Here is a 115,343-nt window from a genome sequence, read left to right on the forward strand (position 1 = left end):
TACCGCGCATTCGAGGTCGAACGTCTGACGCCTTCGGATTACATCTGGGATCTGCGGGTGCAAAAAGCTGCGGCACAGCTGCGGGACGCCGGCGGCTACGCCGGAGAAATATCCGAGATTGCCTTTGCTCTCGGGTTTTCCTCGAGCGCGCATTTTTCGCGGGTATTCCGCCATCGTTTTGGCGTTTCGCCGTCGCAATGGCGCAAGGTCCGTGTGTCCTAAATGGAACAAGGCGGTCCGGCTGGAGCCGAACCGCCTCAACGTCAGCGCATGGATTCCGCCACTCTCAGCGTATCGGTGAACTGCTCGAAACGTCGGATTTTGTCTTCAGCGACACTCCAAACATGGACGACACGAGCCTTGAATGTCTTTCCAGTTCGCTTATTCGTGCCGCTGTAATCCCCGACGGCAACCACGTCGTCGCCGGCGTCGAGGAGACGCTCGAGCTTGAAGGTGTATCCGTCAAAGGCCTGCCCCAGCGCCTGGAAGACGTTCTTGAAAACCTCCTCCGGTCCGACATAGGTGCCGGCACAGGGAAAGCCGTCCATCTCAGTCCAATGGCAATCCGGTGCGATGTCCGCAAGCATGCCATCCATGTCGCGGCGGTCATTGGCGTCGTAATGCGCCTTTACGATATCGAATGCATTGCGCATGGGGTCCTCACACTGGTTCCTGGCCGGGCAGGTAATAGGTCATCGAAGCTTTGCGGATGAAGGCGCCGGCGGGGCTGTTCTGGATTCGGCCGTCGCCCGTGATGCCAAGGAACTTGCCTGTCGAACGCATATCATTGAAATTATAGAAGAAAGTGGATGCGACCGCGATCTTGAACTCGCGGAAGGTGAATATGTAGAGGTTGTCGTCGAACTTGTAGGTCGTGGTCACGTCGACATCACCATGGCCGCGCTGCACGCCGACGAGGCATTGCCAGGCATAGCGCTGCGACGAGAGATAGGTGTGCTCATAAACGTGGTTGGGGCTGTAGGTGAAGTGCGCCCTGAGCCCAATCAGATCGCGGCTTTCATGCGGCACCGGCCCGCTTGCTATACCACCCTCAATGACGCCTGGCCGGAAGATCTGCGCGACCTGAGGTTCGCCGACGGAATCCTTGAGTTCGCGGACGACGGAGTAGATGGAAAGCACCCGGCGCGTTTCGATGTTGAGGATCAGCGTTTCGGCCTCCTTGGGACGGCCGGCAAAGATTATCTCGACGAAATAGGTCTTCGGCGCGACTTCGATCACCTCGGAGAGGTCGGTGGCGCCGTCCCTGCCGTCGGACCATTTGACCTCGCCCTTGGCGAAGGCAAGCTCCAGCGTGCGGCCGTCGTCGAACGCGATCTTGTGAGATGAGCCGGTCAAAGCCTCCGTTGCCGGCAGCCGGTTCGTGTCGATGCCATAGGCGAATTCGTCGTAGGTTTTCCAGTCCTTGGGATTCTGGTTCATCGGTATGTCCTCCCCGTCATTCTGCAAAGGCCAGCGTCGGCAGATCGACTGTGCCGGCGCCGCCGTCAACCGTCAGGACGGCACCATTGATCATCGATGCCTCGGCCGAAGCGAGGAAGCAGACGGCATTGGCGACGTCTTCGGCGGTTGCCGGCCGGCCAAGCGGCACGTCCTTGGTGACGAGCGCATAGGCCTCCTCGATGCTGTTCAGCTTGTATTTCTCGACGATGAATTCCATCTGCTCATCGGCCATGGCCGTCGTCACCCAGCCGGGGCAGACGGTGTTGGTGCGCACGCCTTTGCGGCCATAGTCGCGCGCCAGCGATTTCGCGAGCCCGATGCAGCCGTGCTTCATGGTCACGTAGCCAGCCGCGTCCGGCCCGGCAAAGAGCCCGGCGATGGAGGCCAGGACGACGATGTTGCCCCGGCTCTTGATGAGATGCGGCAGCGATTCGCGGGCGCTGACAAAGGCGGTGTTGAGGTTGAGGCGTACGGCAAGGTCCCAGGTCTCGTCCGACATACTGACCGTCGGCCCGACGCCGTGGCCACCGGCATTGGCGATCAGAATATCGAGACCGCCAAGCGTTCCGACAACCTTCTCGACGGCGCCCTTCATCGCAGCGCCATCGGCCGCATCGGCCGAGATGATCGTCGCGCCGATCTCTTCGGCAACGGTGCGGAGCGGCTCAAGGCGGCGCCCGACGAGCGCGACGTTGCCGCCCTCCTGCCTGATAAGGCGAGCGACGGCCGCGCCGATGCCCGTGCCGCCGCCGGTGATCAGGGCGGTCTTGTTCTTGAAACGCATGTTTCCTCCTCTTGGCTTTCGGGTCCATCATGGCTGATGTTTGTGGAGGCGTCGCGCCCAGCTGTGCAGTCCGTTTTGACTGAGCGTGCACAAAGTTTTCCTATGCGGAATTGAGGGTGATGAGGCGCGGGGCCACGCGACACCAACGGCATGGCCTAGCTATGAATGGACCTCAACGTCCCGGCACGAGTTGGTGCCTGCTCCCCGCGCCAAACCTGGCCTTCGGGCTGTACGATCCGGAATTTGCGCCCTGTGGTTGCATTTATATTCATCCTGCCTCATGATCGGCGATGTCACGTCAAACGTGCATCCGAATTCTAGTTAACGTGACATCCGTTTCATGAAATCGCAGCGCGATACCGGGGATGGCTCGGCTGGCCTCCCGCCAAGCGCTATCTGCTGCCCCGCTCGCGAGCCTTCTCTAGAGACTTGGCGACATTGCCGGATTCCTCGGATGGCGGGCGCCGGTCCGAAGCACTGCCGCAAGGAAGATCGTCCGTGGTGCAGTGGGTGATCCAACGGATTGGACCGCAGCTGCGGGAATTCGGCCGCTATCGTTGGACGATGCTTCGGCGCGTCGCCCCGCCGTGGTTCAGGAGCGATTGTTTGCCAACTCTACTTCCTGAAACCGGCCATTTTTCTGATGCTGCCACTCTTCTGGATATCGACCGGGATAATTTCGCTGAGGTCGGGTTTTGAGAAGGGTATCCAACTCATGTTGGTGGGCGGCGCAGGTAACCGCGTTGAAACTAATTGCGAAAGAATTCAAACAACCGATCTGGGCTGTTCTGCGTGCAAATCGAAACCAAGCTTCCTCTCAGCGTCGCTCGTGTGCGAGGAACTGTCGAAAACGCTCGGATTTTGGATGCTTGAACAATTCCGCAGGCTCGCCCGTCTCTTCGATGATGCCCTTATGAAGAAACACGACTTTATTGGAAACATCACGTGCAAACCCCATCTCATGCGTTACGACCAGCATGGTTCGACCTTCCTCGGCAAGCGACCGCATGACTTTGAGCACTTCGCCGACAAGTTCGGGATCAAGCGCAGAGGTCGGCTCATCGAAAAGCATGACCTTCGGCCGCTGCGCAAGAGCACGAGCAATCGCCGCGCGTTGCTGCTGACCTCCAGATAGATGAGCTGGATAGAAATTTCGCTTGTCGGCGATTCCAACTCGTTCGAGCAGCGCTTCTGCTTCCGCGACGCATTCGGCACGGTTGCGTTTCTGCACGTGTATCGGCGCTTCGATTACGTTCTCCAAAATGGTCATGTGTGACCAAAGATTGAAGCTCTGGAATACCATGCCGATGTGTTCGCGTAGTCGATCGACCTGCCTGCGGTCGGCCGGTTCAGTTCTGTGGCGTCCTTTTTTCAGCGAGAACATTTCGCCGTCGATGCGTATCTCGCCACTGTCGGGCACTTCAAGCATATTGATGCATCGGAGCATCGTCGATTTTCCGGAGCCGGAAGAGCCCAGAATCGATATGACGTCGCCTTGGTGCGCTTCTAGCGAGACACCTTTCAGAACCTTCAGCGGGCCGAAGCACTTTCTGAGATCCTTGACCGAAACGGCAGCGCTTTTTTGTATGTTATCGCTGACCAAGACTGTTCCCCTGACGGACATGCGTACTCCCGTTAAGTGGTAGGATTGGGTGGCATGCGCATATGTGGCGAAAGCCAAAATTCGGCCACCATGAGCATGCGCGTGACGACGAAATTGATCGCAAGGTAAATTGCCCCTGCGACGATGAAGATTTCGAAAGCCCGAAAGCTGTCCGCGATCAATTTTCCTGCGAGACCTGTGACTTCCATGATGGTGATGACGGAAGCAAGCGCCGTTGCTTTGACCATCAAGATGATCTCATTGCCATAGGCAGGCAACGCGTGCCTTATGGCAATCGGAAGAATGATCCGTCTGAACAACAGGATGCCGGACATGCCGCAGGCGCGCGCCGCCTCAACTTGTTGCATGGAGACGGCCTGCAGGCCACCCCGAAAGATTTCGCTGCAGTAGGCGGCTGTGTTCAGCGTCAACGCTAACACGGCGCACCAATAAGGCTCCCGGAAGAACCACCAGACGCCAAGATCCTGCAGTCCATGCCGGAATTGACCGAGGCCATAGTAGATCAGGAACATTTGGACAAGGAGCGGTGAACCTCTGAACACGAAGACATAGGCGCGAGTTAAAGTTCGACCTATGGTGCCGCCCATCACCGCAAAGAGCGCGATGACAAGGGCCAGGACGCTTCCCGTCAGAATGGATGTGACTGCAAGTTCGATGGTTAGCGGCAAACCGGTCAGAAGAGTGAGGAGCGTTTCCCTCATGAAGCCAATGTCCATCACAAGGCCCTCCTTATCCCTTGGGTTGTTCGGGCTTCCATTTTCCTGAACAGGATTGAGGAGAGCCAGGTGATCACGAGATAAAGGACGATCGCCGTCAGGTAGAATTCAAACGGGCGGCGTGTGGACCCGGCGGCGATTTGCGATTGCCGGAGGAGTTCGACAAGGCCGGTCACGGAGATCAATGCCGATTCCTTCAGGACAAGTTGCCAGGTGTTTCCAAGTCCTGGGATGGCATAGCGAAGCACGAGAGGTGCGATGATGCGCCTGAACTTGGGCCAGGGCCGCATGCCAACGGCGTTGGCCGCTTCGATTTCGCCATGCGCAACCGATTTGAAGGCCCCACGAAAGACTTCGGCCTGATAGGCGGCCGAGACGACGCCAAGTGCCAGCGTTCCGGTCAGGAAAGCGGGCATTCCGATGAAACCATGATAGCCGAACAGGCCGCCGACAGATCCGAGCAGCGAGCTTCCGCCGAAATAGAAAAGATAGATGATCAGAAGGTCCGGCACGCCGCGAAGAATTGTGGTGTAGCAGTCGGCAGACCAGCGGATGGCCATGTGGGGCGACAACTGCATAAACGTAACAACCGAGCCGATGACCGTTCCAGCCAGAAAGCCACACACGGAAACGCCAATTGTCATGGCGGCGGCCGTCAGAAGGAGCGGACCCCAGCCTGTCTGTCCGGCGCCGACGAGTGCCAGATAACTATAGATAAGCTCCATATGTGACCCTCTTTATGAAAGCTTGGCTCAGTCGACAGTTCGCCGATGCGCCCAAATGCGCTGGAGCTTCGACATGTTCTTAAGTGAGCTTTGCACATGCGCGCGCGCCGCATTTGCAGCGGCCTCACGGTCGCGTGCGCAGATAGCGTCCGCAATTGCCCGATGCTCATCAAGATCCGTGTGCTCGAGATCGACCCAGAGAACTTCCAGCCACAGGGCCAAACGAAGCTGCTGGTAGACTTGGTCGGTTACCCTTACGAGAGCCTCGTTCCGAGTCGATTCCACAATGACCCGGTGGATGTATAGTCCAAGGTCTAGGTTGCGGGCGGCGTCGGACGGCGCCTCATTGGTCGTCTCCTTGAGCTCGATCATCTGGGCGATTACGCCTCGAAGCCGGTCAAGGTCTTCTTCGGTCGCCATCTCGCAGGCAAGCTGCGCCGCGCAAACATCGAGCGCTTCGCGAACGACCAGCAAATTGCAGAATTTGGTGACGTCCAGATCGGTGACGGTGTATCCGAGGTTTCGTTGTCCGACGATCAACCCTTCCTCTTCAAGCTTCATCAACGCTTCGCGCAACGGCGTCCGGCTGACGCCAAAGCGCTTGGCAAGCGTGTTTTCCGACAGTCGCTCCGAGGGGCGTAGTTGGCCGCTGAGGATAAGATCCTTCAGCTGCGAGTATGTGCTCTCACGTAAAGAGCCTCGCTGTTCCGTTTTGGTCGATGCCAATCAATTCCCTTTCCATGTTTTCGCCCGTTCAGCGGGTCCTGTCGGTGGCACCATAACTTTTTCCCTCTTGCTTGATCAAGGAGAATACGATTATGTATACAATATTGACCACAACAAGCAATGGCCTTTCGTTTGCATTTTGGAGGCGGCTTGAAATGTGGGTGCAGGACAAATGGAGGCCCGATGCCGGAGATTCTAAGTCTGGAAGAACTGCGGGAACGCTTTTCGAACGCCTCGGGCGGCGAGATGTTCGACCCGGAGTTTCGAAAGGTTGCCGAGTTGGTCTTCGGGGATGGCGACAGCCGTCAGGCTCCCTATTGCGGCATGCCAACGCTCTTGAAGGCTCCTTATCGTCCTGATGCGTCGCCCGATTTTACCGGCATCGACATCGCGCTTTTCGGGATACCGATGGATCTTGGCGTGACGAACCGATCAGGTGCGCGGTTCGGGCCGCGTGCCGTTCGAAATGTCGATCGGGTCGGTCCTTATGAACATGTGTTGCGCGCCGTTCCGACCGCCCATGCACGGGTCGCCGATGTCGGCGATGTTCCGTTCAGGAGCCGGTTTGATCTCGCCGCATCCCATGAGGATATCGAGCGATTTGTCCTCGCGGTGGTCAAGGCGGGCGTTGTGCCTTTGGCGGTCGGCGGCGACCATTCGATCGGTCTTCCCATTCTCCGGGCCGTTGGCAAGGATCGATCGGTGGGGATGATCCATATCGATGCGCATTGCGATACCGGCGGCTCCTTTGAGGGGTGCAAATTCCATCATGGCGGCCCCTTCCGGCAGGCGGTTCTCGACGGCGTGCTGGATCCGCGGCGGACGGTTCAGATCGGCATTCGAGGAAATTCGGAATATCTATGGGAGTTTTCGTATGCGTCCGGCATGACTGTCATACATGCGGAAGAGGTCGGCGATATCGGCATTGGGGCGGTCATCGCAAAGGCGAGGGAAATCGTCGGCTCGGGTCCGACCTATATCAGCTTCGACGTCGATTCTCTCGATCCGGCATTTGCACCCGGTACGGGGACGCCTGAAGTCGGTGGGCTGACTTCCGCCCAAGCGCTGGGCATTCTGCGAGGTCTTGCGGGATTGAACATCGTCGGCGGCGACGTCGTTGAAGTCGCTCCGCAGTACGATCCGACAACGAACACGGCGCAAATCGCGGCGCAGGTTTTATTCGAGCTCCTCTGCCTGGCGGCAGAGGCAATCAAGATTCGCGCGCCCTAGCGACTGAGGCTGGGTGTTGTGAAGGCTGCACCGCCCTGTCCGCAAAAGGACAGGGGGTAACAAAAAGGGGAATGCAACATGCAATTATCAAAACTCTTGCTGACGTCCGTCTTACTGGGTGTTGCCTTTGCCGGCGCTGCCACCGCCGAGACAAAGCCAACCGAAATTACCATTGCGACCGAAGGCGCGTACGAACCGTGGAACTTCACAGGACCTGATGGCAAGCTTGCCGGGTTCGAGATCGATCTCGCCAACGACCTCTGCGCTCGCATGAAGATCAAATGCACGATCGTCGCCCAGGATTGGGACGGCCTCATTCCATCGCTCAATGCGAAAAAGTTCGATGCCATCATGGCCTCGATGATCGTTACCGAAAAGCGTCTTGCCGTCATCTCGTTCAGCGAGCCCTATGCCCCGACTGCGGCGGCCTTCATGGTCGACAAGACCGGTCCGCTTGCAAATCTGCCAGGTACCGGGACGACGGTCGATCTTGCCGGAGACAAGGCGAAGGTCGAGCAGGAATTGCAGCCGCTTCGAGACGCCCTCAAGGGCAAGACGGTCGGCGCCCAGGTATCGACGGCGAACGCGGTGTTCCTCGACACCTACTTCAAGGGCGTTGTCGATCCTAGAGAATACAAAACCGTCGAGCAGCATGATCTGGATCTTCAGGCCGGCCGCATCGACGCGGTCGTTGCGCAGAAAACATCGCTGACCGCCACGCTTCGAAAGGATGACTTCAAAGATTACACGATAGCCGGTCCGACCTTCAAAGGCGGGGTCTTCGGGCAGGGTATCGCCGCAGGACTTCGCAAGGACGATACGGTCCTGAAGTCCATGTTCGACGCTGCGATCAAGGCAGCCAAGGCCGACGGAACGATCAACAAACTTTCGCAGAAATGGATCAAGACAAATCTTGATTGATTGAGCACTGAAGTTCTCACCCCGACAAAAATGGCAGCCGGTGCACCAAAAGGTCTCATCGGCTGACCGGTGGAGCTTTGCCAGGCGCCGCTATCGAAACATACCTCATTTGGAGAGCCATTGTGACCACCCTTCTCAATTCCCTTGAAGCTCGGGACGCTGCCTTCGTTCTTCATCCCTATACCAACGCCTCGCAACATTTGAAGGACGGTCCGCTGGTGATTGCAAGGGGTGAGGGGATCCACATCGTCGACAGCGAGGGCAATAAGTATATCGAAGGTCTTGGGGGGCTGTTTTGCGCGTCGCTCGGCTTTAGCGAACAGCGTCTGGTCGACGCTGCGACCCGGCAAATGAAGGAATTGCCGTTCTATCACAGCTTTGGCGGCAAATCGCATGAGACAGCCATCGAGCTGGCCGACAGGCTCATCCAGCTTTCGCCTGTTCCGATGTCGAAGGTGTTCTTTGCCAACTCGGGTTCCGAGGCCAATGATACGGCTATGAAACTCGTCTGGTATTATCACAATGCGATCGGCAGGCCGGAAAAGAAGAAGATCATCTCCCGTATGCGTGCCTATCATGGCGTGACCATCGCCTCGGCAAGCCTGACGGGGCTTCCCAATAATCACCGTGATTTCGATCTGCCGATCGATCGCGTGCTGCATACGGACTGCCCGGAATTCTATCGCTACGGCCAGCCGGGTGAAACGGAAGAGGAATTTGCCACACGTTGCGCGGATTCGCTCGAGAGACTGATCCTTGCGGAAGGCCCGGAAACAATCGGCGCGTTCTTTGCCGAACCGCTTATGGCATCGGGCGGCTGCATCGTCCCGCCGCCAACCTACTACGAAAAAATTCAGGTAATCCTGAAGAAATACGACGTGCTGCTAATCGCAGACGAGGTGATCTGCGGCTTCGGCAGACTTGGCACGATGTTCGGTTCCGAAAGCTTCGGGCTGCAACCCGATATGATCGTGATGGCAAAGCAGCTTTCGGCAGCTTACCAGCCAATCTCCGCATTGATGATCAATGAAAAGATCCACTCTGCGGTCGTTTCGGAAAGCGAGAAGATCGGAACCTTCGGGCATGGCTTCACCTATGGCGGCCATCCTGTCGCCACGGCTGTCGCGCTCGAAACCCTCAAAATATACGAGGAGCGGGACATAGTCGGCCATGTCCAGGACGTGGCGCCGTTATTTCAGCGCCGACTGAATGATCTGAGCGCACATCCGCTCGTTGGCAACGCCCGTGGCCGAGGTCTGATTGGAACGCTTGAACTCGTTCGCAACAAGGAGACGAAGGAGGCGTTCAATCCAGCCCATGGCATTGCTATCCACGCCGGACGAAGAGCACAGGCCCACGGTGTCATCACCCGTGCGCTGGGCGACAATTATTCGCTGTGCCCGCCGCTGATCATCACCGAGGCGCAGATCAACGAATTGTTCGACCGCTCTACCCGCGCGCTGGACGACACCTATGCCTGGGCCAGGGCGCGTGGATTGTACTGAGGAAAGAATGACGATGCGCAATTTCGAAACTCCGGGAAAATCGATCGCCGTAGGGCGCAATGGGATGGCGGCGACATCCCATCCCATGGCGACCATGACTGCGATCGAGATACTGAAGAGCGGGGGCATGGCCATCGACGCTGCCGTCGGCGCCTGCGCCGTCCAGTGTGTAGTGGAGGCGGGGTCCACCGGCGTGGGTGGTGACTGCTTTGCACTGCTGACGGCAAATGGCAGCGATCAGGTCGTGGCCTATAACGGCTCGGGACGGACACCCGCTGCGGCGAAATACGAATGGTACAAGGATAACGGCATTACCGCCATCGATCGGTCATCGCCCCATGCCGTGACAATTCCGGGCGCGGTGGATGCATGGACACGCCTGGTCGCCGACCACGGCAGGATGCCGATCGCGGAGATACTTGCCCCTGCAATCGCGCTGGCACGGGACGGCTATGGGATCACGCCGAGGGTGGCAGCCGACATTTCAAACCAGCGAGACTTGCTTTTACGTGATCCGTCGACCCGTCTCATCTTTTTGGCCGACGACCAGGTTCCCGCCGTCGGATCGGTCCAACGTCAGCCTGAACTAGCGCAGACGCTGGAAGCGATTGGGATCTCAGGCCGTGACGGGTTCTATCGCGGGCCGGTCGCCGAGGACATGCTGGCCAAGCTGAAGTCGCTGGGCGGTTTGCATACGGCAGAGGACTTTGCCTCCGCCGCCGGTGAATATGTGAAGCCGATCAGTGCGACCTACCGGGGATGGACCGTCCACGAATGCCCCCCCAACGGTCAAGGCATCATTGCGCTCATGATCCTGAGGATTCTGGAGCGGTTCGAGCGCAAAGGCGATCCGCTGAGCGCCGATAATCTGCACATCGAGGTCGAGGCAACGAGGCTTGCCTATGCGGCACGCGATCGATGGCTGGCCGAGTCGGAAACGTCGGTTGTCCCGGTTGAACAGCTTTTGTCCGATCAGTTCATTGACAGTCTTGGTGCAAAAATAGATCTGCAGAAAGCGGTCGATGTGGGTGCCATTATCGACGGTGTCGAGCACTCGGATACCGTGTACATTTCGGTGGTCGATAAGGACCGAAATGTCGCGAGCTTCATCAATTCGATCTTCCATCCTTACGGAAGCGGCCTGATGGCTCCGAAGTCGGGCGTCTTGTTTCACAATCGCGGCCAGAGTTTCGTCGTGAAAGAGGGGCATCCGAACGCGATAGGTCCGCGCAAAAGACCGATGCACACAATCATTCCGGGACTGGTGACGCGCGCTGGAAAATCCGTGCTCTCATTCGGCGTCATGGGAGGGCATTACCAGGCAATGGGTCACGCCCACTTCCTTTCCAAGCTTTTTGACTACGATCTCGATATTCAAAGTGCAATCGATCTTCCGCGTTTGTTCCCGCTTCCGGGCACGGCCACGGTCGAGACGGAGGCGCTGCTTCGCGCGGCGATCGGCAACGATCTGGAAGCTCGCGGTTTTAAGGTTGTCGCTCCGAAATGGGCGATCGGCGGTGCGCAGGCGATCTGGATCGATGATCAAAATGGCACCTTGCTGGGCGCTTCCGATCATAGAAAAGACGGTTGTGCCCTCGGTTACTGACAAAAAAGGATGGAACTGAAATGTCCGGGTATCCGAACACAAGGCTTTATATAAACGGCGTCTGGCGCGATGGCTCCAATGAGCAGCTACCTGTCGTAAATCCGGCGTCGAGCGAGGTTATCGGCAACGTCTCAAATGCCAGCAGCAATGATCTCGACGAAGCACTTGCCGCAGCACCGGCCGGATTCCAGCAATGGCGTCAGGTCAGTGCGTTTGAGCGGGCGAAACTCCTTCGCAAGGCGGCTGAAATTCTGCGCGGGCGCTCGGCGGCGATCGCCAGGACGATGACGTTGGAACAGGGCAAGCCCTTGGCCGAGTCCCTGGCGGAAACCTTGAGTGCGGCCGACATCATCGACTGGTTTGCCGAGGAAGCCCGTCGCGCCTACGGTCGTTTGATTCCCCCAAGGGCGATGAATGTCAGACAGATGGTCGTAAAGGAGCCGGTTGGCCCGGTGGCGGCCTTCAGTCCTTGGAATTTCCCATTGAACCAGGCTGTGCGCAAGGTGTCGGCAGCTCTTGCTGCCGGCTGTTCGATCATCTTGAAGGGACCCGAAGAGACGCCGGCGAGCTGTGCCGAACTTGTTCGTGCATTCGCTGATGCGGGTTTGCCGGCCGGCGTTCTCAATCTTGTCTTCGGCATACCGGCCGACATCTCGAGCTACCTCATTCCGCACCCGGTGATCCGCAAAATCTCCTTCACGGGATCGACGGCGGTTGGAAAACAGCTCGCCTCGCTCGCGGGTGCCCATATGAAGCGCGTGACGATGGAGTTGGGCGGGCATGCGCCGGCCATTGTGTTCGATGATGCGGACGTCGATCTGGCCGTTCGAATATTGAGTGGCGCAAAGTTTCGAAATGCCGGACAGGTCTGCGTGGCACCCACGCGCTTTCTCGTTCAGCGGGGCGTGTATGAGAGATTTCTGGAAGGCTTTGTGAAGGCGGCCGAAGCGATAAAAGTGGGCGACGGTTTGATGGACGGCGTGAACATGGGGCCGCTCGCCAATGCTCGTCGCGTCGAGGCCATGGAAGCGTTGACAGCGGACGCCGTCGCGCGTGGAGCAGGCATTGCGACCGGCGGCAAGAGGCTAGGAAATCGAGGAAATTTCTTCCAGCCCACTATTCTCACCGATGTTCCGCAAGACGCGCGCATTGCGAATGAGGAGCCTTTCGGCCCCATCGCATTGGTCAGCGCATTTGCGGATTACGACGCGGCCATCTTGGAGACGAACCGGCTGCCATACGGACTTGCCGCCTACGCCTATACCAAATCCGCAAAGACAAGCGCCGCGCTCGCCCGCGATGTAGAAAGTGGGATGCTTTCTATCAATCAACACGGGCTGGCGCTGCCAGAGTTGCCTTTCGGCGGCGTGAGAGACTCCGGTTACGGCTCAGAAGGCGGCACCGAGGCGATGGAAAGCTACTTCAATACAAAGCTCGTGACCGAAGCGACATAGTTCGACTTTTGCCCGCAGAAGGCTTGGGAAATTTCAAGAGAGGTACCCAAAAGGGTGGGACGGTACAATGTCGGCCATACAAAAAAACTCCAAAATCGGTGTGCTCGGCGCCGAACTGGAAACTGCTTCTGTCCCCGTGTCCTGTGAGCAGGCTCAGCAAATTGCGTGCGACCATTATGGCCTTTCTGGTCGCGCAACATGGCTGTGGGGCGAGAAGGACAGTAATTTTCGCGTGATGCTCGAGGACGGCACGGCCTATCTTCTAAAAATCCTCAATCCCGCAGAGGATCCTCTCGTTACCTCGATGCACAGTTTGGCACTCTTGCATGTGGAGGAGGTGGATCCGGGAATTCCAACCCAGCGTGTCATTCTCACCCGTGACGGTGCCGCGGATTTTCGCTTCGTGGCGGACGATGGCACCGAACGCGGCGTCCGCATGGTCACGTTCGCGCCGGGCGTTGCGCAACGGACCGCGCCGCAGTCTCCTTTGCAGCGCCGGCGGGTTGGCGCAATACTCGGACGTTTGCAAAAAGCCTTGAAGAGCTTTTCACATGAGGCCGCATCACATCGCATCACCTGGGATTTGAAACATGCGGCAGGGATGCGTGAAGTCCTGCCGACTTTCGCTGACATACATCAGCAAACACGCCTCGAAAACGCGATCGACGAGTTCGAGGGGGCGATTATGCCGATCATGAATACGTTGGATGCCCAAGTCATTCACAACGACTTCAACATGGAAAACATCCTTGTCGATACGACAGCGCCGGATACAATCACCGGCATCATCGATTTTGGCGATATGGTGCACGCGCCCACGCTTTTCGACGTGGGTGTCGCTGCTGCCTATCAGATCGGGGATGAACCTGACCCGATAACGGCGATGTGCGATCTTATCGCGGGGTATCGCAGCGAATGTTCCCTGTCCGATGCCGAAATCCCCTTGATCTACAAGGCAGCGGTCATGCGGCTGGTGATGCGGCTTTGTATTCCGAGATGGCGGGCACAGCTGTTCCCCGAGCACGCTCAACGCTTGACCATACAAAGTGCAGGCGTTTGGGCGCAGTTGGCGCGCCTTGATGCAATCCCAGAAACTGTCGCTATCGAAAGACTGCGCGAAGCCAATCGGTGATCAAAAGCATGAAGGAAAACGCTTCTCACAAACCGAGCGCACCAATGGTCAACGGGTTCGACCCGGCGCGGCTCGCTAGCCTGCCGGAACGAGAGCGAAAGATGATCGAGCGCCGACAAATGCTACTCGGACCGTCATATCGGCTCTTCTATGAAAATCCGGTTCATGTCACAAAGGCCAAAGGCGTATGGCTATATGGACCGAACGGGGAAGCCTATCTCGACGCCTATAACAACGTGCCTTCCGTTGGTCATTGCCACCCGCACGTTGTGGAGGCGATAAGTTACCAGGCGTCGCAACTCAATACGCATACACGTTATCTCAACGAACAGATTCTGTCCTACTCAGAAAGACTTCTGGCGACATTTCCGGCCGACCTCGACCGTGTCATGTACACCTGCACCGGAAGCGAAGCGGTCGATCTGGCCCTCCGATTGGCACGCCATTATACAGGTGGCACCGGTATCATCATTACGGAGAACGCCTATCATGGCGTCACGGCCTCGGCGGCGGAAATCTCGCCGCTGCTTGGAGATAGCGTACCCCTTGGTCAGCATGTCCTGACAGTGCCAGCGCCAGATACCTATCGCGCCGATGGTCACGATGTGGGTGCGGCATTGGCGCAGGACGTCGACAAAGCGATTGGCCACATGCGCCGCCGGGGTATCACGCCGGCTGCGTTTATTGCCGATAGCATTTTTTCCTCGGATGGCGTTTTTGCCGATCCGCCCGGTTTCCTCAAACCCGTCGTTGATGTGCTGAAAAAAGCTGGCGTGCTTTATATTGCTGACGAGGTGCAGCCCGGCTTTGGGCGAATAGGCACAAACATGTGGGGTTTCGCGCGTCACGAAGTCGTCCCCGATATTGTAGTGACCGGCAAGCCCATGGGTAACGGAATGCCAATCGCAGCGGCCATTACGAAGTCGGACATCCAGGAATGTTTCGGCCGGGATATACGCTACTTCAACACATTTGGGGCCAACAACGTTTCTTTGGCTGCTGCCTCGGCCGTACTTGACGTTATCGAGAATGAAAATCTTATGCAAAATGCGCGCAAGACAGGGGACTACCTGTGCGCAGGAATGAAGAGCCTTAAGGAGACGTTCGCTTCGGTTGGAGATGTGCGGGGTAGCGGTTTGTTTCTCGGGTTGGAATTTGTACGCAATCCGGATAGCCGCGAGCCGGACAGCGCCCTCGCGCTGAAAGTTGTCAGCGAGCTTCGTAATAGGCATGTATTGATCAGCGCCTCAGGACTGAACGGTAATGTTCTCAAAATTCGGCCCCCGCTCCCTTTCTCTCGCGAAAATGCTGATATACTGCTCAACGCACTGCGGGATGCTCTTGTCCAAATAGAACGCAGCGCAGGAAGAATGGCTGGTGAGTCGAATTCAAAGAGGTAGGGAACAGTAATACACTTTGCCATTCCGGTTGGCCAAATCAGCGCTTTCAGGTGCTGAACTGAAGCGTAAATCTATCGCCGGCCACTCCGCGATCGCAGATCGGCCGTTCCCTTCCCTTCAAGCAGTTCCAGCAAAAGTGCGAAGCGGTTTTGCGTCCGGAACCGCGTAAAAACAAGAAGATAGAGCGTTTCGCGGTTCGAAGAAAAGCGGAATTGCTCTAATAGCCGCAAGGACCCATTTGGTTCAGCGTGCCAACAAGTCTTCCACGACGGTGGAGAGCAATGTGTCTGCCAAGGGAGTACCGGCAACGACACGGGACAGAATTACGGCGCCCACCATTTCTGAAAGGATGGCGGCAGGAGGCCGGCCGCGGTCCGCTTCTGCTCCCTCCGGCAAGAGTGCCGCAATCTGTTCGAGATAGTGTTGGATCGCGGACACGAAGACTTCGCGGAGAGCGGGATCATGGCTACGCCCAGCATCTACGGCGAGCGCCGGCAGGATGCACCCGGAACCGGGATCATCGCGATGGGCCGATGACACATAGCGCTCGATCAGAGTGCGAAACGGATCTGCGGGCTTTTGGAGAAGCTCATTCTTGAGGACCGTCAGCGTATCCGTGATCGCCCTTTCGCTGGCCTTGACCAGCAAGTCGTCTTTTGAGGCGAAGTGTCGATAGAAGCCGCCATTGGTCAATCCTGCGGACTTCGTGATGTCGGCAAGGCTAACGCCGTCGAAACCGCACTCACGCAGCAACCGCGCCGCCATATCAATGACTTGCTGACGGTTCTCCTGCACCTTCTCCCGGGTCACCTTCATCTCTGCTCACTCCATCATAGGCAGGAACGACCTGCGCGGTGTCTTCTGCCACGGATGGTCCTACCTCGTCACCCCGGCAAAAATCCACTTGACATTTTTGATTACGAGTATCATCTAACATTAATGATTATGAATGTCATCATTAAATATGGCCAGCACAGCGAGTTTGTATTCGGCCACAGCAGCGATGCCATCCAGCGATGAACAGAGCGAAAGGTTAGAGACTATGGCGCCATCGAAAGCGCAGCCGCAGCCGAAGACTGCGTTCATCACCGGCGCGTCCGGCGGGATCGGTGAGGCTGCCGCCATGGCGCTGAAGAATGCGGGCTATCGTGTGATCGGCACCAGCCGCAGTGCCAAACCGGACGAGGTACGGGACGGCGCCCGGATGATCCCGGATATCCCGCTTGCCGCCTACGATACCGGCCGCGCGAAGTATTTCGCGGCGCTCCAGCGCGCGATGACGGTCGCCGATACCGCCGAGAGCGTGGCCGAAACCATCCTCAAGGCCGCACGGCAGGTTGCTTTTGCCCGGCGTTTCGCACCCCGATCCCTCTTCGACAAAATATTGCGCTCGCAATTCGGCTTGGCGTGACGCTGCGGAAGATGAGCCGTGACATGGAACAAACAATGACGACTTCTATAAGCTACATCGGATCGCGAGAGCGCTACATTGATACGCCGAACCGCTCAATTAGCGTTGGAGACACGACGTTCACCTATCGTGACCTTGGCCCTCGAACCGAGGTGCCGGTCGTCCTTCTCAACCACTGGGGCGCCGTCCTTGATAATTTCGACCCGCGGATCGTCGACGGTCTTGCCAGCAAGCATCGCGTGATCGCCACCAACTACCGGGGCATCGGTGCGTCCGGTGGCAAGGCGCCCGTCACCGTCGATGAGATGGCGCGCGATGCCATCGCGCTGATCCATGCGCTGGGTTTCGAAAAGGTCGATTTGCTTGGCTTCTCCCTTGGGGGATTCGTGGCACAGGACATTGTCTTGAAAGAACCGAACCTAGTGCGCAAGCTCATCTTGACCGGTACGGGTCCAGCGGGCGGCAAAGGCATCGACAAGGTCGGACCGGTGTCGTGGCCTCTAATATTCAAGGGTTTCCTGACGTTGCGAGACCCGAAGTTCTACCTGTTCTTCACCTCTACCGTGAATGGTCGCCGTGCCGCGAAAGCCTTTCTGGAGCGATTGAAGGAACGCAAGACCGCTCGAGACAAAGGGCCGACACTTGGTGCCTTCCTGCGCCAGCTTAAGGCAATCAAGGCTTGGGGCCAGCAGGCTCCCCAGGATCTCGGACAGATCAAAATACCGGTCCTGATTGCGAACGGCGACACTGATATCATGGTTCCGACGTCGAACAGCGTCGACATGGCCAAGCGCATCCCGGGCTCGGAACTTGTGATCTACCAGGACGCCGGCCACGGCGGGATTTTTCAGAACCATGCTGACTTCGTACCGAAGGCACTGTCTTTCCTCGATGCCTGATGAAACCACACAATAACAAACCGGAGAAAATGCGATGAAGGCATTCGTTGTCGACAAGTACAAGAAGAACGGCGTGCTGCGGCTGGCTGACATGCCGGAGCCGCAGCTGCAGGAGGATGACGTCCTCGTGGAAATCCATGCCACGGCGGTGAACGTGCTGGATTCCAAGGTCAGGGATGGGGAGTTCAAGTTCCTGCTGCCGTATCGGCCTCCCTTTATCCTGGGCCACGACGTTGCGGGCATTGTTACCCGTGTCGGCTCAAAGGTCCGGGCCTTCAAACCAGGCGACGCCGTCTATGCCCGGCCGCGGGACCCTCGGGTCGGAACCTTTGCCCAGTTCATCGCGATCAATGAGGCGGATGTGGCCCTGAAGCCCACGACCCTCACCATGGAGGAAGCGGCGTCCATCCCGTTGGTGGGCCTGACCGCGTGGCAGGCGCTGGTGGAAGTCGGTAAATTGAAGCCCGGCCAGAAGGTTTTCATCCAGGCTGGCTCCGGCGGCGTCGGGACTTTTGCTATTCAGCTCGCCAAGCACCTCGGCGCGACGGTCGCGACGACGACGGGCGCCGGGAATGTCGATCTTGTCAAAAGCCTCGGCGCGGATGTCGTGATCGACTATAAGACGCAGGATTTCGAGAAGGTATTGTCGGGATATGATCTCGTCCTCAATAGCCAGGACACCAAGACCCTTGAAAAATCCCTGCATGTGCTAAAGCCTGGCGGCCTCCTCATTTCGATTTCAGGCCCGCCCGACCCGGCGTTTGCCCGAGAGTTCGGCCTGAACCCGTTCCTGAAGCTGGTCATGCGCCTGATAAGCCGCGGCGTGCGAAAGAAAGCCCGAAATCTAGGGGTGCGCTATTCGTTCCTGTTCATGCGCGCGGACGGGAAGCAGTTGGGTGACATCACCGCGTTGATCGAAGCCGGCGTAATCCGTCCGGTGATAGACAAGACCTTTCCGTTTGCGATGACCGGAGATGCCTTGGCCTATGTCGAGACCGGCCGGGCAAAGGGTAAGGTCGTCATTTCGGTCAAGTGACAGGCCCCACTTCAACAACCAGCATGGCAAGCCACGCGTCCGCCGTTCAACGGGACCATCACCCGCTGGGTCGCCGTTGACGCGTGGCTGAAGCCAGCCCTGCGCAAACAGCCATTTCGAACGATTACCCTTCTATTATTCAACTTCCAATATTGCACCTTCAGTCGGAAGCGTTGCAAAATCTGCTGTCCGAACTGCGCGAACGGCAGTGGCAACAGTAGGACTATATGTAGCTGGCCGGCCACAAGAGCCGACATTCCGTTGCCCCCAAATCGATCATTCCATCTAAGCAAAATCAAAGCGCGATATCGACGGAAATTCAGATAGATGGGCTTTTTCTAACAACAGGTCCTCGGTTCCAATCCTATCAAGAGCATTGCGTTCGTAAATCGGGTCGGCCCTTCGTGGGCGAGGCCCGCCAGCAGCCACTTTTCCATCTCCAGCGCTTATTTCTGAACCCAGCGATAAATCGTGGAATGATCCACGAGCACGCCCCGCTCGCCCATCATTTGCTCAAGATCGCGATAGCTAACACCATAGCGGCAGTACCAGCGCATCGCCCAAGCACTTTCGTCCGAGCCTAAGCAAACATCGGGATTGTTGGTCTTCGGTCGACGTTTTGTGGAGGTTTCATGGAGGAGGGCAGAGGAATGTTGACGCGCAGGCCCTGTCTGACGTTTCTATCCGGTAAAGGAGCCCTGGATGGAAAATGCACTGATATTGATCGTCGAGGACGAGCCGGAAATCTCCGATATCCTTGAACGCTATTTTGAGCGCGAGGGGTTTCGGGTGCTGACGGCCTCGGATGGCGAGATCGGACTTTCCCATCACCAGCGGCTGCGGCCCGATCTCGTCGTCCTCGACGTCAAGCTGCCGAAACTCGACGGTCACACCGTGCTTGCCACCATCCGCCAAAGAGGCAATACGCCCGTCATCATGGTCACCGCGCTTGCCGACGATCTCGACAAGCTGCATGGGTTGCGTTCCGGCGCCGACGACTATGTGGTCAAGCCGTTCAACCCGGTCGAAGTGGTTGCCCGGGCGCGGGCGGTTCTAAGACGGGCGACGGGAAGTGCTGCGAACAAGGTGCTGCGGGTCGGCAGGCTCGCAATCGATCCGATCGCCCACATGGCAGTGGTGGAGGACGGCGAAAGCCGCATGCCGTTGAACCTGACGCGCACCGAATTCCGCATCCTCGAATATATGGCTGGGTTCCCGAACAGGGCCTTCGAACGCGGCGAGATCGTCGATGCCTGCCTTCCCGAAGGCGATGCGCTTGACCGCACCGTCGACAGCCACATGAGCAAACTTCGCCGCAAGCTCGATGCCGCAGGTGTCGGCGATCTTCTGAACGGCGTTCGGGGAGTGGGTTACCGCCTTGGCGATTTCGGTTAGCAACAGCCTTAACAGGCAGATCATCTGGTCAACGACCATCGTCGCCTTCGTCGCTCTGTCGGTGATGTTTTTCGGCTTCCTGATCTACGGCTATGTCTACGAATGGCTGTTCAAGGACTCCGCTCCGCCGGACGACTGGGCCGTCAGCGATTTCGTCGTGCTCGGCATCAACGTGGCAATTGGCCAGGCCGTCGGCGCTTATGTCGGATGGCGGCTTGCCCGGCGTCTCGTCAAGCCCCTGACGGCCGTGACGGAGGCTGCCCGCCTCATCGCGGATGGAGACTTCGCGGGACGGGCGACCGGCGAAGGCAATTTCGGCGAAGCAGATCGTCTGATCAGCGACTTCAATCGCATGGCGGAGGAGCTGCAAAGAGCGGAAAAGGAGCTCCAATATTCGAATTCGGCCATCGCGCACGAATTGCGCACGCCGCTGACGATCCTGCGTGGCCGCATGCAGGGGCTGGCGGATGGGGTGTTCGAGCCGAGCCAGGAGGTATTCCGCGGATTGATCGGCCATATCGATGCTCTGACCCGCATCGTCGACGACCTCAGGACGCTTTCGCTGATGAATGCCGGGCGCATGGAGCTGCAGCAATCGCGTTTCGATGTTGGAGAAGAAATCGCAGACATCATCGATTCCGTTGGGCCGTCGCTTGCCAGCCTCAGCATCAGGATTGAAACCGACTTGCAGAAGATGCCGGTGATTGCCGATCGGGCGCGCATCCGGCAGGCAATGCTTGCGCTCATCGACAATGTCGCACGCTACGCTCCGGGCTCGAGGTTGAGTGTAGCCTCTCAGGAGGCCGGCAACCTGTGCGTCATCATGGTTTCGGATGACGGCCCCGGCATGACGGCTGCGGAAAGCGAACGGGCCTTCGAGCGGTTCTGGAGGGCCGACGATGCGAGAACGCGAAGAGGCGGCGGGTCGGGCCTCGGCCTCGCCGTCGTCAAGGCGATCGCCGAGGCGCATGGCGGCCACGCGACGATCGACAGCCGCAAGGGTGGCGGCACGACCGTCGTGCTGACAATCCCGCGCTGCTGAGATCGTGCACAGGGCGGCAAATGGCCTGTTCCAGGCGTTCGGGAATCCTCATGCGTTGAGAATCCGCTGCAACACCTCCATCAATTCGATTGTACCGCGACGGATCTCGCCCACATCTTTTTCGACATCTATTCGGTCTGCATTGTGGGCCGTATAAAGTTCGACCAGCAGTCGCGTATAGTCTTCGGAAAGACCCGCCCGCATGAGTGCGGCTTGCCATTCGGTCTCGGGAAGCGGTTGGGCAACGACCTCGCGTCCGGCCAGCAAGCCGATGGCCGCCGCAACGTCATTCGGCGTATAACGCCGGGGACCTTCGGCATGAACAATCCTTAGCGCGGTGTCCTGCTTCTCCAAAAACAGCTCGGCCGCGATCGAACCCACGTCATACGCGGAGATGGTCGGAAGAAGCTTGGTCAGCGGATGATAGAAGCTCGGCAATCGGCCGCTCTCTGCCGCTACCTTTGCCAGACGTGCCCAGTTCTCCATGTGCTCGGCCGATCGCAGCAGGATAAGCCTCTCGGTCTCCAGCCGACGCAGCCGTGCTTCAAGCGCATGGAAAATCAAGGTGACGCCGGTGCCAGAGCTATGCTGCGCGCCATAGTCGGAGATGGCGAGAATGGTTTGCGGTTTGGCGGCCGCCAGGGCCTCGCCAAGGCAATCGACCAGTCGTCTCATGCCGGAATAGGCCTCAGCGGCACGAATATCGACCGGGCAGATGATCTGGACGGCGCTTGCTCCTTCGAATGCGGCCGTCAGCGCCCGATGATCATGCACATCGGCAATGGCGATCTCGCAGCCGAGATCCGAAAAAGCCTGTGCTTTCGAGCCGTTGCGCAGAATTGCGCGAGCCGGAACGCCGGCCTTGCGCAGGGCGGCGATGGTCGTGCGGCCAACCTTGCCGGTGGCGCCCAAAATTGCGTGCATGGCATCTTCTCCTGTCGATCCTGCTGCAGGCTAGCCATGCGCGTTCAGCGGATCGCACAGGTTCGGACGGTCAATTGCAGATTTGGACGACAATCGAAGTCATGAGTGCATTCGGCTCAGCATGCCCGGAGTAAGGCCGAGGATGCGCCGCATCCAGTGCGTCATGTGGCTCTGATGGGCAAACCCGGTTGCCGACGCGATCTCGGCGAGCGGCATGTCGGTGGAGAGAATGAGCAATCTCGCGCGCTCGATCCGGCGCGTCAGCACATAGTGATGAACCGGCATGCCGAAAGTGGCGCGAAAGAGCGGTTTCAAATGCGATACGCTGAGATCGACCGTCGCGGCGAGATCGGCGAGAGACAGCGACTGATCGATGTGGGCTTCGATAAAATCCGACAGGCGTCGCTGATGGCGGTTGGTCAAAGTGGCGCCTGTCGCGGCTGTACCGATTGAAGTCTGTTCGCCGCCTTCCACCAGACGGATCGCCAGCGCCAGGCCTAATGCTTCGGCATAAGTCCGGTCTGATGGAACGGGCGACTCGATTTCGGCCTTGATCGCCCAGGCGATCGATTCAATCCGGGAATCCCGAAGCTGGAATTTTGGTGCCAGAGAAACAGCATTCGGATTTCTGCCAAGCGCTTCTGCGGCGGATTGAAGGAGTTTGTGCTGGATATTCAGGCGCAGAATGGTGCAGTCCCCGTCATCTTCCCACCAGCCATCGAGTCCGGCGGGAACGATATCGATATCTCCATGCGCCTGACGACGGCGGTATTGACGGCCGTCGCACTCACAAAAAGCATTCACGGCCCGCCCGAAATGAATGCCGAGCCTATGCGTCTGCGACCCCGGCACATGGGTTCGGCCAGCCTGAATACGGAGGAAATTCGCTTCCAGGCCCTTCCAGCCGCGATCCTTGCTGGAGAGGAGTGTCGCGGCGGTGCTGTTGAGCTGGTCCATGACTATGCGCTTCCGCGGATTCTATCGTCCCGGTTTGAGGGCGATCTCGATCTTGAGAATATAGGTAGCACGGCGTATCCGGTCGAGCTATCTTCGGCAATGTGCGCCTGTCAGGGAACCGATAGCATTCTCGCATTCGGAGATCAGCGGATGAATGGCAGAATGTCTGGGTGAACGCGGTCTCGCTGGAGAGGCCGCGTCCATCAATGTTTGGTCGAATATCACTTCCAGCTCGTATAGTCAGAAGCGGTGCATCCGAAGGGCGCGCGTTGATCGCCGAAACGCTTCTTCAATTGATCGCAGCCCCAGCGGTTGAGGGGTGCCGGCATCATATTGTTGATATCCATGGCGGGCGAAGTGAATTGCGAGCCGGCGCTGGTCACATACCAGACCCAGTAGCCGAAAATGCCGATAATGAAGAGAAGTATGACCAGGAAACCCCTTGCAAGCCGTGCCATGACGGACGGCCCTCTCTTCCCTTGAACAATGAGTTCCGGCGGATGAGCGTCAAGTTCCGCTGTCAGCGGAGCGAGAATGCTCGCGCGTTCTTCCGCCGAGATGTCGATGCGTTCCAGCCGGCTGTCCAAAAGCACAGGGAGAGCCGTATTTCCATGCCAGACGGCCAGTGCCACGGCCTTGTCGCCGTTTGCGCCAACGATCAGTGGCTCCTCTCCAGGCCCGAAATTCGTATGGGCCGCCCGTCCGGTTTTTCTGCCGTCGATCTTGTCGGCATAGGCCACCATCAGCCGCTTGCCGCGTCGCTGGAAAGCGGTGATTTCCACCGGGACCGGCTCGAGCTGAGCAGGCCGGCGCAGTTGTCCGCGGGCGCGCCAGACGCGCAGGATCTGGAAGATCGCGGCAATACAGGCGCCGCCGAGAAGGGCGACGAAGACGGCAAGCGTTATGATTCGGTTCCAGAGCATATCCAGTCCGAGGCTGAGGGTCGCCAAGCCTGGATGATCTCTGGAGATGACGAGGTCAGTGTCATAGTCGCCGGCATGGATATCGACGAACATGATTTCGACATCCTTGTCGTAGGCCTGCCCATTGTAGGTATATTTGAGGTGCGCCTCGCAGGTGGTGAAGAAGCCTCTTCGCGTTGAGCATTTTCCGTCGCGGATATCACCATCGACAGGATTGATGGGGTTTTGGCTGATCGTCCAATCCCTCAATATGCCTGGCGCTTCGTAAACTGTTATGAAAACCGTAAGCGCGATGACGATCGCCAGGGAGAAATAGGCGGCCTTCGGCATCGTAATCACGCCCTGAGCGAGCATGATGGCTCTCTGGGGAAGCTTAATCGTCGGAAATGTCATTGTCTGCCTTGAAACTCCGAATGGTTGCGTAGGCAGCCGCAAGGCGAGGAGCGAAGCATATGCTTCGCAAAATCCTGGGGTGATTTGGCGCCCACATTAGCAGCGCGGAAAGATAGGCGTTTTGCTTAATAGCTCAATATAAGGTTGTGGGTCGTTCCCCGACTTTACGATGATGTGATTTCAAATGCTTGCAGTGTGTGACCTTTTTGCCTCGCAAGATTAACCGACGGGTCGAGCCCGCTGGTTTTCACTTGGAACCGGTAGTTCGAGGCCAAAAAGAAAAGCAACATGACGATGTCGCCCGGAGCAGGTCTGCGACCGCTCCGTTACGTCGCATCCAGATAGGGCTTCAGGGGCATGTCGTCGTGCAGGGGCACCGTCTGCCGTTCGATCATATGGTGGATAACCGGCGGCCCGTCGCCGCGATGCAGTCTATCCAGCTGTTCGGCGACCTCGACATCGGCATGCGTCTGGCGCTGGCCGTGGCGGACATAGTCAATCCACGTCGGCAGATGGTAGCTTTCCGTCCAGGTGTTCGGCTTTTCGAGATCGCGCAACAGCGACCATTGCTTCGCGCCATCGCGGATTCTCATCCGGCGGCGCTTCGCCATGACGGCCAGGAATTCCTCTACGTCCTCCTGCTCGATGTCGTAATCCACCATGACGAGGATCGGGCCGCTTCTGGGGCGCAGGTCGAGCTGCAATTGCGGTTCGCTGAAGGTATTCGTCGGATCGAGATTGAGGGATTCGAAGTCTGGCTGGCGCAACAGGAGGCCAAGCAGACCGCCAATGCCGAGAGCGGCGCTGGCGACGAGGAGGGCGCCGGTGACGCCATGGGCATCGGCCAGTTCGCCCCAGAGCCAGCTCCCCACAGCCATGCCGCCGAAGGTGGCGGTCTGATAGAGAGACAAAGCGCGGCCGACGACCCAGCGCGGCGTGGAAAGCTGAACCGTGACGTTGAAGAGAGAAAAGGCCTGCACCCATGCGACGCCGGCCGGCATGAGCAGAAGGCAGCTTAGCCACACTTGGTCGCTAAGCGCCAGGAAGAAGCAGCTGATAGCCAGCGTGAAGAAGGCACCACGGATCACCCATTCATTGCTCAGCGCATCGCGGATACGGCCGATCAGCATCGCGCCGCAGATGGCGCCGAAGCCGAAGAAGCCGAGCATGATGCCGTAGGTGATTGCGGTGCCATGCACATGATCGCGTGCAACGAGGGGCAGCAGGGCCAGAATGACGATCGCCGTCAGGCCGAAGACGAAGCTGCGGCACATCACCTTGAGCAGGTTCGGCGACATCTGGACGTAGCGAAATCCGGCCGACATCGCGCTGCCGAAAGACTCACGCGGCAGCGTGTTGCGCACAGGAGCCTTCTTCCAGCGCCATAAGGTGAAGATGAGGGCGAAATAACAGAAGACGTTGAAGAGAAACGCAAAGGCCGCGCCCGCAGCCGCCACGATGACGCCGCCGATCGCCGGCCCGATGCTGCGCATGAGGTTATAGCTCATGCTGTTGAGCGCCACCGCACCCGGCAGATGCTCGCGCGGCACGACATCGCCCATGGATGCCTGCCATGACGGATTGTGCAGCGCGCCGCCGCAGCCGATCAGGAAAGTGAAGCAAAGCAGCAGCCAGGGCGTCAGGGCATTGCTGTAGGACAGGACCGCCAGCGTTGCGGATACGCTGAGCATCAGCGTCTGCGCGATCAGCATGATCCGTCTTCGGTCGTAATTGTCAGCAAGCGCGCCGGCAGCGAGCGAAAAGATCATGACAGGCAGCGTCGTGGAGGATTGAACCAGGGCGACCATGCCATGGGAGGTGGCGAGGCTGGTCATCAGCCAGGCAGCCCCCACACCTTCGACCAATCCGCCGAGATTGGAGATGAGAGTTGCCGACCAGAGAGAACGGAATGTCTTGGACTGAAACGCGACGAGCGGGGAGCTTCTCTTGGGCATGTCGGCTTTTCTTCGCAGGATTGTCTTGCTCGACGGCAAAGCGGACTCGCTCAAAGCGTAGGCACCGCCGAGTCGGTATCAACCCTATAGTGATTTGCTAAGTTCCGAAATGATTTTGGAATAATATTCTCGCCAATGAAGGCAGAATTGAGCTCTGGTTCAGGCGCTCGTTAAGCCTCGGCGCTATAAGCCTCACCCGATTTCGTTGATCAGGCGGCTTTGGCGTTCTGATGATCCCGATCGCTTGGGTCGCCTGGCCTCAATCCAGCGGGTTTAGAAGAATGGCGCGGAAGTCGTTGACGTTCGTGCCGGTTGGTCCTGTGACGAACAGGTCATCGATCGCGGCGAAGGCCGACCAGCTGTCGTTGCGCTCCAGGAATTCGGCTGCATCCTTCTCTCGAGCGGCAAGCCGTGAAACGGTGGTGCCGTCGGCAAAGGCACCGGCATTGTCCTCCGAACCGTCGATGCCGTCAGTGTCGGCAGCAAGCGCCGAAATGCTCTTTTGGCCGGAAATGGCGCAGGCGAAGGATAGGAGGAACTCGCTGTTGCGGCCGCCTTTGCCCTTGCCCTTGATCGTTACCGTGGTTTCCCCGCCAGACAGAAGAAGCATGGGCTCTTGCGATGCCAGCCCCCGCTGCAGGATCTTGGCTACGATCGCCGCATGTTGACGACCGACTTCCGATGCTTCTCCCTCGATGGCATCGGAAAGCACGATCGTCGCGACGCCGGCCTTGCGGGCGACATCGGCCGCAGCATCCAGTGCGATAGCCGCCGAAGCAACGAGCTTCACCTCGTTGCGAGCGAAACGAGGGTCCGAGGGTAGGGGCGGCTCATCCCTGCCATCTTCGAGATGACGCATCACCGCGTCAGGCAAATCGAGACCATAATGCTCTATGATTGCAAGTGCATTGGCGCGGGTCGTCTCGTCGGGAATGGTCGGGCCGGAGGCGACCAGAGCGGGGTTGTCGCCGGGAATATCGGAAACGACGAGGGAGACGACCTTTGCCGGATGGGCAAGGGCTGCCAGCCGCCCTCCCTTGATACGCGAGATCTGCTTGCGCACGGCATTCATAGCGCCGATCGGCGCGCCGGAGGCGAGCAAGGTCCGATTGACGGCGATCTCATCGGCTAGTGTGAGATCGCCGGCCGGCGCCGGCAACAATGCCGAGCCGCCGCCGCAGATAAGGGCGACGACCAAATCATCCTCGGTAAGACCGCTGACCGCAGCCATCAACCGCTCCGCTGAAAGCAGCCCTCTTTCATCCGGTACGGGATGGGCGGCTTCGAGAACCTCGATACGCTCACATGGCACGGCGTAGCCGTAACGCGTCACGACAACGCCGGAGAGCGGTGCATCCCAGAGACGCTCGAAGGCACGCGCCATCTGCGCTGCCCCCTTGCCGGCACCGACCACCACCGTCCGGCCCTTCGGTTTTTCCGGCAGATGGGCGGCGAGCGCCTTATCCGGATCGGCAGCCGTAACGGCTGCATGGAAGAGCCTTTCCAGAAAGGCGCGGGGATCGGCGATGTCAGGCATCGGGTCTCTCACATGTTACGCGACGGGATGGTTCGCCATGCGCTCCAGCGCCTTGACGAGACCGGAGTGGTCGAGCCCGCTGTCGCCATTGGCGGCGCATTGGTTGAAAAGCTCCTGCGTTGCCGCTGTGTTCGGCAGCGAAACGCCGAGAGCCTTGGCGCCTTGCAGGGCAAGGTTCAAATCCTTCTGATGCAGCGAGATGCGGAAACCGGGCTCGAAGGTGCGCTTGATCATCCGCTCGCCATGCACTTCGAGGATGCGCGAGGAGGCAAAGCCGCCCATCAGGGCCGAGCGCACGCGGGCCGGATCGGCACCGGCCTTGGAGGCGAAGACGAGTGCCTCGGACACTGCCTCGATCGTCAATGCGACGATGATCTGGTTGGCGACCTTGGTGACCTGGCCATCGCCGCAATCGCCGACGAGTGTGATGTTCTTGCCCATCAGCTGGAAAAGCGGCAGCGCTCGCTCGAAGCTGACTTCAGAACCGCCGGCCATGATCGAGAGCGAAGCGTTCTTAGCGCCGACCTCGCCGCCGGAAACCGGCGCGTCGACATACTCGGCGCCAGTCTCACGAATTCTCCTCGCGAATTCCTTGGTCTCGATCGGAGAGATCGAACTCATGTCGATGACGAGCCTGCCCTTGGACAAGCCGTAGGCAACCCCGTTCTCACCGAAGAGCACGTCCTTGACCTCGGGCGTATCTGGCAGCATCAGGATGATGGTATCGACGGCTTCGGCGAGCGCCTTCGGCGTTTCGACGAATTGCAGGCCGTTGTCGAGCAGCTCCTGGCGCGGCGGAATCGAAAACTTTGATGTGACGACGATGTGGCCGGCATTTTGCAGGTGGCGCGCCATGGGGGCTCCCATGATGCCGAGGCCGATAAATCCGATATGTGCCATGGTTGTTAGCTCCTGATATTGAGAATGGCGGCGCCTTCGGCGTGGCGTCCGGCTGCGGCAAACCAGCCGAGCCCCGCCGCGGTCGTGGTGCGCGGCTTGTATTCGCAGCCGATCCAGCCGTCGTAGCCGAGCGCATCGAGCGTTTCGAAGACAAAGGGGTAGGCGATCTCGCCGGTGCCCGGTTCGTTGCGTCCGGGATTGTCGGCAAGCTGCACATGGGCAATCTGCGCCTGGTGCTTCTTGAAGGTGCCGATCAGCTCGCCCTCCGTACGTTGCTGATGATAGAGGTCGTACTGAATGAACAAGTTGTCGCTGCCGACTTCGGCGATGATCGCGGCTGCCTGGTCCAGCGTGTTGAGGTAGAAGCCGGGAATGTCGAACCGGTTGATCGGCTCGATCAGCAGGCGGATCCCGTGCTTGCCGAGCTCTTCCGCCGCATATTTGAGGTTAACGACGAAAGTGGTCCGCAGCACCTCATCGGGCACGCCGGCCGGCGTAATGCCGGAAAGGCAATTGATCTGGCGGCAGCCGAGCGTCGTCGCATAGTCGATCGCCGAGGCAACGCCGCGGCGGAATTCGTCGATACGATCGGGCGGGATCGCGATCCCTCGCTCGCCGCCGGCCCAGTCGCCGGCGGGCAGATTGTGCAGCACCTGGGTCAGGCCATGACGATCGAGTTCGGCGCGCAGCGCTTCCTTCGCAAAATCATAAGGAAACAGATATTCGACGCCCTCGAAGCCCGCCTTGGCGGCCAGCGCGAAGCGATCCAGAAACGGCGCCTCGGTGAAAAGCATGGTGAGATTGGCCGCAAATTTCGGCATTGTATTTCTCCTTCAGTCCAGCAGGGCGAGGATTGCCGTCGGTGCATCCTCGCCGCGTTCGGCAAGCTCTTCGAATTCGACCACGGCATTGATGTCGGCGCCCATGGCGATGTTGGTGACGCGCTCCAGAATGAACTCGATGACGACGGGAACCTGATGCTCTGCCATCAGCTGCGTTGCGGTCGTGAACGCCTCCTGGAATTCGTTCGGGCTGCGTACCCGGATCGCCTTGCAGCCGAGCCCTTCGGCAACCGCGACATGGTCGACGCCATAGCCAGGTTCGGCATCACCGGATGCGTTGATGTTCTCGAAGGCGAGGCTGACCTCGAAATCCATGTTGAAGCCGCGCTGGGCCTGGCGGATGAGGCCGAGATACGAATTGTTCACGACCACATGCAGGTAGGGAAGCTTGTGCTGCGCGCCGACCGCCAGCTCCTCGATGAGGAACTGGAAGTCGTAGTCGCCGGAGAGAGCCACGATCGGACGGTCCGGATCGGCGGCGCGCACGCCGAGCGCTGCCGGCAGGGTCCAGCCGAGCGGGCCGGCCTGGCCGCAATTGATCCAGTTGCGTGGTTTGTAGACATGCAGGAATTGCGCGCCGGCGATCTGGCTGAGCCCGATGGTCGAGACATAGCAGGTGTCGCGATCGAAGGCCTTGTTCATCTCCTCGTAAACGCGCTGCGGCTTCAGCGGCGTCTGGTCGAAATGCGTCTTGCGCAGCATGGTGCGCTTGCGATCGCGGCATTCTTCCGCCCAGGCCGACCAGTCACGCAGCTTGCCTTCGGTCTTCCATTCCGTTGCGACGTCGAGGAGAAGCTTCAATGCGGCGCCGGCGTCCGAAACGATGCCGAAATCCGGGGCGAAGACGCGTCCGATCTGGGTCGGTTCGATATCGACATGCACGAAGGTCCGCCCCTCCGTGTAGGTCGAGACATTGCCTGTGTGGCGATTGGCCCAGCGATTGCCGATACCGAGGACGAAATCGGAGGCAAGCAGCGTCGCATTGCCATAGCGATGCGAGGTCTGCAGTCCGCACATGCCGGCCATCAGCGGGTGGTCGTCCGGGATCGTGCCCCAGCCCATTAGCGTCGGGATGACCGGAACGCCGGTGATTTCGGCGAATTCGACGAGCAGGTCCGACGCATCGGCATTGATGATGCCGCCGCCTGCGACGATCAGCGGCCGCTCGGCAGCGTTCAGCATGGCAAGCGCCTTTTCCGCCTGCGCCCGCGTGGCGGAAGGCTTGTAGGGGTTGAGCGGCGCATAGGTGTCGATATCGAACTCGATCTCGGCGAGCTGGACGTCAACAGGCAGATCGATGAGAACCGGGCCTGGGCGGCCGGAGCGCATCGTATGGAATGCCTTCTGGAAGACGTAAGGGACGAGAGCGGGCTCCATGACGGTCACGGCCCATTTGGTGACGGGGGCTGCGATCTTGGCGATATCGACCGCCTGGAAATCCTCCTTGTCTAGGCGAGCGCGCGGCGCCTGGCCGGTGATGCAGAGGATCGGGATCGAATCGGCAGAGGCCGAATAGAGGCCGGTGATCATGTCGGTGCCGGCAGGCCCAGACGTTCCGATGCACACACCGATATTGCCCGCGCGGGCGCGGGTATAGCCCTCGGCCATATGGCTTGCACCTTCGACATGACGGGCCAGCACATGGCGGATAGAGCCGCGCGCTTTCATCGCCGAGTAGAAGGGGTTGATCGCAGCGCCGGGAACGCCGAAGGCGCAATTGACACCTTCCTTTTCCAAAACCAGCACTGCGGCATCGACTGCGCGCATCTTCGCCATGGGAATTTCCTCCGTTTCTGCTTCGAAGGTACCGCATGGGTCGGCGAGCGCAATCTTAAAATGGAAATCAATCCCATCATATGGAAATAAACATTTTCAACAAATCTGGAACAATCGCAGCGAAGCGGATATGCCATGAAGCCAAAGCGGGTGGTGCCAAACTGCGCCACGCGCCTTCAGTCAAAAGTGAGCGGCATGGCGGAAAATCGGGAAAAGACGAGGGGCAGGCCGGGTCGGAAACCGGCCGAGAATGCAGCGGCCTCGTCCGTGCAGGTGCTCGATCGCAGTCTGAAGCTGCTGGAGCTGGTGGCCGAAGCCGATGGCGCGGTTCTGACCGATCTCGCCGACAGATCGGCCATGGCGCCTTCCACGGTTCACCGGCTGCTGACCTCTCTCGCCCAGCACGGTATGGTGGCGCATGATGCTGAGACCGGCGCCTGGACGATCGGGGTGAAAGCCTTTGAGATCGGAACGGCCTACTTACGCTTCCGCAAGCTCGGCACGATCAGCCGACCTTTCCTCAAGCAGTTGATGGAGGCATCGGGCGAGACCGCCAACATCGCTATCGAGGAAGATGGCGACGTCGTTTTCATCTCTCAGGCGGAAAGCCATGCGCCGATGCGCGCCTTCTTCCGCCCCGGCCGGCGCGGACCGATCCATGCTTCGGGTATCGGCAAGGCGATCCTTTCCACCTGGCCGGACAGCCAGATAGAGGCTTTGCTCAAAGGGCGGTCGTTGCAGCATTTCACCGATAAGACCCGCGATACGCTGCCCGTGCTGCTTGCGGATATGGCCGAGATCCGCTCGCGCGGCTGGTCGATCGACGATGAGGAGCATACGCTCGGCATGCGATGCGTCGCTGCGCCGATCTTCGACGAATATGGCGAGGCTATTGCCGGCATTTCGATTTCAGGCCCGGCTGTGCGGCTGCCGGATGAAAGGGTTGCTGCGCTTGGTCCTGCTGTGCGGGCCGCGGCGGAAGAGTTGACGAAGGCGATGGGTGGGCGCTCGAAGCGGACCTGAACGTCTTCGCCGCCGTCTCCTATCCAGAGACGACGGCGCTGCCGGTCCGCCACATTTATTGGTTAGGCGAGCTGCAATTGCTCGCGTACGATCGTGTCTGCTTTCTTGCCCTTGGTCTTCATCGCCTTGCCGGCGACATAGACTTCAGCAACGCAACGGTCATCGCCCATGGTTTGGAGAATGAAGAGTTCCTCAGCCAGCGACGTGGCAGTGCGCATGCGGAATTCCATGGCCGACTTGGCGCTGGAATCCAGCACGACGATATCGGCATCCGCGCCGGCCTGCAGCGAGCCGATCTGCTTCTCCAGGCCAAGGGCCAGCGCGTTGCCGCGAGTCATGCGGTAGAAGGAATTGAACGGCGTCAGCCGCTGCCCCTGCAGGTGCAGCACCTTGTAGGCTTCATCCATCGTTTCCAACATGGAGAAGCTGGTCCCGGCGCCGACATCCGTCGCAACCGACCAACGCGCGCCGAGACTGTCAAACTGCGCGGCGTTGAAGAGCCCCGAGCCGAGGAAGAGGTTCGAGGTCGGGCAGAAGACACCGACCGCGCCGGTTTCGGCGAGCACCGCAACTTCCCGCTCGCTCATATGGATGCAATGGCCGAGCAGCATGCGGTCGTTGAGCAGGCCATAGCGGGCGTAGATATCCGTATAGTCCTTGGCCTCCGGATAGAGGGAGGTGGCAAAGGCGATCTCGTCGCGATTTTCCGAGAGGTGCGTCTGGACATAGCAATCCGGGCGTTCGGCAACGAGCGCCTTGCTCATCTCCATCTGCTCAGGCGTGGAGGTGATCGCAAAGCGTGGACTGATCGCATAATGCGCGCGGCCGCGGCCGTGCCATTTCGCAATCAGCCGCTTCGTTTCGTCGTAGCCGCGCTGTGGCGTATCGCGCAGTGCGTCCGGCGCGTTGCGGTCCATCATCACCTTGCCGCCGATCATGCACATGCCGCGCGCTTCGGCTGCAGCGAAATAGGCATTGACGCTTTCGGGATGCACCGAACAATAGGCGACGGCCGTCGTCGTGCCGTTCGACAGGAGTTCGTCCATGAAGCGATCCGCCACTTCGGCCGCATGGGCGGCGCGGGCGAACTTCTGCTCCTCGACGAAAATATAGGTATTCAGCCATTCGAGCAGCTGCGCACCATAGGAGGCGATCGCCTGCGTCTGCGGGAAATGGAGATGTGTGTCGATAAAGCCCGGCAGGATGAGATGCGGGCGGTGATCCGCGATTCTGACGGCGGCATCGGCCAGCCTGCGAATGTCGCCATAGACACCGATTTCCACGATCTTGCCATCGCGAACGAAGACAGCGCCGTCTTCGATATAGCGATAGGAAGCGGCATCATCGATGCCTTGTGGCTCGGCAAGGAAGGTCAGCACGCGGCCACGGATCAGGGTTTCACTCATTGGGTCTTCTCCCCATTGATGGCACTTTCGTACCAGGAGACGAGCAGACGGCGCTCCTCGTCGGTAATGTGCGAGGCGTTGGCCGGCGGCATGGCGTGGCTGCGGCCGGCCTGCAGGTAGATCTCACGCGCATGGGCGGCGATGTCGCGGTCGGTCTCGAAGACGACGCCCTTCGGCGGCGCGATAATGCCCTCCCAGCTCGGCTCCTTCGCATGGCACATCGAGCAGCGCCCCATGATCGTGTCGCGAACCTTGGGAAAAGCCTCAGCCGTGATGAAGGGCTGCTGGATTGCCGAGATCTTCGTGACTGGCTCGCCCGTCAGGATCTTCGGCACCGTGGAAAGCCACATGATGATGATGAAGAGGACGACGGTGATGAGCCAGGTCCAGGTCGGGTTGCTGGCATTGGCGTGGCGGGTATTGAACCAGTGGCGGATCGTGACGCCCATCAGGAAGACGAGCGAGGCAATGATCCAGTTGAACTGCGTGCCGAAAGCCAGCGGGTAGTGGTTCGACAGCATCAGGAACAGCACTGGCAGCGTCAGGTAGTTGTTGTGCGTGGAGCGTTGCTTGGCGATGCGGCCGTATTTCGCATCTGGCGTGCGCCCGGCAAGGAGATCGGCAACAACGATCTTCTGGTTCGGAATGATGATGAAGAATACGTTGGCCGACATGATCGTCGCGGTGAAGGCGCCGAGATGCAGGAAGGCGGCGCGGCCGGTGAAAAGATGGGTATAGCCCCAGGCCACCGCGACCAGGATGAAATAGAGCGCCACCATCAGCCGCGTATTGTCGTTGCCGAAGGGCGATTTGCAGATCAGGTCGTAGAGGAGCCAGCCGCCGGCGATCGAGCAGAGCGAAATGGCGATCGCCACAGGTTTGGAGACGTCAAGCACGGCCGGGTCGATCATGTAGAGATCGGCGCCGGCATAATAGACGAGACAGAGCATGCCGAAGCCCGACAGCCAGGTGACATAGCTTTCCCATTTGAACCAGACGAGGTGGTCCGGCATGTTGGCCGGCGCCACCAGATATTTCTGGATATGGTAGAAGCCGCCGCCGTGGACCTGCCATTCCTCACCATAGGCTCCCGGCGGCAGCGCTGGATGCTTTTTGAGGCCTAGGTCAAGTGCCACGAAATAGAACGACGAGCCAATCCAGGCGATGGCGGTAATGACGTGCAGCCAGCGGACGGCAAAAGTCAGCCAGTCCCAGGCGATGGCATATTCATACATGGGAACTCCTCCCGATCTTTATGGGAGTGTTTGCCATCGCTTCATTTTCCCGAAAATCCCGGTTAATCCGCCAACACTTTCAAAAAAATCTATAAGATGAACCCTGGTTTGTTCCGCGTGCCGATGTGGTAGAAAGGTGCCATGTCCTATCTTGATAACGTCCGTGTCTTCGTTCGCGTGGTCGAACTCGGTACTCTTTCGGCAGCAGGCCGCGACCAGCGCGTCACGCCTGCGGTTGCGAGCAATCGCATCAAGGAACTCGAGCGTCATCTCGGCGTGCGCCTCTTCAACCGCACGACGCGTAAGCTGTCGCCGACAGAGCATGGCCGCGTTTTCTATGAAAAGGCCGTGAAGATCATCGAGGCTGTCAATGAGGCGGAAGCGGCGATCGCCGATCTCTCACGCAATCCGAAGGGGTCGCTGAGGATCACGGCACCGCTCGGTATCGGCCGGCGGCTGATCGCCTCGGGCATTCCAGAGTTTCATGACAAATATCCGGATATCGAGGTGCGCGTCCGCCTGTCGGACCACAATGTCGATATCCTTGCTGAGGGTGTCGACGTCGCCTTCAAGCTTGGCGTGCTGGAAGATTCAAACCTGCGCATGCGCGGCATCCTCAATTGCGATCGCGTGCTGTGCGCTTCGCCTGCCTATCTCGCTCAGCGTGGCGTGCCGGCGAGCGCGGATGCATTGATCGCCGACAAGCATGATTGTCTCTTGCTGCGCTATCCCGGATCGAAGGAATATTATTGGACGCTGATGACGGCGGAAGGTACCCGCAAGTTCGAGGTCGCAGGCCCTTATGACAGCGACGACGGCGATGTGCTCACCCAATGGGCGCTGGAAGACCGCGGGATCATCAACAAGCCGCTGTTTGAGGTGAAGGCCTATCTCAGGGAAGGGCGATTGGTGGAGATCCTGAAGGAAAGTCCGCCGGCTCCGGTTCAGCTTGCGGCCATCTATCCTCACAAGCGTTTCCAGGATCCGAAGGTGCGCCTGATGATCGATTTCATGGCGGAGCGCTGTCAGCGGCTGATCGGCAAGCTGCTCGAGGACGAGCCGGCGGCTAAAGCTACGGGCGGTTAACGCTGCTCGCAAGCCTTGCATGATCCGCCGTCCAGCTCAGCGCCGCCGTCATGATCTCTGCGGCCGCAAGCGTTGCGATAACGGTCGGGCGTTTGTCTTTCACAGCCGTCCCGCCGATCGGGCAGACAAGGCGATCGAAAAGCTCCGCCTGGCCGCTTTCGCGCGACAGCCAGTTGCGGAAGGTGGCGCGCTTGGTCTTCGAGCCAATCATGCCGACATAGGCTGCGTCTGTGCGCTTGAGTGCCTCTGCGGCAATCAGGAAATCGAGCGCGTGGTCATGAGTGAGGATGACGAAGCTGCTGCCGGCCGGCGCATCGCGCACGACAGCCTCGGGCATGGCCGTGAGACAGGTCTCGACGCCCGGCACGGTACTGGCGACGAGCTCTTCCTCTCGCGTATCGACAAGCACTACGCGCAACGGCGCTAGCGAAAGTGCCAGGGCGAGTGCATCGCCGACATGGCCCGCTCCGAAAACGTAGACATGCGGCCGCGCGGCCATCTCGCGGTCGCTCCGAGCTATGAGATCATTCGCGAGCCTGGGGCTGAGCGCGGTGAAGGCAAGGCCCACCCGGCCGCCGCAGCACTGGCCGATCTCCGGACCAAGCGGTACGTTCATCGGCTCCGCCGCAAGGCCGGAGCGCAGGGCCCGTCGCGCCTGGTCGATCGCCATATATTCGAGTTGGCCGCCGCCGATCGTTGCAAAAATCGCTCGTTCCGACACCAGCATCCAGGCATCGGTATCGCGTGGCGCCGAACCTGCGACACCCGTGACTTCGACGAGCATCGACATCGGCTCCCGACGCAGGAAATCGCGGATGTCTTCGCGGGCAGGCATAATCTCACTCCTTTTGCGCAGCCTTGAGACGCTCGATCGCCATCAGCACCCGTTCGGGCGTTGCCGGCGCGTCGAGACGCGGGCAGATCTTGTGGTCGGCTACGCTCGCCACGGCATCCGATAGAGCGTGCAGAACGGCAAGGCCGAGCGGCAGCGGCGGCTCGCCGACCGCCTTGGAACGATGGATCGTCGGCTCATAGGCCTCCGACCAGTCGGTCAATGCCACATTGAAGATCTTCGGGCGGTCCGATGCAAGCGGGATCTTGTAAGTGGAGGGCGCATGAGTGCGCAGCCGCCCCTTGCCGTCCCACCAGAGCTCTTCCGTCGTCAGCCAGCCCATGCCTTGAATGAAGCCGCCCTCGACCTGGCCGACATCGATGGCCTTGTTCAGCGAGCGGCCTGTATCGTGCAGGATATCGGTGCGTTCGACGACATATTCGCCGGTCAGCGTGTCGATCGACACTTCCGAGCAGGCAGCGCCATAAGCATAGTAGTAGAAGGCATGGCCGCGGCCCGCCTTGCGATCCCAATGGATCTTCGGCGTCTTGTAAAAGCCGGCGGCCGAAAGCTGGACGCGGGCCATATAGGCCTTCTTGACGAGATCAGGGAAGGGCATCTCGATGTCGCCGATGCGCACGCGGTTGGGCAGGAACGCCACCTGATCGCGGGGAACCTGATGGCTTTCCGCGGCAAAGGCGATCAGTCGTTCCTTGATCTGGCGCGCGGCGTTTTGCGCCGCCATGCCGTTCAAGTCCGCGCCTGAAGACGCCGCGGTCGGCGAGGTATTCGGCACCTTGGCTGTCGTCGTCGCGGTGATCTTCACCCTGTCGAGATCGATCTGGAATTCTTCCGCCACCACCTGCGCCACCTTCAGGTGCAGGCCCTGCCCCATCTCGGTACCGCCATGGTTCATGTGCACGGAGCCGTCGCTATAGACATGTACCAGCGCGCCGGCCTGGTTCGATTCCGTCTTGGTGAAGGAGATGCCGAATTTGACCGGGGTCAGCGCGATGCCGCGCTTGACGATGCGGTTCTTGGCGTTGAATTCGGCGATCGCCTTGCGGCGCCCGGCATAATCGGCGCTTTCCTCCAGCTCCGCGACGATGCGCTGGATGATGCAGTCCTCGACCTTCTGGTGATAGGGGGTGAGGTTGCGTTCGCCTTGAGCGCCCATTGCGTCGTAGAAATTCAGCTTGCGGATGTCGAGCGGGTCTTTGCCGACGGCGTAGGCCACCTCGTCGATAACGCGTTCGGCACCTACCATCCCCTGCGGACCGCCGAAGCCGCGGAAGGCCGTGTTGGAGACGGTGTTGGTATAGAGCGGCGCCGACTTCGCCTGAATATGAGGAAAGAAATAGGCATTGTCGCAATGAAACAGCGCACGATCACCGACCGGGCCGGAAAGGTCGGCCGAGAAGCCGGCCCGGAGCGCAAACGTATAGTCTACGGCCAAGATGCGGCCCTCGTCGTCAAAGCCGACATCGTAATCGATGGCAAAATCATGCCGTTTGCCGGTCGCGACCATGTCTTCGTCGCGGTCGAGCCGGACCTTGACGGCGCGCTTCAGCTTCTTGGCGGCGATCGCTGCAATTGCGGCACATTGGTTCGCTTGGGTTTCCTTGCCGCCGAAGCCGCCGCCCATGCGGCGAACTTCGATCGTAACAGCATTGCTCGGCACGCCAAGCGCATGGGCAACCATATGCTGCGTTTCGCTCGGGCCTTGGGTCGAGCAATAAACGACGACCTCGTCGTCCTCGCCGGGGACAGCTAGCGAAACCTGGCCTTCAAGATAGAAATGATCCTGGCCGCCAAGCCGCATGCGGCCCTTCACGCGGCGCGGAGCGCTCTTGAGGGCGGCATCCGCATCGCCTCGTTTCAGCGTCAGCGGCGTGACGACCTGCCGATGGGTCGAGACGTCGAGATCCCAGATGTCGATATCAGCAGGCAATTCCTCGTACTCGATCTTTGCCAGCCTTGCGGCGCGGCGAGCCTGCTCGCGTGTTTCGGCGATTACGCAGAAAATCGGCTGGCCGTGAAACTCGACCTTGCCAGCGGCAAGCACCGGGTCGTCGTTCATGTAGGAGGGGGAGACATCGTTGACGCCGGGCACGTCCTCATGGGTCAATACTGCAACGACGCCGGGGGCCGCCCGCACGGCGGTAAGATTGACGGATTTCAGGATGCCATGGGCGACGGTGGATAGGCCAAGCCCTGCATGCAGCGTTCCGGTCGGTTCGGTAATGTCGTCGATATAAACGGCGGCGCCGGAAACATGCTTGTGCGCGGAGTCATGACGAGGGCTGGTATGAACCCCGCCCACGATGCTTTCGGCCTTGATGTCTGAAGCGTGTTTGTTCATGGCCTATGCCGCCTCATATCTGGACACCTGAACCGGTGCCTCATTGGACGTCGTTTCCAGGTAGAAACGGAGCAGAAGGTTCCTGGCCGCGAGCGCACGATATTCCGCCGTGGCGCGCATGTCGGTCAGCGGCGAATAATCCTCGGCGTATTTCTCCATCGCCAAATTTACAATTTGCTCGTTCCAGGGCTGGCCGAGCAATGCCTTTTCGACGGCGAAAGCCCGTTTCGGCGTGGCCGCCATGCCGCCATAGGCGACCCGGATTTCTGCGACCGTACCGTCGGCGGCAAGTGCGAGGCGGAAGGCGCCGAGCGTGGCCGTGATGTCCTCGTCGCGGCGCTTCGTCACCTTGTAGACGGCGAACATTTCGCCTGTTGCCGGAACCGGAATATGCACGGCTTCAACGAATTCGCCGGGCTGGCGGTCCTGCTTGCCATAGGCAATGAAGAAGTCCTCAAGCTGAATGGTGCGCCGGGCGGCGCCCTTGCGTAAGGTCAGCGATGCACCGAGCGCGATCAAGGCCGGCGGCGTATCGCCGATCGGCGAACCGTTGGCGATGTTGCCGCCGATCGTTCCCATATTGCGCACCTGCTGGCCGCCGATGCGGGCAATCAGCGGCCCGAGAGCCGGGATATGCTGAGACAGCGTCGCGACCGCCTCCGAATAGGTGACGCCGGCGCCGATGGTGATGAGGCGGTCTTTCACCGCGATCGATTTCAACTCCTGCAGCCCGGCAATGAACACGACCGGCGTGATGTCGCGCATGTGCTTGGTGACCCAAAGACCGACATCGGTCGAGCCGGCTACCACGGTTGCCGTCGGCGATGCCTCTAGAACCGAAGCGAAATCATCAAGGTTCGCCGGCACGATCAGCCGATTGCGACCCTCACCGATTTCGACTCGGGCACCGTCGACAAGAGCCTTCAGCCGCGCAGTCATGGTTTCGCGCTCGACAAGCAGGGGATCGTTCTGCGTTCCACCGTAGCTGGAGATGGAACGGGCAGCACGCAGGATCGGCTCATAGCCGGTGCAGCGACAGAGATTGCCCTGCAATGCCGTTTCGATCTGCTCGTCCGTGGGTTTCGGCGTCTGCATCCACAATCCATAGAGCGACATCACGAAGCCAGGTGTACAAAAACCGCACTGCGATCCATGGAAATCGACCATCGCCTGCTGCACCGGGTGCAGGTGATCGTCGCTCGGGGCGAGATGCTCGACAGTGACCACGTGATAGCCGTCCAGCGAGCCAAGGAAGCGGATGCAGGCATTGACGCTCTCATAGACGAGTTCGCCCGCCGGCGTCAGGCGTCCGACCAATACAGTGCAGGCGCCGCAGTCGCCCTCGGCGCAGCCTTCCTTCGTGCCCTTCAGCGAGCGGGAGAGGCGCAGCCAGTCGAGTAGCGTCTGGTCTGGCGCGATGTCCCGGAGCGCAACGTCCTCGCCGTTCAGGATGAAGCGCAGTTCGGAGCGGATTCTTGCAGCGGTCATCGGTCAGCTCCCACGATAGGTGGAATAGCTGTAGGGCGAAAGGAGGAGCGGCACGTGGTAATGCGCGCCCTCGTCTGCAAGGCCGAAGCGGATCGGAATGATATCCAGAAACATTGGGCCATCCGATGTGCGACCAAGATAGTCTCCAGCATGAAAGCGCAGCTCGTAGGTGCCGGTCTTCATGGCTTCGTCAGACAGTAGCGGCGCATCGCAACGGCCGTCATCATTGGTTTGCGCGGATTTCACAAGGTGCAGTTCATCGCCGTCGATCCGGTAGAGATCGATGCGCAAGCCCTCAGCTGGCTTGCCGCGCGCCGTGTCCAGCACATGGGTCGTGAGCCGGCCGGCTCCAGGCGAATGAGGCTGCATGCTTTTCTCCCGAACGAAGTTCTCGCGTTCCACTATCCGCCAGGCCCATTCCCATGAAAAGCAGCTGTAACGTTCGAGACTTTCAAATTTTCCAGGGGGAATGGCGCATGCGATTTGCGGTTAGACATTGGGTATCGAAAACGTTTGGAGGAACGTTTCATACGATATCGCGGCGGGACGGATGAGCTCGGCCTGCGCACTTCGCATGCACCGAGGCGGCGAAATACGTGCCGATATGGCGATATGCATTTCATGAAAAGGCGGGTTTCCTTGGTCTCGTTGCATGACGGAAGTGATGCGTGCGTCGATTTTCGACTGGCCCTGATGGGTATCGGTTCGAGACGCTTGGCTGCAGAAAAGCCTTCCCGCAGCTAGCGGGAAACCGATGCCGCGGTCTTCGCGATCACCATCGGTAATGATCGACTATGGAAATAGCCGCGGCATGACGAAGTGCCAGCCGCGCTCCGGTCGATTTCTGCTGCCCGCACCGCGGGTCAAGCATCGTACCCAAGCGAACATATCGTCGATCGAGGAAGAGGTGATTTTGGAGAATGGAAACGGGAGACCATCAATGAAAGTGATCGAAATTCAGCTGCTGACGAGAGCCGCATTCGCGCCTTTCGGCGATGTGATCGAAATGGAGGGTGCGCACAGCTTTCCCATCAACGCCGGCAAATGCGTTCGCTACCATGACCTCGCAAAGGTCGAAGCGATCGGCGAGGAGGCGAGAACGATGATCAGCTGGCTGCGCGGCGAACCCTATGCGCTGCCACTGGAACTGAAGATGGTCGAGCGGCATCCCCTCGGCAGTCAGGCCTTTGTGCCGCTGACCAATTATCCCTTCCTCGTCGTTGCCGCGCACGAGACTGACAACGGGCCGAGCGAGCCTCTGGCCTTCCGCACCCGGCCCGGGCAGGGGGTCAACATCTGGCGCAACGTCTGGCATGGCATCCTGACACCCCTCGACGGCGTCTCCGACTTCATCGTCGTCGATCGCGGCGGCAAGGGGATCAATCTCGAGGAGCATTTTTATGAAGAGACCTTCCTGATCCGCTGACCCGGTAGGGACGCGATCCGAATGTCAAAAGGGGCGTTGCGATGGCAGCGCCCCTTATCTCGTCAGCGCGAGTTCCTGCTTTCTATAGTCTTGCGAAACGTCAGAAGACCGGGTCATTCCAGCGAATGATCCGGTCTTGCATTTAATACCTGCAGTTAGTCCGCGAAGAAGGCGAAGCGCACGACAAACAGGGCGGCGACGATCTGCGTTGCCGGATGCAGCACCGACCAGCGGCCGGTGAAGACCTTCACGGCAACATAGGTGATGAAGCCGAAGGCAAGGCCGTTGGCGATCGAGTAAGTGAAGGGCATGGCAAGCGCGGTGATTGCCGCCGGTGCCGCTTCGGTCAGGTCATCCCATTCGATCTCGGTCAGCTCGCGCATCATCAGGCCGGCGACATAGAGCAGTGCCGGAGCCGTCGCATAGGCGGGAACGGAAGCTGCGAGCGGCGAGAAGAAGAGAGCCGCAATGAAGAGGGCGGCGATGGTGATCGCGGTCAGGCCTGTGCGGCCGCCGGCCTGCACGCCCGAAGCGCTCTCGACGAAGGCCGTCGTGCTGCTCGTGCCCATCAGCGAGCCGGCGACGATGGCGGCGCTGTCGGCAAGCAGAGCCCTGCTCAAGCGGTTCGGCTTTCCGTCCTGGATGAGGTTCGCCCGCTTGGCAATGCCGATCAGCGTCCCCGTGGCGTCGAAGACTTCGACCAGCACGAAGACGAGGATGATATGCACCAGGCCGCCATGGAGAGCGCCGACGATGTCGAGCTGCAAAAAGGTCGGGATGATCGACGGCGGCGCCGAAACGATGCCATGAAACTCGCTGACGCCGAAGATCCAGGAGAGGATGGTAACGGCGAGAATGCCGATGAGGATAGACCCCCTGACCTTCAGTGCGTCGAGAACGGCGATGACGAAGAAGCCGAAGATTGCGAGAAGGGGGCCGGTCTGTTTAAGGTCGCCGAGGCCGACGAGGGTCGCTTTGTTGGCGACGACGATGCCGGCGCTCTTCAGCGCAATGATCGCCAGGAAGAGACCGATACCGGCGGCAATTGCGCTTCTAAGCGAATGCGGGATGCCGGCGATCAGCCAGCTGCGCACGCCGGTCACCGTCAATAGGACGAAGATGCAACCGGAAATGAAGACCGCGCCGAGCGCCTGCTGCCAGGTAAAGCCCAGAGCCGAAACCACGGTGAAAGCGAAGAAGGCATTGAGCCCCATGCCAGGTGCCATGCCGATCGGCCAATTGGCGACGAGGCCCATGACGATCGAACCCAGCGCGGCTGCGAGACAGGTGGCGACAAAGACCGCGTTGCGGTCCATGCCAGTCGTCGACAGAATGTCCGGATTGACGAAGATGATATAGGACATCGTCAGGAACGTCGTCACGCCGGCGATGAGTTCGGTGCGCACGGACGTGCCGTGTTCACTCAATTTGAAAAGTCGTTCAAGCATTGTTCCTCCCTAAGCGTTCCCGACGCTCGTCAAATCATGGGGCTTGCCTCGCATCTCCTCCAGATGCGGGCCGCGAGAAGCGGCTTTCAACGCTTCGTGGCGAGGGGGATTGTGCGCTTTTAATGGCTTTGCGCGCTAGAGCCGGATTTCCCCGCAATTCGCGAAAGACATTCTAATTTTTCAAGCTATTTCGGCGCGAATTTCTTCTGAGTTGGGCGCCGTTATTGGGTGGCCGAAGCCATCGCTCCGTCCTGCGCAACCGCGCGATGCAGCGGAGGCAAGAGGATATGCATGATATTTATCGCGGCAAGGTGAGAAAGCCAAACTATTTCCGCCGGATGGTGAAATCGCGAAGGCCACACAGATGGCGGCCATGGGGAGTGCGGCGAGCCTCCATATCTAAAATGGAGGCCGACCGAAATTGTAAATTCCAATCCGAACGGAGCGCCCGATCATAATTGTCCGGCGCGATATTGATCGGCGATGTTCCTGCAGGCGCGGATGGTCAGAGCCATCACGGTCAGCGTGGTGCCGGCAATGCCGCTGCCCGGAAAGGCGGAAGCATCCGTCACGAGCAAGTTGGGTATGTCCCAGCTCTGATTATGGGCGTTGAGGACGGATTCCTGGCTCGATGTCCCCATGCGCGCACCGCCGGTTTCGTGTATGGCGGCGCCCATGCACATGGTCTTGCGGAACCACGAGCGGAACATGAAGCGGCTGAACGGATCGGCATCGGGAAAGGCGCCGCGACCCATTTCCCTGAGGCCGGTAGGCGAGCCGATGAATTCCAGCTCGCCGCCGACGCCACGCACCATGTCGATCAGCACTTCTTCCTGCCGGCGCAGCAGGGCATGTTCCTCCTCGCCCATGGCGCATCGGATATGAGGAACGGGGATGCCCCAGGCGTCCTTGCGCTTTGCATCGAGCGTGATGCGATTGTCGGCATAGGGCAGCATGCGGCCGAAGCCGAAGAAGGCCAGCCGCGAAGGTTCATCATCCGGTGTCGGCGCTCGGCCGATGCTTCCCTGATAGTCGAAATCGTCGCGGCCTGCGTCGCCCTCTCCAAAGCGCGGGACGAAGATGCCACCGGAGGGGTTGTAGAAGGGATCGACAGGCGCGGAATCATCGGTCGCCCATCCCTTCGCCTTGGAGAAGGAGCCGAAGGCAAGGCATGGCAGCTGGTCCATGAAATAGCGCCCGAGTGCCCCCGAGCTGTTGCCAAGGCCATGTGGGTGGCGAGCCGTGGTCGAGTTGAGAAGTAGCCGCACGCTTTCGATCGGCGATGCCGAGAGCACGACGATGGCGGCGCGTGCGACCTCGACCTTTCCGGTCGCGCGATCGATGAACTCGGCACCTGTCGCCCGGCCGCCGGCATCGTCGGTGGTGATACGACGCACGATGGCGTCGTGGCGCATGGTCAGCCGTCCGGTCGCCAACGCCTCGCGCAGCGGTTTCGGCGTCCGTTCGGCATCGGGCGCGATATAGCGCCAGGAAACGACATGCCGCTTCGGCCAGCGTCCTTCGACTTCCGTCTTGAAGATTTCTTCAGCCGGCGTCAGCTTTGCCGGATGGGCATAGACACCGTCAGGCAATGTCTCCACGGCATCCTTATTGCCATAAAGGCCAAGGCTCGCTTCGACCTCGGCATAATAAGGCGCGAGCTCGTCATAGGAAACCGGCCAGTCGACGCCCTTGCCGGTCTTCGAGCGGATCTTGAAATCATCGTCCGTCCAGCGCAGCAACACCCGGCCGAAGCTGTGCAGGCGGCCGCCGCCCTGACGGCCTCGTATCCACAGGAATGGTGCATCCTTCGGCGTCGTATACGGGTTCTTGCGATCGTTGACGAAGAAATGGCTGAAGCGCTCGGTAAAGAAGGCGGCGCGCGCTTGGATGGGCTGGCCCTTCAGCGTGGCGCGTGCACGCTCCCAGATATTGATGCTGCTTGCCGGCGCCTTCTTGCGGTTCGGATCGAAATCCTTCTGGGTCACGGCTGGGCCGGCTTCGAGCAGCAATACCGACAGCCCTTGGGAGGTCAATTCCTTGGCGGCGAAGGAGCCGGCGGCGCCGGAGCCGATCACCAGCGCGTCATAGACAGTCTGAGACATGGATAATTTCCGTATGCTGTGAAGTGGTCTTAAAGGCGGGCGCCATCAGCGCCGAAGAGGGAGGCTTTGGCGATATCGAGGCCGGGTGCGATCGCCGTACCCGGCTGCAGGATGGCATCTCCCATGATGCGGTAGGAGAGGCTTTGGCCCGCCCAGTCGAACCACAGCACAGTATCGGCGCCCATCGGTTCGACGACCGAGACGGTGCCGGGAATGGCGGGCCAACCCGCGTCCGCGCCATTCGGCGCGATATGCTCCGGCCGGATGCCGAGCGTCGCGGGACCTGCCTTGGTGGCGCTGAGAAAGGGGTAGCCGGCGAGATCGATGGCAAGCCCGTTGCTTTCGAATATCGGTGCGTTCGCCTTCAAAACAATCTCGCCCTCGATGAAATTCATCGCCGGTGCTCCGATGAAGCCGGCGACGAAGAGATTGGCGGGGCGATGGTAGATTTCGGACGGGCTGGCGAGCTGCTGGATCACGCCGTCCTTCATGATGGCGATGCGATCGGCAAGGGTCAGTGCCTCGACCTGATCATGCGTGACATAGATCATCGTGTTGCCGAGGCTCTGGTGCAGCTTCTTGATCTCGACGCGCAGCTCGTTGCGCAGCTTGGCATCGAGATTGGAGAGCGGTTCGTCGAACAGGAATACGTTGACCTCACGCACAAGAGCGCGGCCGATGGCGACGCGCTGGCGCTGACCGCCCGACAATTCCGAAGGCCGACGGTCGAGCAGCTTGTCGAGGTGCAGAAGCGAAGCCGTGCGGGCGATGCGCGCCTTGATCTCGGCTTTGGGAAGACCCGCCACGCGCAGGCCGAAGGACAGATTCTTGCGCACCGACATGCGGGGATAGAGCGCATAGGACTGGAAGACCATGCCGATGCCGCGATCCTTCGGTTCTGCCCAGGTGACGTTCTTGTCCGATATCCAGATTTCGCCGTCGCTGATGTCCTGCAGGCCGGCGATGGAGTTGAGCAGGGTCGACTTTCCACAGCCGGAGGGTCCGAGCAGCACTAGGAATTCGCGCGGAGCGATGTCGATCGACATCTTTTCGATGACGGTGTGATCGCCATAGGCGATTTTGAGATCCTTGACCGAAACGGCAGGCTGCATGGCGTTACCCCTTGACGGCGCCGGCGGCGACACCACGCAGGAACCAGCGGCCGGAGAAGAAATAGATGGCGAGCGGAACGACGGCGGTCAGAATCGTGGCGGCCATGTTCACATTGTAGGCGCGCTCGCCCATGGTGGTGTTGACGATGTTGTTGAGCTGCACCGTCATCGGCAGATTGTCGCGCCCTGCAAAGACCAGACCGATCAGGAAGTCGTTCCAGATGCCGGTAAACTGGAAGATCGAGGCGACGACGATCATCGGCACAGACATGGGCAGCATGATCTCGAGGAATATCCGCCAGAAGCCGGCGCCGTCGACGCGGGCCGCCTTGCAGAGTTCCTCGGGAATGGCGACGAAATAGTTGCGGAACAGCAGCGTCACCAGCGGCAGGCCGAAGATCACGTGAACGAGGACCACGCCTGCTATCGAATTATAAAGGCTCAGATTGGCGAGCAGCCGCACCAGCGGATAGAGGAAAATCTGGTAGGGGATGAGGCCGCCGGCCATCAGAAGCCCAAACAGCAGGTTCGAGCCTCTCGGCCGCCAGAAGGAGAGGGCATAGCCATTGATCGCGCCTATGAAGACGGAGATTGCTACGGCCGGCACGGTGATCTTGACCGAATTCCAGAAGCCGATGCGCACGCCCAGGCATTGGGTACCCATGCAGGCGCCCGACCAGGCGGTTTTCCACGCGTTGAAGTCGACGATATCAGGCAAGGCGAAGATGCGGCCCTGGCGGATCTCTTCCATCGTCTTCAGCGAGGTGACGAGCATCGTGTAAAGCGGCAGCAGGAAGAAGAGTGCAGACAGGATAAGAAAGGCATAAAGCCCGATCTGGCCTGCGGTGAACCGCGATGGTTTGGGGCCGCGGGGATGGAGAGCCGCCATTAATGTGCTCCCCTTCTTCTGGCGCGCATGTGGAGCGCATAGCGAAACGGCGCGACGGCCATGACCACCGAAGGCACGAGCACGGTGGCGCCGGCACTCGCAAGGCCGAGGTTCTGGCGCTCGAAGAGATTGTCCATGATGAATTTTGCCGGCACTTCGGTCGAGTAGCCGGGGCCGCCACCGGTCTGCGCGACGATGAGGTCATAGGTCTTGATCACGCCCATGGAGAGCAGCATGCCCGACGCGGCAAGCGCCGGCCCAAGCTGCGGCAGGATGATCGAGGTATAGATGCGCCAGACCGGAATGCCGTCGATCTGGGCCGCTTTCCATTGCTCTTCGCCGATCCCGCGCATGCCTGACAGTGCGATGACCATGACAAGGCCAGCACCCTGCCAGACGCCGGCAAAGACCACCGTGTAGATCGCCATGTCGCGATTGACGATCCAGTCGAAGACGAAGCTCTGCCAGCCGAGCGCCCTGACGGTCGCCTGAATGCCGAAGGTTGGGTTCAGCATCCACTGCCAGATGAGGCCTGTCACCACGAAGGACATGGCATAGGGGTAAAGAAAGATGGTGCGAAATACGCTTTCGAAGCGAACCTTGCGATCGAGCGCTGCGGCGAGCACGAAGCCGAGAGCAAGGCAGCCGGCGACATAGAGAACGCCGAAGATCAGCACATTTTCCAGGGACGCGAGCCATCGCGATGTCCGGAACAGCTTGGCATATTGGGCAAAGCCGACATAGTTGGACGACGGGAAGATAGTCGAATCCGTGAAAGACAGGCGCACCGACCAGACCATGGTGCCGATATAGACGAAGATCGCGGCAATCCATGTCGGGAGCAGGGCAAAGGTCGCAGCAAGGGGACGTCTGCGCTTGGCTTGCATCAGCAAACTTTCTCGAAAGATGAGCGGAGCCGATCGACAATTCCGACAATCGGCTCGCTGGAAGGCTATTCGAAGATCGCGAAGAATTTCTTCGCACCTGAGGTGCTGTCTTCGGACGGATTGGTCCAGAACTCGTCGACGAAGTCGTTGAGTGCGCCGGCCTGCTGCGGCGAAAGGATCAGAGCCTGATCCGGCACGATCTTGCCGGCACTCATCAGCTCTAGGCCTTTTTGCGCGCAGACGTCGAGCTTCGATTTGTCGACGTCGGTGCGCATCGGCACCGAGCCCTTCTTGAGCGAGAACTCGACCTGCACGGCCGGGTCCATGGCGACCTCGGCGAGCAGGACCTGCCCCTTTTGTGCGGCCGCGTTGGCGATCTTCGGGAAGGAGAAGGAGTCGGCGACGTAAACCATGCCCGGCGATTGCGGTACAAGCATGCAGCCATAGTCCTTGCCGAGCTCTTTGCCAGCCGCAACGAATTCGCCCTTGGCCCAATCGCCCATGAACTGTACGCCGGCCTTACCGGTGATGACCATGGCGGTCGCGTCGTTCCAGTTGCGGCCCGCGGCACCCTCGTCGACATAGGCGCGGAGCTTGCCGAGAATATCCAGCGTCTTCTTTACGCCTGCCGTCGAGGCGTCGCCCTTGTCCTTGTCGACATAGATCTTGAGGAAGCCGTCAATGCCGACCTGGGTCAGCAGGATCATGTTGAAGACCTTGGATTCCTGCCAGGATTGACCGCCCCAGGCGACAGGCTGGATGCCGGCAGCCTTCAACTTGTCGAGTGCCGAGAAGAATTCGTCCCAGCTCTTCGGTTCGCCGTTGAGGCCAGCCTTGGCGAAGGCCTCCTTGGAATAGAACGCCCAGCTCTCGCCATGGGCGCCGGTCGGAGAGAGATAGACCTTGCCGTTATAGGAGATGAGGTCGTAGATCGATTTCGGCAGGACATCGGCCCATTTGCCGGCTTTCGCTACATCATCGATCGGGTTCATAAGTCCCTGATTGACGAAATCGGTGTTGGCAAGGCCGAGCACGGCCTGCTTGGCAGTCGGCGGGTCGCCCGCGACCAAACGGTTCTGGAAAGCGGCATCGGCCGCTCCGAAACCGGCGATGGAAGAATCCTTCCAGGTGCCGCCGCGTTTTTCGAACTCCTGCTTGACGACGCCGAGGGCAGCGGCCTCGCTGCCTGATGTCCAGGAGGTCATCACCTCGGCCTGCGGCTTGTCTTCCGCATGGGCAGGGAGGGAGGCCGTAACGAGTGCGGCTCCCATCAATAGCAATTTCACTGTATTTTTCATCGTTCCACCTCTTCAGGAAAGCCCTCTTGGCGGGGCTATTCGTTTTCGGATTTTTGGTATCAGCGATAGATCGGCAAGAGTGCCTGTCTGACCAGCGTCAAACCGTTGGCAATATCGCCGACCGGATCGGGCGCTGCATCCAGCTCGAGAATGGCCCAGCCTTCATAGCCACGGTCGCGCAGGAGCCTGGCCCAGCCCGGCCAATCGACCCGGCCAAGGCCGAAGCCGCAGAAATAGGGACGATGGCGGTCATGGATATGCTCGTCGATCACCGTGTCGGCGGGCATCGGACCCAGCGCATCCTTCCAATGGGCGATGATGACGCGCTCATGGTGACGGTCGACAAGCTGCAGCGGATCGGAGCCGGCAACGATGATATGCGCCGTATCCGGGCACATATGCACGTAGGCGGGATCGGTCAGCAGCATCAGCAGATCGACATCGCGCGCTGCCGCGAAGATCGAATGTGCCTCGGTGTGGAGAGCGAGCCGCACTCCCTTGGCGTAGAGAGCGGCACCGAGGCGATTGAGGAAATCGGCAATTTTGCGCGCCTGCTCGAAATCGAAGAACCGCACTGGCTGAGCGCCGAGCGTCTGGCGAAGCGGCGCACCGATGACCATGATATCGCTGCCGCAGGCTTTAAGGAACTCGGCATATTTTTCTGCCTTGTCGATGATGGCGGCCTGCGCTGATGCCTCGGTGAAGTCGCCGGCGGCTTCGAGTTCTGCAAAGAAGCCGCTCGCAAGCGTCAGCCCACGCCTGGAAAGCTCTGCGGCAAACTTCTCGACCGAACCATAGGTCTTGGTCGCATCCTGCCAGTTGAAGGGCGAGAAGGTCAGCTCCACGCCGGTGACGCCGGAGGCTTGCACGGCATCCAGTATCTTGTCCCAGAAAGCGCGGGGCTCATTGCGCGATAGCGCGATGATGCCGTCATAATCCTCTACGCCCCAAAATCCGGGGTGGAAAAAGGTGACGAGATCGACACCAAAGCGCAGCCGTTCCGTAGAGGTCATGAGACTATCCGTTCTTAAGGCACGAAAAATCGCTCGCGGAACCATGATCCACGGCAAATAATCCGTAATAATTTCAATGCACTGCAGTTGGCAAACGTTTGCCGTGCCTAGATAGTAGACAAGTCGTTTTTTTATGCAAGCGATTTTTGGCAAACGTTTGCTAAATGGCTGGGATTGCCGTAGCATTCCCGGGCGATGCGCATGGGGAGGACGCAAAAAAGTGAAGAATAACAAGGATATGCCGGCAGAAGAGCATTCCGGCCCTTTGATGGCGGATGTCGCTCGGCTGGCAGGCGTCGCAATCTCCACGGTGAGCCGCGCGCTTGCCAATCCCGGCCGCGTCAACGAAAAGACGCGCGCCAAGATCGATGCCGCTGCCAAGCAGCTCGGCTATACCCCCAATGCCATGGCGAGGGGGCTTCGTGTCGGCAAATCCAATGTCGTCATGATCATTCTGCCAGGCTCACTCTATTACGGTGTTTCGCAGGTCATTCCCCTGGTTCTGCAGGGGATAAACCGCTCGCTGAGCCAGAATGGCTACCATTTGATGATTGCCAACCTCGATCGCGACGAGGCTTCGGAGCGCCATATTCTCGATCTGGCTTTCGGAGGCACGGTGCGTGGCGCCATCATTCTCTCCTCGGATCTGCCGGTCCATGGCGGTCGGTCGCTTAAGGATTCGGCCCTGCCGATCGTCTCCCTTTTGTTCGATATGAGCCATGCAGCCCTGCCGAGTGTCGTAACCAATGATCGGCAGGCCGTTCGCGATGCCACGACCGAATTGATTGCTCTCGGCCACCGGCGTTTCCTTTATCTTGCCGGTCCGGAGGGCAATTACCATGACCGAGAACGCTATCTGGGTGCCGTTGAAGCGCTTGCTGCTGCGGGTCTGCCGGAGACGGCGATCGTCAGGTCCGGCGGCAGCCTTGATTATCAGCATGGTTTCCAGATCGGCGTCGCTGCGGCGGCGGAATTTGCCGATCTCATCTTGAAGCCCACGGCCGTTATTGCCACCAGCGACGACATGGCGATTTCTTTCATGAGCTGCGTTCAACGCATGGGTTGGAAGATTCCAACCGATCTTTCCATTGTGTCCTTCGACGGCGCCCCGGTCTGTGAGTATTCGCTGCCGCCATTGTCGACCATCGAACAGCCTGTCGAGGAAATGGGGCAGATGGCCGTGAGCTTGCTGATGGAACGGATCGACGCGCCGGATAAGGCGACGGCCTTGCGTTATGTCATCGAAAGCAAGCTCATTCGGCGCGAAAGCTTTGGTCCGGCGCCGTCAAATGTTTAGGGACATCATCCGGGTGTTAAAGAACCCCCCGCTCCAAAGACGTTATTATAGCGAGAGCGTCCATGCTCTCTCTGCTCACCGTATGACATTCGGTATGGAGCGTTCGATCCGGACATCCAGGCGAATGACACGGGTGCTGGGTGTTTGAGATTCGCGCAACGTCTCGAAAACAGGCAGGAAAACCGGACGGATGATGGTAAACCACGAAGCGACATCGTCGATACCGGCGCTGACACTTGCGGCCGCGCCGCTTTCATCCCTGCCAGCGATCAAAAGATTACCGGCCAGTGGCGAGGAGTGCCCCTTCAAATCCGTAACGCTCGAAAGGCCGTCGATAAGACCATTGTTATCGGTATAGAGAAGATGCGCATCCTCGATGCCGATAACAGCAACCTTGCTGGCCCTCACCAGCTTGCGGATGTACTCGGTGCGGTTGCCAGCGGGAAGCATCACCGTGCGAATGGTTCCATCAGCCGGATTTAAAAGATACGACTTGGCTTCGGGTGAGGAAATTTCTTCAGTTTGCTCTTCGACAAGGCGTGGTTCCAGCGCAGGGAGGAGTCGCAGCTTTGTTCGCGCTCTCCCCTGGGATCCAGATCGGCCATAGCTATCCGTCATTCACCGTTCCCTTGCCACATCGAGAATTAGCATCGGAAGAGACAGGGGCTTATAGGCGTGAGATTATGCAACTTTTGCAAGCATCAAAATTCGCTCGGTGTGTTGCCTTTTCTTCAACGGGAGAGCGGCTCTCAATTTCCTGCGTTCGAATAATTTCACGGAGATAATCATAAGACACGCGGCCTCGCTGCATGCCGCTTAAGGAAGAGGATCAGGGGAAATTAGATGGCAGCGTGGATAAGCAGTGTCTTGCCTCGATGGGGAACGGCTATTCAAACGGATTGGTCGATGTTTTTCCATTTTGAAGAGAAATCTCATCAAAATACTTCTCAAAGTATCTGCGCGCAATGATTGAAGTCATCGAGAGACTGCGCTTAGGATCGACGATCAGAGAAAGCACCATTGGCGGTAAGTCGTTGTCCGCTATGCGGGCGTAGTGCAATCCAACCTCATGGGGAAGAGGCCTGCCGGCAGGCATGGCCGTCACGCCGAAACCGCAGCCCTCGCGGACCATGGAGCGCATGAGCGACAGGCTATTGGTGGTCAAGATTGGCTGAAAGCGGATGTCGATACGGGCGGCGGCGATATCGACGATATCCCGCAAGTGGCTACTGGTGTCGGGTACAATTGTCGGACTCTTGAAGAATTCGTCTATGGATATGCTCTCGGGCCGTTCAAGATGGGGATCTCCCGGCAGCATGGCAATGAGATGAAAGTCGGCGGAACGCGTGACAACGACTCCCGGCAAGGGCAGGGGGCTGAAGGTTAGGCCGAAGTCTGCGCCCCCATCCCTAACCAGCTGCCGCACACGGTCGGAATCCTCCACTGCGATCGCATTGCGGATACGAGGATGATCCTTCGTGAACCGCGCAATCACTGCGGGCAGGAAATCGGGCACCGCTTCTTGCGACGAGGCTATTTTCACCTCGCCGCGGCGAAGTCCTTTCAGCTCCTCGATTTCGGATTTGATGCGGGAAAGGTCCTTATTCCATTCCCTATAGCCATTGACGAGCAATTCGCCCGCCGATGTCAGCCGCATGCCGCGCGGCAGGCGCTCGAAGAGAGTGACGCCAAACTCCTCCTCGGCACTAATGAGCTGTTTGTTGATCGCTGAAGCCGATACGTTCAGCTTTTCGGCGGCCTTTCTGATCGAGCCGTGATTGGCGATCTCGTCGAGGTAATGCGCGAAGCGGGAAAACAGGAGCCTGCTCATTCGGAGCTATACCTCGTTGAAGAAAAGGAAACATACCAGACGAATTTTGTTGGTTGTAAAAATCGTGTGATCTGGTGTCTATTAAGACGAGAATTTGAATGCAAACAATGTGCCAAAAAAGGCCGCAGTGATGTATCTTGAGACTTCTCAAACCTATCAGGTACAGGTTGCGGGCGAAAATTTCAGCCTGCCGATCGTCCGGCTGAGCGAGCGGCGTGCGATCGCATTGCTGATGGTAATCGATATGGGGATCCGGTTCGGAGATCTCGTCGGCAATGCCCTTGCCCGTCATTTTGCGCAGTCGAAACCCGATATTGTCGTCGGCAGCGCTACTTTGGGCGTGCCGGTCGCCATAGAGGTTTCGCGGCGCCTTGGTATCGATCAATATGTCATCTTACAGAAATCGCCCAAATTTCATCTTGCGGATGCCTTGGTCGAGGATGTTCGTTCCATCACGACCGCAGTGCCTCAGCGTCTCCTGCTCGATCGCCGTTCGATAAAACTGCTTCAAGGCAGACGCGTCCTTGTTGTCGACGATGTTATCGCAACCGGTTCCAGCATGGCGGCCGCACTCAGGCTGGTGCGCCGTGCAGGCGCAAACGTCATTGGCGCCGGCGCCATTCTGACCGAGGGTCATGCCTGGCGGAATTTGCTGGGTGATGACGCCCGCCTCGTGACCAGCCTGGGACATATTCCACAGTTCGATATTGTCGACGGGATGGCGACGCCCGATCTCGTCACCGAGAAGGACGCCTGGACGGATGATCAGGCTTCGCCTGGCAAGAATTTGACGCAGTTCCAGCGAAGACGCGCGGCAATCCAAAAGAGCGCAGCAGGGATGTAGGCAAGTCGCCGGTCCCTAGCATGGCTATCTTGATGCAGCCGGTCCATGATGCGCATGAATGGATTGGCCGATCGATGTCCCCTATGCTAGGTCATGTTTATATGCAATCTGAAATGGTTTTTGCGAACGGAAACACGCACAGCCATTCAATTCTTGGAAAAGGTTTTTCTGTGAGCCGGCAATCGATCCCATTTCAGTCTCAATTCGATTGCTTCGCGATCTTCGTTTCAAAAACTCATCCAAGCCTCTGAAGTTCGAGACGTACTGTAACTGAGGTTGGCAGGTGGCGTGTTCACACTGCCTTTCATGATCGGATGGGCGATTATCCGAGCAAGTGCATGCATTATAGATAAAGCGCTTCCCTGCGCTTGAATGGTCATGGAGAGCCTCTCAGCCGGTTCTCCGGCAATTTTTGGAAATTACTTTTTAAAGGAACCAAAATCATGCAGCCAGCGAGCATGTCACAATCTGACGGCAATACACTTTTTCCCATCGTCCTCTCGATCGTGGCGGCAGCCGCGACCGGTGTGCTTTGGGCCTATGCCAATCCGATCCAACTCGTGCCGGGGATCATTCAGTGGCGCATTTTCGCCTTCCTGCCGCCAGTGATCGGCATTCTGCTCGGCTGGCGCAGCGGCTTCATCTGCGGCTATCTCGGCACTATTGTCTGGTCGCTTCTCGCCGGCACGTTCATACCGGCGCATTCGCTTATTGTTGATGGCATCATGGTCGGTCTGACCGGTCTCGTGCCGGGGCTCTTCTTCGATCCTGCCAAAACGGTCTTCGATCGCGCCGCGCTGATCAAAATCGCCATAGTCTGCCTTGTCATCGGGCTGATCATGGTGGCGGCAGTGTCAGCAAGCCTTGCCTATCTCGGCATTTTCCCGTTCTGGTGGGGCTTCGGCTATATCGGCCTGTCCGACATCGTCCCGATGGTCGTCGGCACGCCGCTTCTGATCATCCCGGCCCTGAAAATTCTGAAGAGTGCTCATCCCGCCGGTTTCAAGCGCTTCTGAACCCAATCTGGATCGACAAGTGCTCAATATTGCCAATCTGACGATTGGTTTCGGCGGCGCCGCACCGGTGTTTGCCGAGACCAATTGCATGCTTGACGAGGGGCAGCGGCTTCTCGTCTGTGGTGAAGCCGGCAGCGGCAAGTCGACGCTTCTCGGCGTTGCCGCGGGTTTGATCCCACGCCTCATTCCCGTTGTGGAATTCTCCGGGCAGGTGGAGCTTGCCGGCCGTCCGCTGCCTTCCCTCACAAAGAAGGAACTCTTCGACACGATCAGCTTCGTGTCGCAAAACAGCGAAGATCAGCTTTGGGATATCTGCGTCGAGGACGTCATCGCCTTTCCGCTGGAAAACAAGAGCGTCGAGCGGAGCGCAATCCGGGACCGGCTCACCGAACTGATGACCGAGTTCGGGCTGGAAGCACTGAGCGGCCGTCGGGTTCTGACCCTTTCGGGGGGCGAACGGCGAATGGTCACCATTGCTGCGGCGATCGTCTCCAGCCCATCGATTCTGGTGCTGGACGAACCGACGACCGGGCTCGATCCGGCGGCTCGCGTGCGGTTGTCCAATATCCTGCGCAAAGTGCTGGACAGCACCCCGACATTGCTGATTTCCGAGCAGGACCCTTTGCCGCTTCGCTCCGTAATAGACAGCATTGCCTTGTTGCGTCGCGGCGGCATCTCTCCAAGCATGCCGCCGGAGACGGTGCTTCGGCAGGATGCAGCCTGGATCGACGCCGGCATTTTGCCGCCGATGCGCGCTCGGCCGGCGCGGCAGACTGTCGAGCGAGGGCGTCCGCTGTTGTCCGTTTCGGGGCTGACGAGCCAGCTTTCGCGCTCGCGCGGAAACCCGGTACTGAAGGACGTAAGCCTCGATGTCCGGGCCGGAGAAGTGCTGGCGCTTATCGGCCGTAACGGCGCCGGGAAGACGACGCTGTTCAAATCGATCCTCGGGCTGACGAAAACCACCTCGGGTTCCATCCTCCTCGACGGGATGAAGGCCGACAACTGGTCGGTTGCCGCGCGAGCTCGCAAGATCGCCTATATCCCCCAAAACATGCGGCATATTTTGTTCAACATGACCGTGCTCGGTGAGGTGATCTTTGCCATCACCGCGTCGAGCGCATCGTCGAGCGACCCCGCCGTCGTCGCGCGCGCCAAGGCAGCGCTGGAGCGCTACGCACTTTCCAATCTGGCGGAAGCCAATCCGTTTGCTTTATCGGCCCGCCAGCAGGCGCTGCTGGGGCTTGCCTGCGCCGATGCCACCGGCGCACTCGTCGCCATCATCGATGAACCGCTTCTAAGCAGAGACATCAAAGGGCGGCAGATGCTGGAGCTTTTCATCTCTTCAATGCAGTCCTCGGGCCGAGCCGTGATGCTGATTTCGCACGATCTGGAACTGGTCGACGATCTGGCCACCCGCCTGATGATCCTCGACAATGGCACGATCGCGTTCGAGGGAACGCCGGAAGAGGGCTGGAAAAGCGATGTCTTCCGTTCTCTCGGCTGGCAGGCGCCCTATGATATGACGGTCTGGAGCATGGCATGACGCGGCTTCATGAGCTCAATTTCTTTATCAAACTGGGCATTGCCTTCATCATCATGCTGGCTGCCTGGTTTGCTCCCGATTGGCGGTTCGGCGTAACTCTTGCGCTTGTCTGCCTGGCCCTTCTGTGGGGCCTGAGAGTTCCCGGTCTTCGCGGCTACATCAAGGGTGCAGCTTTGCTGACGGGCATGGTCATGGTGAGCTGGATGATAAATCTCTGGCTGCAGGGTCTTTCAACGCCGCAGGCCCTGCCTGTCGCGGCGGCGATGGCCGCCAGGCTGGTGACGACAACGGCCGCCTTCTATTTCGTCATGGAGACAAGCTCGCCGGGCGAAATATTGGCGGCGGCAAGCGCCGCGCGGCTGCCCCCCATTGCCACTCTCGTTTTGTCGCTGACCTTCGGCGTCATTCCGATGCTGCGCGACGATTTCGAGCGCATTGCGGATGCCCAGCGTTCTCGCGGCATGGAGATTGACGATGTCGGCCTGCCGACGAAATTGCGCTTTGCATTAGCACGCGGCATCCCGCTGCTCGTTCAGGCGATCCGCATGGCGCATGCCATCTCGTTTTCGCTTACCCTTTATGGGTATGATCTGAAACACAAGCGAACAACCTGGCGCGAGGTTGGCCTGATGGTCGAGCAGCGCCTTAGCATGAAGGATAAGACCTATGAGCTCTGAGACCGCCGACCCGAGAACCGGGCAGAACTGGAAGGTCGACGTTGCCGACTATACCGTTGATCTGCCCATCGTGGCGATCAAGCCGGATTTTGCCATTTCGCTGATGATGGTCATCGATCTCGGCGTGAAGTTTGGTGAGCATGTCGGCACCAAGCTTGCCGCCAAATTCGCATCTCTCAAGCCCGATATCGTGGTCGGTACCGCGACGCTCGGCATCCCCGTCGCCATCGAGGTCACCCGGGCGCTCGGCCTCAATGAGTATGTCGTCCTGCAGAAGTCGCCGAAAATCCATTTGGCGAATGCACTGGAACAACGCATCTCCTCCATCACCTCCAAGGGCGAGCAGCGCCTGCTGCTGGACCGTGCCGCAATCCCCCTTCTCAACGGCAAGCGCGTGCTTGTCGTCGACGACGTGGTCGCCTCCGGATCGAGCCTCAAGGGCTCGCTGGAGCTGGTGCGCAAGGCCGGGGCCGAGGTCGTCGGCATTGGCGTCATTCTGACGGAAGCCCGCGATTGGTGCGAGACGCTGGGATCCGATTGCGATCTCATTCAGAGCCTCGCCCATATCCCGCAATTCTCCAGGGCCGGCAATTCGACCTGGCAGCCGATCCCCGGCACTTGAACTTTCAGCGACCGGTGCGGCGTATGGGACTGTGAAGTGCTCGTCATCGACCCGAGCAGCCGACTGTCCTACACATGGAATTTCGCGCATGATGATCCAGCTTCGGGCCGGATCAGAAACAGCCCTATGGGGATGCCAAGGCGGGGATGGCGTAAGTTGAGGCTATTGCTGGCAAACCCGGGATGCAATCCTGCGAGTATGGCCCGGCCACTTGCTTTCATCAGGCCTTTGTCTTGTTCTGGCTGACGGCGTGGATACTTCAGATAGCCGAACCATAAAGTGGATGAAGATATGATCACCAATATCGAGGACTTCTTTGCCAAGGGATGCGGGCGCTGCGAACGTTTTGCGACACCGGACTGTTCCACCAGGCAATGGATTGACGGTCTGAACGAATTGCGCCGAATCTGTCTGGAGGCCGGGCTCGTCGAGACGGTGAAGTGGGCCCATCCATGCTACATGCACGAGGGACGCAACATCGTCATTATCGGCGCCTTTCGCGGCGATTTTCGCCTCACTTTCTTCAACGCGGCACTGATGAAGGACCCTGAGGGCGTGCTCGAAAAGCAAGGGCAGAATACCCAGCATCCCGATATGATCCGCTTCGTGAGTAACGCCGCCGTGACGAAGATGGAGCCCGTCATCCGATCCTATCTGAAGGAGGCGATGGGATATGCGGAGGCCGGCATCAAGCCTGCAAAAGTGGTGGGCGAAATTGAATTGCCGGACGAGTTGATCGAGGCACTGGATTCCGATCCCGTGCTGGCGGAAGCTTTTCACGACCTGACGCCAGGGCAAAAGAAAAGCTATGTGATCAACCTCGGCTCCGTGAAGAAATCCGAAACGCGGGCCGCGCGGATTGCGAAGTTTCGCAATCATATTCTCGCCGGGAAGGGCGCGCTGGAGCGCTAGCCGGCAATTGATGTCTCCTGCTTCTTGATCATCTCATCGATGAGCTCGAGCCGCTGCGCAATCTCAACTCAGTTCGGTTTGGGATAATACCAAGCATAACCGAAGTGATAACGATCCGGTTCCTTGCCGTAGTAATAGGGAAGGGCAATGTCCTGCTGCGGCGGCAGTTCTGCCGCCGTTCCGTATTTCGACGTGAGCCATAGCTGCAGTGCGTTCGGCATGGTTGATTGATGCCCGTCCCGTTCGTTCCAGACCAACAGGACCGGTCCATCGCCTATGACCTGGCGGGTGAGATCCGACGCAGGATATTCCGCCGATATGACGGATGTGTGCGGCATGTTCACACGCAGATTGCCGGCCTTGAGCCAGGTCGTCGTTACGACTGCGGAGGGTTGTTTTCCTTCTGCGGCGACGACTTTGTCCACGAAGGTGGCATAAGGGGCGTTCAGATGCTCATAAGAATGGAAAAACCGCGCAAAGAGGACGCCTCCGGCTATGATCAGAGGTAGCGCGATCATCATGACGATGGGTACGTAAAGGAATTTCTTTATATCGGCCTGGCTCTGTTGTCCCGCTGCATCGAGCTTCAGACAGAAGTAGGCCGGCAGCAGAAACAGGAAGGGTAGCAGCCAGCGGTCGCGAAATTCCGTAAGCGTGATCACCAGTATCAAGAGTACCAAAATGGCGGCGGTGCTTAAGAGTATCCTGCCGACGAAATCGCTCCATTCACTTCTGGCCCGCAGCGCTCGCAGAAATGATTGACGGAAGAACAGCAGAAAGATCACGCTCGTGGGAGCAATGATGGCGACGCTCGTCTTTATCAGCTCCAGAAGTCCGAAACCGATATCGGAAAGCTTTCCGCCGGCGCCTTGCTCCGACATGGTTTGGACAGTCGTTGTCAGGACCCGATCCATATTGGACACCATCCATATCGCGTGCGGCAGGAACACGAGAACGGCGATTGCGAGCGTCAGCAGGAGGCGCCAGTCCAGGAGCCTTTTTCGCCCGACCGGATGAAAGAAGGTCGCGATGAGGACACTGCCAATCACCAGAGCGAAATTGTACTTCGTCAGCATGCCGAGCCCGGCCCAAAGCCCGATCAGCGCGTAGGAGAGGACTGTCGGGCGACGGATGGTGACGATGACGAAATAGATCAACATGAGCACCGCAAGCAGAGTGCCGACGGTATGCGTCAGGTCTCTCTGCGCCTGCCAGAACATCTGTGGCATCGTCAGGAGCGATAGCGTTCCGACCGCCGCCAGCCTTTTGTCGGCCAAGAGCAATCGCAGCAGCTTGTAATAGGCGAGATAGACCAGGAAAAGCAGAAGATTCTTCACGATGACGAGCGATGCGACATTCGTGCCGAAAATTTCGAAGATGCCGTACTGAATCCAGTTGTAGAGCGGCGGCTGGGCATCGTAGCCCCAGGCGAGCCATTGGCCGACGAGAAACTGCTGCGCTTCGTCGATCCGCAGCGAGCTCGATATGGCGATGCGGATGGCTGCCTGCACGATGAAATATATCGCCAGGCTCCAGGTTACCCACCAATATTCGGAGGATGACCTGCTGTCGATTGATGCAGTCTGCTGTCCGGCACCGGCAAGACTGTCTTTTCCCAGGGGATTCATCCGGTTCTCCGTGCGATTGCCAAGATCGTTGCACGGCCATCTCATAGATGTCGCGACGGCACAATCGTTTTCAGTGGGATTTCTAGGGTTGGCATGTCGAGGATAGATCTATTCCTCAGATATCGTTCCTGAGCAGCCGGGTCATTAAAGTATCCTCGTCATTCATCGCATTCAGCTTTCCGACATCCTGCCGGTCGAATTCGCATGGTCAATAATTGACCAGGGCTGCGGGAGTATGAAGGCCACACCCGGCGCCAACAATAAATTTTCTCTGAATGTCGCCATAATCTCCTTGAGATCAGTTGTCAAACATACCGAATGTATGTATATAGAACCCAAGCTTGGGCGAGGGGCGCTTTTCAAACTCCGAGTCCGACCGCCATCCGACACTCTGTGTCGGTAGCCGCAGCCCATCGTTCCAATCCGATGCGGCTGCCCACCCCGATCGGTTGACCTCCGATCAAGACGAGAAGGATTCGGCTTTCCCTCCGAATCCTTCTCTTTTTTTGAGCCGATGTAGGCGAAACTCTCCTCAAACGCCAAAGTGCTATCGAGATCGCGATGGCTTGCCTGCTTCAATGTCGGATAAACACCGACGGCAGGGCCGGTTTCGCCGAAGCAGCTGGGACCGCGAGCCAAGGGGCCCCACCCGTCGAATAGAGGGGAACCTTTTGCCGTCCAACGCTTTTCATTTGACGATCTCAGGAACCATGTGGTTGTCATTTGTCGCGTTCATCCCCCAACGACCAGCAGCAATCCCGAGCTCTCGTCCCACTTGGATTTCTGAATTTTTTCATGGCCGATGTTCAGGCGGGCATCGGCCCGTTCCTCGGCGTTTTCCTGGTCACCCATGGCTGGCAAAGCGGTTCGATCGGCTCGGTCATGACGATCGGCGGGATTGCGGGGATGGTGATGATGGCGCCTGCCGGAGCCTTCATCGATGAGACCACGCATAAGCGCACATGCGTGATCGTGCTTGGCATCTGCACGGTCCTCGCCTCGATGATTATATTGGTGTCGCAGCTCTTCTGGGTGGTGGCGCTGTCGCAGGTTGCGACCGCTATTGCCGGCGCTGCGATCGGGCCAGCGCTTAATGGCATTACTCTCGGCATTGTCCGGCAGGCGGGCTTCAATCGGCAGAATGGTTACAATCAGGCATTCAATCATGCCGGCAACCTGGTCGGCGCCGGGCTGTCGGGATGGCTCGGCTGGATGTTCGGGCTTACTGCCGTGTTCTGGCTGTCAGCCATCTTCGGCGTGCTGACCATCATTTCCGTGTTGATGATCCCTTCCGATGCGATCGACGATGATGAAGCGCGGGGTGCGACCCTTGCTGCCGTTGGCTCACAGGGGGAGGCCGAGCCTCCCAAACACAGAAAACCGAGCGGCTTCAAGGTGCTCGCAGAATCGAAGCCGCTGCTGATCCTGGCGGGCGCGCTTGCTTTGTTTCATCTTGGCAACGGCGCGATGTTGCCATTGTTCGGGCTGGCTGTCGTCTCCGCCGGTCAGGCCGATCCCGCGGGCTTCGTCGCGCTGACGGTGGTGGTGGCGCAGGGCACGATGATCATCACTTCCCTGATCGCGATGCATATGGCGGAAAGAAGAGGGCAATGGCTCGTGCTGCTGGTCTCGTTCGTCTCCTTGCCGATCCGCGGCTTCGTGGCAGCGCATCTGATTACGTCCTGGGGTGTCTATCCCGTTCAGGTTCTCGATGGTATCGGCGCGGGCTTGCAAAGCGTTGCCGTGCCGACGCTCGTCGCCCGCATCCTGAACGGAACCGGCCGTATCAATGTCGGCCAGGGTGTTGTTATGACCATGCAAGGGGTCGGCGCATCCCTGAGCCCGGCAATCGGCGGCTGGCTGGCGCAGGAGATCGGTTACGGCCCGATGTTCATGATCCTCGGCAGCTTTGCGCTCGGGTCGATTGCGCTTTGGGTCGGGTTTCATGGGGTGCTGCGCGTGGCCGCTTCCGCACCGGGGCGACCTCAGGGCGTTGTGTTCTCAGGCGATTGATTGCCTATCTCCGCCCTATTGCGGGGCCAGGAAAGCATCATCCTTTGGGCATATCCCTGAGCTTCGCTCAATCGAGTTTTACCGTGGCGCGGCCGCTCGTGAGATCCCGAATAGTGTCAAAAACCTGTTCGGCGAGCGACGCGGCTATGGTCACGCTGAGCAGGGCTCCGGATTCGGTGAAACGCTCTTCCAGAACCTGCACGCCGGCCTCGGCATGAAGTTTCGCTTTTACGAGAGCGAGATGCGAAAACTGCACATCGATCGTTGCCGCGATGGTCGGCAGTATTTCTCTTTTCTCTGCGCCTTGCAGACATTGCGCGGCCGTGCCGCCATAGGCGCGGATCAGTCCGCCTGCACCCAAAAGAGTGCCGCCGAACCAGCGTGTTACGACGACAGCGACCATATCCAATTCGAAGCCGTCGATAGCCTGGAGGATCGGCTTGCCGGCCGTGCCGCTCGGCTCGCCATCGTCGCTGAAGCGATAGTTCTGTCCGATACGCCAGGCCCAGCAATTGTGATTGGCATCTGTGACAGAGTGCTGCGCGACAAACGCCTTTGCTGCCTCGGTATCGGTGATCGGAGCGGCCGTCGCAACGAACCGGCTTCGCTTGATTTCCTGATTGGCGGTGGCGATCGAAACAAGCTCAAACATATGGCCTCTTAGCCAATTTCGTGCACGCTGCGAAGAGGCAGTTGCCGCCGCCGGAAAAGACATGCGGTGGCGCGCGGTGAGATAAAAATGATAAGCATAGCCGTGGAAAGTATCCAAGGCCTTCGATGGCGTAGCCGAAGCTCGTTGAGCATGATCCAGCCGGGGAAAGCTCTGCCTCATTTGCATGAGGCAGAGCAGAGAGCCTTATCGGCGCCTCGTGCGAAACTTTGTTGGGGGCGCAAGTATTCGCACGCACACAGTGTACAACGGCTAGCTGAAACGTAGCTGAGGCTCTGAAGCTCCATGATCTCAGGTCTTCGACCTAAAATCCGAATTCGCCTTGAAATCAAGGCGATAGAACGGGAGGTCGCCCGAAAGCCATCCACACTTTTTGGCATTTTGCTTTAGCCGCGAGTCTCATGCACCCGCAGCCGGCAAGGCGCTCGACGTCGCGTCGGCGGCGTCGATTCCTCGGCCGTGAGAGGCAGGATGGAACTCTGTGACTACTTTGCCGCGGCCCTGGACATGCCGGCTTGGAGGTCAGCTTCATCGGCAACGATGGAGGCCGCCTCGTTCTGCAGGATATCCTTTGCGTTCTTGCGGGCCTTCTCGATGGCGATATCGGCGCTCAGGCTGCGCTCATTGGCCTGCAGGCCATCATCCTCGCCGGTATCGATGCCATCATTCGCCTGCCCGCGCGCCTTGATGCGGTTTGCCTGGGCGGTCAGCTCGTTGCGGCGTTCGGCTTCGTTGAGGGAGATGACCTTCTTGTCGCGCTGCTCCTTCAGCGTGGTGACGTCTTCCATGAAGCGCTTATATTCCGGATCATCCTTCACTCGCGCGTCATGACGGCTTTGCAGCTGCGGCAGCAGCGCCTGGAGGTCACCCCAGGGCTTGTAGTTCGCAGGCTTCACCTGCGTCCAAGGCAGCGCGTTGTCGTAGCTGGATTCGCCGAAGGCTTTGAGGTCCGAAATTCCGGGCAGGCTGATATCCGGCGTCACGCCGCGCAACTGCGTCGTACCCCCGTTGACGCGGAAGAATTGAGCGACCGTCAGTTTCAGCTCGCCGAATTTCGGTTTCTGATTGTGGGCCACCTGATCGAGATTGACCACGGTTTGTACCGTGCCCTTGCCGAAGCTCGGTTCGCCGATGATCACGCCGCGACCGTAATCCTGGATCGCTGCGGCGAAGATCTCGGAGGCCGATGCCGAGCCGCGATTGATCAGCACGCCGACCGGGCCGGTCCAGGCCGGGGCGGCAAGATCATCGCTCTCGACCTCCACCTCGCCGCCTGCATCGCGCTGCTGGACGACAGGACCCTTGCCGACGAAGAGCCCCGTCAGGTCGATCGCTTCCGACAGCGAGCCGCCGCCATTATTGCGCAGGTCGATCAGGACACCGTCGACCTTCTCCTGCTTCAGTTCGCCGAGAAGCTTGGCGACATCGCGGCTGGCGCTGCGGTAATCCTTGTCGCCCTTGCGCCGGGCTTCGAAATCCTCATAGAAAGCCGGCAGGGTGATCACGCCGATCCTGCGCGTCGTATTGCCGTCCTTCACGGATAGGATCGTCTGCTTGGCGGCCTGTTTGTCGAGGCTGATCTTGTCACGGACGAGACTGATGACGTGATGCTTGCCGTCCGGCCCGGCATCAGAAGGCAAAATGTCGAGGCGCACGACCGAACCCTTAGCGCCGCGTATCATTTGCACGATTTCATCGAGCCGCGTGCCGACGACTTCCTTGATCGGGCCGTTCTCGCCTTGACCGACACCGATGATGCGGTCACCGACCGCAAGCTTGCCGGACAATTGCGCCGGGCCGCCGGCAACCAGTTCGCGGATCGTCGTATAGTCGTCCCTTTCCTGCAGCACCGCACCGATACCGACCAGGGAAAGTTTCATCGAAATATCGAATTCCGCCGAGGCGGTCGCGCCGAAATAGTCGGTGTGCGGATCGACCGACGTCGTATAGGCGTCCATGAACGTCTGAAAGACATCGTCGTTTTTGTATTTATAGGCGCGCTCCAGCGAGTTTTCGTAGCGCTTGTCCAGCGTATCGCGAATGGCGGCATCATCCTTGCCGGCAAGCTTCAGGCGCAGCCAGTCGTTCTTGACGCGTTTGCGCCAGAGATCATCGCTTTCAGCTTCGGTTTGTGGCCAAGGCTCCTTGTCACGCGCAAGCGCGTAGTCTTCCTTCGCGGTGAAATCCAGCTTCTGAGTGAGCAGGCTGCGCGCATAGGTCATGCGATCGACGACGCGCTGCTCATAGACGTTGAAGATGGAAAACGGGATATTCAGGTCTTCCTGATTGATGGCGTCATCGATCTTGGTGCTGCCCGCCATGAACTTGTCGATATCGCTCTGCAGGAAGATGACACGATCCGGATCGAGGGACTTGATGAAGCGATTCATGATCCGGGCGGAGAGAACGTCGTCGAGCGGAACGGGCTTGTAGTGGAAGCGCTGCAGAAATTGCGCCGTCAAATGAGCGGCCTGTGCCTGCTGCGGCAGCGGTGTCAAAACTGGCGGTGAACCGGCTTCCAGAGCATATGCCGATGAGGCAAATGCCAGGAACAGGCAGAAGAAACCATATTTCGTACGCATCAAGTCTTGGCCCGATTCTCAACGTTAAATGTTCAATCTATAATCTAGGTGGAACAATTATGGTTTTTTGGCAACCGGACAGATGCTTTCCTTCGGGAAAGATTCTCGAAACTTTGCGTTACGCGAGTGCGAGGACCGTCAACACATTCGCAAATACGAAGCTGGCTCTACCGGATTCGACCTTGAGGTGCCGTAGAAGATGCCGCGCGAAAGGTTTCTTGGCTAGTTCAAGGTGCGTCGGGCGGTATCATCTTCGGATTTTGAGGGGCGGAAGGAGCTTTCTTGGGTCTCGCGAGGGCAATGTGCGACAACGGAGAGGCGCGCGAAAGCAATCTTAGCCCCCCGGGGGGCGCCTTCATTGCAGTAGGCGCAGGCCACCAGGCCGAAAAGTTTCGCGTCGGTAACGCGTGCGCTTCCTCTCGCATAGCAGGGAGGCGCGTGTCATGCGGATTGGAATGGCAGCCGGTACGGCTTTAACGAATTGTGGAAGAAGACCCGGAGGGAAACCAGGTCTTCTTCCGTCTCTGATCGGAGGTCTAGTTCAGATCAGATTAGAACGAGCGCTCGAAGCGGAGAACGCCAGCCCACTGGTCCTGATTGATGGAGTCCCAGTTGGTGTAGGTGACTTCCGGCTCGATGAGCAGGTTCTTGACCGGCTTCCACTTGACGTTCGTGGTTGCCGAGAAGGTCTTGTTGTCGGTGTAGGCGAGCTGCAGGTTCCACTTCAGCTTTTCGTTGACCGGTACGCCAACGCCGCCCCAGACAGCCCAGTCGCCCCAGCTCTGGCCGATCGAATCGCCATTGGCATACTTGTTCAGCTTGTCGCCGTCAGTGTTCCAGCCGGCCATCAAGAAGGCGTCGAATACGCCGAAGTCAGCGTCTACGCGAGCCTTGATGGCGCCTTCTTCGACGATCGAGTCATAACCGCCAACGACCTTGAAGCCCCATGCGCCGGCCTTGTAGCCAACACCGGCAACAACGTCAGGCAGGTAGTGGTTCGTGCTGTCTTCGCCGTTTGCGCCGGTTGCGCCCTTACCGGAGTTCGAGTCTTCAACCGAGATCACAGCCGTGAAACCGTTGCCGGCGTCGTAGTTGTAGGTAATCTGGTTCAGTTCGTACGGGCCATCACCGATCACGTCGTCGTTGATGACGTCGCCGGCGTAGCCGGTGAAGACGTTGAACTGCGAGTCTTCCTTACCGATGGTGAAGCCGCCGAGGCTGATGCTGGCGTGCAGCAGGTTGGTAGCCGTTGCATTGCCGTCATTCCAGTCCCAACGCAGCTCGGTGTTGGTCTTCAGCGCGCCGTATTCGGTGTCGGTTGCCGTCTGCAGCTGCAGCTCAGCACGCGTGTGCCAGAGAGTGCCATTGTGGCTGTCTGGGCTGTAGGCGTCGTACCACTTGCCTTCGGTACGAACCTTACCGCCGATCTTGAGGCAGGTTTCCGTGCCCGGGATGAAGAAGTAGCCAGCACCGTATGCGTCGCAGATGCGAACGTATTCCAGCGGCTCGGGCTCAGCAGCGACGATCGCGTCAGCCGCGTGGGCACCGGATACTGCTGCCAGCGCAGCAGCGGAGCCGAGAAGAAGGCTCTTGATATTCATTTTTTCTCCAATCGATTTGCCGGATCGGAACGTAGCCGGAGGTTTTCCACCACGTTCATCAATTAGGCGTTCCCTCTAACCGAAAGCCCGAAAGACTTTCGTATCGGCACGCTAGCGGGGCTTTTGACGCATCGGAATAGAATAATACGAAGTTATAAAGTAATTATCGTCATAAATTCGTCAAAGATGCAAAAATACACCATAAAATCACGCAATCTTAGTATGTATATGAAGTATATTAGAAATCTATACGTAATAAACGTACAAAATGTATGTTAATAATCGAAATTTCGTAAAAATAGTAAGTAAAGAATACAAACTATACAGTCATTATCGAGGCATCCGGGCAGGCGAATCCGGATGCAATCTCACTCAAGTGAGTTAGATGAACTGCGGAGGGATCGGGGATGGTGGTTTCGACCTGTCAATCTACGGGTGGAGAGGCAAAAGTGCCGCTCGGTAGCGCGCCTTAAGCCAAACTTGGCCGCAGGCCACTTGCGAACTCGGGCAATACTTCAGCAGCCCATGTCCCCCGGCCAAATGGCTGGATTGCGAGACCGGCGCGATTGTGGGACCGTCCGGCCCACAAGGTTCTCAGCCGTGCAGAATGCTTTGAAGCCGCCGAAGCGGGTCCCTCTGTGTTTTAGTGGGCTTCCGCGGGGACCAATGGAACTTCCGCGCCATTGGCGTCGTAAAGCTTGCCATTCAGGAAATAATCGCCGTCATGCAGGCCGGCAATGTCCTGATAGCGGATCAGACGTTCCGTTCCCGCAACGAAGACCGATTGCTGATCCGAGTTTCCGGTCGTCAGGTGGTTGAATAGAAGGTTCAGCGTGATCGCCATCAATGCCGCCGAGCTGATACCGGAGTGGAAGATGGTGATGACCCATGCGGGAAAATGTTCATAGAAGCCAGGCGACGCGATCGGGATCATACCGAAGCCGATCGAGGTCGCCACGATGATGAGATTCATGTTGTTCTCATAGTCGACCTTGGCGAGTGTGCGGATACCGCTTGCTGCGACCGTCCCGAAGAGGACGAGCCCCGCCCCGCCGAGGACGGAGTTCGGAACGGCAGCGACGATGCGGCCGACGATCGGCAGCAAGCCGAGGGCGACGAGAAAAAGGCCGCCGGTTGCCACGACAAATCGGCTCTTGATGCCGGTCACGGCCACAAGGCCGACATTCTGGGCAAAGGCGCTCTGCGTGAAGGAGCCGACGACCGGGGCGAGGATGCTGGACAGCATATCGGCGCGCAAGCCGTCGCCGAGCCGGCGCGCATCGACCTTGGTGCCGACGATCTCACCGACGGCGAGGATATCGGCCGAGGTTTCGACCAGTGTCACCATGATGACGATGCACATCGAGATGATCGCCGCTGCATCGAACACAGGATAGCCGAAATGGAAGATCTGCGGCAGGGCGACAAGCGGCCCGCTCATCACCCGCGAGAAGTCGGCAATGCCGGCTGCATAGGCGATCCCCGTGCCGATGATGATGGCGAGCAGGATCGAGAGCCTCGATATGGCGGCACTGCCCAGCTTGCTGAGCAGCAGCACGATCAAGAGTGTTGCGGCGGCGAGCAGGATATTGGCCTGGCTGCCGAAATCCGGCGCGTTCTTGTTGCCACCCATGGCCCAGCCCGCCGCAACCGGCATGAGGGTGAGGCCAATGGTTGTTATGACGATGCCGGTTACGATCGGCGGGAAGAAGCGCGTGATGCGCGAAAAGACGGGCGTGATGAGGAGCCCGATGAAGGATGCCGCAATGACCGCACCGAGAACGGCCTGTATGCCCCCATGCCCGGTAATGGCAATCATCGTCGCGACGCCGGAAAAGGATACGCCCTGTACGAGGGGAAGGCGGCTGCCGAAAAATGGTATCCCGATCGTCTGCAGGATGGTCGCGAGACCGCCGGCAAACAGCGATGCCGTTACGAGCAGACCGACATCGGCCGGAGTCAAACCCGATCCTTGGCCGATGATCAGCGGGACTGCGACGATGCCGCCATACATGGTCAGGACATGTTGAAGCCCATAGGCCAGATTGGCGCCGATGCTGAGTCTTTCATCCTCGGGGGACAGGCGTGCGGTATTTTCCTCTGCTGCTATTGCCAAGGTAATCTCCTCCATACCTTTGCGTTTCTCGTTTCCTCCAAACGAGCGTTGCACGTTACGGTGTGCGCCATCACATGACTTTATAGAAAAATGCGAAACACCTTATCTGAAGGGTGCATCCCTTTTCATGGACGGACCGCAGTCTTGGTGAACGTTCGAAAATGACAGATCGCTATTCACCTGAAATCGGACGAAAACTCATCTGCCTCCGCATCGCCCCGCAGGCTTATGCAGCTACCGAGACCGATTCAGTCTCGGGAAAGAATAGACGTGCAGAGCCTATATTAGATTTTCGATTCGAATATCGTTCAGAAGATTTGGATGAATTATATGAGTGAATACCAAAATAAGGCCGTCAGGATGCTGGCATCGACTGTAAGCGATGAGTCTCTGATGGATTTGAATGATCGCAGAGATGCGTTTCTGCGCCGTGCTCTGGAGCTTTATTTTGCCGCAGGCGGCACCGAAGCGGCTATCAAGCCGATGGTTGAGAAAGTCTATTCGAAGAACAAGTCGCGCGTGGATATAGCCGTCGGTGACGTGCTCTATAAATTGGCCGGCATCGGTCACGCATGCGATATTGATATCATACAGGCAGGTTACAATAAGCTCGACGACGCCAAGCAGACATTTGCGGGCGAGGAGCTCCATCTTTCCAGATAGGAGGGGGCAAGTTCCTTGCTTAGCCATATGAATTCTTGGCCATATGAATTTTGCGAACGAGCCCGTTCGCTTTTGTGGATGCCTCGGGTTTGCCTGGACAGCAACATTGCCGTCTCTATGCCAGCGTCCCTTCTACAAGGCCGGGATGACACCGCCTCATCAGCCTGAAGCTACGCATGTGGAAACCGTCACATTTATCCATGCGCGAATTGTGCGCAACATACGACAATCTTGCAATTATCTTGCACTAATATGGGAAATCCGTCTCCAAATCGCGCACCTCTTGCATGACCTTCCTGATATTCTGAGCATCAACGATCTGACGCGCTGCGGGAGGGGGAAATACTTAAATGACCGACAATGCGATCTATGTTTATCAGTCGATCGCGAGGGCGATTCGCGATCACGATGTCGGCACGATGTTCGGTCTCATGGGGGATGCCAATCTCTTTATTATCGACCATTATGTGCGCGGATGCGACGGCCGCTTCGTACCGGCAGCGCATGAGGGTAGTTCGGTCCTAATGGCGCTTGCCTATGCCCACGTCGCGGGCAGGGTGGGTGTGGCGAGCGTGACCCACGGTCCGGCTTTGACCAATTGCGTCACCGCACTCACTGAAGGCGCCCGCGGTTCCATCCCCATGGTGCTCCTGGCGGGCGACACGCCGGTCGTCAATCCGCACCATCTGCAAAGCATCGACCAGCGCGAGGTCGTCAAGGCCACCGGCGCCGGCTTCGAGCAGATGCGCTCGCCGGAAACTGCAACCCGGGACGTTGCCCGCGCTTTCTACCGTGCCCGGGTCGAGCGGCGTCCGATCGTCTTGAACATGCCGGCCGATTTCATGTGGTGCGAACAGGCCCACGAGCGGGCTGTCTTCGAAGTCTTCGATGCTCCCGGATATGTGCCCGAGGGTGACGCGCTGGACAGGGCCATCGGCATGATCGCTTCGGCAAAGCGTCCGCTCATCCTCGCAGGTGGCGGGGCTTGTGGTGCGCGCGATCAGCTGATCCGGCTGGCGGATCGGCTGGAGGCTCCGCTTGCGACGACCTTGAAAGCAAAGGGGCTCTTCGGCGGTCATCCCTATAATATGGACATTTTCGGCACGCTCAGTACGCCCGCCGCTTATGACCTGATTGCTAGGACGGATTGCCTGATCTGTTTCGGAGCGGGGTTGCATGATTTCACCACCGACCGAGGCAAGCTCCTGAAGGGCAAGCGCATCGTTCAGATCGATATGGATGCGCGCGCTATCGGCAAGAACATTCATCCGGATGCAGCCCTGGTAGCCGATGCAGGATTGACGGCAGACAATTTCGTTCATTGGCTGGACGAGGCGGAAATTCCGCCGAGCGGCTTCACGCACGAACTGGATGTCCCCTCGCTCACCACCCACCCATCCGATCAGCGCGGCAAGACGAATACGGGATATGTGAATTACATCTGGGCGCTCGAAGAGCTGGAAAAAGCTCTGCCGAAGAACAGGGTGCTTGTGACCGACGGCGGTCGTTTCATGACCGAGGTCTGGTGCCGAATTTCCGTCAGCGACCCGAGGAGCTTCGTGGTGACGGCAAATTTCGGCTCGATCGGCCTTGGGTTGCAGGAAGCAATCGGCGCAAGCGTTGCTGCGCCGGATCGGCCGGTGGTGCTTTTCACCGGGGATGGCGGTTTCATGATGAGCGGCGTCAACGAGTTCAATACGGCTGTGCGTCTTGGGCAGGACCTGATCGTCATCGTCTGCAATGATTCCGCTTATGGAGCCGAACATATCCAGTTTCGCGATCGGAAGATGGACCCGGGCCTCACCCTGTTCAACTGGCCCTCATTTGCCGAGGTCGCGACCGCGCTTGGCGGTCACGGTATTGCGGTCAGCTCGGCCGACGAGCTTGAAAGCGCCCTGGACGCCATCCGGAATCGCAATCGCCCGGTGCTGATCGAGCTGCGTCTCGATCCCAATGACGTGCCACGGATGCGCATCTGACAATCGCCTCCGAGGGCACGAGAGGCAAACCGCTTTCAGGGCTCAACATGTCGACATCGACTTGGCCAAGAGCTGTCGTCACCTCGTGGCCGGAGGATTTCTTCGGCCGTTCGATGCTTGCTTTTGATTTGCCGCAATCGAATAGTCTTCTGCGAGACGGTATATGTCTCCAATACCGTCGATCTTACCGCGGAGGTCGGCGGATTGGCGGAAGTTTCAAGGCGCGCCTTGTCCTCAATGAGCTATAGAATTTCGATGAAATCGAACGGGTTGATGTTGAATTCCTTCGGCCTTCGCTCCGGCGTTAAATCAGCAGGTGAGGCATCGTGGCCGGCTTGATTCGCATCTATCGCTGTCTGCTTGCCCTGCTTGCTTTGTCGGGTATCGCGATCTCATATTTCGCTATCATACCGGGCGTGCATGTTTCGCGGCTGACCATGACGTTGAATTTCTTCAGCTATTTTACAATACAGTCCAATCTTCTCCTCGCCGCGACACTGCTTTGCGCGCAAATCGCGTCGCGCTCGTCGATTGGCCAATGGGCGAGCAAGCCGTCGATCCGAAGCGCCGTTCTCATTTACGTCGGGATTGCGGGCATCGTTTATGTTTTGATGCTAAGGGACGTTTGGCACCCTCGCGGCTGGCAACTGCTCGGAGACCAGATACTCCATTATTGTGTTCCGGTGCTGTATGCCCTGGATTGGATTTTTCTGAGTGAACGCGGCAGGCTTTCCTGGCGCGATGTGCTCTGGTGGCTGGCTTTTCCCGCAGCCTATTCCGCTTATACGCTTGCGCATGGATATATCTCTCATTTCTACCCATACCCGTTCCTGGACGTTCGCGATATCGGTCTTGAAGCCGTCCTGCTGAACATGGGGCTGCTGGCAGCAGCCTTTCTGGTTCTGGGAGGGGTGCTGACTTTTCTCGACTGGGTCAGCACCCGGCAACGGGTCTTTCGGCGCGCATAGGCTGCGGGAATAGGCAATGTTGTCCCGGGGCACATTCGTCACGGAGCAATATGCCGCTGCAGGCGGCTCTCCTGTTTCCTCATTCGGCCAGCTGTGTAACGGCGGCCGTGCTAGGGGCTCGTGCGCCGGAAAGGCTTGCCTGGCCGAGCGCTATGACGATGACGGCTGCGACGGTTGCCGCGACTGAAACCCAGAAGCCGTTCGCGGGGCCGAAACTATCCACCACCCAGCCGGAGACGAAGGCGCCGAGTGCCATGCCGATACCGATGCCGGTCATGACCCAGGTCACTCCTTCCGTCAGCATGGCCTCCGGTACGCGGCGTTCGATAAGTCCGAAGGCAGTGATGAAGGTCGGTGAAATGGCGACGCCGCTGAGGAAAACGGCAAAGGCGAGCAGTGCGACCGAGGTGCTGGCTACAAGAAGCGGCAGGGAGGTAATGGCAAGGACGGTGGCGGCCACCAGCAGCTGACGTTGCAGCGGCATTTTGAGGTTCAGCGCTCCAATGATGAGGCCGACGATGAAGGAGCCGAGCGCATAGACACCGATGACGATGCTTGCGGCACTCGGTTCGCCGAGCTGCTTGGTGATGGCCACGGCACTGACTTCCGCCGTTGCGAAGGTGGCTCCGACGAAGATCAGCGCGAGCGTGATGATCTGGACCGGCCGCTGCCAGATCGCCGAGTGCTGCGGCGCTTCGGCATCGATTGCACGAACCTTGGGCTCCGTCGATCGCTGCATCAGGAAGGCTGCTGATCCGAGCGCGAGGAAGATGGTGCTGGCGATCATTCCGGCTTCCGGGAACAGTGAGACGGCAAGCCCGACGGAAAGGGATGCGCCGGTGATGTAGACGAGCTCATCAGCTGCCGATTCGAATGCAAAGGCCGTATTCAACTCAGGCCGGTCCCGAAAGATTTCCGTCCAGCGCGCACGTACCAGGGCAGGGATGCTCGGCATGACGGCCGCAAGAAAGCCCGATGCGAACAGTGTCCAGGCGGGCCAGCCCTGATTTGCCGCGACGACCAGAAGGATGAAGGCGACGACCGAAATGATGGTGGTCGGCACGACAACGGCACTTTGACCGAGCCGGTCGACGAAGCGCGATATCTGCGGCGAGACGAAAGCATTTGTCAAAGCGAAGGTGGCCGAAACCGCGCCGGCCAGCCAATATTCGCCCCGTGTCTGCGACAGCATGGCAACGATGCCGATCGGCGCCATGGCAAGCGGAAGACGAGCAAAGAAGGCGGCGGCTGAAAAGCCCTTGGCTCCGGGCGCTCGGAAAATCTCTCTATATGGATTGGACATCGGAACATTCCTCGATTGACGAGATTGCGTACGCATACGCGGCGTATGTCAATGAATAATTGCATACGCTGCGTATGTCAACTAATATACGCGGCGTATGCCAATAAATGTGAAGAGCCGACGGAGACGCAATGCGCAAACCTCGCAGTGAAATGATTGCCGAAACGCGAGCCAAGCTGCTGAGCGCTGCCCGTAAGGCATTCGGTAGCGTCGGCTATGCCGAGGCATCGATGGATGATTTTACAGCGGCGGCGGGGCTGACGCGAGGGGCCCTCTATCACCATTTCGGCGATAAAAAGGGGTTGCTGCAGGCCGTGGTCAACGAGATCGATGCCGAAATGACCGCAAGGCTCTGTCAGATCTCATCTCAAGCACCGTCGCGCTGGCAGGCGTTCGTTGACGAGAATGTCGGTTACGTCGAGATGGCGCTGGAGCCGGAAATTCAGCGCATCATGTTTCGTGACGGTCCGGCCGTGCTCGGCGAACCCTCCGGATGGCCGAGTGCCAACGGCTGTATCGCCACGATTACAGAAAGCCTTCGCTGTCTTCGCGAAGACGGTATCATCGTCAATATTGACCCGGAAGCCGGCGCTCGCCTCATCAATGCGGCAAGCAGCTGCGCCGCGCAATGGATCGCCAATTCGGACGATCCAGAGACGACCTCGAAACGGGCCGTCGGCGCTTTCCGCACCTTTCTCGAAGGATTGCGGATCGAGAAAGAATGATTTGTGTAGGGCGTGACGCGGTGGACGACGGCGGTAGTCGGGCTATCGCTTGTCGTCCATTGCTGCGATCAGGTCTTTGCGGCCTTGGCAAAAGTCGGATCGAATGTCTTCTCAAAGGGCACGTCGGCATTGGCGAGCTCGGGATCGAGAGTCTTCAGGACGCCCATCATGGAATTATAGCCTTCTATCGTGACCATGCCGTCGGGAGAATACATCTCCTTGGAGTTCTTGAAGGCCTGCATATAGAGATCGCGGTTGCCGAGCAGATATTCCTCCGGCACGACGCTGGCGACGTCATCCGGGCTTGCCGTTGCGATCCATTTCAGGGCCTTCATGAAGGCATTGACAGTCTTTTGCGTGGTGATCGGATTTTCCTTGGCAAACTCGCGCTTGATGTAGACCGTTGCGGCCGGGTTCGGCCCGCCGAAAAGGGCACGGGTGCCGGCTTCCGTGCGGGTATCCAGGAGAACGTTGATGTCGCCGTCATATTGCAGCTGCGCGATGACGGGATCGAGATGGGAAAGGCCGTCGATCTGATCGCTCTTGACCGCGGCAACCGCGCCGGCCCCGCCGCCGACGCCGATCAGCGACGCATCGTCGGTCTTCAGCCCGTTCTTCAACATGGCATATTGGAACATCAGCGCCGTCGAGGAGCCTGGCGCGGTCACGCCGATCTTGCGGCCCTTCATGTCCGCCATCGACTTGATCTCGCCGGCGAGATCCTTGCGCACGGCAATGACGATGCCGGGGAAGCGCCCGAGATTGCAGATCGCGACGATATCCTGCCCCTTGTTCTGCATGCGGATCGTATGTTCATAGGCACCGGCGACGACATCGAGCGAGCCGCCGATCAGGCCTTCGAGCGACTTCGAACCGCCAGCGAAATCATTGATGGTGACGTTGAGGCCTTCTTCCTTGAAGAAGCCTTTTCGCTCGGCGATCGTCAGCGGCAGGTAATAGAGCAGCGGCTTGCCGCCGACGCCGATCAACAGATCCGGCTTTTCCGGTTTCGCATCCTGTGCCAGGGCGGGCAGGATGCCGGCAAGCGATGCGCCGATACCGAAGCTAGCCGTCCCGATCAGAAATGTCCTGCGTTCCATGTCCTTGTTCCTCCACTTCGCTATTCTCAATGCGCTATTGGCCGCGCCAGGCGAGCAGGCGCCTTTCGACCATCGTCATCAGCCAGTCCACGAGCAGGACGAAGGCAGTCAGAACCACCATGCCCGCAAAGACGCCGGTCACGTCAAAGACGCCCTCGGCCTGCTGGATGAGATAGCCGAGGCCGGCGGCCGAGCCCAGATATTCGCCGACGACGGCGCCGACGACGGCAAAACCCACCGAGGTATGCAGGCTGGAAAATACCCAGGAAAGCGCGGATGGAAGATAGACATGGCGCAGCAGCTGTCGCTCGTTCATACCGAGCATGCGGGCGTTGGACAGCACCGGCTGGCTGACTTCCTTGACACCCTGATAGACGTTGAAGAAGACGATGAAGAAAACGAGGGTGATGCCGAGCGCCACCTTCGACCAGATACCGAGGCCGAACCAGAGCGCGAAGATCGGAGCCAGCACGACGCGGGGCAGTGCATTCGCCGCCTTTACGTAAGGATCGAAGACGGCAGCAATCAGCGGCCGGCGCGCAAACCAGAAGCCGAAGACAATGCCGCCAAAGGCGCCGAGCAGAAAGGCAAGGATCGATTCCGATAGTGTGATCCACAGATGATACCAGATCGATCCCGACGCAAACCATTGAATGACGCGCTGCGCCACCTTGAGCGGATCGGCAAAGAAGAAGGATATGGTTTTCGGATTGCCGAAAATGCCGGTATTCGTTGCGAGATGCCAGATAGTCAGGAGGACCACGGCCACGAGGATTTGCAGCAGAAGAAGGAGAGAACGGTTCATGCGATCTCTCCGCTGCTCTGGCGATAGGCGGTCATCACCTCATCGCGCAGCGCCTGCCAGATATCACGATGCAGCCGGTTGAATACGGGGTCGTGGCGTATCTCGCCGATATCGCGCGGCCGCTCCAAAGGGATCTTGAAATCGCCGATGATGCAGGATTTCGGACCGGCCGACATGATGACGACACGGTCGGCAAGGGCAATCGCTTCATCGAGATCGTGAGTGACGAACATCACCGCTTTGCGGTCCTCGGACCAAAGCTTGAGCAGGAGGTCGCCCATGATCAGGCGGGTCTGCGCATCGAGCGGCCCGAAGGGTTCGTCCATCAGGAGCAGTTTGGGATTGCGGATGAGCACCTGGGCGAGACCGACCCGCTTGCGCTGGCCGCCTGAGAGCATGCGCGGGAAACGATCGGCAAATGTGGCAAGGCCAACGCGCCCCAGCCAATCGCTCGCAATCCGTCTTGCCTCGGCCGTATCCGTTCCCGCAATCTCTAGTCCGATCGCAACATTCTCGAGAACCGTTTTCCACGGCATCAGCGAATCCTGCTGGAAGAGATAGCCCGCCTGTTTATTGATGGATTTCAGCGGCTGGCCGAAGACTTCGACCGTGCCGGACGCCGGCGTCAAAAGGCCCGCCGTCGCATTGAGAAGGGTGGATTTACCGCAGCCCGTCGGGCCGACGATGGCCACGAACTCATGCGCTCCTACCTCCAGATTGGTCGCCGCTACGGCATCGAACCGTGCCTTGCCGGCCATTTCAAAGGAAATCGCCACCTGTTTCAGGCTGATCGCCCTCACAGCCTCCATCGTCATGCCCTGCTTTCCTCCCCGATATCCGTCTACCTCCGGCGGCCATCAGGCATTGTCATGTTCGGCCAACAGATCAAAGCATGCCCGGCCAGTCAATATGCGGATTGGCTCCGCTCCCGTTCTGCTGCAGGGAAAAGATGCGAAAGCCCCGACAGTTGTTGCCGGGGCTTCGCAAGTTTCGTTGGAATCGAGCGGTCAGGCTGCACGCCGCCGGTGCCGGCCCTCCTGAACTTCCTCGACGATCTTGTCGACGAAGGCCGGGAGATCGTCGGGCGACCTGGACGTGATGATGCCCTCATCGGTCACGACCTTTTCGTCCTTCCAGGTCGCGCCGGCATTTTTGACATCCGTCTTGATGGACCAATAGGAGGTTGCCTGGCGTCCTCGCAATGCGTCGGCCTCGACGAGCAGCCAGGGTGCGTGGCATATGGCGGCGACCACCTTGCCGGAATTCAGGAATTCGCGGACGACACGCATGGCGTCTCCTTCGAGACGCAGCTTGTCGGGATTGATCTGGCCGCCCGGCAGCACCAGCGCATCGAACTGGTTCACGTCGACATCCTTGGCCAGGAGATCGACGTCGACGCTGTCGCCCCAATCGGTCTTGTCCCAGCTCTTGATGCTGTCCTTCTTGATGGAGGCAACCTTGACGTCAGCGCCACGCTTCCTGAGTTCGTCGAGGGGAACGCGGAGCTCTGAACGTTCGTAACCGTCCGTCGCCAGAATGAGGATATGTGCGGAATTGATGGAAGGCATGATCTATCCTTTCGCTGTATCGTTGATCGGATGCCCGTTTCCAAACTTCAGCCGCAGGCAATCGTTCCCCAGTTTCTGCGGGAACCGCAGCGAGATCCGGCGGTTATGATGGCAATCGACAGGGAGAGAACGGATGGAGCAGGCAATCCAATTCGAGCAGTCCGGCTGGGTTCCCAACAACAGGCGATTTCCGGTAATCGTCTATCGGCAGGTGCTTGACGATCCCGACAGGGCAGAGGCTTTCGAACGGCTCTTTCGAACCAATGGGTGGGGCGGCCTCTGGCGAAACGGCGTCTATTCCTTTCACCATTTTCATTCGACGGCCCATGAAATATTGGGCGTCGCCGCAGGTCAGGCCCGGCTGATGATCGGCGGACCCGCAGGCAAGGAAATCGCAGTCGAGGCCGGCGACGCCTTGCTGCTGCCAGCCGGAACCGGTCATTGCCGGCTGGAGGCGAGCAAGGATCTGCTTGTGATCGGCGGCTATCCACCAGGTCAGGTGGCCGATCTTTGCCGGGAAATGCCTACGGCCGAACAGCAGGCGATGATCGAAAAACTTGGCGTGCCTGCAAGGGATCCGCTGAAAGGAGAGGTCGGTGGCCTCCGCTCCCTTTGGCACGGCAACACCCAGCACCGGTGAAACAGAGCGTCACCAGATACCCGGCAGCAACCGGAATCGAACGCGCTTGGAATAGTCGGCATAGCCTTCCAGCTCGCTATGAAGCAGCGCATCTTCCCAGCTCGTGCGCAGGATCAGCACGGCGCTTGCCCAGGCGGCAGGGATCAAGGCCCACCAGGAACCCAGTGCCAGTGCCAGCCCCGCAAATACCAAGATCGCGCTGACATAGCCCGGATGACGCACGTAGGCGTAGGGACCGTCGCTGATGACGTGCTGGCCGCGTTCGCGCTGGAGACGCACGCCGGGCTCAAAGAAGCGATTGACCGCCTGAGCCCATGTGCCGAGCGCGATGCCTGCCACGAGCAGCAGATAACCGAGGATCACGATGGAGGTTGGCATCACCGACCATCCCATCCTGCCGGCATCCAGGGCTCCAAGCGGCATTTCGGCGGTCATCCCAAGCAAGATCAGCGAGACCAGGATGAGATCCCAGCCTTTGGTGCCGGCCTGGAAGCGGCTGCGCGCTTGGAAGATGACCGGGTTCACGCGCCGCATTACCAGAAACGCTATTCCATAGCTCACCACCAGGAACGCGATGAAGACCCATCCAGGCCGCCAGTCGAGACGACCGGCTGGCAGAAAGATAAGTACGAGCAGCGCCAGCGGCAGTCCGATCGCGTAGGATAAGGCCTTCGTGCGGGACATCGGCTCGGGCTCGGTAACAGTCATGTATTGGCTCCTTGCAGGACAAACCTGCTGCGCTCGTCGACGGATTCATATCGTATCGATGATGGAAGTGGACGGATCGAGCGGTTCGAAGCCTTGACACCCGATGCGCCGGGTTTAGACCGGCCGAATATCATTATGCTCCTTCCCCCCGGAGATTCCATGAAATTCCTGGCATCCTTTTCCGCCTTCGTCGGCAAGACCTTTTCCATATGGGTCATCCTGTTTGCCGTCCTCGGTTTTTTCCTGCCCGACGTCTTCAAGCAGCTTGCCCCTTGGATCGTCGTGCTTCTCGGCATCATCATGTTCGGCATGGGACTGACCATATCCGTTGACGACTTTCGCGAGCTGGCGCGTCGCCCTCATGAGGTCGCGATCGGCGTCATCGCGCATTTCGGCATCATGCCGGCGCTGGCACTGCTTTTGACGCGGATCATTCCGATGCCGCCGGAAGTCGCCGCCGGCGTCATTCTGGTCGGCTGCTGCCCGGGCGGCACCTCGAGCAATGTCATGACCTATCTTGCGCGCGGCGACGTAGCGTTGTCGGTCGCATGCACGAGTGTGACGACGCTGGCTGCGCCGATCGTCACGCCGTTCCTCGTGTGGATGTTTGCAAGCCAGTATCTGCCCGTCAATGCCTGGTCGATGTTCATCAGCATCGTGCAGGTCATCATCGTGCCGCTTCTGCTTGGTTTTGTTGCGCAGAAAGCCGTGCCCGGTCTGGTTCGTGCCGCAATACCGGTTCTGCCTCTTGTCAGCGTCATCGGCATCGTATTGATCGTTGCGGCTGTCGTCGGTGCGTCGAAGGCGGCCATCGTGCAGTCCGGCCTGCTGATTTTCGCCGTCGTTATCCTGCACAACGGTCTTGGCTATCTCTTCGGCTACTATGCATCGAAAGTGTTCGGGCTCAATTTCTACAAGCGCAAGGCGCTGGCTATCGAAGTGGGCATGCAGAATTCAGGCCTGGGTGCCGCGCTGGCGACGGCCTATTTCTCGCCGATCGCCGCGGTTCCCAGCGCGATCTTCTCCGTCTGGCACAATATTTCCGGCGCGACCTTGGCAAACTGGTTTGCCTCGCGCGAAGACGCAGACGCACCGCCGCGTCCCTGAAATATCCACGCTGTCGGGAAGGCGCCGCGGTTTCCATCGGCGCCTCTCCGGCCGAAATGCTCGCAACCGAGGGATCGTCGCTAGCGCATATCCCTGGCAAGGGCACAATAGACGGATTGATCCGCAGCGTTGGAAAGTCGAGTCACTGCGAGCGCAATCGGCGGCAGCCGCGACCCGGCGCCAACATGGATTGTTGCGCCATCGGTGCGGAGGAGGTTCAGCTGCGCCGCCAGATCAGGTTCGTCCAGCCCGTCGAAAATACCGCGGCCGCTGATCTTCAAGGCAGCCTCCTTGGCGACCCAGAGTCGGTAACAGATCTCCAGCGCCGCTGCGCTATCGAGGGTGGCCACGGCGGCCGCTTCCTGTGGCGAGAAGTGGTCGGCGGCAAAGGTCACCGGTTCGAAACCATTGATATCTTCGACCTCTATATCCACTCCGACAGCGCTGTTAGGCGAAAAGCCCGCCAGCAGCACGTCGGTGCGATGCGAAAGCGAAACGCCCAGCTCGTGATACGGAGGCCTTAGCGCCGGCCGCTCGCTGGGCCGGCGATAGATGGAAAGATCGTCCCGTTGTGTGGCTTCTCTCAAGGCTATTTGCGAGATCTGATCACGCTCTTCTCGCCCGCCCGGCATCGGGCGGACAAGGACGGCGATCGCATCAGCGACCGCCAGGACGACCTCGAATCGAGGGGTCGTCATCCCGCGCTCACGCAGCGGCGGAGGGCAGGGTCTCTTTCTGAGTAACCGGCTCCGGCTGCTGCTCGGCTTGAACTGCCTGGGCGGGAGCGCCGACCCATGATGTTCCCTGCGGGATGGCCTCACCCTTCATGACGAGGGTCAGCAATCCGATTTCGGCGAAATCACCGACATTGGCCTCGTAAAGCACGGTGCTGCCGGAGCCGATGGTGACGCCTTCGCCGATCGTGATACGGCCGACCTTCATGATGCGGTCTTCATAGAGATGGGTCTGCGGGCAGGATCCCATATTGAGAACCGCATGGTCGCCGATATGGGTACAATCGAATTCGCAGATATCGGTGCTGTTGATCCATGCCCCCTGGCCGATCTTGGCGCCGAAGGGACGGAGCAGCCAGGGCAGGAAAGGCGTGCCGCGCAGATAGTCGAGCAGCATCTTGCTGGCGAGACCGCCATAAAACACCGCGACGGCCTCGGTACGCATCGCCCACCACGACCACATCGGCCGGTTCATCGGCTTGTAGGTGCCAATCAGCGTCCATTTGAATGCGACGGCGACGAGATAGAGGATGCCGGAGGTCGCAAGCCCCGCGGCCATCAGCGTCCAGAAAAGGCTGCCCCAGGCACCATTGTCGATTTCGCTGGCCAGCATGTCGGACATGGCGAGTGCCATAACGATCAGGATGGCGGTCGGCAGCGACGTATGCATGGCCTCGAATAGAATACGCACAAGGCGCATGCGGAGCGGCGGTGCATAGGTGGTGTTCGCAGCCGCCTGCAGCCTCTCGCGCGTCGGGAACTGGAAGGCGGGGCTGCCGCACCAGGTCTCACCCGATTTGACGTGCAGGGAGTCGGGCAGGCGCGTCTTGATGCCGATGAGTGAATCACTCTCGATCACCGCACCCTGCGAGATGACGGAGGAGTTGCCGAAGAAGCAGCGATCGCCGGTCTTCAGGCGCTTGAGTATCATCCAGCCGTTCTGGATTTCCTCGTCGCCGAAGATGGTCTCGTCACCAATGAAGTTGTCGCGGCCCATTTCGATCAGATCGTAGCGGCCGGCGAAGTTTGCCGAGATCTCCGTGCCCTTGCCGATCTTGGCCCCCATCAGGCGATACCAATTGCGCATGAAGACGGTGGCGTAGAGCGAATTCAGAGTTTCTAGCATCGCCTCGGTGGTCAGACCGACGACCCATTTGCGGAAATAAAGATTGCCGAAGATGGAGTAGCGGCCCGGCACGACGCGAGGCAACAGCACCCATCTGAGCGCCACGACGACAGCCATGGACACGACGATCAGCAGGAAGGCGGCTGGCCAGGAGAGCGCGGCGATCATTCCCCAGGACAAGGCTTCGTCGGAGCCGGGCGCGTAAATCTGCTGCACGGCCGAGAACAGATAGAAGGCCGGGAAGATCGGCAGCAGGCCGACGACGAGGCTGAGATTGTAGGCAACGAAATAGGCTGCGAACTGGAAAACGCGTCCGACGGTTCCAAGCTCCGGATGGGCGGGCATCTCTTCGTGCTCGGCATGCCCGGTCTGGCGGGCGGGCGAGCCATCCCAGCGCGTATGAGCCTCGACATGCGTGCCAGCGGCAATCGCCGTCAGATCGCCGATGACGGCGCCGTCACCGATCTTCACGTTATGGCCGATGACCGAGCCATTGCCGACCTGCACGCCTTCGCCGATATCGATCGTGCCGACATGGATTTCATTGCCGATGACTTCGACATTGGCAAGCTTGATCTTGACGCCGAGGCTGGATCTTGCGCCGATGCGCACGAGGTCGATCGCGCCTTCCTCGAACTCGTCGATCATCGCGTCCTTGCCGACCTTGGCGCCGAGTGCGCGCATATAGACGCGGATAAGCGGCGAGCCTTTGAGGAATTTCGGAGCGGTCAGCTGGACGATGCGCTGCATCAGCCAGAGGCGGAAATAATAGGTACCCCAGAGCGGATAGACGCCGGGCCGCGTGCGACCGATGACAAGCCATTTCAGGGCGACGACAACAAGCTTCTCGCCGAGATTGAGCGCGAGGTAGACGCCGCCGAGAATGAGGATTTCATTCCAGAGCGATGCACCGTCATCGATCAGCAGGATCGAGGCAAGCAGCAGGCCGATCCATTGCAGCGTTGCGATAGCGACGATGAAGGGCAATACCACGGCTTGAGCGAGACCGCAGAGAAAACGCCGGCGCAACGGCACCGGTTCGAAATTCTTACGTTCCTGTCCCGAGGTGCTCTCGGCGCGCTGCTCCAGGATCGCGGCAATGCCGCGCAGCGTACGGCCGGCATAGACGTCGCGCAGGGCGATGCTGGCGAGCAACGGGATCTTGCGCACTTCGGAAACAAAGCGGGCCGCCAGCATGGAATGGCCGCCGAGTTCAGTGAAGAAATCCGCTTCGAAGCCAATAGAGCGCAGTCGAAGCGCCTCGGTCGCGGCCTTCAGCAGCTGTGCTTCCGTCCATGTGCGCGGCGGCTCTTGTGCCTGGGTCGGCTGGTCGGCCACCAGCGGAATAGCGGCAAGCGTCTTGCGGTCGATCTTGCCGGACGGAAGACGCGGCAGAGAGACATGGCTATGCCAGGCGGCGGGAACCATGTAGGGCGGCAGTTTGGCCGCAAGCACAGCGCGGGCCTTGTCGCGATCGAAGCTGCTGCCCGTGGTAACGATGTGGGCGACCAGCATGTCCTCGCCATCCGGCGGGCGATGCACGACGACGGACGCGGCCTTCACCTCGGGAAGTTCGCCCACGACGGTTTCGATCTCGCCGAGTTCGATGCGATAGCCGCGAATCTTGACCTGGTCGTCGATGCGCCCGAGGAAATGGAGCTGCCCTTCCTCGTCCATCAGCACGGCGTCGCCACTGCGGTAAAGCACCGGGTCGTCATGGCCGGCGAAGGGATTGGCGACGAATTTTGCGGCGGTCAGCTGCGGCAGGTTTCTATAGCCGGCGGCAACACCCGGTCCGCCGATCAGCAATTCGCCGGTGTCACCGCGGGCAACGAGCTGCAGGTTTTCGTCGACGACGTAGGCGGTCGTGTTGGCGATCGGGCAGCCGATCGTGATCGGCCGAGACGGATCGAGTTCGGCGTAGGTCGCAACCACAGTCGTCTCGGTCGGGCCATAGGTATTGATCAGGCGCCGGCCGGCTTTGGAAAAGCGGCTGACGATCGCCGGAGGGCAGGCTTCGCCGCCGACGATGATGACGCGCAGGCTTTCGACATCGCGCTCGAGCATGGTGAGCAGGGTCGGCACGGTGTCGATGACCGTGATCTTTTCGGCTTCCAGCACGTCGGCCAGCCTGTCGAGCTCGGCCATGACAGCAGATGTCGCAACCTTCAGGGTCGCGCCGACCAGATAGGGAACGAATATTTCTTCGAGCGAAAGGTCGAAGGCGACCGAAGCCTGCTGAAGAACGACGTCCGATTCGACCATGCCGAGGACGTCGTTGCCGGCCCGCAGATAATGGCAGATGTTCTGATGCGTGATGACGATGCCCTTCGGCTTGCCTGTGGAGCCGGAAGTGTAGATGGCGTAGGCGGGATCATCACGCGTGGCGGCGCGGGGCGCGACGCCATCATCGTCTTCTGCGAGCAGTGCCTTGAGGATAAGGGTCTGGCCGACGAATTCGGGAGCGAGGGCCGCCTTCTCGTCATGCGTCAACAGCCATTTCGCGCCGCAATCGGCGAGGCTGACGGCCACGCGGTCGGCAGGGGCAGCGGCATCGAAGGGAATATAGGCAGCTCCGGCCTTGAGAATCGCCAGAAGTGCGACATGTAGCTCGAGGGAGCGCTGGAACCAAAGGCCGACGAAATCGCCGGGACCGATGCCGCGACGGCTGAGTGCACGCGCTGCCTCATCGGAAAGCCGGTCCAGTTCGGCATAGGTCATCGCCTGGTCTGTTCCGATCAGGGTCAGTGCCGTCTTGTCGGGGCTGCGGGCAACCGTGGCCTTGAAGATGTCCACCAGGGTTTCATTGCGGACGAACTCAGGCCGAATGCCGCCTGAGGAGACCGAGAGGCTGGCATTTGGGGTAATCGACGAAATCTGGATAGTCATGGTAACTTCTGCGGAACGAAACTCGGCACAATCAGCGTGCCATCTGCCCATGCTTATACACCCTTCAATTTGCAGCTCTCTTACGGGCGTTGTCAGTGAATTGTAATGTTGGGAAAGCTATGCTTGGTTCGCTGCAGGGCGAGCCCTGTGTGCCATCTCGAAAGAAGGATTGATATCGTTGCGCATATTCGGGCGAAGAGCCGGCTGGCCCCGCTGGCTGTCCGTTCTCTTGGTAGCGGTTCTGCTAAGCTTGCCAGGCATGGAAGCATTGGCTCGTATACATAGCAATGTTCTGGTCGAAGATGCCGGCAGCTTGCGGCCGCTACGCGACATCTATGCGGTCGTTGCGCGCGAAATGCCGGGAAAGGTGCTGCGAATCAAGCGCGTTCGCCGGGCTGGGCGCCAGGCCTATGCCGTGCGCGTGTTGAAGCCGGATGGCAAACGTGGTGATATAGTGCTCGACGGCGCAACACTTGCCGTGATCGAGAGACGCTGAGAATGCGCATTCTGATTGCTGAGGATGAGCCCAGTATTGTGGCGGACATGCGCCGCTGCCTGGAGGATCAGCATTATGTCGTCTCGACTGTGAGCAACGGCGAGGAAGCCTGGTATCGCGGCGATATCGAGCATTTTGATCTTGTCATCCTCGATCTCGGACTTCCGAAGCTTGATGGATTGACGGTGCTGCGACGCTGGCGCGCAGAACGCCGCGGCATGCCTGTCATCATATTGACGGCGCGAGACGGGTGGCGCGACAAGGTCGACGGCATGGATGCGGGTGCCGACGATTATCTGACCAAGCCCTTCCGTATGGAGGAACTTCTGGCGCGCGTGCGCGCTCTGATGCGCCGCGCCGCCGGACAATCTTCTCCGATCCTTTCCAATGGCGTGCTGGAGCTCGACACACGCCAGCGCACAGTTTCGTTTCGCGGGCAGCCGGTCCAGGTGACGGCGCTTGAATACAGGCTTCTTGCCTATCTGATGCACAATGCCGGCACCGTGCTTTCCCGAACGCAGATCGCCGACAGCATCTATGATGAAGAGACGGAGCTGCTGTCGAACGCGCTCGAAGTGGTCGTCGCGCGTCTCAGGCGCAAGTTCGACGGCACCGTGATCGAGACCCGGCGCGGCCAGGGCTATATCATTCCGCGCGAGGCGCCGCCGTCATGACACCGTTCTCGCTGCGAGGGCGGTTGCTGCTGGGTTCCGTGGTGGCGATCATCGTTGCAACCTTTCTTGCCGGGGTCGGCATCAACGCCATTTCCGGGCTGGCGGTCAGGGCGCTTGCCCTCTCCGAGATAGATGAGGAGTTGCGCGTTCTGCTGGCGGCGGTCGATATAAATTCCTCCAATCAACTCTTCCTTGACGACACGCCGACGGATCCCCGCTTCGGCATTCCGAATGGTGGCTTCTATTGGCAGGTCGGCCGCAACGGCACCGTCGAGCTGCGCTCTCAATCGCTCTGGGAGCAGAACTTGCCCTGGCTGCGTGCCCGCCCTCGCGATGCCGGACGAGCGACGGATATGAAAGGGCCGAACGGCAGCCGTCTTCTTGCCGTTGAGCGGTCGATTTCGATCCCTTCGGCCACGGGCGACCAGATCGTCGATATTGTCATGGCACTCGACAACAGCGAGCTTGCGCCGGCACGCTGGCGTTTCTTCTACGCCATGGCGCCATCTCTTGGCGTGCTTTCAGCCGCCCTCATCGTGGCCGTCATCGCTTTTCTGCGATACGGGCTGCGGCCGCTCAATGATCTGCGCGCGGCCCTGATGGCGGTCCAGGAGCGATCAGCACGCAAGATCACCGGTCAGTTTCCGCGGGAAGTCCAGCCTCTCGTGGACGATCTCAACGGGCTGCTTGCATCGCGTGAAACGCAGTTGACACAGGCGCGTGCGCGCGCCGGCGATCTGGCGCATGGCCTGAAGACGCCGCTCGCGGCACTGGAGGCGACAGCGCGCCTTCTGTCGGAAGAGGGCATGTCGGAGCGGGCCGCAGCCATCCAGACGGAGGTCAGCCGGATGGAGGCGCAGATCAAGCGAACACTTGCGCAAACCCGTGCCAGCCTGGCGGCCGCCCATACCGTCGGCGTCATGGACGCCAGCGCCGATCTCCAGAAGATCATCTCGGTCATGCGGCGCCTGTCGAGCGAGCGCAAGATCGATTTCGAGCTTGTGGCGCCGCCCGAGATGTGGCTGGCGATCGACGAGGCGGATTTTGCGGACATTACCGGCAATCTGATCGACAATGCCAGAAAGTGGACGGCCGGCAAGGTGAAGGTCCGTCTGTCGCAGTTGCCCGAGCCTGAGGGCGTGGAACTGTGCATCGAGGACGACGGTCCGGGCCTGCCGGAGGATGCCGAGATGGCCTTCATTCGCCGTGGCAGGCGGCTGGACGAAAGCATTGCCGGAACCGGTTTCGGCCTGGCGATCGCCAAGGATCTGGTCGAGGCCTATGACGGCAAGCTGGCGCTCGCCCGCTCTAGCCTTGGCGGATTGTCTGTCACCGTCAATCTGCCGGCGCGACTGGTCAAGGACAGACAAGCGGCGCTGGAAAATTAGGTCTGCGGCATTTCCGGCTTAAGATTCTCAGCTTGCGATCGCCTTCAGGTACCTTTCCGCCGAACGCTCCACCACCTGGTTGCCGTCGCTCTCGACTGTTCGGCCGGGAAATGCGCCGTAGATCGTCTCGAAACGATAGGGCCGAACCGCTTCCAATATCCTCGTTACCGCCTTGGCGTCGAGCGGAACGAGGTTCGGGTAGCTGCGCATGAAGCTCACGAATTTACGGTCCATGGTCACCTGCATCGTGTCGCCGACGAAGAGGGCGCCGCGCCCGTCTTCGAGCCAGGGGCAATGGAGCACGCAACTGCCGTCGAAATGGCCGCCGCATCGGATCATGGTCGCCGAACCGATCGAAAGCGTCGCGCCTCTCCATGGGTGCAAGGCGGCATCCGGCCTTTGTACCCATTCGCTATCGTCGGCATGGATATGGATCGGCGCGCCGCCGCAAGCGGCACTCCACTCGACCATCGACGTATAGAAATGCGGATGGGAGATCGCGATTGCGCTCAGGCCGCCCATGGCGGCAATCCGCGTCTTGCTGGCCTCGTCGATGAGGCTGAGGCAATCCCAAAGAATGTTGCCGTCCGGCCCTTCGATCAAAAATGCACGCTGGCCGATGCCGAAATAGGGCGAAATCTGCAGGCTATGAATACTTTCCGCTTCCTTGTTCCAGATCACGCTATGTGTCTGGTCGAGGCTCGGCACATCAGTCCATTCCTGGCCCGATTGAGGTACGAATTGACGCTCATCCTCGCAGATCGGGCAGGCTCGCGGCAGTGCGTTGCTCTCGCCGAACTGCGTACCGCATGTGATGCAGACAAAATGCGCCATCTCGAATTCCTCGCCAAGCTATCGCCGCAGCCGGCGGACGGGATCCGGCGCAGGCTGAGATGGCTGTATGTTACATTGCTCAGATATACCCTGGATTAAAGGGAAAAGGCGAGGTTGTGTTGTCGTGGATAGAAACCGTCGTTTTTGGACCGACCTTTTCCGGTGGGGCGCTTATTCGTCATAGTGAGGCAATCGTATCTATGTCAGTGTATCTCGCTGATTTTAAATGTAAAAATATTACAAATAACAGTTTTATGACAATCCGCCCTTGCAAAAGGTGCAAAGACAAAGAACATAGTCGGCTAATGAAAGTTTACCATCTGCGATCTTGATTCCCTGCGTTTGTCTCGGGAGAGGTGGCAGGCTTATGGAGGACCATTATGGCGCTTATCCTCGGCCTCGTTGCTCTGGCCGGCCACATCGCCCTTCTGCTCTGGGGCACGCGCATGGTTCAGACCGGCATTCAGCGCGCCTTCGGCCCCGATCTACGGTCTTTTCTGGGCCGTGCGCTTAGCAATCGCACCAAGGCGTTTTTTGCCGGGATCGGCGTCACTGCCATCCTGCAGAGCAGCACGGCAACCGGCCTGATGGCTTCCGGCTTCGCGGCCGGCGGCCTGGTGGATCTCGTGCCGGCGCTTGCCGTCATGCTGGGAGCCAATGTCGGCACGACCCTGATCGTCCAGGTGTTGTCTTTCAATGTCGCAGCGGCTTCGCCGGCGCTGATCCTGATCGGCGTGCTGATGTTCCGCCGAACCGGGAACTCACGTGTGCACGATCTTGGCCGGGTCATGATCGGGCTTGGCTTCATGCTTCTGGCGCTGCATCAGCTTCTCGACCTGATGACGCAGTATGAGGGGTCGACGGCGCTGGCTTATGTCCTCGATGCGATTGCCGCGACGCCGGTGCTGAGCATGCTCCTTGCCGCTATTCTGACATGGGCCGCCCATTCCAGCGTGGCCGTCGTGCTGCTCATCATGTCTCTCGCGAGCAAGGGCCTTGTCAATGTCGACCAGGCTTTTGCGCTCGTTCTCGGCGCCAATCTCGGAACCGCGATCAATCCACTCATCGAAGGGCAATCGGGGACCGATCTATCGGTGAAACGCCTGCCCATCGGCAATATGATGACACGCATTGTCGGCGTGATCGCGCTGATCGGCTTTCTCGAACCGGTCACGCGCTTGTCGGCGCTGGTGGATAGCGATAGCGCCCGCGCCGTCGCCAATTTTCATACTGCCTTCAATGTCGTTTTGGCCATGGTGTTCATGCCGCTATTGCGACCCTATGCCGATCTCCTGACCAAATTGCTGCCGCGGAAGATTGACGAGACCGATCCGACGCGTCCCCGGTATCTCGATCCAGCTGCCAAGGAGACACCCGTCGTCGCGCTTGGTGCGGCAGCACGAGAGGCATTGAGATTGGTCGATGTCCTCTCCGAAATGCTCGCCGGCGCCAAGGCTGCCCTATCGGATACAGATCGAAAGGCGCTGACGCGATTGCGGTCGCTGGACAATATCCTCGACAGTCTGAATGCTGCCGTAAAGACCTATCTCACCTCGATCGATCCCGATGAACTCGGCGAGGCCGACAGACGACGCCTGAACGAGATCCTGCTGTTCTCGATGAATATGGAACACGCCGGCGACGTTCTCGATCAGAACCTCTTGCCGCATCTGGCCAAACGTCTGCGCCGGGGTCTGAACTTCTCGAAGGAGGGCCAGCTTGAATTGGCGCGGCTGTTCGATCGATTGCAGACGAACCTGCGCACGACGGCGGCCTTGCTCATGACCCAGAACGAGAGCACCGCTCGCATGCTGGCGGAGGAGAAGGTTATCTTTCGCAAGGCGGAGCGTGAAGGTACGGAGGCTCACTTCCAACGCCTGCGGCAAGGCGGGATCGAGACCGTCGAGACCAGTTCTCTTCACCTTGATTTGCTGCGCGATCTCAAACAGATCAATTCCCATCTGGTCGCCGCTGCCGCCTATCCCGTTCTGGAGGAGCGCGGCGAACTCCTGCAAAGCCGGACTCCAAGTCCGGCTCCGCAGACCGTAGCAGCGGCGCATGACTAAAAGACCTATCTCGGTCCTATGGCCAGCGATCGCCTTGCGGATCAATGTTCGGCTTTTGCTATACGCCCTGAGTAAGGAGGGCCTTCTTCAGCCGATGAATATGCCCGGCGCCAATCCCGCAGCAACCGCCTACCATCGTTGCGCCGGCATCGACCCATGAACAGGCGAAGCGCGAATAGGCGTCGTCATTCAGATCTTGCCGGGTTGCGTGAAGGCCTTCATTGGCGGCCAACTCGCCTTGTTCGCCTTCGAAGGCATTGGCATAGACGCCGATGTGCAGATTGTGGCCGCTCTGCTTGAAAACTTCCGCTGCGACCTCGACGGCCTCTCGCATGACCTCCGGTTTGCTGCAGTTGAAAAGAAGCGCGTCGGCACCGGATGCTGCTGCCCAGCGAGCCGCATCCTCGACGGCTTCGCCGGAGCGGAGCTTGGGCGAGGCTCCATTTCTTTGCGCGGCATCATCGGCCAGTGTGAAGGAGATCCAATACGGCTTGCCGGTTTTGGCGACCGCGGCCCGAACCGCCTCTCCCTCCGCGATCAGGCTGAGGGTTTCCCCGAGCCAGACATCGACATAGGGATCGAGGTTTTCGACCAGAACCCTGAGATAGTCCTGAACGCGTGACGGATCGAAATTCTGCGGCTCGTAAGAGCCGAAGATGGGCGGCAGCGAGCCAGCGACCAGGATTTTTCGATCCTTGCAGGCATTGGCGGCGTCGCGAGCCAGCTGTCCGGAAAGCGCGATGAGATCGGCGCCTTCCTTCCAGAACCGCTCTTCGCCAATGTGGAAGGGGACGAGCGCGTAGCTGTTGGTGGTCACAACGTCCGAGCCGGCGGCGATGAATTCGTCATGCACCTGCCGGACAATCTCCGGCGAATCGACGAGCGCGAGCGCCGACCATTCCGGCTGCTTCAGTTCCGCGCCGAGACGCAGTAGTTCGCGGCTCATGCCGCCGTCGAGGATCAAGGGTTTGCTCATGAATGGGATCTCCAGAATGGCTCGGATCTGCGGAGAGGTTTGATCTCTCCTTCGTGCCGTGGGTTAGCGCCGCACCGGCACCTGTGCTTCCAGGAAACGGAAGCTTCGCGCGATGATGGCTGTGATGATGAGATAGAAGACGGTGACGACAACAAGCGGTTCGTAGACCAGCAGGGTGTCCTGGCGAACTTTGGTGGCAACAGCGTAAAGGTCCATCACGGTGACGGTGAAGGCGAGCGGAGTGGCCTTTAGCTGCATGACGATTTCGCCGCCGATCGTCGGCAATGCGATGCGGATGGCGCGTGGTAGCCAGATGCGCCGGGTCAGCGTTAGGGGCCGCATGCCGAATGCGCGGCCGGCTTCCAATTCGCCTTTCGGAACGGCAAGCAACGCGCCGCGCAAAACCTCTGCCTCGTAGGCCGCATAGTTCAGCGTGAAGCTGACGGCCGCGAAGAAGAAGCCTTCGCGCAGGATGGGCCAGAACAGGCTTTGACGAATACCCGGGATGACAGGCAGAAGCGAGCCGACACCATAGTAAAGCAGCCAGAGTTGTATCAGCAGTGGCGTGCCGCGGAAGAAGGTGCAGTAGCCCCGGGCAAGGGCGCGCAGGATGGGGCCGCCGCTGACCTGGGCGAATGCAAGGCCGATGGCGATGATGAAGCCGAAGACGACGGAAATCGCAAGCAGCGACAGCGTCTGCACGGCTCCCGTCAACAGAAGCGGCCAATAGGCGGATATCCATGAGAAGGTCATGCCAACACTCCTCAGGCCAGCTTCGGTTGGCCGCGCCGCACACGCCGCTCCAACAGGTTGAACAGGGCGTTGGAAACGAGTGTGAGGGCGAGATAGATGAGGGCGGAGGCCAGGAAAAAGATGAAATAGTGCTTGGTGCTCGCACCGGCCAGACGCGTGGCGAGAGCCAGTTCCTGGTAGCCGACCACCGCGACGAGTGCGCTATCCTTGGTAACCGACATCCAGAGATTGGCAAGACCAGGCAACGCGTTCGGTAGCAAGGCGGGCAGGATGATGCGGCGGAAGCGCAGCTGCGGTCCCATGCCGAATGCCTTCGCCGCCTCGATCTGTCCGACGGGGATCGCCAGGATGGCGCCGCGCAGCACTTCCGTCATATAGGCGCCCTGCACGAAACCGAGCACGGCGACCGCGACTGCGAAGCCGTTCAGCTCGAAGGCCGGCAGATTGAGCGCGGCGAGGAGCCGATTGAGGCCATCCATGCCCGCGTAATATAGCCCGACGATCAGGATCAGCTCGGGAACGGCGCGAACGGTGGTCGTGTAGAGTTCGAGCGGTAGCCGGAGCGGCCTGATGCCTGAGAGCTTGCCCAATGCTCCGCCCGTGCCGAGCAAGAGGCCTATCAGAAAAGCGCCGGCGGAGATGGCGACCGTGGAGGCAGCCCCGGTCAAGAGCACTCCACCCCATCCCGGAGGATAGGGGGAGAGCAGGTCCAGAATGCCTTGTTGGGAGGTCGCCATCGTCGCGATCGTTTACTTGGCGCCGTAGATATCGAAGCCGAAATACTTCTTGGTGATTTCGTCGTATTTGCCGCTTGCGCGCACCGCGGCGATTGCCGCATTGAGCTTTGCCTTCAGCTCGGTGTCTTCCTTGCGAAGGCCGCCGGAAACGCCGGCTCCGAGGACCTCCTTGTCGTCGGCGACGTCACCCATCTTGGTGCAGCAATCCTTGCCGCTATCGCTCTTCAGGAAGGCGTCAAGCGCAAGGGAATCGCCGAAGACATAGTCGATGCGGCCTGCAGCGAGATCCTGAAACGCCTCGTCGAGCGTCTGGTAGGTCTTCTCATCCGCGACCTTGGCGAAGTACTTCTTGTAATATTCCGACTGGATGGTCGATACCTGGATGCCGATGGTCTTGCCCTTGACGTCATCTGCCGTCGCCCCCGTCTTCTGATCCTTCGGGCCGATCAGCGTGCTGGGCGTATTATAGTATTTGTCGGTGAAGTCGATGATCTTCGAGCGTTCGGCGGTATTCGACATCGACGACCAGATCACGTCGAACTTCTTGCTTTGAAGCGCAGGGATGAGGCCGTCCCAGGAAAGCTCGACGATCGAGCATTTCTCTTTCATCTGCTCGCAAACGGCGTCCATCATGTCGATTTCCCAGCCCTGCCATTTGCCGGCGGCATCTTTGGCGAAGAATGGCGGGTAGGATTCGTTCATGATGCCGAAACGAACCTCGGCCTGCGCCGTCATCGAGGAAAGCGCGAAGGCCAGTCCGGCGAATAATGTGGAAACCAGTCTCATATAAAAGATTCTCCTAATGGTGTTGTCTGCGAATTGGATGTGGATCAGGTCGTCAGCATGCCGGTAAATTCCCGGCAGCGGGTGCTGATCGGGGCGTCGAAGATCTGCCGGGGCGGCCCTTCCTCCTCGATCCGTCCCTGATGCAGGAAGAGAACGTGGTTCGAGACGTCTCGGGCAAAGCGCATCTCATGGGTGACCAGCAGCATGGTTCGTCCCTCCTCGGCGAGATCGCGGATGACCTTGAGGACTTCGCCGACCAGTTCGGGATCGAGCGCCGATGTCGGCTCGTCGAAGAGCATCACAGCCGGATCGATGCAAAGCGCGCGGGCAATCGCGGCTCTTTGCTGCTGTCCCCCGGAGAGAAAGGCGGGATAGGCATCGCGCTTGTCGTAAAGCCCGACTTTATTGAGAAGAGCCTCTGCCTTCTCAATCGCCTCGCGGCGAGGAACGCTAAGGACATGCACCGGCGCCTCGATGATATTTTCGAGGACGGTCATGTGAGCCCAGAGATTGAAGCTCTGGAATACCATGCCCAATCCGCTGCGCATGCGTTCGATCTGACGCCAGCTTTTCGGCTGCATCTGTCCATGGCGCCCCTGCTTCAGGGCGACTTCCTCGCCGTTGACGACGATGCGCCCGCGATCGGGCATCTCAAGCAGGTTTATGCACCGCAGGAACGTGCTTTTCCCCGAGCCGGACGAGCCGATGATGGAAATCACGTCCCCTTGATTGGCGGTGGTTGAAACGCCCTTGAGAACCTGATGTGACCCAAAGCTCTTGTGGAGATCTTCCACACAAAGAGCCTGGGAGGGCAGCTCTGTCATATATAATTCCGATGAAAAACAATTTGCGGAGAATATCGCGAAGAGGAGCGGAATTTGCGCGCAATTTCTGATCAATTTGCATAAAAAAAGCAAAAATGTATTTCTTGTGCATCTTTTATGATGGAATAGAGATGTCGTCGCCTGATTTCATCGCGCCTAAAGGAGTGGGGAAATGGAAAGTCCGGATCGTTTTGATCGCGATATTCTCGATATCGTCCAGCGCAATTGCCAGCTCACGGCCGAAGCGATCGCCGAGGAGGTCGGGCTTTCGACGTCAGCGGTGCAACGGCGCCTGAAACGGCTGCGCGAAGATGGTATCATCAAGGCGGAAATTGCTGTTGTCGATCGCAAGGCGACCGGGACGCCGATGGTGTTCATCGTCGGCATGGAGATCGAGCGGGACAATTACGATGCGCTTGCGAAATTCCGCCTTTGGGCGGAAAAGCAGGACCATATCCAGCAAGTCTATTATGTCACGGGCGCTGTCGATCTCATCGCGATCGTCACTGCGCGGGATGTCGAGCATTATGACGATATCGCCGCCGTAATCATGGCGGAAAATCCGCAGATCCGGCGAATGCATACGAATGTGGTGCTGCGCGACGTCAAGCTTGGATTGTTCGTGCCGATGGCAAACGGTGACGAAGCAGGCTGATCGAGGCGGAGCCGTAGCGCCGAGGCTTCACCCTCGGCGCCGGGCTTTAAGGATCGCGTCAGGCGGATTGCTCGATCACAAGCACGCCGTAGCCTTGAAGCTCGCTCCGTCCCGATATCGTCTCGCCGGTCAGCAGATCGACCCCCGCAGGCAGATCGACGATTTTCGTTTCATGCTCGGTATTGAGCACGAACAGCAGCTTCCTGCCGTTGCCCTCGCGCAGCGACACTTCGACCCCGGCAGGCATGTTCTCTACCAGCGGTGCGGCAACGCCGTTGCTGACGAGAATTTCCCCGAGGACCTCTGCGAGCGGCGTGGTGAGGTAGGTGCCGAGATAATAGACATGCCCGTTGCCATGCCGGCGGCGCGTCAGCATCGGCGTGCCTTCCAGGAAGCGGTCGGACCAGCGGCCGACAATTTCGGTATCTGCGGTCGTTTCCAGCTTCTCGTAAAGGTGCCCGGCCTCAAGCTGACGATTGCCGATCGTATAGGCATATTTGCGTGAGGCCGAGGATGCCGGCGGACGCGGGGACGGCTGATGGCTGCCGATACCGCCCTCGCGGAAACCGCTGAACAACCCATCCGCCCCCGGAGCGGAGACTGGTCCGAATTCGTAGACACTGACGCCGGAAAGCCTGGAAAGTGCGGTGCCCGGCGCCTGGGTGCGGATGATGTGGTTGTTGTCATCGCGGGTGCCCGTCATCGCCGATAGGATAAGCGTGCCGCCGTCAGCGACAAACCTCTCCACCGCCGCCGACCACTCATCCTTCCACATGACCCAATGGGGAACGTAGAGTGCCTTGATGCGCGAGAGATCATCTTCCGGATGGATGAAGCCGCAGGCAATACCTGCCTGATAGCATGCGCGGTGCAGATGGGCTGCATCCTGCATCGGGCTTGGCAGGCCGATCGCATAGGTCTTGTAGGCCTCCTGATTGTCGAAATCCGCGCCGGCGATCGCAATATCCATACGGACCGTGGTGCCGAGCAGCTTGTCCTCGATCTTGCGGATGTCGGATGCGAACTGCTTGGCTTCCGCGTAGCGACGGCGCGGAACGTCATCGTGGTCGATAATGCCGTTCCAGTAGATCTCCGCGCCGAAATGCGCCGGCCGCCAGCGGAAGAACATCAGGCCGTCGGCGCCGCGCGACACCGAAGTCATCGCCATGCGGCGCATCTCGCCGGGCTCCGGCACGGAGGAGGAGAAGCCCGGCTGGCTGCCAAGGCCGGACGCCTGTTCCGGAACGATGAAATTGCCGGAATAGGCGCGGCATTGGTCTAGATGGAAGGCCTGCGTGATCGCATGCCCGCCGCCACGACGCATCTCGTCATAGAGGAACGGATAGATGTCGAAGCCGATGAAATCGAGATCCTGGCCGAACTGGCCGCGGAAATCGATGTCCACAAGGCCGCCGAGATTATGGAAGATGAACCATGCGGGATTGGTCGCCCGCAGGATGTCCACCTGATCGTGCTGGAAGAGGGCCGTCGCGAAGGCGAGGAAGCGATGATAGTCCTGCACGTGACCGGGGCTGGAGAAGGACGGGTTCATCGGCTGCGGGAAGACGATCTGGTCGAAGGTCTGATAGGCCGTCGCCCAGAAATCGCCGCCCCAGGCAAAGTTCAGGGCTTCGATCGTGCCATACTTCGCGCGGCAGAACTTCTGGAACTCGATGAGCGCCGATGGCGAATAGCTTTCGGAGGTCGTCGTATTCAGCTCGTTATCCGTCTGCCAGCCGATGACATCCGGATTGTCGCGATAATGCTCGGCCATCGCGCGGGTAATCCGTTGGCTGTGCCGGCGCAGCACCGGGCTCGTCGTATCGCAATGCTGGCGCGATCCATGGCTTGCCTCTCTGCCGTTGGCATCGACGCGCAGGACTTCCGGATATTTTGCCGTCAGCCAGCGCGGCGGTGTTGCCGTCGGGGTGCAGAGAATGGTCTTGATGCCGTGCTTGGCCAGACCGGCGATCGCCTTGTCGAAGAGCGAGAAATCGAAGTGATCCTCATGCGGCTCCATGATATGCCAGGCGAATTCCGCCATGCGAACGGTATTGAAACCGGCAGCCGCCATACGTTCGGCATCGCGGTCCCAATAGCTCTCGTCGACATGTTCGGGATAATGCGGCACACCGACCATGAAGCCGTCGAGATTGAGCGTCCGCCAGACAGAGAGCGGCTTTCTTTCCAAAACTTTCATGAGGTCACAAGCTTTCTTTACAGAGAGGCAATGATGGGTTTCGGCCGGGTGAGGGTTCTTCCATCGGGACCGAAGAGGTAGAGGGAGGATGTCGAGGCGGACAATTTGATCTGCTCGCCGGCCGAAAACCCGGTCGCGTTGCCGAGCTGAACGGTGAAATTGCGCGTGCCGCTTTCCGAGCCGATCGTGGCAAGCGGACCCGCATCGACGTAGAGGATGGTCTCGCGACCGAGCTGTTCGACCAGCCGGACCTTGCCGTCCAAGGAGATGGCGACATCCTCGGTGGAGGGGCCAATCTTCAGCGATTCCGGCCGGATGCCCAGGGTGAGGTGGGACTCAGCCTTAAGATCGCCGACATCGCCCACCGGAACGCGGACCGTCGTGCCGCCGCCTTCGAGCGCGACTTCAGCGATGCCGTCGCGAAGCGAAACGAGCTTTGCGTTGACGAAGTTGATCCGCGGCGCGCCGAGGAAGCCGGCGACGAATTGGTTTGCCGGATTGTGATAGAGACTAAGCGGCGCGCCTTCCTGTTCGATGATACCCTTGTTGAATACGATGATGCGGCTCGCCATGGTCATCGCCTCGACCTGATCGTGCGTCACATAGATCATCGTTGAGCCGAGCTGCTGGTGCAGCGTCGAAAGCTCGACGCGCATTTGCGTGCGCAGCGCGGCGTCGAGATTGGAGAGCGGTTCGTCGAAGAGGAAGACTTCCGGCGCGCGGGTGATGGCGCGGCCGATGGCGACGCGCTGGCGCTGGCCGCCCGAAAGCTGCTTCGGACGCTTGTCGAGTTGGTCCGATATTCTGAGGATATCAGCGGCCCGCTTGACGGCAGCGTCGATTTCGACCTGCGGCCGCTTCGCCATCTTCAGGCCGAAGCCCATGTTCTCGGCAACCGTCATATGCGGATAAAGCGCGTAGGACTGGAAGACCATGGCAATGCCGCGATCGCCTGGCTCCTCGCGCGTGACGTTGCGGCCGTTGATCCAGATCTCGCCCGAACTGATACTTTCAAGCCCGGCAATCGTCTTCAGCGTGGTGGATTTGCCGCAGCCTGATGGGCCGACCATGACGATGAACTCGCCCTTGTCGACGGAAAGATTGACCGAACGCAGGGCATGATAGCCGCCATAATGTTTGTCGATATCGATCAGCTGTACATGGCTCATGAGTGATACTCCAAATCTGTTCGCGCGGTGCGGGGCATGTCAGCCCTTGACGGCGCCCATGGTCAGGCCCGCGATGAAATGCTTTTGCATCAGGAAGAACATCAGGACCGGTGGAACGGCGACGAACAGAGTTGCCGCTGCCACGATATTCCAGGCGGACGTCCATTCGCCCCTGAGGTTGTTGAGGCCCGCTGTCACTGGTTTGACGACATCGCTTTGCGTCAGCACGATCGCCCAGAAATAGTCGTTCCAGACGAAGGTGAAGATCAGGATCGCAAGCGCGGCAAGGGCAGGCCGCATCAGCGGTATGACGACATGGCGCATCGTCTGCCAGGGGGAGGCGCCTTCTGCGCGCGCTGCCTGGAACAATTCGTCCGGCAGGGCCGCGATGAAATTGCGCATGAACAGGGTCGCAAAACCGGTCTGGAAGGCGACATGGAAGATGATCAGCGCGAAATAGGTGTCGTATAGGCCGACCGAAACCATGAGATCGCGCACCGGGATCATCATGATCTGCGCAGGCAGGAAGTTGCCGCCGACGAAGAGCGAGAAGAGCAGGGCGTTGCCGCGAAAATTATAGCGCGCGAGCACATAGCCGGTCAGCGTCGAGAATACGAGGACGAGCAGCACCGAGGGCAGGGTGATGATGAGGCTGTTGATGAAATAGCCCCACATGTTGGTCTGCTGGAAAACCGCCTGGAAATTCTCGACGAGATTGAAATGCTCGGGCCATGTCCAGTATTTGCCGGCCATGATCTCATCGGCCGTCTTGGCCGCCGTCAGCATGACGGCAACGAGCGGCAGCAGCCAAAGTATAAGGATCAGGCCGACGAAGCCGGCATAAAGGCCGCGAAGCGCGGGCTTTTCTTCAGGGATTGGGCGAGGATACATCAGCGTGTCTCCCGTTCCATGCGCACCATGACGCGCAGATACCAGGTGATGAAAACGATCATGATTGCAAAGAGGACAGTGGCGATGGCAGCGCCATAGCCGAAGCGATAGGAAAAGATCGACTGCTCGTACATCTGATAGGCCAGCACTTCCGATGAGCCGAAGGGGCCGCCCGATGTCATCACCGCGATCATGTCGAAGGATCGCAATGCGCCGACGACCGTTACGGCAAGGGCAATGAAACCCACCTGGCGCAATTGCGGCAGCACGACGTGCCAGAGCATGTTCCAGCCGCGGGCGCCGTCGACGCGTCCGGCCCCGATGATATCGGAGCTCAAATTGTTAAGGCCCGCAAGAAAGAGCACCATGCAAAAGGCGATCTGCGGCCAGAGCGCGGCGGCGACCACAGCGAAGGTGACGAAATGTTCGTCGGCAAGCAGGGCGGGCGCCGTTGCGCCGAAAAGACCGAAGATGAGGGCAAGAAGCCCGTAATTCGGATCATAGACCCAGCCGAAGACGACGCCGACCGTGACTGTGGCGAGCACCAGCGGAATGAAGAAAAGCGACTTCAGGATCCGCATGCCGGCGATCTGCTGGTTGACGAGCAGCGCCAGCGCCAATCCGAGCGGCGGTGCCGCCATGAACATGACGAGCCAGATGATGTTGTTCTTCAGCGAGACGTAGAATTGCTGATCAGCAAAGAGTTCGGAATAGTTTGCCAATCCCACCCAGCTCTTCTGCCCGACGCCATCCCAATCGAAGAACGAAATCCAGACTGATTCCACCGACGAAGCGATGATGATCGTTCCGAACAGGATGCATCCCGGCACAATGAAGAGGACGGGCGTTAGCCAGTTCCTGTGTTTTTTCCACATGGCTCAGACTTCTTGGTTCGATAATTCAAGGCGCTTCGGAAGGTGCGGGCTTTTCAAGGCGGCGCGACGGGGCGGCGCATAAAGCCGACACCCCGCCAAGCCTTGGTCCGGGAGGACTATTTGAAAATGCGCGCGCGCGTTTTTTCGAGCCTTGCCAGAATCTGGTCGCGCCGGCCGGGCTTGACCATGAATTCCTGGAAGCCCTTTACGCCGTCCTGCGCCATGTCCGGATCGGTGTCGCGGTCGTAATATTGCGACGTTCCCTTCACGCTCTTGAGCGATTCCACGGCGAGGTTGACCAAGGGGTCCTTGCTCGGTGGGCAATCGTTGCGTGGCGGAATAGTGCCTTCGGCTTCGAGGAATGCGCCGAGATTGTCAGGCTGATAGAAGTAGGCGAGAAAATCGCGCGCACCTTGGCGGTTCTTCGCTTTGGCCGGAATATGCACGGAGTTGACCGAGAAATCCTCATAACGTTCGACGCCGGGGACGATTTCCGGGAAGGGAGCGAAAGCGATCTGGCCTTCGTCGCTTGCCGGGAAGGCGGATTTGATGAAGCCTCCGAGGTCCATCATCGCGGCCTTCTTCTGTGCGAGAGCCGCGCCCGCCTGTTCCCAGCCGAATGACGGGGCGCTTGCGGAGAAGAAGTTGGCCTTGATGAGCTCTTCCCACTTGTCGAAGACCGGCTTCAGCATCGGGTCGGTATAGGGGATCTTGCCCTCCATCAGGGCGAGGTGCTTGTCCAGACCGTTGATGCGCAGGTTCATGTGGTCGAACCAGCCTCCGGTCGGCCAGAGTTCCTTCGTACCTATGCTGATCGGTGTCATGCCGGCGGACTTCGCCGCTTCGCCGAATTTCAGGAAATCGTTCCAGTTCTTCGGCGCTGCCCAGCCCTTCTCAGCAAAGACGTCCTTGCGATAGAAAAGACCCCAGAGAATGCCGCCAAGCGGCAGACCGTACTGCTTGCCGTTGACGGTAACTGCCGTCATCGTGGCACCGAGCTTGTCGCTGTAGCCCTCCTTGGCAAAGAGGTCGGAAATGTCGTCGAACAGTCCGCGATCGACGAAAGCCTTCATGCGATTGCCGGAAAACCAGAAGCAGACATCGGGAGCGCCGACGACGAGATAGCTACGGATGGCCGTCTTGTGGGCCTCGTGATCCATATTGTTGATGGTGACTTTCGTCCCGGTCTTCTTGGTAAAATCAGCCGCGATGCGGTCAAGGACGGCTCGCTGTCCGGCATTGCCGATATCCGAAATGATTGTCACTTCGCCGCCATTGGCAATTGCCGGGCGATAAAGCGCCGTGGTCGCCAAGGCCACCCCGGTGCCGATCATGAACTGGCGCCGAGACGCCTTGATTGCATTGACGAGTGAAAGTTCGTTCTTCGATGCCATCTATTTCCTCCCTAGGCACATCAAATCCAGGCCCGCCCACAGATATGGGCAGCCGCTAACCTTCAGAAATTACGCAATAAACCGGCAATTCCGCTTGTGCTGATACAAGCAGACATTCCTCCATTGCCATGTGCTATTGCATACCGTATCTTCCGAGAAGCGACAATAGTTAATTTACAAAATTAATTTAAGGATCATCGTGCGCGGCAACCCTGGTACCTCCCGAGCCCTTAACCGGCGGCTCATTCTCAACCTGCTGCGAAGCCGTGGAGCGATGCCGCGTGCCGAAATCGCCACGGTCACGGGCCTCAGCCCGGCGGCGGTGACTTTCGTCGTCACGGAACTGGTCGAGGAAGGGCTCGTCGTCGAGGGAAAAGCGCAGACCGGCGCGACCGGGCGGCGGCCCGTGCCCGTCGATATCAATTATGATGGACACCTGGCTGTTGGCTTCAAGCTCCGCCACGACAGCATCGACTGTGTCCTCACCGACCTCGCCACAACGCCGATCGCTTCATTCGAGATGCCCGTGCCGGACACGCTGCCGGACACGATGGTCGAGGCGATTGTGGCGGCAATCCCGAAGCTTCTTGCCGATGCCGGCCGCACGGGGTCTCCGGTCATGGGGGTTGGCGTTTCCATTCCCGGCGAGGTGGATGCGGTCAACGGCATCTGCGTCCAGAGCCCGCGCTTTGGCTGGCGCAATCTTGCCTTTCCCGAATTGCTGCGTGAACGGGTCCATGTCCCGGTCTGGATCGACGACGACATCAGCGCCTTCACCGTCGCGCAGCGGCTCTTCGGTGCGGGCCGCAACTACAGCAATTTTGCAACGATCGCCGTTGGTACCGGTGTCGGGTCTTCGCTGGTTATGGGAGGGGAGATCTATCACGGAAGCCACGGCCTGGCAGGAAAGCTCGGTCACGTCATTACGGTTCCGGGCGGCCGACTTTGCGAATGCGGGAGACGGGGTTGCCTCCAGGCTCACACAGCCGAGGCTGCGATGATTGAGGACTGGGGCCGGCACAGAGGCGCAAAGGCCAATCGCGACGAATTCGCAGCGGCAATCGATGGCGGCGATCCGGCGGCTCTCCAGGTCATGGCGGAGGCGGGGGAGCTGATTGGGCGCCATCTGGCCGATCTGGTGAACCTGTTCGATCCCGAGGTTCTCATTGCCGGCGGCGAAGCCATGCAGTTCGGTGAAGCGATTCTCGAGCCGATACGGCGTTCGATGGCGAAATATATCTTCTTGAATACGCCGGAAATACTTCCTGACTGGGTGCCAGGTTCGTGGGCGCGGGGGGCTGCCGCCCTTGCGACCCAGCATTTCTTTGATCTGGATGTTGAATGAGGCTGCTGCGCGGATCGGTCTGACATATGCCGAGCGAACCGGTTGTTGCGCAGCGGAGATCATAGACAGCGCGGCTCCGCCTGCGTGATGATCACATCCATCGGAATGTCGTGAGCGAGCGGATGGATGGTGTCGATCCCCTGCGATTCGAAGCCGACGCCGATGACCAAAGGCTTGCGCTCGAGAGCTACGATGGTTCTATCGAAAAAGCCGCCGCCATAACAGAGACGATTTTGATATTCGTTCCAATGCTCTCGGTCCGGGCAGGCCAGACATGCTTGAGCTGCGAGAATGATTTTTATATAGGGAATGATAAGGTGGCTTAATTCCTGAATCGAGATCTTTTCGTTGGACCTTTCATCGATCGAAATATTTCTGGCGGTCGCAAGCGATCGCAGTGTGACCAAGGCCGCGAAAGCCGTGGGACGCGTGCCGTCGAACGTGACGACGCGCATCCAGCAGTTGGAGGACGACCTCGGCGTCCTGCTCTTCAGCCGCGACGGCAAGAAGATGACGCTGACAAAAGAGGGCGAGACGTTCCACGTCTATGCCAATCGCCTTTCGGCGCTTGCTCTTGAGGCGCGCCAGGCGGTCAGGCCACGGCGCCCAACGGGCACCTTGCGCTTGGGAACGATGGAGAGCACGGCTGCAAGCCGGCTGCCCGCGGCGCTCAGCAGGTTCAATCAGATGTGGCCGGATGTGTCGCTTCAGCTGGCGCTGGGCGCTTCCCGCGATCTTGCCCGAGATGTTCTGCACGATGTTCTGGACTGCGCGCTGATCGCCCGGCCGCCGAAAGCGATGCTGGATGAGGATCCAGATTTCGCGGCTGAACTCAGGCAGCTCGAAGCCGAACCGGTATTCGTCGAGGATCTACTGCTGCTGTTGCCATCCGGGCATCCTGCGATCCGATCCGCCGCCGATTTGCGGGTCGGATCGATTGCCGCTTTGGAGCCCGGATGCACTTATCGCAAGATTGCAGAGGGCTGGGCACGCAGGTCGAGCGCTTTGCCGACGACCGAACTTGGTTCCTATCATGCCATCCTGGCCAGCGTAGCGACCGGCAATGCAGCGGGCGTCATGCCAAGGTCGGTTCTCAATCTCATGCATTGGCCGGTGGCCTCGGCGACGCATCAGCTCGCCATCGTCGATACGGTTCTGATCTCTCGCAAAACCGATCGCCCGAGTTCCTTCGATGCGTTTCATGAAGTCCTCAGCGCTACCAAGGGAAAGAGCGTGTCGTCGTTGCCGAACTAGCCGGCGTCCTGCCGTTCATCCTCGAGAGATTCTTCCTTAAACTGGTTCCATCATGCAGCATTCAGAGCCCCAAAAGGCCGGTTCCAGCCGGTTCCGCCTATTTTCCCCGATCCTCGCCGGAGCCACCTTGCGCGAACGGCTGATCGCCTGCCTTGGCGCCTTGATCGGCATTGGCCTTACCGGAGTCATCAGCGGTTATCTCTTCGGGCAGGGGCCGCATCTTCCGCTCATCGTCGCGCCGATGGGAGCGTCCGCAGTGCTGCTTTTTGCGGTTCCGGCAAGTCCGCTCGCCCAGCCGTGGTCGATCATCGGCGGCAATACTATTTCGGCCATGATGGGCATCATTGCCGCCTATCTGATCCACGATCCGATCATCGCGATCGGGATTGGCGTCTCGCTTGCAATCGGGGCAATGTCATTTACGCGATGCCTGCATCCGCCGGGCGGCGCGGCGGCGCTGACCGCCGTTCTCGGCGGCCCGGTCGTTGCGGGCTGGGGCTTTCTGTTTCCATTCGTACCGGTTGCCTTGAATTCCTGCATACTCGTCGGCCTCGGCCTGGTGTTTCATAAGCTCTCCAGGCGGAACTATCCGCATGTCGCCGCAAAACCAACCGAAAATACCCATCAGACGCGCGATCTGCCGTCGCCTTTGCGGGTAGGCTTTCGCGAGGAAGACGTCGATGCCGCCCTCGGCGTGCTGGACGAGACCTTCGACATCGATCGCGCCGACCTCAGCCGCCTCCTGCGGCAGGTTGAATTGCAGGCAGCGGTGCGATCGCATGGAGATATAAGCTGCGCCGACATCATGTCGCGCGATGTCGTCGCCATTGACGAGCACGCAGAGCCGGAGCACGCACGGCATCTTCTGCTGAAACACAACATACGCACCTTGCCCGTGAGGGACGGGGAGGATCGCCTTATCGGTACGGTCGGCCTGCGCGAGCTCTCGCGAGGCCTCGACACCATCGCGCACGCCCTATCGAAACCGGCGGTTGCCGATGCTGGCGATCCCGCTTTGTCGTTGTTGCCCGTTCTGACGGACGGGCGAACGCATGCGGTCATCGTCATCGATGCCGACCGGCGCGTCCTCGGTCTGATATCGCAGACGGATCTTTTGAGCGCCATGGCACGGCTCCTGCCGACGAAGGACATTCCGGCACCTGTGGTCGCCTGAATACGGCGGAGGCAGTTATCGCTACCATCGAGCGCTGCACCTGACGCGGCGTGACACCGCCGGCCTAGTTCTTGCTGATGCCGCGAGGCCATAGACGGTCGGCCAGGATAGGCTTGCCGTCGCCGTCGTCCGCGGGTTCGTAAATTCGCTTGATCCGTAGAGACACATCCATCGCCTTTCCGGGCCGCCGCCAGCTACCGATGATAACATCAGTCGGCAAGGGCTTGGCTGATGATCCGGAGATCGGCTGCTTTGCATCTTGCTAGTCGCAGCGTGGCATGATTGCCAGCGATTCGCAGTTCACCTCAATCCATCGGACGCATAGCGTTGGGCGCGCGCTTGATCTCGGCGATAGACGTTCGCGGATTGGTTGACTTTCCCTCATCCGATCGCGTCGACTTGCATCAATCGTCGGCACGGCGATGCTGTGGCCTTATTTATGGCTGTTTCTGGCGGTCGATGAGCATCAGAGATTTGCCGGAGTGCTTTGAAGTCCCTTGTCTAGGCCACAGAATAACTTCCGCTTTTCTTGTATATATTATGCCGCGGTTGGGGAGTTGACCAATGATATAGAGTTAATGACTGTAATCAAGTTTGCCTTGCTTGCAGCATAGCAATAGTGTGGTTTGATGTGGGCTCTTGAAAATCCCCGAGCATCCTTTCAGATTTATTTTGCGTTGGGAATGTGATAGCTGACATATATTACGACTGCGAGAGTGAGAATGGTAGAATTCAAATTTAGCGAGCCACCTCAGGGAAGTGCCGAGGACCTCTCAGGCGAGTGCCAACGCCAATTGCAGCCCATTGTCAGTGAAATCGTTCAGGCTGCAGCAGCAGCGGGATGGAACCAAGAGGACGTGCTTCTGGCGATGGCGGACGTCGCCTGGGATCTATACGAGAAGCATCGAAGCGACACCTAGAGGTCGTATATCTTTCAGTCAATTTTCTACTTTTCCGGGAAATGTAGCCTGAAAGCAGATCGCTCCTCGCGGTGGTTTTTAGTATATACTTCATCAACTTAAAGATGAAATCGTCTGCTGGCATAGCATTTCTTCAGTATATGGATATCTGCTCTTCCAAACTCGTCAATTTCTACTATGTACTTTAACGCTATAGGCGGACTAGCGGGCATTGAGCCCGCCGTGCTGGGAAGCTAAGGTCTCGAATGAGTTGAGATCGGGTTCGCTGTTCGCATTCACAGATTTCGTTCGGGCGGGGCGATGAAGAATGAACTATACGGGTGAGGTCCGGGAACGGGCCGAACGATATGTGTTCGACATAATTCCTGAATATGCAGGACCGAGAAAGGCGACCGCCCGCGGGAGCGTTATCAATTCCGTACGCAATCCCGGATCGCAGACATTTCTCGCCAAAGAGCATGCGATGGGGATCGTGCTGGCTCCCATACGCGGCTTGCGCGCCTCTCTCGGCAGCGACCGAATCACCCAATATGATGCGCCCGTTGGATGTCTCATCATCAATCCGGCCGGCGTGGACAGCAGCCTCGCCTGGTCCGAAACCAGGAAGAATCTTGTCGTCGCCATTCCTCCCGACACTCTGTCAGAACTGGCACTTCAGGAGTTCGATCTCGCCGACATAGAACTCCGGCCACCTGCTTTCGGAACCGTCGATCCGATAGCGCTCGATATTGCGCAGAGGATTTCTGTCGAATTAACAGGGAAAGCAACTCCGAATGAACTCTTTCTGGATTCATTGGTTACGCTCTTTAGTACCCATCTCATCCGCAACTATGCAAGCAATATGAAACAGCTTCCGTCGCCAAGGGGCGGGCTCTCCGCCAAGAGCGCCCGTCGCGTTGAAGAGTATCTCCGTGAACATTTTACGGAAAAGGTTCACGTCGCTGAACTGGCAGCTGTCGCGGGCATTTCACCCAATCATTTCATCGTAAGATTTGCCAAGACATTCGGGATGCCGCCCCATCGCTACCTTATAAACCTGCGGCTGGATTTCGCGGAAAAGATGCTCGTCGAGGGTGAAATCCCCATTGCCGAAATTGCCTACCTGACCGGATTTTCAGATCAAAGCCATTTGGCGACAACGATGAAACGATATCGCGGCAGGACGCCGACAGAGCTGCGGTTCGAGCGTTGACCTGCCGAGCTTGCGTACTAGTCGTCATCCGTATGCAACCGACGTTGACCTCCGCGTTGCCTGAAACATCGCTTCCTCGCGAAGTCCGTCTTCAGGCCGCTATTTTTCGCGGCAATAACGCGGAACAGCCTCCGACCGGGAAAACCTCTGCGCGAAAATGAAACAGCCATAGGTAAGTGTGGCAAAGTGGCTACACCCGCAGCCGGCTAGGCAAAAACCGTAATTTTCTAAAAAAAATCCGGAATTTTATAAAATACGCTTGCGCTGAAATAAGGCCATCTTCCCGGACAGTAATCATCCGGTGCTCTATGGACATTCAATTCCCTGAATTTGAAATCTTTGCTCCGAAGATCGAGGTAGCCTGGACTGCCTTGCAAGACCGATATGCCAGCCGCTTGAGCGGCGCGGAGGTCGATTATCTATTTGCCTGCCTGGTCTACGGTTTGACGTCTCCGGCTTATGGAGAGGGGGAGCCACTATTCCATTTCGATGTGTGCCGCGCCCTGGTGAGGATGAAGCTTTCCCCTGACCGGGCGGATGCTGCCTTGTATTCCGTTCCGGACCTGACGCAGCCATGGGTCGATACCGTGCGCGAACAGCTCGAAAGCCAGGCCGCTAAAATGGGTCGCGCGCTTCTGCAAGCGCATAATTTCAACGACGACGCAGCCGCAGATGCGGGTCCAAGCGTGCTTGGTCGTCCAGATAGCAGCGAGGAGAAAGCAGCATGAACGAGTGCGTTGGGGAACATCTGCAGACTAAATCTCGTAGCGGATTTGTTGAAAGCTTCATTTCAGCCGATCGCACCGATCGGTCGCTTCGCCGTCGCCTGATGGCCGTACTGCGGATGGCCTCTCGTATTCTCGGCATGCGCCGCAAGGACATAGGCCCCGGTTCGTTAGGCGCCGGCGGGAGCTTGCGTTCGGCAAGCGTGATCGGCGGCCTCGCCACGCTCACCGCGCTCGGCCTTTTCTCGCCTGCGCAGGCGCAATATGCTGCCGGCGGCGGAACCGCGTCAGCCGCCAACGCCGTCGCCATCGGTAACGGTACCCAAGCCAATGGCCTGGAGAGTGTGGCGTTGGGTACCTCCAACAGCGCAACGGGCAACGCTTCAATTGCCATCGGCTACTCGATGAGTGTCAATGGCCTCAACGCCATAGGCATCGGTGTCTTTGCGAACGCGACCGGCGTCAACGCGCTCGCCGTCGGCGGAAACGCCCAAGCCACTTCGGATGCAGCATCGGCCTTCGGCGTGAACACCACCGCAGCCGGCAGCGGGACCGCCATTGGCTCCACAGCCACTGCTGCCGGCTTTGGTACCGCGGTGGGATCAACTAGCAAAGCAACCGGCGGCAACGCGACCGCGGTGGGAGCGGGCAGTACGGCATCCGGCGGCAACGCGACGGCATTGGGAGTGGTCAGCCAGGCAACCGGCGGCAACGCGGTCGCTATCGGCAATGGGGCCACTGGTAGCGGCACCGCCGCCACCGCCGTCGGCTTGTCGAGCCAGGCAACCAACTCCAATGCCGTCGCCGTCGGCAGTTTAAGCCAGGCGACAAATAGCGCGGCCACCGCCGTCGGAAACGGCGCCCGGGCCGCGGGAGACAGCTCGCTCGCGCTCGGCACGCAGGCTCTCGCGATCGGCAGCAGCACCGTTGCGGTCGGACAAGGCGCTGGCGCCGGTTCGACTGTCGGTAATTCCAGTTCGGTTGCGATGGGCATCGCAGCCGGCACGCTCGTGAGCGGCGCACAGAACACCGCCATCGGCGGCGGCATTCCCAGCGTCATGAGAGGTGCCGGCTCGGGCGTCTCCGGGACGCGCAACCTCGCGTTTGGAAGTGGCGACGGTGCTGTCGCTTACGATGCCACCCTAAAGGCCTCCGCGGGTAGCCTCGTCACGGGCAACGACAATATCGCGCTTGGAACCAACGCCGGTATTGGCGTCAGCACTAATAATACGACGTCGATCGGCTACAACGCCAAGGCCTCGAACACCAATTCTATCGCTCTCGGTACGACAGCGGCCGCATCAGGAACCAACTCGCTCGCAATTGGCCCAACCACCGTTGCATCGGGAGCCTTCGGCGTCGCCATGGGTAACCAGGCACAGGCGCTCGCTGCTGGTGGTGCTGTTGCGATAGGCTCGGGCGCAATCGTTGCCGCCACCGGGACGTCCAGCGTCGCGCTCGGCAACAATGCAAATGCCGCAGGTGTCTTATCGGTTGCCACGGGTGCCGGCGCCAATGCCAGCGGCGACAATTCCACCGCCACGGGACGACAGGCTGTCGCCAGTGGCACAAATGCTTCCTCGTACGGATCTGGAACGAAGGCGACGGGAAATAATTCTCTCGCCGCCGGCGTCAGCGCCAACGCCAGCGGGGCCGCGAGCACCGCACTCGGCATCGGCACCGTGGCTAGCGGCGATAGTTCGGCTGCCCTGGGCTTCCAGGCCAGCGTAACGGGAGCGCACGCGGTCGCGATTGGTTCTGAAGCCAAGGCCGCTGGTAACCGTGCGTTCGCCGGTGGCCGTTTGGCCAATGCTGAAGCGGACGACTCTATCGCCATTGGCACGGTGACCGTCGCGACAGCAGCAGCCTCGACCGCGCTCGGTTCGGGCGCGGTGTCAGAAGGCATAAACGCGATCGCCATCGGCACCGCTGCCGGCTCGCTCAGCGATGATTCCGTCGCTATCGGCACGGGCGCGATCGCCGATGGCGGTCAAGCCGTCGCAATCGGCTACGGCAACACTGCTTACGGCGACGGCGCGGTCGCGATTGGCGATCCGAGCTATGCCAGCGGCACCGGCGCCTTCACCGGCGGTGCCAATAACATCGCCAACAGCGATGGCACGGCAAGCGCCAGTGCGTCCAACCAGGCGGCCGGCGCGGTCGCGATCGGCAACAACAACAAGGCAATCGGCCAGGGCTCAGTTGCACTCGGCAACGGTTCTACCGCGGGCGCTTCCGGTTTTGTCGGCAACGTCGCTTTGGGTAATGGCGCAACGGCGACGGCTAGCTCCGGCGACGTAGCCCTTGGTTCGGGCTCGTCGACCCTTGCAGCAGTCGGCACCGCCAGCGGGGTGGTCAACGGCACGACTTACGCCTATCAGGGCATCAATCCGGCTTCGACGGTCAGCGTCGGCGCACCGGGTGCCGAGCGTACCATCACCAATGTCGCAGCGGGCCGGGTCAGCGGGTCGTCCACCGACGCGATCAACGGTTCGCAGCTCTTTGCCACCAACCAGGCGGTCGACGCCATCGGCACGACGGTCAACAATATCAACACGGGTGGCGGCATCAAGTATTTCCATGCCAATTCGGCGGCGGCGGATTCGTCGGCGACAGGTGCGGAATCAGTCGCGATCGGACCGCTCTCGACCGCGGCAGGGGCGAATGCCATCGCGGCCGGCAACGGCGCGAGCGCCTCCGGCCTCGACGCAACGGCGTTCGGATACATCTCCAAGGCGACGGGTGACTACAGCACCGCCATCGGCCCCAATGCCAATGCGACGGCGACCTCCAGCACCGCGATCGGTCAGAACGCGTTTGCAACCGGTGTTCAGGCAGCCTCTCTCGGCGCTGGTGCGAATGCCGGCGCTCAGAACGCGCTCGCACTGGGCGCTCTCTCCTCCGCAGTCAATGCCGGCGATGTCGCCCTTGGCTCGGGCTCGGTGACCACCACAGCGGTCGGTACCGCAAGCGCGGTGATCGGCGGCAATACCTATAATTTTGCCGGCACGACACCTGCCTCGACGGTGAGCGTTGGCGCACCAGGCGCCGAGCGCACCATCACCAATGTCGCGGCGGGCAGGCTCAACAACGGTTCGACGGATGCGGTCAATGGCTCGCAGCTCTTCGCGACCAACCAGCAGGTCGACCTGAATACGACGGGCATCACCAATCTCAGCAACATCGTCAACAACATCAACACCGGTGGCGGCATCAAATATTTCCATGCCAATTCCACCTTGCCGGATTCCCAAGCCCTCGGGACTGATTCGGTTGCCGTCGGCCCGAACGCGGTGGCGAACAATGCCGGTGATGTGGCTATCGGCCTGAATTCTCAGTCCGGTGCGACGACGGCGGTTTCGGGCGCAACGGTGGGCGGTACCGCCTACACCTTCGCAGGCACGACGCCGGCCGGCGCCTTCTCCGTGGGATCCGCCGGTGCCGAGCGCCAGATCCAGAATGTCGCTGCCGGCCAGCTCAATGGCGGCTCGACCGATGCCGTCAACGGCTCGCAGCTCTTTGCCACCAACCAGGCGGTCGACACTCTTAACACGACGGTCACCACGATCGGCGGCAACCTGACCAATCTCGGCAATACGATCAACAATCTCGCCGGTGACACATCGACGACCTATACCGATGCAAACGGTAAGGGCATCCGATATGTGCGCACCAATGACAGCACGCTTGCCGTCAGCGATTCCTCGGCGCAGGGCGTCGGTTCCACTGCGGTCGGCTATAACGCGACCGCTACGGCAGGCGATGCCCTGGCACTTGGAAGACAAAGCCAGGCCATCATCCAAGGCGGGGTCGCCCTCGGCTCCGACTCGGTTTCCGATCGTCCCCTGGCACCCACCAGCGGCCAGATTGCGGCTGGCCCAACGAACTTCATCCAATACAATACGACGGATAAAACCCTTTTGGGCGCGGTCTCGGTCGGCACGAGCACGTCCTATCGGCAGATCATCAACGTTGCGGACGGCACCAACGCGCAGGACGCCGTTACGGTTCGCCAGCTCCAGGGTGCCATCGCTTCGGTGGCGACAACCCCAAGCAAATACTTCCATGCCAATTCGGCGGCGGGTGACTCGCTTGCTGTGGGCGCCGAATCGGTCGCGGTCGGCCCGACGACCGTGGTCAACGGCGACAACGGCATCGGTATCGGCAATGGCGCCGTCGTCGACCAGGTTGCCCCGGGCGGCACGGCTATCGGCCAGAATGCCCATGTCATGCTGGCCGATGGCGTTGCCCTCGGCACGAATTCGCTGGCTGCGGGCGTCCAATCGGTGGCGCTCGGCGCCGGCGCGCAAGCCAACAACATCAACAGCGTCGCTCTCGGTGCACAATCCGTAACGACCGTGGGTGCTCAAGCCGGCTATACTGGCTTTGCCGTTACAGCCCCGCAGACTTCCGTCGGTGAAGTGTCGATCGGCTCGGCCGGCTCGGAGCGCAAGCTGACCAACCTGGCCGCCGGTTCGGCCGATACCGACGCCGTGAATGTCAGCCAGCTCAAGGGTCTTGGCACCAATATCACCAACCTGATCGGCGGCGGCACGACGGTGAACCCGGATGGGTCGATCACCGGTCCGACCTATAATGTCCAGGGCAACAACTACAACACGGTCTACGATGCCTTCGGCGCGGTCAACAACACGCTGACCAACATCACGAGTGGCGGCGGCATCAAGTATTTCCACGCCAACTCGACGCTGGCGGATTCCACCGCCAGCGGCACCGATAGCGTTGCGATCGGTCCGCAGAGTGTCGCCAGCGGCGTGAGCAGCCTGGCAGCAGGACTTGGATCTACGGCGACGGGGCAGGGTGCGGTTGCCCTCGGCCAGGGGGCGCAGGCCAACAATGCCAATGATGTGGCCTTGGGCTCTGGTTCCACAACACAGGCGGCCGTCGCTACCACCGGCACCGACATCCAGGGTCAGCACTACAATTTTGCCGGAACCGCGCCAGTCGGCACCGTCAGTGTGGGGGCTGCAGGGGCCGAAAGAACCATCACGAACGTCGCCGCCGGCCGTATTTCCTCCGACAGCACCGACGCTATCAACGGATCGCAGCTCTATGCCACCAATCAGGCGATCGACAGCCTGCAGACCGGTGTCGGAACGATCACCAAGAACGCCGTCACCTATGACCTCAATCCCGACGGCAGCAAGAAGAACAGCATCACGCTGCAGGGCGGTGATGTGAACTCGCCCGTGGTGATTTCCAACGTCGGCAAGGGTGTCGCTCCCACGGATGCGGTGAACGTTGCCCAGTTGGGTGACAGCATCACTCAGGTCAAATCCTATACGGATACGGCTGCCGCTACCACACTGGCCTCCGCCAACAACTACACGGACCAGAAGTTCGGGCAATTGAACCAGGAGCTTGGGGACGTCCGTTCCGAGGCAAGGCAGGCGGCCGCAATCGGACTTGCAGCGGCATCGCTTCGTTATGATGACCGTCCGGG

Annotated in this window: 97 protein-coding genes and 4 pseudogenes (2 of these 101 cut by a window edge); 43 read left to right on the forward strand and 58 right to left on the reverse strand. The window is 59.4% G+C overall.

Annotation, left to right across the window (positions count from 1 at the left end; genetic code table 11):
* Positions 1–222 carry the final stretch of an AraC-like ligand-binding domain-containing protein gene (locus tag AC13RE_RS14325; RefSeq protein ID WP_488563401.1) on the forward strand. 723 nt of this gene lie to the left of the window's left edge, so 222 of the gene's 945 nt are visible here — the last part of the coding sequence; its start codon lies beyond the left edge, outside the window; it ends in the stop codon at positions 220–222.
* Positions 223–263: 41 nt separating this feature from the next.
* Here AC13RE_RS14325 and AC13RE_RS14330 read toward each other — a convergent pair whose 3' ends face one another.
* From AC13RE_RS14330 to AC13RE_RS14360, 7 genes are all read right to left on the reverse strand, one after another.
* The gene (locus AC13RE_RS14330) at positions 264–653 is read right to left on the reverse strand and encodes a nuclear transport factor 2 family protein (RefSeq protein ID WP_488563402.1); all 390 of its coding nucleotides are present in this window, start codon (positions 651–653) and stop codon (positions 264–266) included.
* 7 nt (positions 654–660) lie between these two features.
* Positions 661–1,440: a MoaF C-terminal domain-containing protein gene (locus AC13RE_RS14335; protein ID WP_488563403.1), complete on the reverse strand. Its 780-nt coding sequence runs from the start codon at positions 1,438–1,440 to the stop codon at positions 661–663.
* 16 nt (positions 1,441–1,456) lie between these two features.
* Positions 1,457–2,245, reverse strand: a complete 789-nt coding sequence (locus tag AC13RE_RS14340) for an SDR family NAD(P)-dependent oxidoreductase (RefSeq protein WP_488563404.1) — start codon at positions 2,243–2,245, stop codon at positions 1,457–1,459.
* Positions 2,246–3,062: 817 nt separating this feature from the next.
* Positions 3,063–3,869 carry an ABC transporter ATP-binding protein gene (locus AC13RE_RS14345; protein ID WP_488563405.1) on the reverse strand — a complete coding sequence of 269 codons (807 nt, stop codon included), beginning with the start codon at positions 3,867–3,869 and terminating at the stop codon, positions 3,063–3,065.
* Between the two features lie 11 nt (positions 3,870–3,880).
* Positions 3,881–4,585 (reverse strand): ABC transporter permease, encoded by a 705-nt coding sequence (locus AC13RE_RS14350; RefSeq protein ID WP_488563406.1) that lies wholly within the window; start codon positions 4,583–4,585, stop codon positions 3,881–3,883.
* Positions 4,585–5,310, reverse strand: a complete 726-nt coding sequence (locus AC13RE_RS14355) for an ABC transporter permease (RefSeq protein WP_488563407.1) — start codon at positions 5,308–5,310, stop codon at positions 4,585–4,587. Before AC13RE_RS14355 ends, AC13RE_RS14350 begins: the two co-directional genes overlap by 1 nt.
* Before the next feature lie 27 nt (positions 5,311–5,337).
* Positions 5,338–6,036: an FCD domain-containing protein gene (locus AC13RE_RS14360; RefSeq protein WP_028754911.1), complete on the reverse strand. Its 699-nt coding sequence runs from the start codon at positions 6,034–6,036 to the stop codon at positions 5,338–5,340.
* A 183-nt stretch (positions 6,037–6,219) separates the two neighbouring features.
* Between AC13RE_RS14360 and speB the strand changes: the two genes are divergently transcribed.
* The 7 genes from speB (at position 6,220) to AC13RE_RS14395 (ending at position 15,284) form a co-directional block, all read left to right on the forward strand.
* Positions 6,220–7,266 (forward strand): agmatinase, encoded by a 1,047-nt coding sequence (gene speB / locus AC13RE_RS14365; RefSeq protein ID WP_488563408.1) that lies wholly within the window; start codon positions 6,220–6,222, stop codon positions 7,264–7,266.
* Positions 7,267–7,344: 78 nt separating this feature from the next.
* Positions 7,345–8,187 (forward strand): lysine/arginine/ornithine ABC transporter substrate-binding protein, encoded by an 843-nt coding sequence (locus AC13RE_RS14370; protein ID WP_488482272.1) that lies wholly within the window; start codon positions 7,345–7,347, stop codon positions 8,185–8,187.
* Positions 8,188–8,309: 122 nt separating this feature from the next.
* Positions 8,310–9,692: an aspartate aminotransferase family protein gene (locus AC13RE_RS14375; RefSeq protein WP_488563409.1), complete on the forward strand. Its 1,383-nt coding sequence runs from the start codon at positions 8,310–8,312 to the stop codon at positions 9,690–9,692.
* A 13-nt stretch (positions 9,693–9,705) separates the two neighbouring features.
* Positions 9,706–11,298: a gamma-glutamyltransferase gene (ggt, locus tag AC13RE_RS14380; protein ID WP_488563410.1), complete on the forward strand. Its 1,593-nt coding sequence runs from the start codon at positions 9,706–9,708 to the stop codon at positions 11,296–11,298.
* 20 nt (positions 11,299–11,318) lie between these two features.
* Entirely contained in the window at positions 11,319–12,752 is a 1,434-nt protein-coding gene (locus AC13RE_RS14385) for an NAD-dependent succinate-semialdehyde dehydrogenase (protein ID WP_488563411.1), read from the forward strand.
* 67 nt (positions 12,753–12,819) lie between these two features.
* Positions 12,820–13,884 carry a phosphotransferase gene (locus tag AC13RE_RS14390; RefSeq protein WP_488563412.1) on the forward strand — a complete coding sequence of 355 codons (1,065 nt, stop codon included), beginning with the start codon at positions 12,820–12,822 and terminating at the stop codon, positions 13,882–13,884.
* 44 nt (positions 13,885–13,928) lie between these two features.
* Positions 13,929–15,284 carry an aspartate aminotransferase family protein gene (locus AC13RE_RS14395; protein ID WP_488563524.1) on the forward strand — a complete coding sequence of 452 codons (1,356 nt, stop codon included), beginning with the start codon at positions 13,929–13,931 and terminating at the stop codon, positions 15,282–15,284.
* A gap of 243 nt (positions 15,285–15,527) precedes the next feature.
* On the opposite strand, the gene AC13RE_RS14400 is transcribed toward AC13RE_RS14395, so the two are convergent.
* Positions 15,528–16,100, reverse strand: a complete 573-nt coding sequence (locus AC13RE_RS14400; protein ID WP_132721500.1) for a TetR/AcrR family transcriptional regulator — start codon at positions 16,098–16,100, stop codon at positions 15,528–15,530.
* Positions 16,101–16,326: 226 nt separating this feature from the next.
* Between AC13RE_RS14400 and AC13RE_RS14405 the strand changes: the two genes are divergently transcribed.
* The 3 genes from AC13RE_RS14405 to AC13RE_RS14415 are packed head-to-tail and all read left to right on the forward strand — an operon-like array spanning position 16,327 to position 18,630.
* The gene (locus tag AC13RE_RS14405; RefSeq protein ID WP_488563413.1) at positions 16,327–16,695 is read left to right on the forward strand and encodes an NAD-dependent epimerase/dehydratase family protein; all 369 of its coding nucleotides are present in this window, start codon (positions 16,327–16,329) and stop codon (positions 16,693–16,695) included.
* Positions 16,696–16,730: 35 nt separating this feature from the next.
* Positions 16,731–17,594 carry an alpha/beta fold hydrolase gene (locus tag AC13RE_RS14410; protein ID WP_488563525.1) on the forward strand — a complete coding sequence of 288 codons (864 nt, stop codon included), beginning with the start codon at positions 16,731–16,733 and terminating at the stop codon, positions 17,592–17,594.
* A gap of 34 nt (positions 17,595–17,628) precedes the next feature.
* The gene (locus AC13RE_RS14415; RefSeq protein ID WP_488563414.1) at positions 17,629–18,630 is read left to right on the forward strand and encodes an NADP-dependent oxidoreductase; all 1,002 of its coding nucleotides are present in this window, start codon (positions 17,629–17,631) and stop codon (positions 18,628–18,630) included.
* A gap of 449 nt (positions 18,631–19,079) precedes the next feature.
* On the opposite strand, the pseudogene AC13RE_RS14420 reads toward AC13RE_RS14415, so the two are convergent.
* A pseudogene (locus AC13RE_RS14420) lies at positions 19,080–19,187 on the reverse strand (IS6 family transposase); the annotation flags it as partial.
* Positions 19,188–19,332: 145 nt separating this feature from the next.
* Here AC13RE_RS14420 and AC13RE_RS14425 point away from each other — a divergent pair.
* Both AC13RE_RS14425 and AC13RE_RS14430 read left to right on the forward strand, forming a co-directional pair.
* Positions 19,333–20,025 (forward strand): response regulator, encoded by a 693-nt coding sequence (locus AC13RE_RS14425; protein WP_488563415.1) that lies wholly within the window; start codon positions 19,333–19,335, stop codon positions 20,023–20,025.
* Complete coding sequence (locus AC13RE_RS14430; RefSeq protein ID WP_488482282.1) at positions 20,009–21,067, forward strand: ATP-binding protein; 1,059 nt, start codon at positions 20,009–20,011, stop codon at positions 21,065–21,067. Before AC13RE_RS14425 ends, AC13RE_RS14430 begins: the two co-directional genes overlap by 17 nt.
* Before the next feature lie 48 nt (positions 21,068–21,115).
* On the opposite strand, the gene AC13RE_RS14435 is transcribed toward AC13RE_RS14430, so the two are convergent.
* The 8 genes from AC13RE_RS14435 to gcl form a co-directional block, all read right to left on the reverse strand.
* Positions 21,116–21,991, reverse strand: a complete 876-nt coding sequence (locus AC13RE_RS14435) for an NmrA family NAD(P)-binding protein (protein WP_488563416.1) — start codon at positions 21,989–21,991, stop codon at positions 21,116–21,118.
* A 99-nt stretch (positions 21,992–22,090) separates the two neighbouring features.
* Positions 22,091–22,948: a helix-turn-helix domain-containing protein gene (locus tag AC13RE_RS14440; RefSeq protein WP_132721462.1), complete on the reverse strand. Its 858-nt coding sequence runs from the start codon at positions 22,946–22,948 to the stop codon at positions 22,091–22,093.
* 221 nt (positions 22,949–23,169) lie between these two features.
* Positions 23,170–24,225 carry a hypothetical protein gene (locus tag AC13RE_RS14445; RefSeq protein ID WP_488563417.1) on the reverse strand — a complete coding sequence of 352 codons (1,056 nt, stop codon included), beginning with the start codon at positions 24,223–24,225 and terminating at the stop codon, positions 23,170–23,172.
* A gap of 365 nt (positions 24,226–24,590) precedes the next feature.
* Positions 24,591–26,219 carry an MFS transporter gene (locus AC13RE_RS14450; RefSeq protein ID WP_488563418.1) on the reverse strand — a complete coding sequence of 543 codons (1,629 nt, stop codon included), beginning with the start codon at positions 26,217–26,219 and terminating at the stop codon, positions 24,591–24,593.
* A gap of 259 nt (positions 26,220–26,478) precedes the next feature.
* On the reverse strand, positions 26,479–27,756 hold the full coding sequence (locus AC13RE_RS14455) for a glycerate kinase type-2 family protein (RefSeq protein WP_488563419.1): 1,278 nt from the start codon (positions 27,754–27,756) through the stop codon (positions 26,479–26,481).
* Between the two features lie 15 nt (positions 27,757–27,771).
* Positions 27,772–28,656 carry a 2-hydroxy-3-oxopropionate reductase gene (glxR, locus tag AC13RE_RS14460; RefSeq protein WP_488563420.1) on the reverse strand — a complete coding sequence of 295 codons (885 nt, stop codon included), beginning with the start codon at positions 28,654–28,656 and terminating at the stop codon, positions 27,772–27,774.
* A gap of 5 nt (positions 28,657–28,661) precedes the next feature.
* The gene (gene hyi / locus AC13RE_RS14465) at positions 28,662–29,477 is read right to left on the reverse strand and encodes a hydroxypyruvate isomerase (RefSeq protein ID WP_488563421.1); all 816 of its coding nucleotides are present in this window, start codon (positions 29,475–29,477) and stop codon (positions 28,662–28,664) included.
* Positions 29,478–29,489: 12 nt separating this feature from the next.
* Positions 29,490–31,274, reverse strand: coding sequence for a glyoxylate carboligase (gene gcl / locus AC13RE_RS14470; protein ID WP_488563422.1), 1,785 nt, complete (start codon positions 31,272–31,274; stop codon positions 29,490–29,492).
* A gap of 195 nt (positions 31,275–31,469) precedes the next feature.
* On the opposite strand from gcl, the gene bhcR reads away from it, so the two are divergent.
* The gene (gene bhcR, locus AC13RE_RS14475) at positions 31,470–32,297 is read left to right on the forward strand and encodes an HTH-type transcriptional regulator BhcR (RefSeq protein WP_488563423.1); all 828 of its coding nucleotides are present in this window, start codon (positions 31,470–31,472) and stop codon (positions 32,295–32,297) included.
* 62 nt (positions 32,298–32,359) lie between these two features.
* On the opposite strand, the gene guaD is transcribed toward bhcR, so the two are convergent.
* Positions 32,360–33,703 (reverse strand): guanine deaminase, encoded by a 1,344-nt coding sequence (guaD, locus tag AC13RE_RS14480; RefSeq protein ID WP_488563424.1) that lies wholly within the window; start codon positions 33,701–33,703, stop codon positions 32,360–32,362.
* Positions 33,700–34,938 carry a urate hydroxylase PuuD gene (locus AC13RE_RS14485; protein WP_488563425.1) on the reverse strand — a complete coding sequence of 413 codons (1,239 nt, stop codon included), beginning with the start codon at positions 34,936–34,938 and terminating at the stop codon, positions 33,700–33,702. The genes guaD and AC13RE_RS14485 overlap by 4 nt, the downstream gene beginning before the upstream one ends.
* Before the next feature lie 141 nt (positions 34,939–35,079).
* On the opposite strand from AC13RE_RS14485, the gene AC13RE_RS14490 reads away from it, so the two are divergent.
* On the forward strand, positions 35,080–36,024 hold the full coding sequence (locus tag AC13RE_RS14490; RefSeq protein WP_488563426.1) for a LysR family transcriptional regulator: 945 nt from the start codon (positions 35,080–35,082) through the stop codon (positions 36,022–36,024).
* On the opposite strand, the gene xdhC is transcribed toward AC13RE_RS14490, so the two are convergent.
* From xdhC to uraH, 4 genes are read right to left on the reverse strand one after another with little or no spacing between them, the layout of a single operon-like run.
* The gene (xdhC, locus tag AC13RE_RS14495; RefSeq protein ID WP_488563427.1) at positions 36,011–36,859 is read right to left on the reverse strand and encodes a xanthine dehydrogenase accessory protein XdhC; all 849 of its coding nucleotides are present in this window, start codon (positions 36,857–36,859) and stop codon (positions 36,011–36,013) included. The genes AC13RE_RS14490 and xdhC overlap by 14 nt on opposite strands.
* 4 nt (positions 36,860–36,863) lie before the next feature.
* Entirely contained in the window at positions 36,864–39,218 is a 2,355-nt protein-coding gene (xdhB, locus tag AC13RE_RS14500) for a xanthine dehydrogenase molybdopterin binding subunit (RefSeq protein WP_488563428.1), read from the reverse strand.
* A 3-nt stretch (positions 39,219–39,221) separates the two neighbouring features.
* Positions 39,222–40,706, reverse strand: coding sequence for a xanthine dehydrogenase small subunit (gene xdhA, locus AC13RE_RS14505; protein WP_488563429.1), 1,485 nt, complete (start codon positions 40,704–40,706; stop codon positions 39,222–39,224).
* A gap of 3 nt (positions 40,707–40,709) precedes the next feature.
* Positions 40,710–41,075: a hydroxyisourate hydrolase gene (gene uraH / locus AC13RE_RS14510; RefSeq protein ID WP_488563430.1), complete on the reverse strand. Its 366-nt coding sequence runs from the start codon at positions 41,073–41,075 to the stop codon at positions 40,710–40,712.
* A gap of 571 nt (positions 41,076–41,646) precedes the next feature.
* Here uraH and AC13RE_RS14515 point away from each other — a divergent pair.
* Entirely contained in the window at positions 41,647–42,132 is a 486-nt protein-coding gene (locus AC13RE_RS14515; RefSeq protein WP_488563431.1) for an ureidoglycolate lyase, read from the forward strand.
* Positions 42,133–42,287: 155 nt separating this feature from the next.
* Here the strand turns inward: AC13RE_RS14515 and AC13RE_RS14520 are convergent, their stop codons facing one another.
* The 7 genes from AC13RE_RS14520 to AC13RE_RS14550 form a co-directional block, all read right to left on the reverse strand.
* Positions 42,288–43,580, reverse strand: coding sequence for an NCS2 family permease (locus AC13RE_RS14520; RefSeq protein ID WP_488482299.1), 1,293 nt, complete (start codon positions 43,578–43,580; stop codon positions 42,288–42,290).
* A 452-nt stretch (positions 43,581–44,032) separates the two neighbouring features.
* A complete protein-coding gene (locus AC13RE_RS14525; protein ID WP_488563432.1) occupies positions 44,033–45,685 on the reverse strand; it encodes a GMC oxidoreductase in 1,653 nt (550 codons plus the stop codon).
* 29 nt (positions 45,686–45,714) lie between these two features.
* Complete coding sequence (locus AC13RE_RS14530) at positions 45,715–46,797, reverse strand: ABC transporter ATP-binding protein (RefSeq protein WP_488563433.1); 1,083 nt, start codon at positions 46,795–46,797, stop codon at positions 45,715–45,717.
* Between the two features lie 4 nt (positions 46,798–46,801).
* A complete protein-coding gene (locus AC13RE_RS14535; RefSeq protein WP_488563434.1) occupies positions 46,802–47,686 on the reverse strand; it encodes a carbohydrate ABC transporter permease in 885 nt (294 codons plus the stop codon).
* Positions 47,686–48,573 (reverse strand): carbohydrate ABC transporter permease, encoded by an 888-nt coding sequence (locus tag AC13RE_RS14540; RefSeq protein ID WP_488563435.1) that lies wholly within the window; start codon positions 48,571–48,573, stop codon positions 47,686–47,688. The genes AC13RE_RS14535 and AC13RE_RS14540 overlap by 1 nt, the downstream gene beginning before the upstream one ends.
* A 65-nt stretch (positions 48,574–48,638) precedes the next feature.
* Positions 48,639–49,871 (reverse strand): ABC transporter substrate-binding protein, encoded by a 1,233-nt coding sequence (locus AC13RE_RS14545; RefSeq protein ID WP_488563436.1) that lies wholly within the window; start codon positions 49,869–49,871, stop codon positions 48,639–48,641.
* A gap of 59 nt (positions 49,872–49,930) precedes the next feature.
* Positions 49,931–50,884 (reverse strand): sugar phosphate isomerase/epimerase family protein, encoded by a 954-nt coding sequence (locus AC13RE_RS14550; protein WP_488563437.1) that lies wholly within the window; start codon positions 50,882–50,884, stop codon positions 49,931–49,933.
* Between the two features lie 220 nt (positions 50,885–51,104).
* Between AC13RE_RS14550 and AC13RE_RS14555 the strand changes: the two genes are divergently transcribed.
* Positions 51,105–52,181, forward strand: a complete 1,077-nt coding sequence (locus AC13RE_RS14555; protein ID WP_488563438.1) for a LacI family DNA-binding transcriptional regulator — start codon at positions 51,105–51,107, stop codon at positions 52,179–52,181.
* Positions 52,182–52,256: 75 nt separating this feature from the next.
* Here the strand turns inward: AC13RE_RS14555 and AC13RE_RS14560 are convergent, their stop codons facing one another.
* Positions 52,257–52,799 (reverse strand): hypothetical protein, encoded by a 543-nt coding sequence (locus AC13RE_RS14560; RefSeq protein WP_488563439.1) that lies wholly within the window; start codon positions 52,797–52,799, stop codon positions 52,257–52,259.
* Positions 52,800–53,067: 268 nt separating this feature from the next.
* Positions 53,068–54,012 (reverse strand): LysR family transcriptional regulator, encoded by a 945-nt coding sequence (locus AC13RE_RS14565; RefSeq protein ID WP_488563440.1) that lies wholly within the window; start codon positions 54,010–54,012, stop codon positions 53,068–53,070.
* Positions 54,013–54,142: 130 nt separating this feature from the next.
* On the opposite strand from AC13RE_RS14565, the gene AC13RE_RS14570 reads away from it, so the two are divergent.
* From AC13RE_RS14570 to AC13RE_RS14600, 7 genes and pseudogenes are all read left to right on the forward strand, one after another.
* Positions 54,143–54,856 carry a phosphoribosyltransferase family protein gene (locus AC13RE_RS14570; protein WP_132721417.1) on the forward strand — a complete coding sequence of 238 codons (714 nt, stop codon included), beginning with the start codon at positions 54,143–54,145 and terminating at the stop codon, positions 54,854–54,856.
* A 443-nt stretch (positions 54,857–55,299) separates the two neighbouring features.
* The gene (locus AC13RE_RS14575; RefSeq protein ID WP_132721415.1) at positions 55,300–55,872 is read left to right on the forward strand and encodes an aminotriazole resistance protein; all 573 of its coding nucleotides are present in this window, start codon (positions 55,300–55,302) and stop codon (positions 55,870–55,872) included.
* A gap of 19 nt (positions 55,873–55,891) precedes the next feature.
* On the forward strand, positions 55,892–57,415 hold the full coding sequence (locus AC13RE_RS14580; protein ID WP_488563441.1) for an ABC transporter ATP-binding protein: 1,524 nt from the start codon (positions 55,892–55,894) through the stop codon (positions 57,413–57,415).
* On the forward strand, positions 57,412–58,092 hold the full coding sequence (locus AC13RE_RS14585; protein ID WP_488563442.1) for an energy-coupling factor transporter transmembrane component T family protein: 681 nt from the start codon (positions 57,412–57,414) through the stop codon (positions 58,090–58,092). Before AC13RE_RS14580 ends, AC13RE_RS14585 begins: the two co-directional genes overlap by 4 nt.
* Positions 58,082–58,714: a phosphoribosyltransferase family protein gene (locus AC13RE_RS14590; protein WP_488563443.1), complete on the forward strand. Its 633-nt coding sequence runs from the start codon at positions 58,082–58,084 to the stop codon at positions 58,712–58,714. Before AC13RE_RS14585 ends, AC13RE_RS14590 begins: the two co-directional genes overlap by 11 nt.
* An 18-nt stretch (positions 58,715–58,732) precedes the next feature.
* A pseudogene (locus tag AC13RE_RS14595) lies at positions 58,733–58,816 on the forward strand (polyketide cyclase); the annotation flags it as partial.
* Positions 58,817–59,005: 189 nt separating this feature from the next.
* Positions 59,006–59,626, forward strand: a complete 621-nt coding sequence (locus AC13RE_RS14600) for a YdeI/OmpD-associated family protein (protein ID WP_488563444.1) — start codon at positions 59,006–59,008, stop codon at positions 59,624–59,626.
* Positions 59,627–59,694: 68 nt separating this feature from the next.
* Here the strand turns inward: AC13RE_RS14600 and AC13RE_RS14605 are convergent, their stop codons facing one another.
* Positions 59,695–61,254, reverse strand: a complete 1,560-nt coding sequence (locus AC13RE_RS14605) for a glycosyltransferase family 39 protein (RefSeq protein ID WP_488563445.1) — start codon at positions 61,252–61,254, stop codon at positions 59,695–59,697.
* A gap of 723 nt (positions 61,255–61,977) precedes the next feature.
* Here AC13RE_RS14605 and AC13RE_RS14610 point away from each other — a divergent pair.
* Positions 61,978–63,267, forward strand: coding sequence for an MFS transporter (locus AC13RE_RS14610; protein WP_488563446.1), 1,290 nt, complete (start codon positions 61,978–61,980; stop codon positions 63,265–63,267).
* A gap of 67 nt (positions 63,268–63,334) precedes the next feature.
* On the opposite strand, the gene AC13RE_RS14615 is transcribed toward AC13RE_RS14610, so the two are convergent.
* From AC13RE_RS14615 to AC13RE_RS14630, 4 genes are all read right to left on the reverse strand, one after another.
* The gene (locus tag AC13RE_RS14615) at positions 63,335–63,919 is read right to left on the reverse strand and encodes an IMPACT family protein (protein WP_165915360.1); all 585 of its coding nucleotides are present in this window, start codon (positions 63,917–63,919) and stop codon (positions 63,335–63,337) included.
* A gap of 503 nt (positions 63,920–64,422) precedes the next feature.
* Positions 64,423–66,519, reverse strand: coding sequence for a carboxy terminal-processing peptidase (locus AC13RE_RS14620; RefSeq protein WP_488563447.1), 2,097 nt, complete (start codon positions 66,517–66,519; stop codon positions 64,423–64,425).
* 551 nt (positions 66,520–67,070) lie between these two features.
* Positions 67,071–68,120 (reverse strand): porin, encoded by a 1,050-nt coding sequence (locus tag AC13RE_RS14625; protein WP_488563448.1) that lies wholly within the window; start codon positions 68,118–68,120, stop codon positions 67,071–67,073.
* A 643-nt stretch (positions 68,121–68,763) separates the two neighbouring features.
* The gene (locus AC13RE_RS14630; protein WP_488563449.1) at positions 68,764–70,236 is read right to left on the reverse strand and encodes a nucleobase:cation symporter-2 family protein; all 1,473 of its coding nucleotides are present in this window, start codon (positions 70,234–70,236) and stop codon (positions 68,764–68,766) included.
* Positions 70,237–70,557: 321 nt separating this feature from the next.
* Between AC13RE_RS14630 and AC13RE_RS14635 the strand changes: the two genes are divergently transcribed.
* The 3 genes from AC13RE_RS14635 to AC13RE_RS14645 all read left to right on the forward strand — a co-directional run bounded on the left by AC13RE_RS14635 (position 70,558) and on the right by AC13RE_RS14645 (position 73,846).
* Positions 70,558–70,899, forward strand: coding sequence for a hypothetical protein (locus AC13RE_RS14635; RefSeq protein WP_488563450.1), 342 nt, complete (start codon positions 70,558–70,560; stop codon positions 70,897–70,899).
* 350 nt (positions 70,900–71,249) lie between these two features.
* Positions 71,250–72,878, forward strand: a complete 1,629-nt coding sequence (locus tag AC13RE_RS14640) for a thiamine pyrophosphate-binding protein (protein WP_488563451.1) — start codon at positions 71,250–71,252, stop codon at positions 72,876–72,878.
* Between the two features lie 326 nt (positions 72,879–73,204).
* Positions 73,205–73,846 (forward strand): Pr6Pr family membrane protein, encoded by a 642-nt coding sequence (locus AC13RE_RS14645; RefSeq protein ID WP_488563452.1) that lies wholly within the window; start codon positions 73,205–73,207, stop codon positions 73,844–73,846.
* Positions 73,847–73,925: 79 nt separating this feature from the next.
* Here the strand turns inward: AC13RE_RS14645 and AC13RE_RS14650 are convergent, their stop codons facing one another.
* Positions 73,926–75,149: an MFS transporter gene (locus AC13RE_RS14650; RefSeq protein WP_488563453.1), complete on the reverse strand. Its 1,224-nt coding sequence runs from the start codon at positions 75,147–75,149 to the stop codon at positions 73,926–73,928.
* A 131-nt stretch (positions 75,150–75,280) separates the two neighbouring features.
* Here AC13RE_RS14650 and AC13RE_RS14655 point away from each other — a divergent pair, with 131 nt between their 5' ends.
* The gene (locus AC13RE_RS14655) at positions 75,281–75,874 is read left to right on the forward strand and encodes a TetR/AcrR family transcriptional regulator (protein ID WP_488563454.1); all 594 of its coding nucleotides are present in this window, start codon (positions 75,281–75,283) and stop codon (positions 75,872–75,874) included.
* Between the two features lie 68 nt (positions 75,875–75,942).
* Here the strand turns inward: AC13RE_RS14655 and AC13RE_RS14660 are convergent, their stop codons facing one another.
* The 4 genes from AC13RE_RS14660 to AC13RE_RS14675 form a co-directional block, all read right to left on the reverse strand.
* The gene (locus AC13RE_RS14660; protein WP_488563455.1) at positions 75,943–76,974 is read right to left on the reverse strand and encodes an ABC transporter substrate-binding protein; all 1,032 of its coding nucleotides are present in this window, start codon (positions 76,972–76,974) and stop codon (positions 75,943–75,945) included.
* 34 nt (positions 76,975–77,008) lie between these two features.
* Entirely contained in the window at positions 77,009–77,779 is a 771-nt protein-coding gene (locus AC13RE_RS14665; protein ID WP_488563456.1) for an ABC transporter permease, read from the reverse strand.
* Entirely contained in the window at positions 77,776–78,594 is an 819-nt protein-coding gene (locus AC13RE_RS14670) for an ABC transporter ATP-binding protein (protein WP_132721385.1), read from the reverse strand. The genes AC13RE_RS14665 and AC13RE_RS14670 overlap by 4 nt, the downstream gene beginning before the upstream one ends.
* 192 nt (positions 78,595–78,786) lie before the next feature.
* Positions 78,787–79,347 carry a DJ-1/PfpI/YhbO family deglycase/protease gene (locus AC13RE_RS14675; RefSeq protein ID WP_488563457.1) on the reverse strand — a complete coding sequence of 187 codons (561 nt, stop codon included), beginning with the start codon at positions 79,345–79,347 and terminating at the stop codon, positions 78,787–78,789.
* 133 nt (positions 79,348–79,480) lie between these two features.
* Here AC13RE_RS14675 and AC13RE_RS14680 point away from each other — a divergent pair, with 133 nt between their 5' ends.
* The gene (locus AC13RE_RS14680; protein ID WP_488563458.1) at positions 79,481–79,987 is read left to right on the forward strand and encodes a cupin domain-containing protein; all 507 of its coding nucleotides are present in this window, start codon (positions 79,481–79,483) and stop codon (positions 79,985–79,987) included.
* Positions 79,988–79,996: 9 nt separating this feature from the next.
* Here AC13RE_RS14680 and AC13RE_RS14685 read toward each other — a convergent pair whose 3' ends face one another.
* The gene (locus tag AC13RE_RS14685; protein WP_488563459.1) at positions 79,997–80,695 is read right to left on the reverse strand and encodes a methyltransferase family protein; all 699 of its coding nucleotides are present in this window, start codon (positions 80,693–80,695) and stop codon (positions 79,997–79,999) included.
* Positions 80,696–80,854: 159 nt separating this feature from the next.
* Here AC13RE_RS14685 and AC13RE_RS14690 point away from each other — a divergent pair, with 159 nt between their 5' ends.
* Positions 80,855–81,802: a bile acid:sodium symporter family protein gene (locus AC13RE_RS14690; protein WP_488563460.1), complete on the forward strand. Its 948-nt coding sequence runs from the start codon at positions 80,855–80,857 to the stop codon at positions 81,800–81,802.
* A gap of 80 nt (positions 81,803–81,882) precedes the next feature.
* Here the strand turns inward: AC13RE_RS14690 and AC13RE_RS14695 are convergent, their stop codons facing one another.
* Entirely contained in the window at positions 81,883–82,500 is a 618-nt protein-coding gene (locus AC13RE_RS14695; protein ID WP_132721377.1) for a 4'-phosphopantetheinyl transferase superfamily protein, read from the reverse strand.
* A gap of 7 nt (positions 82,501–82,507) precedes the next feature.
* Complete coding sequence (locus AC13RE_RS14700; RefSeq protein WP_488563461.1) at positions 82,508–86,551, reverse strand: Pls/PosA family non-ribosomal peptide synthetase; 4,044 nt, start codon at positions 86,549–86,551, stop codon at positions 82,508–82,510.
* A gap of 259 nt (positions 86,552–86,810) precedes the next feature.
* Between AC13RE_RS14700 and AC13RE_RS14705 the strand changes: the two genes are divergently transcribed.
* The 3 genes from AC13RE_RS14705 to AC13RE_RS14715 are packed head-to-tail and all read left to right on the forward strand — an operon-like array spanning position 86,811 to position 89,109.
* On the forward strand, positions 86,811–87,047 hold the full coding sequence (locus tag AC13RE_RS14705; RefSeq protein ID WP_015342374.1) for a PepSY domain-containing protein: 237 nt from the start codon (positions 86,811–86,813) through the stop codon (positions 87,045–87,047).
* A gap of 2 nt (positions 87,048–87,049) precedes the next feature.
* Entirely contained in the window at positions 87,050–87,721 is a 672-nt protein-coding gene (locus AC13RE_RS14710; protein WP_015342375.1) for a response regulator transcription factor, read from the forward strand.
* Entirely contained in the window at positions 87,718–89,109 is a 1,392-nt protein-coding gene (locus tag AC13RE_RS14715) for an ATP-binding protein (RefSeq protein WP_488563462.1), read from the forward strand. The genes AC13RE_RS14710 and AC13RE_RS14715 overlap by 4 nt, the downstream gene beginning before the upstream one ends.
* Positions 89,110–89,136: 27 nt before the next feature.
* Here the strand turns inward: AC13RE_RS14715 and AC13RE_RS14720 are convergent, their stop codons facing one another.
* Positions 89,137–89,943, reverse strand: a complete 807-nt coding sequence (locus tag AC13RE_RS14720; RefSeq protein WP_488563463.1) for an MBL fold metallo-hydrolase — start codon at positions 89,941–89,943, stop codon at positions 89,137–89,139.
* Between the two features lie 380 nt (positions 89,944–90,323).
* On the opposite strand from AC13RE_RS14720, the gene AC13RE_RS14725 reads away from it, so the two are divergent.
* Positions 90,324–92,009, forward strand: a complete 1,686-nt coding sequence (locus AC13RE_RS14725; protein WP_488563464.1) for a Na/Pi cotransporter family protein — start codon at positions 90,324–90,326, stop codon at positions 92,007–92,009.
* Between the two features lie 58 nt (positions 92,010–92,067).
* Here AC13RE_RS14725 and AC13RE_RS14730 read toward each other — a convergent pair whose 3' ends face one another.
* The 5 genes from AC13RE_RS14730 to AC13RE_RS14750 all read right to left on the reverse strand — a co-directional run bounded on the left by AC13RE_RS14730 (position 92,068) and on the right by AC13RE_RS14750 (position 96,085).
* Positions 92,068–92,985, reverse strand: coding sequence for a homocysteine S-methyltransferase family protein (locus AC13RE_RS14730; RefSeq protein WP_488563465.1), 918 nt, complete (start codon positions 92,983–92,985; stop codon positions 92,068–92,070).
* Between the two features lie 63 nt (positions 92,986–93,048).
* Entirely contained in the window at positions 93,049–93,738 is a 690-nt protein-coding gene (locus AC13RE_RS14735; protein WP_488482335.1) for an ABC transporter permease, read from the reverse strand.
* An 11-nt stretch (positions 93,739–93,749) separates the two neighbouring features.
* Entirely contained in the window at positions 93,750–94,475 is a 726-nt protein-coding gene (locus AC13RE_RS14740; RefSeq protein WP_132721358.1) for an ABC transporter permease subunit, read from the reverse strand.
* A 12-nt stretch (positions 94,476–94,487) separates the two neighbouring features.
* Entirely contained in the window at positions 94,488–95,261 is a 774-nt protein-coding gene (locus AC13RE_RS14745) for a transporter substrate-binding domain-containing protein (RefSeq protein ID WP_488563466.1), read from the reverse strand.
* Between the two features lie 44 nt (positions 95,262–95,305).
* Positions 95,306–96,085 carry an ABC transporter ATP-binding protein gene (locus AC13RE_RS14750; RefSeq protein ID WP_488563467.1) on the reverse strand — a complete coding sequence of 260 codons (780 nt, stop codon included), beginning with the start codon at positions 96,083–96,085 and terminating at the stop codon, positions 95,306–95,308.
* 172 nt (positions 96,086–96,257) lie between these two features.
* Here AC13RE_RS14750 and AC13RE_RS14755 point away from each other — a divergent pair, with 172 nt between their 5' ends.
* On the forward strand, positions 96,258–96,740 hold the full coding sequence (locus tag AC13RE_RS14755) for an Lrp/AsnC family transcriptional regulator (RefSeq protein WP_488563468.1): 483 nt from the start codon (positions 96,258–96,260) through the stop codon (positions 96,738–96,740).
* 58 nt (positions 96,741–96,798) lie between these two features.
* Here the strand turns inward: AC13RE_RS14755 and AC13RE_RS14760 are convergent, their stop codons facing one another.
* The 5 genes from AC13RE_RS14760 to AC13RE_RS14780 form a co-directional block, all read right to left on the reverse strand.
* On the reverse strand, positions 96,799–98,940 hold the full coding sequence (locus AC13RE_RS14760) for a beta-galactosidase (protein WP_488563469.1): 2,142 nt from the start codon (positions 98,938–98,940) through the stop codon (positions 96,799–96,801).
* A 17-nt stretch (positions 98,941–98,957) separates the two neighbouring features.
* Positions 98,958–100,109 (reverse strand): ABC transporter ATP-binding protein, encoded by a 1,152-nt coding sequence (locus AC13RE_RS14765; protein ID WP_488563470.1) that lies wholly within the window; start codon positions 100,107–100,109, stop codon positions 98,958–98,960.
* 39 nt (positions 100,110–100,148) lie between these two features.
* Entirely contained in the window at positions 100,149–101,000 is an 852-nt protein-coding gene (locus AC13RE_RS14770) for a carbohydrate ABC transporter permease (RefSeq protein WP_112337112.1), read from the reverse strand.
* The gene (locus AC13RE_RS14775; protein WP_132721344.1) at positions 101,000–101,875 is read right to left on the reverse strand and encodes a carbohydrate ABC transporter permease; all 876 of its coding nucleotides are present in this window, start codon (positions 101,873–101,875) and stop codon (positions 101,000–101,002) included. Before AC13RE_RS14775 ends, AC13RE_RS14770 begins: the two co-directional genes overlap by 1 nt.
* 116 nt (positions 101,876–101,991) lie before the next feature.
* The gene (locus AC13RE_RS14780) at positions 101,992–103,269 is read right to left on the reverse strand and encodes an ABC transporter substrate-binding protein (RefSeq protein ID WP_488563471.1); all 1,278 of its coding nucleotides are present in this window, start codon (positions 103,267–103,269) and stop codon (positions 101,992–101,994) included.
* Between the two features lie 199 nt (positions 103,270–103,468).
* On the opposite strand from AC13RE_RS14780, the gene AC13RE_RS14785 reads away from it, so the two are divergent.
* Complete coding sequence (locus AC13RE_RS14785; RefSeq protein WP_488563472.1) at positions 103,469–104,614, forward strand: ROK family transcriptional regulator; 1,146 nt, start codon at positions 103,469–103,471, stop codon at positions 104,612–104,614.
* Positions 104,615–104,673: 59 nt separating this feature from the next.
* Here AC13RE_RS14785 and AC13RE_RS14790 read toward each other — a convergent pair.
* Positions 104,674–104,844 (reverse strand): annotated as a pseudogene (locus AC13RE_RS14790) (5-formyltetrahydrofolate cyclo-ligase); the annotation flags it as partial.
* A gap of 118 nt (positions 104,845–104,962) precedes the next feature.
* Between AC13RE_RS14790 and AC13RE_RS14795 the strand changes: the two are divergent.
* Together AC13RE_RS14795 and AC13RE_RS14800 are read left to right on the forward strand one after the other, a co-directional pair.
* Positions 104,963–105,868, forward strand: coding sequence for a LysR substrate-binding domain-containing protein (locus tag AC13RE_RS14795; RefSeq protein ID WP_488563473.1), 906 nt, complete (start codon positions 104,963–104,965; stop codon positions 105,866–105,868).
* Between the two features lie 52 nt (positions 105,869–105,920).
* The gene (locus tag AC13RE_RS14800) at positions 105,921–107,042 is read left to right on the forward strand and encodes an HPP family protein (RefSeq protein ID WP_488563474.1); all 1,122 of its coding nucleotides are present in this window, start codon (positions 105,921–105,923) and stop codon (positions 107,040–107,042) included.
* A 64-nt stretch (positions 107,043–107,106) separates the two neighbouring features.
* Here the strand turns inward: AC13RE_RS14800 and AC13RE_RS14805 are convergent, their stop codons facing one another.
* Positions 107,107–107,214 (reverse strand): DUF488 family protein, N3 subclade, encoded by a 108-nt coding sequence (locus tag AC13RE_RS14805; protein WP_488563475.1) that lies wholly within the window; start codon positions 107,212–107,214, stop codon positions 107,107–107,109.
* A 1,055-nt stretch (positions 107,215–108,269) separates the two neighbouring features.
* On the opposite strand from AC13RE_RS14805, the gene AC13RE_RS14810 reads away from it, so the two are divergent.
* The 4 genes and pseudogenes from AC13RE_RS14810 to AC13RE_RS14825 all read left to right on the forward strand — a co-directional run.
* Positions 108,270–109,154, forward strand: a complete 885-nt coding sequence (locus AC13RE_RS14810; RefSeq protein WP_132721332.1) for a helix-turn-helix domain-containing protein — start codon at positions 108,270–108,272, stop codon at positions 109,152–109,154.
* A gap of 308 nt (positions 109,155–109,462) precedes the next feature.
* Positions 109,463–109,882, forward strand: coding sequence for a hypothetical protein (locus tag AC13RE_RS14815; RefSeq protein WP_488563476.1), 420 nt, complete (start codon positions 109,463–109,465; stop codon positions 109,880–109,882).
* Between the two features lie 137 nt (positions 109,883–110,019).
* Positions 110,020–112,386 (forward strand): annotated as a pseudogene (locus AC13RE_RS14820) (YadA family autotransporter adhesin); the annotation flags it as partial.
* A 60-nt stretch (positions 112,387–112,446) separates the two neighbouring features.
* Positions 112,447–115,343 carry the 5' portion of a YadA-like family protein gene (locus AC13RE_RS14825; protein WP_488563526.1) on the forward strand. 166 nt of this gene lie beyond the right edge of the window, so only the first 2,897 of its 3,063 coding nucleotides appear in the window; it begins with the start codon at positions 112,447–112,449; its stop codon lies beyond the right edge, outside the window.

It is taken from the genome of Martinezella sp. CNPSo 3959, assembly GCF_057784355.1.

Coding starts and splice junctions, on each gene's coding strand:
- AC13RE_RS14330 (WP_488563402.1), bottom strand. CDS start 653: ATGCGCAATGCATTCGATATCGTAAAGGCGCATTACGACGCCAATGAC.
- AC13RE_RS14335 (WP_488563403.1), bottom strand. CDS start 1,440: ATGAACCAGAATCCCAAGGACTGGAAAACCTACGACGAATTCGCCTAT.
- AC13RE_RS14340 (WP_488563404.1), bottom strand. CDS start 2,245: ATGCGTTTCAAGAACAAGACCGCCCTGATCACCGGCGGCGGCACGGGC.
- AC13RE_RS14345 (WP_488563405.1), bottom strand. CDS start 3,869: ATGTCCGTCAGGGGAACAGTCTTGGTCAGCGATAACATACAAAAAAGC.
- AC13RE_RS14350 (WP_488563406.1), bottom strand. CDS start 4,585: ATGGACATTGGCTTCATGAGGGAAACGCTCCTCACTCTTCTGACCGGT.
- AC13RE_RS14355 (WP_488563407.1), bottom strand. CDS start 5,310: ATGGAGCTTATCTATAGTTATCTGGCACTCGTCGGCGCCGGACAGACA.
- speB (WP_488563408.1), top strand. CDS start 6,220: ATGCCGGAGATTCTAAGTCTGGAAGAACTGCGGGAACGCTTTTCGAAC.
- AC13RE_RS14370 (WP_488482272.1), top strand. CDS start 7,345: ATGCAATTATCAAAACTCTTGCTGACGTCCGTCTTACTGGGTGTTGCC.
- ggt (WP_488563410.1), top strand. CDS start 9,706: ATGCGCAATTTCGAAACTCCGGGAAAATCGATCGCCGTAGGGCGCAAT.
- AC13RE_RS14385 (WP_488563411.1), top strand. CDS start 11,319: ATGTCCGGGTATCCGAACACAAGGCTTTATATAAACGGCGTCTGGCGC.
- AC13RE_RS14390 (WP_488563412.1), top strand. CDS start 12,820: ATGTCGGCCATACAAAAAAACTCCAAAATCGGTGTGCTCGGCGCCGAA.
- AC13RE_RS14395 (WP_488563524.1), top strand. CDS start 13,929: ATGGTCAACGGGTTCGACCCGGCGCGGCTCGCTAGCCTGCCGGAACGA.
- AC13RE_RS14400 (WP_132721500.1), bottom strand. CDS start 16,100: ATGAAGGTGACCCGGGAGAAGGTGCAGGAGAACCGTCAGCAAGTCATT.
- AC13RE_RS14405 (WP_488563413.1), top strand. CDS start 16,327: ATGGCGCCATCGAAAGCGCAGCCGCAGCCGAAGACTGCGTTCATCACC.
- AC13RE_RS14410 (WP_488563525.1), top strand. CDS start 16,731: ATGACGACTTCTATAAGCTACATCGGATCGCGAGAGCGCTACATTGAT.
- AC13RE_RS14415 (WP_488563414.1), top strand. CDS start 17,629: ATGAAGGCATTCGTTGTCGACAAGTACAAGAAGAACGGCGTGCTGCGG.
- AC13RE_RS14425 (WP_488563415.1), top strand. CDS start 19,333: ATGGAAAATGCACTGATATTGATCGTCGAGGACGAGCCGGAAATCTCC.
- AC13RE_RS14435 (WP_488563416.1), bottom strand. CDS start 21,991: ATGCACGCAATTTTGGGCGCCACCGGCAAGGTTGGCCGCACGACCATC.
- AC13RE_RS14440 (WP_132721462.1), bottom strand. CDS start 22,948: ATGGACCAGCTCAACAGCACCGCCGCGACACTCCTCTCCAGCAAGGAT.
- AC13RE_RS14445 (WP_488563417.1), bottom strand. CDS start 24,225: ATGCTCGCTCAGGGCGTGATTACGATGCCGAAGGCCGCCTATTTCTCC.
- AC13RE_RS14450 (WP_488563418.1), bottom strand. CDS start 26,219: ATGCCCAAGAGAAGCTCCCCGCTCGTCGCGTTTCAGTCCAAGACATTC.
- AC13RE_RS14455 (WP_488563419.1), bottom strand. CDS start 27,756: ATGCCTGACATCGCCGATCCCCGCGCCTTTCTGGAAAGGCTCTTCCAT.
- glxR (WP_488563420.1), bottom strand. CDS start 28,656: ATGGCACATATCGGATTTATCGGCCTCGGCATCATGGGAGCCCCCATG.
- hyi (WP_488563421.1), bottom strand. CDS start 29,477: ATGCCGAAATTTGCGGCCAATCTCACCATGCTTTTCACCGAGGCGCCG.
- gcl (WP_488563422.1), bottom strand. CDS start 31,274: ATGGCGAAGATGCGCGCAGTCGATGCCGCAGTGCTGGTTTTGGAAAAG.
- bhcR (WP_488563423.1), top strand. CDS start 31,470: ATGGCGGAAAATCGGGAAAAGACGAGGGGCAGGCCGGGTCGGAAACCG.
- guaD (WP_488563424.1), bottom strand. CDS start 33,703: ATGAGTGAAACCCTGATCCGTGGCCGCGTGCTGACCTTCCTTGCCGAG.
- AC13RE_RS14485 (WP_488563425.1), bottom strand. CDS start 34,938: ATGTATGAATATGCCATCGCCTGGGACTGGCTGACTTTTGCCGTCCGC.
- AC13RE_RS14490 (WP_488563426.1), top strand. CDS start 35,080: ATGTCCTATCTTGATAACGTCCGTGTCTTCGTTCGCGTGGTCGAACTC.
- xdhC (WP_488563427.1), bottom strand. CDS start 36,859: ATGCCTGCCCGCGAAGACATCCGCGATTTCCTGCGTCGGGAGCCGATG.
- xdhB (WP_488563428.1), bottom strand. CDS start 39,218: ATGAACAAACACGCTTCAGACATCAAGGCCGAAAGCATCGTGGGCGGG.
- xdhA (WP_488563429.1), bottom strand. CDS start 40,706: ATGACCGCTGCAAGAATCCGCTCCGAACTGCGCTTCATCCTGAACGGC.
- uraH (WP_488563430.1), bottom strand. CDS start 41,075: ATGCAGCCTCATTCGCCTGGAGCCGGCCGGCTCACGACCCATGTGCTG.
- AC13RE_RS14515 (WP_488563431.1), top strand. CDS start 41,647: ATGAAAGTGATCGAAATTCAGCTGCTGACGAGAGCCGCATTCGCGCCT.
- AC13RE_RS14520 (WP_488482299.1), bottom strand. CDS start 43,580: ATGCTTGAACGACTTTTCAAATTGAGTGAACACGGCACGTCCGTGCGC.
- AC13RE_RS14525 (WP_488563432.1), bottom strand. CDS start 45,685: ATGTCTCAGACTGTCTATGACGCGCTGGTGATCGGCTCCGGCGCCGCC.
- AC13RE_RS14530 (WP_488563433.1), bottom strand. CDS start 46,797: ATGCAGCCTGCCGTTTCGGTCAAGGATCTCAAAATCGCCTATGGCGAT.
- AC13RE_RS14535 (WP_488563434.1), bottom strand. CDS start 47,686: ATGGCGGCTCTCCATCCCCGCGGCCCCAAACCATCGCGGTTCACCGCA.
- AC13RE_RS14540 (WP_488563435.1), bottom strand. CDS start 48,573: ATGCAAGCCAAGCGCAGACGTCCCCTTGCTGCGACCTTTGCCCTGCTC.
- AC13RE_RS14545 (WP_488563436.1), bottom strand. CDS start 49,871: ATGAAAAATACAGTGAAATTGCTATTGATGGGAGCCGCACTCGTTACG.
- AC13RE_RS14550 (WP_488563437.1), bottom strand. CDS start 50,884: ATGACCTCTACGGAACGGCTGCGCTTTGGTGTCGATCTCGTCACCTTT.
- AC13RE_RS14560 (WP_488563439.1), bottom strand. CDS start 52,799: ATGACGGATAGCTATGGCCGATCTGGATCCCAGGGGAGAGCGCGAACA.
- AC13RE_RS14565 (WP_488563440.1), bottom strand. CDS start 54,012: ATGAGCAGGCTCCTGTTTTCCCGCTTCGCGCATTACCTCGACGAGATC.
- AC13RE_RS14570 (WP_132721417.1), top strand. CDS start 54,143: ATGTATCTTGAGACTTCTCAAACCTATCAGGTACAGGTTGCGGGCGAA.
- AC13RE_RS14575 (WP_132721415.1), top strand. CDS start 55,300: ATGCAGCCAGCGAGCATGTCACAATCTGACGGCAATACACTTTTTCCC.
- AC13RE_RS14585 (WP_488563442.1), top strand. CDS start 57,412: ATGACGCGGCTTCATGAGCTCAATTTCTTTATCAAACTGGGCATTGCC.
- AC13RE_RS14590 (WP_488563443.1), top strand. CDS start 58,082: ATGAGCTCTGAGACCGCCGACCCGAGAACCGGGCAGAACTGGAAGGTC.
- AC13RE_RS14600 (WP_488563444.1), top strand. CDS start 59,006: ATGATCACCAATATCGAGGACTTCTTTGCCAAGGGATGCGGGCGCTGC.
- AC13RE_RS14605 (WP_488563445.1), bottom strand. CDS start 61,254: ATGAATCCCCTGGGAAAAGACAGTCTTGCCGGTGCCGGACAGCAGACT.
- AC13RE_RS14615 (WP_165915360.1), bottom strand. CDS start 63,919: ATGTTTGAGCTTGTTTCGATCGCCACCGCCAATCAGGAAATCAAGCGA.
- AC13RE_RS14620 (WP_488563447.1), bottom strand. CDS start 66,519: ATGCGTACGAAATATGGTTTCTTCTGCCTGTTCCTGGCATTTGCCTCA.
- AC13RE_RS14625 (WP_488563448.1), bottom strand. CDS start 68,120: ATGAATATCAAGAGCCTTCTTCTCGGCTCCGCTGCTGCGCTGGCAGCA.
- AC13RE_RS14635 (WP_488563450.1), top strand. CDS start 70,558: ATGAATTATATGAGTGAATACCAAAATAAGGCCGTCAGGATGCTGGCA.
- AC13RE_RS14640 (WP_488563451.1), top strand. CDS start 71,250: ATGACCGACAATGCGATCTATGTTTATCAGTCGATCGCGAGGGCGATT.
- AC13RE_RS14650 (WP_488563453.1), bottom strand. CDS start 75,149: ATGTCCAATCCATATAGAGAGATTTTCCGAGCGCCCGGAGCCAAGGGC.
- AC13RE_RS14655 (WP_488563454.1), top strand. CDS start 75,281: ATGCGCAAACCTCGCAGTGAAATGATTGCCGAAACGCGAGCCAAGCTG.
- AC13RE_RS14660 (WP_488563455.1), bottom strand. CDS start 76,974: ATGGAACGCAGGACATTTCTGATCGGGACGGCTAGCTTCGGTATCGGC.
- AC13RE_RS14665 (WP_488563456.1), bottom strand. CDS start 77,779: ATGAACCGTTCTCTCCTTCTTCTGCTGCAAATCCTCGTGGCCGTGGTC.
- AC13RE_RS14670 (WP_132721385.1), bottom strand. CDS start 78,594: ATGACGATGGAGGCTGTGAGGGCGATCAGCCTGAAACAGGTGGCGATT.
- AC13RE_RS14675 (WP_488563457.1), bottom strand. CDS start 79,347: ATGCCTTCCATCAATTCCGCACATATCCTCATTCTGGCGACGGACGGT.
- AC13RE_RS14680 (WP_488563458.1), top strand. CDS start 79,481: ATGGAGCAGGCAATCCAATTCGAGCAGTCCGGCTGGGTTCCCAACAAC.
- AC13RE_RS14685 (WP_488563459.1), bottom strand. CDS start 80,695: ATGACTGTTACCGAGCCCGAGCCGATGTCCCGCACGAAGGCCTTATCC.
- AC13RE_RS14690 (WP_488563460.1), top strand. CDS start 80,855: ATGAAATTCCTGGCATCCTTTTCCGCCTTCGTCGGCAAGACCTTTTCC.
- AC13RE_RS14695 (WP_132721377.1), bottom strand. CDS start 82,500: ATGACGACCCCTCGATTCGAGGTCGTCCTGGCGGTCGCTGATGCGATC.
- AC13RE_RS14700 (WP_488563461.1), bottom strand. CDS start 86,551: ATGACTATCCAGATTTCGTCGATTACCCCAAATGCCAGCCTCTCGGTC.
- AC13RE_RS14705 (WP_015342374.1), top strand. CDS start 86,811: ATGGAAGCATTGGCTCGTATACATAGCAATGTTCTGGTCGAAGATGCC.
- AC13RE_RS14710 (WP_015342375.1), top strand. CDS start 87,050: ATGCGCATTCTGATTGCTGAGGATGAGCCCAGTATTGTGGCGGACATG.
- AC13RE_RS14715 (WP_488563462.1), top strand. CDS start 87,718: ATGACACCGTTCTCGCTGCGAGGGCGGTTGCTGCTGGGTTCCGTGGTG.
- AC13RE_RS14720 (WP_488563463.1), bottom strand. CDS start 89,943: ATGGCGCATTTTGTCTGCATCACATGCGGTACGCAGTTCGGCGAGAGC.
- AC13RE_RS14725 (WP_488563464.1), top strand. CDS start 90,324: ATGGCGCTTATCCTCGGCCTCGTTGCTCTGGCCGGCCACATCGCCCTT.
- AC13RE_RS14730 (WP_488563465.1), bottom strand. CDS start 92,985: ATGAGCAAACCCTTGATCCTCGACGGCGGCATGAGCCGCGAACTACTG.
- AC13RE_RS14735 (WP_488482335.1), bottom strand. CDS start 93,738: ATGACCTTCTCATGGATATCCGCCTATTGGCCGCTTCTGTTGACGGGA.
- AC13RE_RS14740 (WP_132721358.1), bottom strand. CDS start 94,475: ATGGCGACCTCCCAACAAGGCATTCTGGACCTGCTCTCCCCCTATCCT.
- AC13RE_RS14745 (WP_488563466.1), bottom strand. CDS start 95,261: ATGAGACTGGTTTCCACATTATTCGCCGGACTGGCCTTCGCGCTTTCC.
- AC13RE_RS14750 (WP_488563467.1), bottom strand. CDS start 96,085: ATGACAGAGCTGCCCTCCCAGGCTCTTTGTGTGGAAGATCTCCACAAG.
- AC13RE_RS14755 (WP_488563468.1), top strand. CDS start 96,258: ATGGAAAGTCCGGATCGTTTTGATCGCGATATTCTCGATATCGTCCAG.
- AC13RE_RS14760 (WP_488563469.1), bottom strand. CDS start 98,940: ATGAAAGTTTTGGAAAGAAAGCCGCTCTCTGTCTGGCGGACGCTCAAT.
- AC13RE_RS14765 (WP_488563470.1), bottom strand. CDS start 100,109: ATGAGCCATGTACAGCTGATCGATATCGACAAACATTATGGCGGCTAT.
- AC13RE_RS14770 (WP_112337112.1), bottom strand. CDS start 101,000: ATGTATCCTCGCCCAATCCCTGAAGAAAAGCCCGCGCTTCGCGGCCTT.
- AC13RE_RS14775 (WP_132721344.1), bottom strand. CDS start 101,875: ATGTGGAAAAAACACAGGAACTGGCTAACGCCCGTCCTCTTCATTGTG.
- AC13RE_RS14780 (WP_488563471.1), bottom strand. CDS start 103,269: ATGGCATCGAAGAACGAACTTTCACTCGTCAATGCAATCAAGGCGTCT.
- AC13RE_RS14800 (WP_488563474.1), top strand. CDS start 105,921: ATGCAGCATTCAGAGCCCCAAAAGGCCGGTTCCAGCCGGTTCCGCCTA.
- AC13RE_RS14805 (WP_488563475.1), bottom strand. CDS start 107,214: ATGGATGTGTCTCTACGGATCAAGCGAATTTACGAACCCGCGGACGAC.
- AC13RE_RS14810 (WP_132721332.1), top strand. CDS start 108,270: ATGAACTATACGGGTGAGGTCCGGGAACGGGCCGAACGATATGTGTTC.
- AC13RE_RS14815 (WP_488563476.1), top strand. CDS start 109,463: ATGGACATTCAATTCCCTGAATTTGAAATCTTTGCTCCGAAGATCGAG.